The sequence below is a fragment of the Bradyrhizobium sp. 33ap4 genome (assembly GCF_032654765.1).
Taxonomy (GTDB): Bacteria; Pseudomonadota; Alphaproteobacteria; order Rhizobiales; family Xanthobacteraceae; genus Bradyrhizobium; species Bradyrhizobium australafricanum.
On record NZ_JAUMTJ010000022.1, the window covers coordinates 1 to 112223 of the forward strand.

General features: G+C 63.1%; 108 protein-coding genes, 1 tRNA gene, 1 other RNA gene and 1 pseudogene (1 of these 111 running past the window's edge). 76 read left to right on the forward strand and 35 right to left on the reverse strand.

All coding sequences use genetic code 11. From position 1 onward, the window contains the following. Positions 1 to 77: 77 nt before the first annotated feature. From Q2M23_RS18310 to Q2M23_RS18320, 3 genes are all read right to left on the reverse strand, one after another. A complete protein-coding gene (locus Q2M23_RS18310) occupies positions 78 to 329 on the reverse strand; it encodes a hypothetical protein (protein ID WP_057016389.1) in 252 nt (83 codons plus the stop codon). Positions 330 to 983: 654 nt separating this feature from the next. Continuing rightward, positions 984 to 1853 carry a VOC family protein gene (locus Q2M23_RS18315; RefSeq protein WP_316396382.1) on the reverse strand — a complete coding sequence of 290 codons (870 nt, stop codon included), beginning with the start codon at positions 1851 to 1853 and terminating at the stop codon, positions 984 to 986. Between the two features lie 716 nt (positions 1854 to 2569). Continuing rightward, positions 2570 to 2959 carry a hypothetical protein gene (locus Q2M23_RS18320; RefSeq protein ID WP_229190279.1) on the reverse strand — a complete coding sequence of 130 codons (390 nt, stop codon included), beginning with the start codon at positions 2957 to 2959 and terminating at the stop codon, positions 2570 to 2572. Between Q2M23_RS18320 and Q2M23_RS18325 the strand changes: the two genes are divergently transcribed. Together Q2M23_RS18325 and Q2M23_RS18330 are read left to right on the forward strand one after the other, a co-directional pair. Further along, positions 2873 to 5068 (forward strand): TOMM precursor leader peptide-binding protein, encoded by a 2196-nt coding sequence (locus Q2M23_RS18325; protein ID WP_316396512.1) that lies wholly within the window; start codon positions 2873 to 2875, stop codon positions 5066 to 5068. The two genes, Q2M23_RS18320 and Q2M23_RS18325, sit on opposite strands and share 87 nt — an antisense overlap. Positions 5069 to 5160: 92 nt before the next feature. Beyond that, positions 5161 to 6537, forward strand: coding sequence for a SagB family peptide dehydrogenase (locus tag Q2M23_RS18330; protein ID WP_316396513.1), 1377 nt, complete (start codon positions 5161 to 5163; stop codon positions 6535 to 6537). 349 nt (positions 6538 to 6886) lie between these two features. On the opposite strand, the gene Q2M23_RS18335 is transcribed toward Q2M23_RS18330, so the two are convergent. Both Q2M23_RS18335 and Q2M23_RS18340 read right to left on the reverse strand, forming a co-directional pair. Then, complete coding sequence (locus Q2M23_RS18335) at positions 6887 to 7126, reverse strand: hypothetical protein (RefSeq protein WP_141340218.1); 240 nt, start codon at positions 7124 to 7126, stop codon at positions 6887 to 6889. A gap of 126 nt (positions 7127 to 7252) precedes the next feature. Then, positions 7253 to 8869: an AMP-binding protein gene (locus tag Q2M23_RS18340; protein WP_316396385.1), complete on the reverse strand. Its 1617-nt coding sequence runs from the start codon at positions 8867 to 8869 to the stop codon at positions 7253 to 7255. 190 nt (positions 8870 to 9059) lie between these two features. Here Q2M23_RS18340 and Q2M23_RS18345 point away from each other — a divergent pair, with 190 nt between their 5' ends. The 5 genes from Q2M23_RS18345 (at position 9060) to Q2M23_RS18365 (ending at position 15075) form a co-directional block, all read left to right on the forward strand. Beyond that, positions 9060 to 9653 carry a GNAT family N-acetyltransferase gene (locus Q2M23_RS18345; protein ID WP_168857377.1) on the forward strand — a complete coding sequence of 198 codons (594 nt, stop codon included), beginning with the start codon at positions 9060 to 9062 and terminating at the stop codon, positions 9651 to 9653. A 244-nt stretch (positions 9654 to 9897) separates the two neighbouring features. After that, on the forward strand, positions 9898 to 11247 hold the full coding sequence (locus Q2M23_RS18350) for a DUF3100 domain-containing protein (RefSeq protein WP_057016432.1): 1350 nt from the start codon (positions 9898 to 9900) through the stop codon (positions 11245 to 11247). A 23-nt stretch (positions 11248 to 11270) separates the two neighbouring features. Next, positions 11271 to 12440, forward strand: coding sequence for a M20 aminoacylase family protein (locus Q2M23_RS18355; protein WP_076825248.1), 1170 nt, complete (start codon positions 11271 to 11273; stop codon positions 12438 to 12440). Further along, positions 12437 to 13837, forward strand: coding sequence for an L-serine ammonia-lyase (locus Q2M23_RS18360; protein ID WP_076825250.1), 1401 nt, complete (start codon positions 12437 to 12439; stop codon positions 13835 to 13837). The genes Q2M23_RS18355 and Q2M23_RS18360 overlap by 4 nt, the downstream gene beginning before the upstream one ends. Positions 13838 to 14001: 164 nt before the next feature. After that, entirely contained in the window at positions 14002 to 15075 is a 1074-nt protein-coding gene (locus tag Q2M23_RS18365) for an AraC family transcriptional regulator (RefSeq protein ID WP_316396387.1), read from the forward strand. A gap of 339 nt (positions 15076 to 15414) precedes the next feature. Here Q2M23_RS18365 and Q2M23_RS18370 read toward each other — a convergent pair whose 3' ends face one another. The 3 genes from Q2M23_RS18370 to Q2M23_RS18380 form a co-directional block, all read right to left on the reverse strand. After that, a complete protein-coding gene (locus Q2M23_RS18370) occupies positions 15415 to 16614 on the reverse strand; it encodes a CaiB/BaiF CoA transferase family protein (RefSeq protein WP_057016381.1) in 1200 nt (399 codons plus the stop codon). Positions 16615 to 16733: 119 nt separating this feature from the next. Beyond that, positions 16734 to 17708, reverse strand: coding sequence for a 3-hydroxyacyl-CoA dehydrogenase NAD-binding domain-containing protein (locus Q2M23_RS18375; protein ID WP_253625016.1), 975 nt, complete (start codon positions 17706 to 17708; stop codon positions 16734 to 16736). A 21-nt stretch (positions 17709 to 17729) separates the two neighbouring features. Further along, a complete protein-coding gene (locus Q2M23_RS18380) occupies positions 17730 to 18488 on the reverse strand; it encodes an acetoacetate decarboxylase (RefSeq protein ID WP_050400709.1) in 759 nt (252 codons plus the stop codon). A gap of 306 nt (positions 18489 to 18794) precedes the next feature. Here Q2M23_RS18380 and Q2M23_RS18385 point away from each other — a divergent pair, with 306 nt between their 5' ends. The 12 genes from Q2M23_RS18385 (at position 18795) to Q2M23_RS18440 (ending at position 30963) form a co-directional block, all read left to right on the forward strand. Continuing rightward, positions 18795 to 19817, forward strand: a complete 1023-nt coding sequence (locus tag Q2M23_RS18385) for an AraC family transcriptional regulator (protein ID WP_083714892.1) — start codon at positions 18795 to 18797, stop codon at positions 19815 to 19817. A gap of 307 nt (positions 19818 to 20124) precedes the next feature. Next, on the forward strand, positions 20125 to 21207 hold the full coding sequence (locus Q2M23_RS18390) for an AraC family transcriptional regulator (RefSeq protein WP_229189855.1): 1083 nt from the start codon (positions 20125 to 20127) through the stop codon (positions 21205 to 21207). A gap of 182 nt (positions 21208 to 21389) precedes the next feature. Further along, positions 21390 to 22199 carry an esterase/lipase family protein gene (locus Q2M23_RS18395; protein WP_057016379.1) on the forward strand — a complete coding sequence of 270 codons (810 nt, stop codon included), beginning with the start codon at positions 21390 to 21392 and terminating at the stop codon, positions 22197 to 22199. Between the two features lie 60 nt (positions 22200 to 22259). Then, positions 22260 to 22700: a phasin family protein gene (locus tag Q2M23_RS18400; protein WP_316396392.1), complete on the forward strand. Its 441-nt coding sequence runs from the start codon at positions 22260 to 22262 to the stop codon at positions 22698 to 22700. Between the two features lie 38 nt (positions 22701 to 22738). Beyond that, positions 22739 to 23506, forward strand: a complete 768-nt coding sequence (locus Q2M23_RS18405; RefSeq protein WP_057016377.1) for an SDR family oxidoreductase — start codon at positions 22739 to 22741, stop codon at positions 23504 to 23506. Positions 23507 to 23535: 29 nt separating this feature from the next. After that, a complete protein-coding gene (locus Q2M23_RS18410; protein ID WP_076825167.1) occupies positions 23536 to 25245 on the forward strand; it encodes a long-chain-fatty-acid--CoA ligase in 1710 nt (569 codons plus the stop codon). A gap of 129 nt (positions 25246 to 25374) precedes the next feature. Then, positions 25375 to 26922 carry a wax ester/triacylglycerol synthase family O-acyltransferase gene (locus tag Q2M23_RS18415; protein WP_316396393.1) on the forward strand — a complete coding sequence of 516 codons (1548 nt, stop codon included), beginning with the start codon at positions 25375 to 25377 and terminating at the stop codon, positions 26920 to 26922. A gap of 98 nt (positions 26923 to 27020) precedes the next feature. Next, a complete protein-coding gene (locus tag Q2M23_RS18420; protein WP_057016375.1) occupies positions 27021 to 28355 on the forward strand; it encodes an MFS transporter in 1335 nt (444 codons plus the stop codon). Between the two features lie 94 nt (positions 28356 to 28449). Continuing rightward, positions 28450 to 29046: an adenylate kinase gene (locus tag Q2M23_RS18425; RefSeq protein ID WP_316396395.1), complete on the forward strand. Its 597-nt coding sequence runs from the start codon at positions 28450 to 28452 to the stop codon at positions 29044 to 29046. After that, positions 29046 to 29333, forward strand: coding sequence for a hypothetical protein (locus Q2M23_RS18430; RefSeq protein WP_057016373.1), 288 nt, complete (start codon positions 29046 to 29048; stop codon positions 29331 to 29333). The genes Q2M23_RS18425 and Q2M23_RS18430 overlap by 1 nt, the downstream gene beginning before the upstream one ends. Beyond that, positions 29324 to 30121: an SDR family oxidoreductase gene (locus Q2M23_RS18435; RefSeq protein WP_316396396.1), complete on the forward strand. Its 798-nt coding sequence runs from the start codon at positions 29324 to 29326 to the stop codon at positions 30119 to 30121. Before Q2M23_RS18430 ends, Q2M23_RS18435 begins: the two co-directional genes overlap by 10 nt. Positions 30122 to 30189: 68 nt before the next feature. After that, positions 30190 to 30963 (forward strand): esterase/lipase family protein, encoded by a 774-nt coding sequence (locus tag Q2M23_RS18440; protein WP_316396398.1) that lies wholly within the window; start codon positions 30190 to 30192, stop codon positions 30961 to 30963. A gap of 26 nt (positions 30964 to 30989) precedes the next feature. Here Q2M23_RS18440 and Q2M23_RS18445 read toward each other — a convergent pair whose 3' ends face one another. Further along, the gene (locus Q2M23_RS18445) at positions 30990 to 31910 is read right to left on the reverse strand and encodes a LysR family transcriptional regulator (protein ID WP_316396400.1); all 921 of its coding nucleotides are present in this window, start codon (positions 31908 to 31910) and stop codon (positions 30990 to 30992) included. Positions 31911 to 31914: 4 nt separating this feature from the next. Here Q2M23_RS18445 and Q2M23_RS18450 point away from each other — a divergent pair, with 4 nt between their 5' ends. The 11 genes from Q2M23_RS18450 to Q2M23_RS18500 all read left to right on the forward strand — a co-directional run bounded on the left by Q2M23_RS18450 (position 31915) and on the right by Q2M23_RS18500 (position 42406). After that, entirely contained in the window at positions 31915 to 32103 is a 189-nt protein-coding gene (locus Q2M23_RS18450) for a hypothetical protein (RefSeq protein ID WP_156436135.1), read from the forward strand. A 483-nt stretch (positions 32104 to 32586) separates the two neighbouring features. Beyond that, positions 32587 to 33042 (forward strand): GNAT family N-acetyltransferase, encoded by a 456-nt coding sequence (locus Q2M23_RS18455; RefSeq protein ID WP_316396514.1) that lies wholly within the window; start codon positions 32587 to 32589, stop codon positions 33040 to 33042. Positions 33043 to 33383: 341 nt separating this feature from the next. Continuing rightward, on the forward strand, positions 33384 to 33593 hold the full coding sequence (locus Q2M23_RS44020; protein WP_410469738.1) for a hypothetical protein: 210 nt from the start codon (positions 33384 to 33386) through the stop codon (positions 33591 to 33593). 276 nt (positions 33594 to 33869) lie between these two features. Beyond that, entirely contained in the window at positions 33870 to 34766 is an 897-nt protein-coding gene (locus Q2M23_RS18465; protein ID WP_057016369.1) for a bestrophin family protein, read from the forward strand. Between the two features lie 746 nt (positions 34767 to 35512). After that, a complete protein-coding gene (locus Q2M23_RS18470) occupies positions 35513 to 35719 on the forward strand; it encodes a CsbD family protein (protein ID WP_057016368.1) in 207 nt (68 codons plus the stop codon). Between the two features lie 218 nt (positions 35720 to 35937). After that, a complete protein-coding gene (locus tag Q2M23_RS18475; protein WP_168857351.1) occupies positions 35938 to 36147 on the forward strand; it encodes a hypothetical protein in 210 nt (69 codons plus the stop codon). Between the two features lie 98 nt (positions 36148 to 36245). Beyond that, positions 36246 to 38513 (forward strand): FdhF/YdeP family oxidoreductase, encoded by a 2268-nt coding sequence (locus Q2M23_RS18480; protein ID WP_316396403.1) that lies wholly within the window; start codon positions 36246 to 36248, stop codon positions 38511 to 38513. A 58-nt stretch (positions 38514 to 38571) separates the two neighbouring features. Next, entirely contained in the window at positions 38572 to 39984 is a 1413-nt protein-coding gene (locus Q2M23_RS18485) for a cytochrome ubiquinol oxidase subunit I (RefSeq protein ID WP_316396404.1), read from the forward strand. A gap of 4 nt (positions 39985 to 39988) precedes the next feature. Next, positions 39989 to 40993 (forward strand): cytochrome d ubiquinol oxidase subunit II, encoded by a 1005-nt coding sequence (gene cydB / locus Q2M23_RS18490; RefSeq protein ID WP_316396406.1) that lies wholly within the window; start codon positions 39989 to 39991, stop codon positions 40991 to 40993. Next, positions 40993 to 41106 (forward strand): DUF2474 family protein, encoded by a 114-nt coding sequence (locus tag Q2M23_RS18495; RefSeq protein WP_057016363.1) that lies wholly within the window; start codon positions 40993 to 40995, stop codon positions 41104 to 41106. The genes cydB and Q2M23_RS18495 overlap by 1 nt, the downstream gene beginning before the upstream one ends. A 94-nt stretch (positions 41107 to 41200) precedes the next feature. Beyond that, positions 41201 to 42406: a mechanosensitive ion channel family protein gene (locus tag Q2M23_RS18500; protein ID WP_316396408.1), complete on the forward strand. Its 1206-nt coding sequence runs from the start codon at positions 41201 to 41203 to the stop codon at positions 42404 to 42406. 43 nt (positions 42407 to 42449) lie between these two features. Here Q2M23_RS18500 and Q2M23_RS18505 read toward each other — a convergent pair whose 3' ends face one another. Beyond that, positions 42450 to 42707, reverse strand: coding sequence for a hypothetical protein (locus Q2M23_RS18505; protein ID WP_194295313.1), 258 nt, complete (start codon positions 42705 to 42707; stop codon positions 42450 to 42452). A 7-nt stretch (positions 42708 to 42714) separates the two neighbouring features. On the opposite strand from Q2M23_RS18505, the gene Q2M23_RS18510 reads away from it, so the two are divergent. Both Q2M23_RS18510 and grpE read left to right on the forward strand, forming a co-directional pair. Further along, entirely contained in the window at positions 42715 to 43242 is a 528-nt protein-coding gene (locus Q2M23_RS18510; RefSeq protein ID WP_316396410.1) for an HdeD family acid-resistance protein, read from the forward strand. 83 nt (positions 43243 to 43325) lie between these two features. Next, complete coding sequence (gene grpE / locus Q2M23_RS18515; protein WP_316396412.1) at positions 43326 to 43976, forward strand: nucleotide exchange factor GrpE; 651 nt, start codon at positions 43326 to 43328, stop codon at positions 43974 to 43976. 69 nt (positions 43977 to 44045) lie between these two features. On the opposite strand, the gene Q2M23_RS18520 is transcribed toward grpE, so the two are convergent. Continuing rightward, a complete protein-coding gene (locus tag Q2M23_RS18520) occupies positions 44046 to 44312 on the reverse strand; it encodes an Hsp20/alpha crystallin family protein (RefSeq protein WP_057016361.1) in 267 nt (88 codons plus the stop codon). 611 nt (positions 44313 to 44923) lie between these two features. Between Q2M23_RS18520 and Q2M23_RS18525 the strand changes: the two genes are divergently transcribed. Then, entirely contained in the window at positions 44924 to 45853 is a 930-nt protein-coding gene (locus Q2M23_RS18525; protein WP_316396414.1) for a DUF5996 family protein, read from the forward strand. A 60-nt stretch (positions 45854 to 45913) separates the two neighbouring features. Here Q2M23_RS18525 and fdhD read toward each other — a convergent pair whose 3' ends face one another. Further along, a complete protein-coding gene (gene fdhD, locus Q2M23_RS18530; RefSeq protein ID WP_316396416.1) occupies positions 45914 to 46717 on the reverse strand; it encodes a formate dehydrogenase accessory sulfurtransferase FdhD in 804 nt (267 codons plus the stop codon). Between the two features lie 390 nt (positions 46718 to 47107). On the opposite strand from fdhD, the gene dnaK reads away from it, so the two are divergent. The 20 genes from dnaK to Q2M23_RS18630 all read left to right on the forward strand — a co-directional run bounded on the left by dnaK (position 47108) and on the right by Q2M23_RS18630 (position 65396). Beyond that, a complete protein-coding gene (gene dnaK / locus Q2M23_RS18535) occupies positions 47108 to 49006 on the forward strand; it encodes a molecular chaperone DnaK (protein ID WP_316396418.1) in 1899 nt (632 codons plus the stop codon). A 171-nt stretch (positions 49007 to 49177) separates the two neighbouring features. Continuing rightward, positions 49178 to 49666, forward strand: a complete 489-nt coding sequence (locus Q2M23_RS18540; RefSeq protein WP_057016357.1) for a DUF992 domain-containing protein — start codon at positions 49178 to 49180, stop codon at positions 49664 to 49666. Positions 49667 to 49749: 83 nt separating this feature from the next. Then, on the forward strand, positions 49750 to 50976 hold the full coding sequence (locus tag Q2M23_RS18545) for a hypothetical protein (protein WP_316396420.1): 1227 nt from the start codon (positions 49750 to 49752) through the stop codon (positions 50974 to 50976). Between the two features lie 77 nt (positions 50977 to 51053). Then, complete coding sequence (locus Q2M23_RS18550; protein ID WP_316396421.1) at positions 51054 to 51236, forward strand: hypothetical protein; 183 nt, start codon at positions 51054 to 51056, stop codon at positions 51234 to 51236. A 74-nt stretch (positions 51237 to 51310) separates the two neighbouring features. Then, positions 51311 to 52216, forward strand: a complete 906-nt coding sequence (locus Q2M23_RS18555; RefSeq protein WP_316396423.1) for a J domain-containing protein — start codon at positions 51311 to 51313, stop codon at positions 52214 to 52216. Continuing rightward, positions 52216 to 52503, forward strand: coding sequence for a chaperone modulator CbpM (locus Q2M23_RS18560; protein ID WP_316396425.1), 288 nt, complete (start codon positions 52216 to 52218; stop codon positions 52501 to 52503). The genes Q2M23_RS18555 and Q2M23_RS18560 overlap by 1 nt, the downstream gene beginning before the upstream one ends. Before the next feature lie 136 nt (positions 52504 to 52639). Next, on the forward strand, positions 52640 to 52843 hold the full coding sequence (locus tag Q2M23_RS18565) for a hypothetical protein (RefSeq protein WP_316396427.1): 204 nt from the start codon (positions 52640 to 52642) through the stop codon (positions 52841 to 52843). A gap of 309 nt (positions 52844 to 53152) precedes the next feature. After that, a complete protein-coding gene (locus Q2M23_RS18570; RefSeq protein ID WP_076825120.1) occupies positions 53153 to 54541 on the forward strand; it encodes a sigma-54-dependent transcriptional regulator in 1389 nt (462 codons plus the stop codon). Continuing rightward, a complete protein-coding gene (locus Q2M23_RS18575) occupies positions 54520 to 56547 on the forward strand; it encodes a cache domain-containing protein (protein WP_316396429.1) in 2028 nt (675 codons plus the stop codon). The genes Q2M23_RS18570 and Q2M23_RS18575 overlap by 22 nt, the downstream gene beginning before the upstream one ends. A 189-nt stretch (positions 56548 to 56736) precedes the next feature. Beyond that, a complete protein-coding gene (locus Q2M23_RS18580) occupies positions 56737 to 56934 on the forward strand; it encodes a hypothetical protein (protein ID WP_057016351.1) in 198 nt (65 codons plus the stop codon). Between the two features lie 74 nt (positions 56935 to 57008). Then, complete coding sequence (locus tag Q2M23_RS18585; RefSeq protein ID WP_141340224.1) at positions 57009 to 57401, forward strand: hypothetical protein; 393 nt, start codon at positions 57009 to 57011, stop codon at positions 57399 to 57401. Between the two features lie 60 nt (positions 57402 to 57461). Then, positions 57462 to 57653 (forward strand): hypothetical protein, encoded by a 192-nt coding sequence (locus Q2M23_RS18590; RefSeq protein WP_316396432.1) that lies wholly within the window; start codon positions 57462 to 57464, stop codon positions 57651 to 57653. Positions 57654 to 58326: 673 nt separating this feature from the next. Further along, complete coding sequence (locus Q2M23_RS18595; RefSeq protein ID WP_316396434.1) at positions 58327 to 58923, forward strand: superoxide dismutase; 597 nt, start codon at positions 58327 to 58329, stop codon at positions 58921 to 58923. A gap of 3 nt (positions 58924 to 58926) precedes the next feature. Then, positions 58927 to 59352, forward strand: a complete 426-nt coding sequence (locus Q2M23_RS18600) for a thioesterase family protein (protein ID WP_057016348.1) — start codon at positions 58927 to 58929, stop codon at positions 59350 to 59352. 215 nt (positions 59353 to 59567) lie between these two features. Further along, a complete protein-coding gene (gene clpB, locus Q2M23_RS18605) occupies positions 59568 to 62174 on the forward strand; it encodes an ATP-dependent chaperone ClpB (RefSeq protein WP_316396437.1) in 2607 nt (868 codons plus the stop codon). A 9-nt stretch (positions 62175 to 62183) separates the two neighbouring features. Next, positions 62184 to 62474: a DUF2171 domain-containing protein gene (locus Q2M23_RS18610; RefSeq protein ID WP_316396438.1), complete on the forward strand. Its 291-nt coding sequence runs from the start codon at positions 62184 to 62186 to the stop codon at positions 62472 to 62474. 84 nt (positions 62475 to 62558) lie between these two features. Further along, positions 62559 to 62819, forward strand: coding sequence for a DUF2171 domain-containing protein (locus tag Q2M23_RS18615; RefSeq protein WP_316396439.1), 261 nt, complete (start codon positions 62559 to 62561; stop codon positions 62817 to 62819). Positions 62820 to 63085: 266 nt separating this feature from the next. After that, positions 63086 to 63280 carry a hypothetical protein gene (locus tag Q2M23_RS18620; protein ID WP_316396441.1) on the forward strand — a complete coding sequence of 65 codons (195 nt, stop codon included), beginning with the start codon at positions 63086 to 63088 and terminating at the stop codon, positions 63278 to 63280. A 224-nt stretch (positions 63281 to 63504) separates the two neighbouring features. Beyond that, positions 63505 to 64581, forward strand: coding sequence for a Dyp-type peroxidase (locus tag Q2M23_RS18625; protein WP_316396443.1), 1077 nt, complete (start codon positions 63505 to 63507; stop codon positions 64579 to 64581). Beyond that, complete coding sequence (locus Q2M23_RS18630; protein WP_076825110.1) at positions 64578 to 65396, forward strand: family 1 encapsulin nanocompartment shell protein; 819 nt, start codon at positions 64578 to 64580, stop codon at positions 65394 to 65396. The genes Q2M23_RS18625 and Q2M23_RS18630 overlap by 4 nt, the downstream gene beginning before the upstream one ends. 828 nt (positions 65397 to 66224) lie before the next feature. Here Q2M23_RS18630 and Q2M23_RS18635 read toward each other — a convergent pair. Continuing rightward, complete coding sequence (locus Q2M23_RS18635) at positions 66225 to 66710, reverse strand: MerR family transcriptional regulator (RefSeq protein WP_076824976.1); 486 nt, start codon at positions 66708 to 66710, stop codon at positions 66225 to 66227. Positions 66711 to 66793: 83 nt separating this feature from the next. Between Q2M23_RS18635 and Q2M23_RS18640 the strand changes: the two genes are divergently transcribed. The 4 genes from Q2M23_RS18640 (at position 66794) to Q2M23_RS18655 (ending at position 70814) form a co-directional block, all read left to right on the forward strand. After that, on the forward strand, positions 66794 to 68023 hold the full coding sequence (locus Q2M23_RS18640; protein WP_316396446.1) for an NADH:flavin oxidoreductase/NADH oxidase family protein: 1230 nt from the start codon (positions 66794 to 66796) through the stop codon (positions 68021 to 68023). A gap of 153 nt (positions 68024 to 68176) precedes the next feature. Continuing rightward, a complete protein-coding gene (locus Q2M23_RS18645) occupies positions 68177 to 69085 on the forward strand; it encodes an acetoacetate decarboxylase family protein (RefSeq protein WP_076824978.1) in 909 nt (302 codons plus the stop codon). Positions 69086 to 69130: 45 nt separating this feature from the next. Beyond that, a complete protein-coding gene (locus Q2M23_RS18650) occupies positions 69131 to 69967 on the forward strand; it encodes an alpha/beta fold hydrolase (protein WP_057016293.1) in 837 nt (278 codons plus the stop codon). A 64-nt stretch (positions 69968 to 70031) separates the two neighbouring features. Next, positions 70032 to 70814, forward strand: a complete 783-nt coding sequence (locus Q2M23_RS18655; protein ID WP_316396448.1) for a type 1 glutamine amidotransferase domain-containing protein — start codon at positions 70032 to 70034, stop codon at positions 70812 to 70814. Between the two features lie 95 nt (positions 70815 to 70909). Here Q2M23_RS18655 and Q2M23_RS18660 read toward each other — a convergent pair. Next, positions 70910 to 70994, reverse strand: a tRNA-Leu gene (locus Q2M23_RS18660). 526 nt (positions 70995 to 71520) lie between these two features. Between Q2M23_RS18660 and Q2M23_RS18665 the strand changes: the two genes are divergently transcribed. Further along, positions 71521 to 72093, forward strand: a complete 573-nt coding sequence (locus tag Q2M23_RS18665) for a disulfide bond formation protein B (RefSeq protein WP_316396450.1) — start codon at positions 71521 to 71523, stop codon at positions 72091 to 72093. Between the two features lie 206 nt (positions 72094 to 72299). Here the strand turns inward: Q2M23_RS18665 and Q2M23_RS18670 are convergent, their stop codons facing one another. Together Q2M23_RS18670 and Q2M23_RS18675 are read right to left on the reverse strand one after the other, a co-directional pair. Further along, positions 72300 to 73385, reverse strand: a complete 1086-nt coding sequence (locus Q2M23_RS18670; RefSeq protein WP_141343460.1) for an AbrB family transcriptional regulator — start codon at positions 73383 to 73385, stop codon at positions 72300 to 72302. A 325-nt stretch (positions 73386 to 73710) separates the two neighbouring features. Continuing rightward, positions 73711 to 73992 carry a PsiF family protein gene (locus Q2M23_RS18675; RefSeq protein WP_076824983.1) on the reverse strand — a complete coding sequence of 94 codons (282 nt, stop codon included), beginning with the start codon at positions 73990 to 73992 and terminating at the stop codon, positions 73711 to 73713. Between the two features lie 208 nt (positions 73993 to 74200). Here Q2M23_RS18675 and Q2M23_RS18680 point away from each other — a divergent pair, with 208 nt between their 5' ends. Further along, positions 74201 to 74686, forward strand: coding sequence for a hypothetical protein (locus Q2M23_RS18680; RefSeq protein ID WP_076824984.1), 486 nt, complete (start codon positions 74201 to 74203; stop codon positions 74684 to 74686). 83 nt (positions 74687 to 74769) lie between these two features. Here Q2M23_RS18680 and Q2M23_RS18685 read toward each other — a convergent pair whose 3' ends face one another. Beyond that, complete coding sequence (locus Q2M23_RS18685) at positions 74770 to 75327, reverse strand: TetR/AcrR family transcriptional regulator (protein WP_316396453.1); 558 nt, start codon at positions 75325 to 75327, stop codon at positions 74770 to 74772. A 206-nt stretch (positions 75328 to 75533) separates the two neighbouring features. On the opposite strand from Q2M23_RS18685, the gene Q2M23_RS18690 reads away from it, so the two are divergent. From Q2M23_RS18690 to Q2M23_RS18715, 6 genes are all read left to right on the forward strand, one after another. After that, positions 75534 to 75968, forward strand: coding sequence for an acyl-CoA thioesterase (locus Q2M23_RS18690; RefSeq protein WP_316396455.1), 435 nt, complete (start codon positions 75534 to 75536; stop codon positions 75966 to 75968). 5 nt (positions 75969 to 75973) lie between these two features. After that, entirely contained in the window at positions 75974 to 76420 is a 447-nt protein-coding gene (locus Q2M23_RS18695) for a PaaI family thioesterase (protein WP_076824994.1), read from the forward strand. Positions 76421 to 76823: 403 nt separating this feature from the next. Next, on the forward strand, positions 76824 to 77210 hold the full coding sequence (locus Q2M23_RS18700; RefSeq protein ID WP_057016185.1) for a CidA/LrgA family protein: 387 nt from the start codon (positions 76824 to 76826) through the stop codon (positions 77208 to 77210). Continuing rightward, positions 77207 to 77929 carry an LrgB family protein gene (locus Q2M23_RS18705; RefSeq protein WP_316396458.1) on the forward strand — a complete coding sequence of 241 codons (723 nt, stop codon included), beginning with the start codon at positions 77207 to 77209 and terminating at the stop codon, positions 77927 to 77929. Before Q2M23_RS18700 ends, Q2M23_RS18705 begins: the two co-directional genes overlap by 4 nt. Before the next feature lie 216 nt (positions 77930 to 78145). Beyond that, positions 78146 to 78883, forward strand: coding sequence for a sulfite exporter TauE/SafE family protein (locus Q2M23_RS18710; protein WP_051003131.1), 738 nt, complete (start codon positions 78146 to 78148; stop codon positions 78881 to 78883). A gap of 36 nt (positions 78884 to 78919) precedes the next feature. Beyond that, complete coding sequence (locus tag Q2M23_RS18715; protein ID WP_316396461.1) at positions 78920 to 79597, forward strand: DsbA family protein; 678 nt, start codon at positions 78920 to 78922, stop codon at positions 79595 to 79597. 73 nt (positions 79598 to 79670) lie between these two features. Here Q2M23_RS18715 and Q2M23_RS18720 read toward each other — a convergent pair whose 3' ends face one another. Both Q2M23_RS18720 and Q2M23_RS18725 read right to left on the reverse strand, forming a co-directional pair. Beyond that, positions 79671 to 79877 (reverse strand): hypothetical protein, encoded by a 207-nt coding sequence (locus Q2M23_RS18720; protein WP_016841536.1) that lies wholly within the window; start codon positions 79875 to 79877, stop codon positions 79671 to 79673. 63 nt (positions 79878 to 79940) lie between these two features. Next, positions 79941 to 80828 carry a LysR family transcriptional regulator gene (locus tag Q2M23_RS18725; protein WP_316396463.1) on the reverse strand — a complete coding sequence of 296 codons (888 nt, stop codon included), beginning with the start codon at positions 80826 to 80828 and terminating at the stop codon, positions 79941 to 79943. 119 nt (positions 80829 to 80947) lie between these two features. On the opposite strand from Q2M23_RS18725, the gene Q2M23_RS18730 reads away from it, so the two are divergent. Beyond that, on the forward strand, positions 80948 to 81688 hold the full coding sequence (locus tag Q2M23_RS18730; RefSeq protein WP_057016187.1) for an SDR family oxidoreductase: 741 nt from the start codon (positions 80948 to 80950) through the stop codon (positions 81686 to 81688). A gap of 56 nt (positions 81689 to 81744) precedes the next feature. Further along, positions 81745 to 82646: pseudogene (locus Q2M23_RS18735) on the forward strand (SDR family oxidoreductase). 114 nt (positions 82647 to 82760) lie between these two features. Here the strand turns inward: Q2M23_RS18735 and Q2M23_RS18740 are convergent. From Q2M23_RS18740 to Q2M23_RS18750, 3 genes are all read right to left on the reverse strand, one after another. Then, entirely contained in the window at positions 82761 to 83843 is a 1083-nt protein-coding gene (locus Q2M23_RS18740) for a phospholipase (RefSeq protein ID WP_316396466.1), read from the reverse strand. A 23-nt stretch (positions 83844 to 83866) separates the two neighbouring features. Beyond that, on the reverse strand, positions 83867 to 84838 hold the full coding sequence (locus Q2M23_RS18745; RefSeq protein WP_057016190.1) for a S1C family serine protease: 972 nt from the start codon (positions 84836 to 84838) through the stop codon (positions 83867 to 83869). 144 nt (positions 84839 to 84982) lie between these two features. Beyond that, positions 84983 to 86497 (reverse strand): AMP-binding protein, encoded by a 1515-nt coding sequence (locus Q2M23_RS18750; protein ID WP_229192663.1) that lies wholly within the window; start codon positions 86495 to 86497, stop codon positions 84983 to 84985. Between the two features lie 321 nt (positions 86498 to 86818). On the opposite strand from Q2M23_RS18750, the gene Q2M23_RS18755 reads away from it, so the two are divergent. Then, positions 86819 to 87139, forward strand: a complete 321-nt coding sequence (locus Q2M23_RS18755; RefSeq protein ID WP_168859137.1) for a PilZ domain-containing protein — start codon at positions 86819 to 86821, stop codon at positions 87137 to 87139. A 115-nt stretch (positions 87140 to 87254) separates the two neighbouring features. Here Q2M23_RS18755 and Q2M23_RS18760 read toward each other — a convergent pair whose 3' ends face one another. The 3 genes from Q2M23_RS18760 to Q2M23_RS18770 all read right to left on the reverse strand — a co-directional run bounded on the left by Q2M23_RS18760 (position 87255) and on the right by Q2M23_RS18770 (position 90057). Then, complete coding sequence (locus tag Q2M23_RS18760) at positions 87255 to 87641, reverse strand: hypothetical protein (protein WP_057016192.1); 387 nt, start codon at positions 87639 to 87641, stop codon at positions 87255 to 87257. A gap of 373 nt (positions 87642 to 88014) precedes the next feature. After that, positions 88015 to 89043 carry a peptidoglycan -binding protein gene (locus tag Q2M23_RS18765; protein ID WP_057016193.1) on the reverse strand — a complete coding sequence of 343 codons (1029 nt, stop codon included), beginning with the start codon at positions 89041 to 89043 and terminating at the stop codon, positions 88015 to 88017. 27 nt (positions 89044 to 89070) lie between these two features. Then, positions 89071 to 90057: a hypothetical protein gene (locus Q2M23_RS18770; protein WP_057016194.1), complete on the reverse strand. Its 987-nt coding sequence runs from the start codon at positions 90055 to 90057 to the stop codon at positions 89071 to 89073. 541 nt (positions 90058 to 90598) lie between these two features. Here Q2M23_RS18770 and Q2M23_RS18775 point away from each other — a divergent pair. From Q2M23_RS18775 to Q2M23_RS18785, 3 genes are all read left to right on the forward strand, one after another. After that, on the forward strand, positions 90599 to 91804 hold the full coding sequence (locus tag Q2M23_RS18775; protein WP_316396471.1) for an efflux RND transporter periplasmic adaptor subunit: 1206 nt from the start codon (positions 90599 to 90601) through the stop codon (positions 91802 to 91804). 6 nt (positions 91805 to 91810) lie between these two features. After that, positions 91811 to 94966, forward strand: coding sequence for a multidrug efflux RND transporter permease subunit (locus Q2M23_RS18780; RefSeq protein WP_057016195.1), 3156 nt, complete (start codon positions 91811 to 91813; stop codon positions 94964 to 94966). Between the two features lie 116 nt (positions 94967 to 95082). Then, positions 95083 to 96222: an AAA family ATPase gene (locus Q2M23_RS18785; RefSeq protein WP_316396474.1), complete on the forward strand. Its 1140-nt coding sequence runs from the start codon at positions 95083 to 95085 to the stop codon at positions 96220 to 96222. Between the two features lie 14 nt (positions 96223 to 96236). On the opposite strand, the gene Q2M23_RS18790 is transcribed toward Q2M23_RS18785, so the two are convergent. The 8 genes from Q2M23_RS18790 to tkt all read right to left on the reverse strand — a co-directional run bounded on the left by Q2M23_RS18790 (position 96237) and on the right by tkt (position 106104). After that, entirely contained in the window at positions 96237 to 97031 is a 795-nt protein-coding gene (locus Q2M23_RS18790; RefSeq protein WP_057016197.1) for an inositol monophosphatase family protein, read from the reverse strand. 228 nt (positions 97032 to 97259) lie between these two features. Further along, positions 97260 to 98342, reverse strand: coding sequence for an HcpA family protein (locus Q2M23_RS18795; protein WP_316396476.1), 1083 nt, complete (start codon positions 98340 to 98342; stop codon positions 97260 to 97262). 7 nt (positions 98343 to 98349) lie between these two features. Continuing rightward, positions 98350 to 99039: a thiamine phosphate synthase gene (locus Q2M23_RS18800; protein ID WP_316396478.1), complete on the reverse strand. Its 690-nt coding sequence runs from the start codon at positions 99037 to 99039 to the stop codon at positions 98350 to 98352. Continuing rightward, positions 99040 to 100065 (reverse strand): class I fructose-bisphosphate aldolase, encoded by a 1026-nt coding sequence (locus Q2M23_RS18805; protein WP_076825042.1) that lies wholly within the window; start codon positions 100063 to 100065, stop codon positions 99040 to 99042. 313 nt (positions 100066 to 100378) lie between these two features. Then, positions 100379 to 101446, reverse strand: a complete 1068-nt coding sequence (gene fba, locus Q2M23_RS18810; protein WP_168859026.1) for a class II fructose-bisphosphate aldolase — start codon at positions 101444 to 101446, stop codon at positions 100379 to 100381. 131 nt (positions 101447 to 101577) lie between these two features. After that, positions 101578 to 102774 (reverse strand): phosphoglycerate kinase, encoded by a 1197-nt coding sequence (locus Q2M23_RS18815; protein WP_057016200.1) that lies wholly within the window; start codon positions 102772 to 102774, stop codon positions 101578 to 101580. A 179-nt stretch (positions 102775 to 102953) separates the two neighbouring features. Beyond that, positions 102954 to 103961, reverse strand: coding sequence for a type I glyceraldehyde-3-phosphate dehydrogenase (gene gap, locus Q2M23_RS18820; RefSeq protein ID WP_016842563.1), 1008 nt, complete (start codon positions 103959 to 103961; stop codon positions 102954 to 102956). Positions 103962 to 104121: 160 nt separating this feature from the next. Then, a complete protein-coding gene (gene tkt, locus Q2M23_RS18825; RefSeq protein WP_229190966.1) occupies positions 104122 to 106104 on the reverse strand; it encodes a transketolase in 1983 nt (660 codons plus the stop codon). A gap of 332 nt (positions 106105 to 106436) precedes the next feature. Between tkt and Q2M23_RS18830 the strand changes: the two genes are divergently transcribed. From Q2M23_RS18830 to Q2M23_RS18850, 5 genes are all read left to right on the forward strand, one after another. Beyond that, positions 106437 to 106757: a DUF4164 domain-containing protein gene (locus Q2M23_RS18830; protein ID WP_018269681.1), complete on the forward strand. Its 321-nt coding sequence runs from the start codon at positions 106437 to 106439 to the stop codon at positions 106755 to 106757. Next, the gene (locus tag Q2M23_RS18835; RefSeq protein ID WP_028332812.1) at positions 106754 to 107137 is read left to right on the forward strand and encodes a cell division protein ZapA; all 384 of its coding nucleotides are present in this window, start codon (positions 106754 to 106756) and stop codon (positions 107135 to 107137) included. The genes Q2M23_RS18830 and Q2M23_RS18835 overlap by 4 nt, the downstream gene beginning before the upstream one ends. A 270-nt stretch (positions 107138 to 107407) precedes the next feature. Beyond that, positions 107408 to 107568: non-coding RNA, 6S RNA (gene ssrS / locus Q2M23_RS18840), on the forward strand. Between the two features lie 171 nt (positions 107569 to 107739). Next, entirely contained in the window at positions 107740 to 108318 is a 579-nt protein-coding gene (locus Q2M23_RS18845; protein WP_057016202.1) for a 5-formyltetrahydrofolate cyclo-ligase, read from the forward strand. A 2-nt stretch (positions 108319 to 108320) separates the two neighbouring features. Beyond that, complete coding sequence (locus Q2M23_RS18850) at positions 108321 to 109148, forward strand: TIGR00282 family metallophosphoesterase (RefSeq protein ID WP_253624978.1); 828 nt, start codon at positions 108321 to 108323, stop codon at positions 109146 to 109148. A gap of 94 nt (positions 109149 to 109242) precedes the next feature. On the opposite strand, the gene Q2M23_RS18855 is transcribed toward Q2M23_RS18850, so the two are convergent. Next, positions 109243 to 110667: a methyl-accepting chemotaxis protein gene (locus Q2M23_RS18855; RefSeq protein WP_316396484.1), complete on the reverse strand. Its 1425-nt coding sequence runs from the start codon at positions 110665 to 110667 to the stop codon at positions 109243 to 109245. Between the two features lie 127 nt (positions 110668 to 110794). Continuing rightward, positions 110795 to 112223 carry the 3' portion of a methyl-accepting chemotaxis protein gene (locus Q2M23_RS18860; protein WP_316396485.1) on the reverse strand. Its footprint extends 338 nt past the window's final position, so 1429 of the gene's 1767 nt are visible here — the last part of the coding sequence; the start codon falls outside the window, past its right edge; it ends in the stop codon at positions 110795 to 110797.

Genomic DNA, 112223 nt, shown 5'->3' on the forward strand with positions numbered 1-112223 from the left:
GCCTCCTCGACCACGTTGAATCTCCCTTAATATGCGATTCTCAACCCTCCAGATCGCGGCTTTCTGACTCAGTAAGATTAGAACGAAGCGTAGGCATTTCGAAATGCGATGGCGCCAGCCAGCGAGCGCGGCCGCGTGCGCACGGCATGCCCGTCGTTGCCGCTCTGCACGATCCATTGGCCGTTCTCCTGACCCACGATCTTGCCGACGTGGTGACGCCAAACCACGATGGTGCCGACCGAGGGGCCGCCGGCATTGGTGCCGTAGCTTGCCCAGGATCGGGCCAGATTGAATTGCGGACCGGGATCGCTGCCGACCTGGGTGCGCATGAACCAGCCGCACCACGCAGCTGGGCGACCGGAATGTGCAGAGTGCCGATGGTGATGGTGACGGCCGCGGGCTTCGGCAGTTGAAGCGAACGCCAAAAGAACCGCCACAGCGGCGAGAAGTTTACGCATTACAAAGTCCTTCTTGCTGTTGGCAGACCATCCATGTTGTGGGGGGAAGCGCAGCGATGATCTGCGATTGGCTTGCGAAGCGACCGCATCGGTCAGGCGACGCATAACGAAGGCGGGGCATGGCCCGCGCAGGCGTTTAAGAAACGGGCTATGGCCAAAATATGGCCGGTACGTCCCGTCCGGCGGCCGCGACACTGCCGAAGACGTCAGGCGTGGTCCGCGCAATGGCTGCTAATTTGATCACCGCGGTTGTGCTCTCGGACAGCGACGCGTTGTCGAGCCGGCCAGCCTAGGATCGGCTGCCGATCGTGAGTCAGTGCGGTGTGGTGATTGTAAACAGTCCGTCTTCGCTTTCGCGTTGCTCGAGCTTCGCCGGACACGCTTCGCCCTTGCAGGCTTCGCGGCCGCGCCACGCGAAGCCTGCAAAGGCGAAGCGTGGTGCACCATTCAGAATACAAATGCGCAATCTACCTAATTTAAATACCTGTATAATTCTGCTGCGGACAAGGTCGACACGTTTCCGACCTATCGCTTCGTCTTGTGAAGGATCAATTTGCCCTGTGAAGCGACATCACCCCACCTCGCGGACCAATTGAGTTCCGAGGCGGACGGTCGCTCAGTGCCTTTCTGATCCCAGGCTCCCTGTAGCGCAAATAGAGCCCCTTGGGGATCGGCACATCGCAAGATCCAGCAACCGTCGGGCAACTCGATTGGACCTTGGAGGACCCGGCCCCCGCCAGCATCAACGCGCTTGGCAGCCGCACCGATGTCATCGACATTGAAGTAATAGAGCCAGCAGGGTTGCGATACGCTCGGAAGTTTGGTGAGCATTCCGCCGATCGTCTGGCCGGCCGCCGAAAACAATTCGTACAGGTCGGCCGGCCCGGTTTCAGCGTGAGCCTTCTGCCAGCCAAGAAGCTCGCCGTAAAACGGGAAGATCTTGTTCCGGTCTTCAGCCAGCAACTCGTGCCAGCCCACGCGTCCAGGCTCGTCCAATCCGCTGGGTTGCCGTTGGCCATATGTCAGCCCGGAAACCAGTGCAAACGTCGCTCCTTGCGGATCGGCGACCACCGAAATTCGGCCAATATTGCTGGCGGTCGGCGTTACCAGAATGGCGCCCCCACGACGGCGGATCTGCACGGCTTTCGCATCCACGTCATCGACGGCGACGTAGCCGACCCATCTCGGCCTCGCTCCCAATCGCAGGCCCTCTTCCGGGAGATGCATGAGTCCAACTGCCGGGGCGTCGCCTGCAGTAAGCAGCGTATAGGCGAATTCCGGAGTCGACGCATCTTCCACCGCCCAGCCGATGACCTTGCCATAAAATGCGGCTGCTGCCGGCATGTCCGTCGTCAGCAACTCATACCAGGCGAAGCGTCCGAGTTGATCGACCAAGCTAATTTCCCCGTTCAAGCGGGCCGACGATTGCGCACTGCATCAAATTGCACCCGTTGCAATCCGCTCCACGGGCGCGGATTGTCAATTTAATCGACCAAATTGCGCGATATCGTTCATGAAGATGAATGCAATCAGAACGAGCTCTATTACATTTTGTGTATACCGTAATTCTTGTCTGCCTCGTTCGCTCGGCGTAAGATCGTGCTTCGGAAGTCCTTTCTTCCAAACTGGGAGGATGCGGCCATGCAGCGGGCGAAGCAAGCTTCGAGAAAGAAGCGAACGACCAACGCCGCGGTACCGGCGCTGGGATTAGCCGGTCTGACTTTTTCGCTCGCGGGCAGCGCATATGCCTCCGCCGTGCCCTCCGACGACGTTCAACACAAGCCGAACTTCGCGCCGGGCCATATGACGACGCTCAGTGAGGAAGAACTCGCCGACGTCAGTCTCGCCACCTTCCACCTCAATCTCATCGACGATGAAAGCGTCGGAGGCCGCGTGCTGCTCGCGCGGGGATGCGGTGGTTGCCGTGGCTGCGGAGGCGCCAGAGGTTGCGGAGGCTGCAGGGGTTGCGGAGGATGCAGGGCCTGCAGAGGCTGCCGCTGCGGTGTCGGTTGCGGTGGATGTGGCGGCTGCGGCGTTGGTTGGATCGGCGTAGGCGTGCCATTGGTCACATGCGCAGGCTGCTGTGCATCCTGGGGCCGCTGCCGCTGGTGCTAGCGCTCACTGACTGGGCGTCGACACGTCGCGATTTCATTGGCCGGGCGCCCGAACGACCCGGCCAATTTTTTGCTTTCGTTATACATTCGCCGCGCCTGGCTGATCAGCTTGCCGACGGTGGGCGAGTGTGATCCAAATTGCTCGCAGAATGCCGGTGGCCGAACGCGGCGCACAAGTCGCGCAATGCCAATGGTTCGCCGCGCGCCGGCGATCGGAAGTGACAGCAACAGGATCAGCGTGCCGCCCCGATGACAGTCAATGGCAAGAGCCGCACCGCGAGGCAGAGCCGCAAGGGCATTTTGCGATTCGCGCCGAACTTTACCGCTTATGTGATTCCTCCCGATGTGGTCTGCCTCTACTCCGAGAACCGCAAATTCTTCCTGCATGGTGATCTCTATTGTGCGGTGGCCGCGGCGATCGGCAAAAATGGTAAGGCTGCACCAGAGATCGTTCGGCAGCTCTCAAAGAATTTTCCGGCCGACAAGATCGAGGAAGCGATCAGGCGGCTGCTGGAGCGCCGATATGTCGTAAGCGGAGCGCCGCACGCGTTCGCAGGCGCCGTCGATGGATATTGGGCGAGTCTCGGCCTCCCCCCCGAGGTCGCAGAACAGAATCTCCGCGATTGCCCAGTGCGGGTCGAAGCGATCGATGTCAAAGGCGCCAACGAACTTGCCGCGGCCTTGAGCAAGCTCGGTGTTCGGATCACCAAGCGGTCGCCCAAGCTCACGATCACACTGGTGAACGACTATCTTGACCGGCGGCTCGTCGAATTGAACGGAAAGCGCTTTGGCGATGGGACGCCCTGGCTGCTGGCGCAGCCGTCCGGCGTGTTTCCGCTGGTGGGACCCGTGTTCAAGGCGGGCGAGAGCGCCTGCTGGACTTGCCTGTTCGATCGCATGATACGCAATCGGGAGATCAAGGGATTTCTCGATCGCAGAGCGGCGCAGGTGGTCGCCGTATCGCCCCTGGTCGGCGACGCCGTCGGACAAATCGGCATCCACTTCGCTGCTGTTGAAATCGCAAAAGCGATTGCCTCGGGATTTCGTACCGATCTGCGCGATCACATCGCAAGCTTCGACCTGACCGGTGCCGTCATTGCCAAGCATTACGTCGCGCGACGCCCGCAGTGTCGTACCTGCGGTAGCAGGAAGCTGCAGAGTCCGCGCCGGGCGGCAGCGCCGATCGAGATCGCGGAGGGCGGAAAGCTCGTCATGACCAGCGGCGGTTACCGCGCCGTGACGTCGCGAGCCACCGTAGCACGGTTCCGCAAGCACGTCAGTCCGCTGACCGGCGTCGTCTCGCGGCTCGAGCGGATCGAGGCCGATCTGCCGATGAACACGAACTTTTTCGCCTACCACAATTTCTCGGCGCCGGCCTGGAACGTCGACCAGCTCAGATCCGGATTGAGCGGCGGCAGCTTCGGCAAGGGCTCCACAGCCGAGCAGGGCGAGGCAAGCGCGTTGATGGAGGCGATCGAGCGCTATTCGGGTATTTTCCAGGGGGACGAGATCAGGACGAAGCGCCGCTTTGTCGATTTCGCTCCCGGCGACGCTCTTCTTCCCAACGAAGTACAGCTTTTCAGCGACGCGCAGTTTCAAAACAGACATACCTCGCAGCCGGACGATTCACATCTGGTGCCTGAGCCGCTCGATCCCTCGACCAAGACGGAGTGGTCGCCGGTCTGGTCGTTACGCGACAAGCGTTTCAAACATCTTCCAACGGGCCTCTTGTACTTCTTCTATGGCGGCTTCCACACCGATTCCAACGGATGCGCGGCCGGCAACACCCGGGAGGAAGCCATCGTTCAAGGCTTCCTCGAACTGGTCGAACGCGACGCCTACGCGATCTGGTGGTACAACCGGCTGCAACGTGCAGAAGTCGACCTCGCGCAATTCGAAGATCCCTATGTGCGGGATCTGCAAGCCCAGCTTGCCGATGCGGGGCGCAGGCTTTGGGTGCTCGACATCACCAGCGATCTCGGCATTCCCTCTTACGTGGCGATCATTCATTGGATGCAGAACGGACACGAAAATATCGAATTCGGTTCCGGCTCGCATTTCGATCGCCGCATAGCCCTGCTGCGTTCCCTCACCGAACTGACCCAGTTCATGTCGATTGGCATGATGGGCGGCGGAAGTGGCGAGAAGCCGACGCTGGACGGTGTCACGCCGCTGCGACTGGACGATTATCCGTTCCTGATCCCCAGCGACAATCCGATCGTGCCGTCGGCGCCGAGCCTCAAGGTTCACGACAACGCGCGCGACCAGGTCAATGCCTGCATCGAGATTGCCATCGGCGCGGGATTTGATTTCCTCGTGCTCGACCAGACGCGGCCCGATGTCCAGGTGCCCGTCGTCAGAGTGCTCGTTCCGGGGTTGCGGCATTTCTATCGCCGCTTCGCGCCCGGCCGACTTTACGATGTTCCGATGAAGCTCGGATTGCTGAATCGTCCGCGACTGGAAAGCGAGCTCACGCCATTCCTTCCACACACCTGAAGGCTGGCTCGTTGCGCAACTTCCGGAAAACGAAGCTCAGGAAGATCGCACCCGTCATCGTCGCCCGATTGAACGGTCGTTGCTCCCTTCACATGCAGGCGGACGGAAGCATCGCTGCAGGTTTGGGCGGCTACTCGATCAATCTGGGACAATTCAGCGCGGCAGCGGTCGACCGTGCGGGACATCTCACCAGCGGCCTGCCGCTCGCCTCCTTTGCGGGCAAAGGCGTCCTCGCGAGGCAGGTTCATGCCCTCGTGCGGCGACTGGCAGGGCATGGACTTCTCGAATACCGCTTATGCTCTCCGCGTGACGAGCAAGACCTCGTGGTCATCGAGCCGCAGGTCGCCGAATACTGGCCACAACGCGCAAAGCTGGGGAGCGGTGATACCATTGTGTTGTCGCGCTTCGCCTATCTGTGCCGGCGCGGCAGCGAGATGGTGCTGGAATCACCGCGCGCCGGCGCGCTGTTTCGGATTTTCGATCCCGCCATCGCTGCCACCCTCGCTGCCCTGTCGCGGCCTCAGAAGATCAGCGAGCTTCGCCGCCATGCGGCCTCCGCGAACCTCGATCTGCTCGGATTGCTGCTCGACAGCAAGATGCTGATTAGGCTCAATGCGAAAGACGGCGACGGCCTTCGGGTGAATGAAGGCGACGGCAATCTCGTTCTCTGGGACTTCCACGATCTCGTGTTTCATACGAGGAGCACGGAGGGCCGGCACACCAATCCAGTTGGCGGCGCGTTCACCCATGCGGGCGTCGTTCCACCGCTACCCGCGGTGCGCCCGCCTTGGCCCGGCAAGAAGATCGACCTCGGCAAATTCTCCACGTCGGGGTCGGTCTCGCACTTCGCGAAGCTGTTGCGCGAACGCCATTCAATACGAGATTTCGACGACCAGCATCCGGTCACGCTCGCCGAGCTCGCGCAGTTTCTCGACACGACAGCCCGCGTGCTGTCGGAATGGAAGATCGGCGCAGATTTTGATGGCGGTCCCGAGGTCACCTACAGCGCAAGACCCTATCCGTCGGCAGGCGGCGCGTATGAGCTGGAACTATACTTGGCGGTCTTGAACTGCGGGGAGCTTGCACGTGGACTTTACCACTATGACGCGGGCAGCCACGCGCTTGTCGCGATCGACACCTCCGCCCAACAACTCCAAGCGCTTTCTACGGCGGCCGAGTTTGCCATGGACGCATCCGGTCCACCGCAGGTCTTGATCACGATCGCCGCGCGCTTTGGGCGGATCTCCTGGAAATACAGCTCAATCGCATATTCGCTGATCCTGAAGGACGTCGGCAACCTGATCCAGACGTTCTATCTGACGGCGACCGACATGGGCCTTGGTGGCTGCGCAATCGGCACCTGCAACATCGATCTGTTTGCAAAAATGACGGGGCTTGAATTCCACGTGGAGGGCCCGGTCGGTCAATTCGCGCTCGGGCGCGGCAGGAAACCGGCCCCCTCTAGCTAAAGGGGAGGTCTTTGTTTACGGCCTGGATCGCACGCGAATAGTGCCCAGGGCGGGACGAACCATCCGGCTTCGCCCTTCGGGCTACGCCGGGACGAGACTTCGTGCGGATGGCTTGTCGGCTACGGCTGCGCCGAATGGTGCCCCTGGCCGGCAATCGCCTAATGGCATAACGAATTGAATTTGCAATAGTTTTAACCGCCGATTGCTGCGGATACCAACAGCAATACCAACAAGATGACAGCTTTCAGTCTTCGAAGTGCCTATCTGCCGAGGGTCTGTGTGCCGATTCTTTGGCGGCCGGCAAGGTCGCTCGGCGCACGAAAGTCTTTCATTCTGTCCAGGAGACGCGTCAGTCCGCGACCTTATCGAAGTCACACACCATGAGTGCGGTTTCGGCCAGGCTGATAATGTCCACCCGCAGATCCGTGGTCGTCCCCTGACCGATAATGCCTTGCAGCGTCAGTTCTCTGCTGAGCGCTTCGATCATCCGTTTCATACGTCGCCGGTACTTGATGCTCGAGCTTTCGTCATCGTGACTGAACATGTCGCAGGCTGCAATTTGGTCTTTGCCGATGAATCGTCGGGTCAAAGAGGCATGCCAAACATGGGTATCGAGCCCCGAAAAGGTGCCGTCGGACCAGGTTGGGAGTGATTTTAGGACATGAGCTGATCGGGATTTCCAGCGCGCGCCATCGGCCGGTCGGGCAGCTTTGCGTCAGTCCTTGAGCAGCCGCCGCAACAGCTTGCCGGCCGGTGAGCGCGGCAACTCGGTCACGAAGCTGACATCGCGCGGCACCTTGTAAGGCGCCATGTTCTGGCGCGCCCATGCCGCGAGCTGGGCGGTGTCCAGCTCGGCGCGCGGCGCCAGGACGATGAAGGCCTTGACCACTTCGCCCTTGGTTGCGTCGGGCACGCCGATCACGGCCGACGCCGCCACGTCGGGGTGCTTGTTCAGGATCGACTCGACCTCTTCCGGGAAGACGCTGTAGCCGGAGACCTTAATCATCTCCTTGAAGCGCCCCATGAAGGTCAGATAGCCGTCGGCATCGAGGCGGCCCATGTCGCCGGTGTGTAGCCAGCCATTGCGCAGCGCTTCCGCGGTCGCGTCGGGACGATTGCGGTAACCCTTGAATACGCCCGGGCCGTGGATCACGATTTCGCCGGGGACGCCGGCCGGCATGTCCGTGCCGGAGTCGGGATCGACGATCCGGATCTCGTTGCCGGGCACCGGCCTGCCATGCGTGCCCCAGCGGATTGCGTTGCGCGGCATGAAAGTGTCGACCGTGTGGGTCTCGGTCAGCCCGTACGCCGCCTCGAAGCTCTCGCAGTTCGACGCGACGGCCTGCCATTGCCCCGCAAGCGCTTCGGTCCAGTCGATGCCGAAACTGGTCACGGGATTGACGCGGAGGCTTTTCAGCCTGAAGTCGGAAATGTTCGGGAGCTGCGTGACCGCGACGTTCATCGGCGCGACGCTGTACCACCAGCTCACCTGATAGCGGTCGATCGCCTGGGCCGTTACGAGCGGATCGAACCGGTACAGCAGCACGGACGTCGCGCCGGCATAGACCGGTGCATTGACGCCCATCACCATGCCGGCGATGTGATAAAGCGGCGCGATCGAGAGCAGCACGTCCTCGGCGCCGATCCCGTTGCACGTCACGGTCGCGGCCGTCTTGAAGATGACGTTGCGATAGGACAGCATCGCCCCCTTGGGCCGACCCGTGCTGCCCGACGTGTAGATCATCAGCGCCGTATCGTTCATGTCGATCGCGACATCGCGGGGCGACGCGCCGCTTGCGGTGACGGCGAGGAAGTCCTCGATCTCGCCGGCCGTACCGGCCGGCCTGGAGCCGGATGCGAACAGCTCGTCGGGAACGCCGATCGGCGGCCGCTCGGGCAGCAGGTCCGGGTAGCGGACCACGAAGACATGCTCGAGCCTGGTCTTGTCACGGACCTGAGCCACGATCGGCAAGAGCGGTTCGGCCGCGACGATCACGCGCGCGCCGAGATCGTCGAGCTGGTAGGCGAGCTCGTGCTCCTTGTTCAGCGCCCCGCAGGGCGAGGCAATGGCGCCGATCTTCTGGATGCCGTATTGCGCCATCAGGTATTGCGGACAGTTGTTCATGAACAGCGCGACCGGCTCGCCCTTGGCGACGCCGAGCTGCTGCAGGCGCGCCGCGAATGCATCACTCGCGCGATCGAGCTCGAGGAACGTGATGGCACGGCCATACCAGATGCAGGCCGGCTTTTCCGGCCGCTCGCGGGCATGGCTGCGGAGCATCTCGTGAAGCGGACGTTCGTCGACGTCCCTGGAAGGGTTTGTATTGGTCATTGGCAACAAGCTCTTGTGCTCATCGTCGTTCGGAAAGGTGCAAACAGGCCGTCTCAGGGGTTATATTCGGACATCGGTGCGCTCGGCTTGCTTGATCTGGCTCTCGCGTGCAGGACTGCAGGAAGAAACGCCGCAGAGCCCGCAAATTGGTTGCGGCGAAGTCTGGATTTCGATTGAGCGAGTGATCTGCATGAGGACCATCAAGATGCGATCCTATCCGCGTCGCGTCAACTTCGAGAGCGGGGACGTCGAGTTTCGGTTGATGGGGCCTGCCGACGAGGCCGCCGTCCGGAAATTTGCCAATGCGCTTGCCGTGCACGACATGCTTTTCCTGCCGCGGAATATCCGTGAGCCGAAGGTGCTGTCGGCATGGATCAAGGAGATCGAGCGCGGCTCGATCGTCAGCCTGCTGGTGGTAAAGGACGACATCGTGGTGGGGTGCGGCACAATCGTGCGGGACCCCATGTCGTGGTCGGCCCATGTCGGCGAGATCAGGACCGTGATCTCCTCGCATGTACGCGGCACCGGCATCGGACGGGCACTTTCCAATGAGGCCTTTGACCTCGCGTTGTCGATGGGCCTGGAACGCCTGACCGTGCAGATGACGTCGGACCAGACCCGCGCGATCACGATCTTCGAGGCACTCGGCTTCCGAGCCGAGGCGCTGTTGCGCGATCAGGTGAAGGACCTTCAGGGCAAGACGCACGACATCGTCGTGCTTGGCGTCAATGTGGCGGACGTGCAGAAGCTCGAACCGGGCGGTGCGCCCGGTGCGATCGAGTAGCACGAGGACTGGCCGAGGAATCGCTTCGCCGTCCTCGTACCGTTTGCATCCATGACGGCAACGGTCGCGGTCATGCCGGCTTTCGACGGTCGGATCTGCGTTCTGCCAACGTTGCAAAAAATGCAACGGAAATAGGATAACACGATCATTGATGCAAGCTGCTTTCTCCCTGATGCTGCGCGGGCAGGTTGGTTCACCGTTCACCGCATTGCCTCGCAATCATTTTCCGGAGGTGTCCAGCATCATGACGTCGACCTCTTCGCCTTCCGCAGACCTGGCCGCCCCGGCGGTCAATCCCGCAAGCACCGGCAAGCTCACGCTGTTCGTTGCCGTTCTGATCATCGTTGCCGTCGCTGAGACGGTCGGGATCGTCCAGTTCCAGATCGGACCGGGCAAGGTGCTGCTTCAACCGATGGTGTGGGCGCTGCTGATTGCGGCCGCATGGAGCCTCTCAGCGCGTTATCTACCTACCGCCGCGCGGATCGGGCCGAGCCTGCAGACCTATGCGGGACAACTGCTCAACGCGGGCCTGTTGCTGTTCGTGATCAAGATGGCATTCACGGTCGGCGGCGCGCTGCCGGAGGTGCAGAAGGCAGGCTGGGCGTTGATCTTCCAGGAGCTCGGGCACACCTTCGGCACGCTCGTCCTCGGCCTGCCGATTGCGCTCCTGCTCGGCGTCAAGCGCGAAGCGGTCGGCGCGACGTTTTCGATCGGCCGTGAAGGCAACATGGTGATCATCGGCGAGAAATACGGCATGAACTCCGCCGAGGGGCGCGGCGTGCTGGCCGAGTACATCACGGGCACCGTGCTCGGTGCGTTGTTCATCGCGCTGTTGGCCGGCTTTGTCGCCAGCCTGCACATCTTCGATCCGCGGTCGCTCGCGATGGGCGCTGGCGTCGGCTCGGGCAGCATGATGGCGGCCGCGATCGGCACCATCAACGGCCACAATCCTCCCGAGATAGCGAAAGAACTGATCGCGATCGCCTCGGCGGCGAACCTGATGACCGCCGTCCTCGGCTTCTATTTCGCCCTGTTCTTCTCGCTGCCGGTTTGCTCGTGGCTGTATGACAGGCTGGAACCAGTGCTCGGCCGGTTCTCGAACTTCACGTCGGGAGATCTCGGGCCCTCGATCGCCAGCGCCAGCGAGACAAAGCACGGCACGTTCGGCTTCTCCGACTCGCTGCTCGCGTGGATTACTGTTGCGGGCGGCGTCCTGATCGGCAACTCGCTCACCTACAAGGTTCCCCTGCTGGAATCGTGCGCAGGTCTCCTGGTGGTGCTCGCGGTCGTCCTGCTGGTCGACGTCGTTGCCCGTCTGTTGCCGAAAGTGCCGCACATCCTTGTCCTGGTCGTGGTCACGACTGTGCTCGGCATTCCCGGCCTGCTGCCGTTTTCCAACGCGATGATCGGCTCGGTCGACAAGCTGAACTTCCTGGCTTTCACGACCCCTGTGCTGACGCTCGCCGGCTTCTCGGTCGCTAAGGATCTTCCGATCTTCAGGAAGCTGAGCTGGCGTATCGTGGTGGTCTCGCTGACGGCTGCGGCGGGCACGTTTTTCGGTGCGACATTGATCGCCGAATTCTTCCATCGCTAACCCGCGAACAGATGGACCAACGCATGTCAGAGAAGTTTGGAATCGCCGACGATGTCTGTGCCCGCATGCTGGATTGGCGCCATGACATCCATGCCAACCCGGAAACCGCGTTCCAAGAGCACCGCACCGCCCAGCTCGTGGCCGATGCGCTGATGGAGATGCAGATTCCGGTCCATCGCGGCCTCGGCGGCACCGGCGTGGTCGGAACGCTGAAGAATGGCGAAGGCCCGACGATCGCGCTGCGCGCCGACATGGACGCGCTTGATCTACAGGAACTGGGGGACCGCGCCCACAAATCAACCCGGGCCGGCAAAATGCACGGCTGTGGCCACGACGGCCACACCACAATGCTGCTTGGCGCCGCCGTACAGCTCGCCCGCCGCCGGCCGTTCCGCGGCACTGTTCACTTCGTGTTCCAGCCCGCCGAGGAGAATGAAGGCGGCGGCAAGAGGATGGTTGAGGAGGGGTTGTTCAAGATGTTTCCCGCCGACGCGGTCTACGGGATGCACAACATTCCGAATATCCCGCGAGGAAAATTCGCGATCCGGACCGGCATTGCGACAGCCTTCCTCGATACGTTCGAGATCGTCGTGACCGGGAGCGGTTGTCATGCCGCGACGCCGGAGAAGGGCATCGACCCGATCCTGGTGTCGGCCGATCTCGTCTCCGCGCTACAAGGCATCGTGAGCCGCCGCATCGGTGCCATGGACGCCGCCGTCGTGAGCGTCACACAGATCCATGGCGGCGACACCTGGAACGTGGTGCCCGAAACCGTCACATTGCGCGGTACGGTCAGAACGCTGGACGCCGAGATACAGGATCAGGTCGAGGCTGCCATGAAGCAGGTCTGCGCCGGCGTGGCGCAAACCCATGGCGGAAAGATCGATCTGAGCTACATGCGAGGTTATCCGGGAGTGATCAACACGCCCGCCGAAGCGAATGCCGCGGCGTCGGCCGCCGCAAACCTCGTCGGCGTCGAACAGGTGCAAACCGACATCAAGCCGGCGATGGGATCGGAGGACTTTGCGTTCATGCTGCAGGAGTGCCCAGGCGCTTACATCTGTATCGGCGCGGGCGAGACCGCCAATGATCCGCCGTTGCACAACCCGTACTATGATTTCAATGACGCCATCCTGCCGATGGGCGCCGCGTATTGGGTCGAGCTCGTCAAGCAACAACTGCCTGCTGCCTGATGCTTTCGGTCTTCGACATATTCAAGATCGGCATCGGCCCCTCGAGTTCGCACACGGTGGGGCCGATGCGCGCGGCCGGCCAATTCGTCCGCGCGCTCGAGCGCGATGGCCTGCTTTCCAGAACGGTACGGGTCCGCGCCGATTTCTATGGCTCGCTGGGCGCGACCGGGCGAGGGCATGCGACCGATCTCGGCGTGATCCTCGGCCTGCTCGGCGAAAAGCCCGATACGGTTGATCCGGCCGAGGTGGCTCCGCAGCTTGCGGACATTCGGCGCTCCGGCGAGCTGCGGCTGCTCAACGTTCATCCGGTCCCGTTTCGGCGCGGGCACGATATCGTGTTCAAGCCCGACAGCGCACTCCCGGAACATCCCAATGGAATCCGCCTCGTGGCGTTCGCGGCCGACGGCAGTCTGCTGGCGGAACGCCACTACTTCTCGATCGGCGGCGGATTCGTGATCGAGCGTGGCCTTGGCGACGCGGCTGGCGGCGCAGGCGCCGAGCTCCCGGTCTGGCCGTATCCGTTCGGCACTGGCGCCGAGCTGGTTGCACGTGCGCAGTCGAGTGGTCGCTCGATCGCCGACATGGTGCTCGCCAACGAGTGCGTACATCGCACCGACGCGGACGTCCGCGCCGGCCTCCTGAAGATCTGGGAGACGATGAAGCAATGCGTCGACCGCGGCTTCGGAATCGACAATGCCGGCGCGGCCGAACCGTTGCCCGGGCCGCTCGGCATTCGCCGTCGCGCACCGGCGCTCTACCGCGAACTGTCGGCCCGCAATAGCGACACCGAGAGCGTCGATCCGCTGGCGGCGATGGACTGGGTCAACGCCTTCGCGATGGCGGTGAATGAGGAGAATGCAGCACGCGGACGGATCGTGACTGCGCCGACCAACGGCGCCGCCGGCGTGATCCCGGCTGTGCTGCACTACTACGTCAAGTTCTGTCCGGGCGCGACCGACGACGGCGTCGTGACGTTCCTGCTCACCGCGGCTGCGATCGGAATGCTCTACAAGGCGAATGCCTCGATCTCCGGCGCGGAAGTTGGCTGTCAAGGAGAGGTCGGCGTCGCCTGTTCGATGGCCGCAGGCGGCCTGACGGCCGTGCTCGGCGGTGCGCCGGCCCAGGTCGAGAACGCTGCCGAGATCGGGATGGAGCACAATCTCGGACTCACTTGCGATCCCGTCGGGGGCCTGGTGCAGATCCCTTGCATCGAGCGCAACGCGATGGGCGCCGTCAAGGCCATCAACGCCGCCCGAATGGCGCTGCGTGGTGACGGCAAGCACTATGTATCGCTTGATGCCGTCATCAAGACGATGCTGCAGACCGGCGAGGATATGAAGTCCAAATACAAGGAGACATCGCTGGGCGGGCTCGCGGTGAACGTCGTGGAATGCTGAAGCACGGCGGTGCCGGCGAATTACCTCGATAGCGAACTCGGCATGATTGGATACGATCCGCGCGCCGTCCCAAGGTTGGGGATAGGGGAAGCCGGCCAATTGCTGCCGGCATTGCGAATGATTTCGATTTGAGCAAGACTTTAGGTCCAAGGAGGTAGACGACCATGAGCGCTGGAAGGCGCCTGCGAGACGCTGTGCCGGAATGCCAATTGCCGCCGGATTTCGACCAGCATGTATATTCGGCGCAGTTGATTGCTGCCATCATCGCCGAGCTCGGCAGGCAACAGGTTCGATCGTCCGTGGCGCTGGCGGGCACCGGCTTGACCGAGGATCAGCTCGAAGCTCATACGACGCGTATCTCGTACCGGCAGATCGACATCGTGGTTCGCAATGCACTGCGGCTGTCGAACGAACCGACGGTTGCGCTCCGCGCCGGACAGCGCATGCGCGTGACCGCGCACGGAATGTACGGATATGCTTTGCTGAGCAGCGCGACCTATGACGATGCGCGCGCCTTCGCCAATCGATACCTTCGGGTCGTCGGCCCGCTGTGCGATGCGAAATACTCGTATGACGGCGCGGCGGTCGTCTGTGCGTTCGAGCCGTTGCATTGGCCGAATCCGACGCAAGACGTGCATCGCTTCGCGGCCGAGTTCGCCCTGTCGTCGCATTTGACGACGATGAAGGACCTGGCGGGCGAGTCGTTCTGCTTCTCGCGGATTTCCCTTGCCTATGGTGAACCGGCGCATGCCGACGCCTACCAGATGTTCTTCGACTGCCCGGTCCAGTTTCGCCAGCGCGGCAACGAGTACAGATATCAGCTGTCTCAAGCCGACGGTCCGGTGGCGCTGGCGGATTCCCGCACCCACGGAATGGCGCGCGAGATGTGCGAGCGGGTGCTGTCCGAGGTCAATCATGTAGGCGGCATCGCTGCCGATGTCCGGCGGGTCCTGATCGAGCAGCCCGGCAGGTATCCGAACATCGAAGCGATCGCCGAGCGGCTGTCGATGCATCCGCGTGCCCTGCGGCGGAGGCTCGAAGCGGAAGATACATCGTATCGTGAGCTGCTCGCCGAGGTGCGGACGCGGCTAGCGATGGAATATCTGCGCAAGACCGCGATGACCAACGAGGAGATCGCGAGCCGGCTGGGCTATAGCGACGCCGCCAACTTCCGGCATGCCTTCATCCGCTGGACCGGCAAGAGCCCGTCCGATTTCCGGGTCTCTTCGCCGGTGTGAAGGCCGTGCGGGCGGCGCAGCGCTGTATGTGACCGCTCGTTACTCCACGCTGTCCATAAGTCACCTCCGAACCGGCCTCGTCGAACCTCCTCGTGGTCGAACTCGATGCATAGATTGGCCATCGACGGCAAATGCGATGGCTCGTCAGGGAGTTGGAAGCGTGTCGGGCGCTGATCGCTTCTGCTCGGGGGCGTCCTCCGAACCTCAGCTGCGCCACACCGCCGCTGTGGTGCCCCCCCGGTTCGGGCGCCTCGAGACTGGCCGCGCCTCTCATTCGAGGGCGCGGCCTTTTCTCGTGCGTGCGGTGAGGGCGGCAGGCGCCGCCTTGCGGTCAGCGCATCACGCCAGGACCTTGCTTTCGCGCATCTCGGCGATGGCCGCGTCATCGTAGCCGGCCTCGCGCAGGATCTGCGTGCTGTGCTCACCGACCGCGGGCGCCTTGCGCGGCTTCACCTTGGTTGCACCGTCGACAAAGAACGGGCTGTCGATGGTCAGCATCTCGTCGTTCTCGAACGGCACCAGCACGCCGGCCGACAGCATTTGCCGGTCGGCGGACAGGTCGCCCATCTCGGCAACGCATTCGAAGACGATGCCTGCTTCATCGAGGCGGGCCCGCCATTCGTCCCGGTCACGCGTCGCGAATGCCGCGTCGAACAGGGCGATCAATTCGGAGGAACGGGCGAAGCGATCGGCCTGCTTGGCAAAGCGCGGATCAGTGAGCAGGTCGTTGAGGCCGAGGCATTTCGCCACGGTCGGAAAGTCGCGCTGCTCGTTGACGATCGCGAGCAGCAGCCAGCGGCCGTCGCGGCAGCGGTAGTAGCAGCCGAGCGCATTGAACAGATTCTCGCGCGGCGGCCGCGGCGTGAACGTCGCCCCGCACAACGCCGCCTGCGCCATGATGCCGTTCGACCAGACGCCGTTGGCGAGCAGCGAGGAGCCGACCTGGGTGCCGCGTCCCGTGCGCTCGCGCTGATACAGCGCCACCGCGACGGCCGCGAACAGCGAAACGCCCGACGGGTGATCGCCCATGCCGGCCAGCGCCCGCGCCGGCGGCGTGCTGGCGTCGCTCCGCACCATGTCCATCAGGCCTGAGCGCGCCCAGTAGGCCGTGACATCGAAGCCGGGCTTGCCCGCCTCGTCGCCGGTCTCGCCATAGCCGGTGAAGGAGGCGTAGATCAGCCGGTCGTTCGCCGCGGCAAGCCGCTCGTAGCTGATCGCGAGCTTCCTGCGGACCGCGAGCGGATAGTTGGTGATGAAGGCGTCGGCGGTGGAGGCGAGGCGATGCAGCACCGCCTGGCCCTCGGGCTTCGACAGGTCGAGCGCAAGGCCGCGCTTGTTGCGATTGTCGAGCAGCCAGCCATAGGGCTGGTCGGATCTCGGCATGCCCGGCAGCTTCGGCACCTGACGGAACGCGTCGCCTGCACCGGGCGGTTCGATCTTGATCACGTCGGCGCCGAAGTCGCCGAGCAGCGTCGCGGCGGTTGGCGCGGCGATGAAGCTGCCGCAGTCGATGACCTTCAAACCTTCGAAGATGCTCATGTGAGTTCGTCTCCGCTTGATGCCCGGGATCAACTGTTGTCCGTCGGCCAGGTTGGCCTATTCCGAAACGTGGCGGCCGCCTCTGTCTGCGAATGCGCGCAGGTCTGCGGGTGAGCCGGTCATGTCCCGTTCCTGCCGTTGCGTGCCGCCAGCACGTGCAGCAGCGCCACCTGCGTGTCGTCGCGTTCGCGCTCCATCCGCGGGATCGGCGTCTTGCCGAAAGATGCCGCGGCCTGGTCGATGATCTTGCGCTGCAGCGCCTCGTCGAGATCGACCTGCGGAATCACCTTGAACGACGCGGCCATGTTCTTGCCGAGGTGCTGGAAGAACGATTCCAGCCCGTTCGGTCCACCACCCATGTGGAACGAGCTGAACGGCCCGTTCACCGCCCAGCGCAACCCGATCGAGCTGGTGACGACGTCGTCCAGCTCGTCGACCGTGACGACGCCTTCCTGCACGAGATAGCAGGCCTCGCGCATGATCGCGCGCTGCAGCCGGTTGGCGACGAAGCCCTGGATTTCCTTCTTGAGCACGCGCGGCACCTTGCCGAGCGCCTCGTAGAACGCCACGGCGTCGGCGGTGGCCTCTGGATCGGTGCGCTCGCCGGGAACGATTTCGACGAGCGGGATCAGATGCGGCGGGTTGAAAGGATGGCCGACCAGCAGCCGGCTTGCATCCTTCATCTCTTTCGCCTGTTCGGTGGCTGGCCGCGCCGAGCTCGACGACAGCAGCAATGCATGTTTCGGCACCGTTGCCTCGATTCGTGCCCAGAGCTGCTGCTTCCACTCGGGCTTCTCCGGCCCGTTCTCCTGCACCAGGTCGGCGCCGGCGACGGCGCGCGCGAGGTCCGGCTCGAAGCGCAGGTTGCGCTCCAATCCCTCATGCGGCAGGCCGAGCTTCAGCAATGTCGGCCCGATCTTGATCAGGGCGTCCTTGACCGTGGCCTCGATGCCGGGCTGCGGATCGTTGATCACGACATTGAGCCCGTGTGCGAGAAACAGCGCCGCCCAGGAGGAGCCGATGACACCGGCCCCGATGACGCACACATTGCGATAGCGGTTGAGCGCCGCGGCGCGATCTGCGGATGATGGCATGGCTTCCTCCGACGTGCCCGCTTATCGCGGCTGATCGAGATAGTTGTGGCAGCGCTTGGCGCGGGACAGCGTCAAGTCGGTCATGATGTGGCTGCACGCGACGATCTCGCGCACCGGAAAATCGGCCATCGGGGCCAATGCGTGGGCGAACAGCTCCAGCCGGGCCGGGCCGGTCCAGGCGCCCTTGACGGTGATGTCGGTGATCTCGGAGCGCAGCAGTTCGCAGATGCGCGGCTCGCCCGCCGGCTTCGGACTGTCATAGGTCCACAGGATCTTCAGCATGAAGGTCGGTACGCAGATCTCGGCCTTTGCCTTTTCGAGGTCCAGCGCGCGGTGCTTGTAACCCATCGTCGCGGTGGCCACGCGCAAGCTGCCGTAGTCCATGGTGCCGACCAGGGTGTCGGAATCGACATAGAGCTTCGGCTTGCCGATCACCTTGGGATAACCGCTGATCTCGCGCCCCGATGCCAGCGCCGGCAGGTTGTCGAGGTACATCGCGTGAAGGTACTCGCCCTTCTCGTCGCCATAGCGCACCTGGACGGCCTGGCCGCATTCGGTGTAGTCGCCGAGACCGGAGGTGTCGGGCATCCGCATGATCTCCCAGCGAACCAGTGGATCGTCAATCTCCAGCGGCTCGGGAACGACTGCGCGCAACGCCTCGATGTCGGTGCGATACAGGATGTTGAGGTATTCGCGGTTGTTGAAGCGGAACGGTCCGCGGGGAAATGCCGGGGCACCGATCGGTGTCGTCAGCTGCTTGAGAACGTCTTCCCGTCGCATCCGCTCCTCCCTTGTTGGCGCTTGTCGTGGTCCGTACCGCCTCCGGCTGCGTGCCGGTTGTCGAGCAAGGCGTCGCGAGCCTAGCGATCTCGGCAAACGGAGAAAGGTGCGATTGGACCGCCGACCGGGTGACTTCCGGACGCGGGTTGCGGCGCGCGCGCGTGGATACGCGATTATTGCGTCGCGTACGGGATCGGGCTTACGTTCGACCGATCGTCAATCGTGGAGCAGGAATGCGCGGAATGCCAGGGACATGCGGTTGCAATGACTAGGCAAGAGTCGCACCTACGCCAATCGCCGGGTCGAATGCTCCCCGGCTTCGCGCAGCGAATATTCCCGCCGCATTCGATCGCAGCCATCGCGGCCGAGCTTCGTGAGCAGGGCATTGATCCATCTGAGGTTCTGGAGGGCACCGGGCTCGCGATCGGCCAGCTCGAATCCCATACGACGCGCATATCGTATCGGCAGCTCGACACGGTGATCCGCAACGCGCTGCGGCTGGCAGGCGACCCGGCTATCGCGCTGCGCTCGGGAGCGCGAATGCATGTCACCGCCTATGGCATGTACGGGTACGCGCTGCTGAGCAGTGCAACGCACGCGGAGGCGCGCGACTTCGCTGCGCGATACATCCGTGTGGTGGGGCCGTTCTGCGATTTCGACCTCTCATACGATCGAGAGACGGTGGTGGCGACGTTCCAGCCCATGCACTGGCCGAATCCGACCGAGAGTGTGCATCGCTTCGCGGTCGAGTTCGCACTGGCCGCGCATCTGACGACGATTCGCGACCGCTCGGGCCAGGGCTTCGGCTTCTCGCGCGTGCTGCTCGACTATACGCCGCCGCCGTCCGCCGCGGCGTATCGTGATCTCTTCGGGTGCCCGGTTTTGTTCAATCAGCATCATTGTGGATACGAATACATACGCAATGACGGCCCACGGGCGCTGGCGAATCCGCGAACCCACGCCATGGCGCGGGAGATGTGCGAGGAGATCCTCGGCGAGGTGAATCGCGCCGGTGGCGTTGCTGCCGATATCCGCCGGATACTGATCGAGCAGCCGGGTCGTTACCCAAGCATCGAGGCGATCGCCGAACAGCTCGATATCTATCCCCGCGCGCTGCGGCGCAGGCTCGAGGCGGAGGGAACCTCATATCGCAGCCTGCTTTCCGAGGTGCGCATGCGGCTCGCGATCGAGTATCTGCGCAAGACGCGCATGACCAATGAGGAGATCGCAAGCCGCCTCGGCTACAGCGACGCGGCTAACTTCCGCCACGCCTTCTCGCGCTGGACCGGCAGGAATCCATCCGAATTCCGCGGCGAGGAGGGTCTTTGACCCCGAGATATCTGGGGGGCTTCGCCAGCTGTGTCCGGAGTTCACCGCCAAATTGGTTCAATCGAACCTTTTGTGCGACCGAAGCGCGCGTAAGCTCGGCACCGTGGTTGCGCTCGCGATCGCGTTCTCCCAACCTGGACCGCCCTCCCTCGGCGGTCTTTCTTTTGGCCGGTCTTGTCCGGAACTCACCTGCAAACGCGACCAATCGAACCTTCTGCTGCCCGGTCCGGCTGACTAGCCTCACTTCAGCTTGCGGGCACCGGATTGCTGGACCCGAAGCAGGCGCGGAAGGCGGACGAGGACGCTCGTGTATCACCCGTCACCAAATCTCCTGCAGTGTCTCTATTCGCCGCAACGGATCGCGGCGGTGGTGCACGTCCTGGCCGAGGAGGGGATCTCAGCGTCGCGCGCGCTCGGCGCGACCAATTTGAGGCGTGCTGACCTCAGGGATTCGTCGGTACGTGTCTCCTACCGGCAGGTCGAGACGGTATTTCGCAATGCGATGCGGCTGTCACGGAATCCGGCGATCGCGTTTCGCGCCGGAGAACGAATGCATGTCATGGCTTACGGCATGTACGGCTATGCCATGCTGAGCAGCCCGACGCGGGCCGGAGTCATTGACTTTGCGGCCAAGTATGGTCGGATCCTCGGAACGGTCGCCGACATCGACTTCACCCGCAAGGGCGATACGGTGAGCTGTCTGCTCGAGCCGTTGCTTTCGCGCGATCCGGCCGATGACGTCTATCGGTTCGCGCTCGAGTTCGCCTTTGCGACCTATCAGACGCTGAGCCGCGACGTCTATGGCAACTCGTTCCGCTTCTCGAAGCTGAGCGCCGCCTATGCGTCGCCGCCGCACGCCGGGACCTACGACCGCATCTTCCAGTGTCCGGTCGAGTTCGGCCAGCGCAGGAACGCGCTGGAATTCGACACTGCCTGGATCGACCGTCCGGCGGTCTGCCCCGACGAGATGACCAGGGCGATGGCCGGCCGAATCTATGATCAGCTTCTCGATCCTGTCGCGCGGGACGACGGTCTTGCTGCCGACATCCGGCGACGGCTCGTCGAGCATCCCGGCCGCTTCCCGAGTATCGAGGCGATGGCGGCGGAGCTTGCAATCCATCCACGGACGTTCCGCCGCAGGCTGCAGCTGCAGCGGAAAACCTACCGGCAGATCGTCTCCGAGGTCCGCATGCAGCTCGCGGTCGGTTATCTGCGCAACACGCAAATGACCAATGACGAGATCGCCGCGCGGCTTGACTACAGCGACGCGGCGAACTTTCGCCACGCCTTTGTCCGCTGGACCGGCAAAAGCCCGTCGGACTTCCGCGACGGCCGGGCGCCAGGCATCGCAGCAGGCGCGCAAGATTCATTGGCGGATGTCCCAAACTAACCGGTCAAGCGGGCCAATTGCACCTTTTACGGGTCTGACCTGCTCGATAGCGTTTTGAGACCAAGAAGATGCGCGGTTGCGCGATCGGGGTCTGCATGGCGCCGCTCGCGGCGCCGGGCAGTAATCATAAAATGTCGGGTCGTGCGGGACACACCGCGTGATCCGGGAGGGGACATTCTGACATGAATATGGTCGTCGACCGCTCTGCGCCGCCGTCGCAATTGCTGCTCGCGCTCGAGGTGCGCGGGATCTGGGAGCTGCAGGCGTTCTTCGCAAGCTATCCGCTGCTTCGCCGCGCGCCGCGCGGGGACGGACATCCGGTCCTCGTCTTGCCGGGGCTCTCCGCCAGCGATATCTCGACGCGACCGTTGCGCGCCTACCTGAAGGCGCAAGGCTATGCGGTCCACGGCTGGAAGCTCGGACCCAATCGCGGACCGCGTCCCGGCGTCGAGGCTGCCATGGACGCAAGGCTGGCCGAGCTCGCCGAGCGATACGGTCGCAAGGTCAGCCTGATCGGCTGGAGCCTCGGCGGTGTGTTTGCGCGCGAGATTGCACGGCGCGCGCCCGATCTGGTCCGCCAGGTGATCACGCTCGGCAGCCCGTTCGCCAATGAGCCGAAGGCAAGCAATGCCTGGCGTCTCTACGAGATCCTGAGCGAGCGCCAGGTCGACGACTGGCCCGACAGGGACATCATGAAGTTGCCGCCGCCGGTACCGAGCACGGCGATCTACTCACGCACCGACGGCATCGTCTCGTGGTGGGGCTGCCGCGAGCAGCATGCCGAGCGGACACAGAACATCGAGGTCGAAGGCAGTCATTGCGGGCTCGGGCACAATCCGGCCGTGCTCTATGCGATCGCGGACCGCCTCGCGCTCGGGGAGGATGAATGGTCGCCATTCGACCGCAGCGGTCTTCGCGGCATGGTGTACCCGGATCCGGATCGAGCCGATGACAGCGCCGCCCTGTTCCGGCCGCGCTGGGCGGCCGCCTGACGCGCAGTCCACGGGACGGCGTTTCGCCGCCGCCAGCCAAGTACCGCAAGGAGGACGTCGATGGGGACCGATGACAGGCAATCCGACACAGCCGGCACGGGAGCGATGCCGTGGCTCGGGGACCTGAAGAAAATGGTCGAAAAGTTCACGCTGCCCGGGTTCGATATTGCTGCCCTGGTCGAATGGCAGCGCAAGGACATGGAGGCGTTGGTCGAGGCCAACAGACAGGCCTACGAAGGCGTCCAGGCGCTGGTCAGCCGGCGCAACGAGATCCTGCAAGAGACGCTCGCGCAGTGGCAGGCGGCGATGCAGGGCTTCGCAAGCGGTGAAGCTATGACGAAGCAGACGGAGACTGCCAAGCAGCAGGTCGAGAAGGCGGTCGCGGATTTCCGCGAGCTGTCGCAGCTGGAAGCGCAGGCGCGCAACAACGCCTGGAAGGTCATGCAGGACCGCATGCAGGAGAACTTCGCGAACCTTCAGAAGCTGTTGCAACCGAAATAGCGCTGCGCGTGTGAGGCGTAAACCATCGGGGGAAAGTCATGAGTCTGGCCAAGTTGCAGGACTTGACGGGGCGCGTTGCGCTCGTCACGGGCGGATCGCGGGGGCTCGGTCTTCAGATCGCCGAGGTGCTGGGCGAACTCGGCGCCAAGGTCGCGATCACCGCGCGAAAGCGGGATGAGCTTGATGCCGCGGCTGCTCACCTCAAGGGGCTTGGCATCGAGGCGCTTCCGGTGGTGTGCGATATGGGCAGGCTGGAGACAATCCCGCCGATGATCGAGCAGGTCGTGGCCGCGCTGGGCCCGATCGACATCCTCGTCAACAATGCCGGTACGTCCTGGGGCGCCGCCACGATCGAGCATACGCTCGACGGCTGGAACAAGGTGATCAACCTGAATGTGACCGCGATCTTCGTCGCCACCCAGGAGGTCGGCCGGCGCTGCATGGTACCGCGGCGGAGCGGAAAAGTGATCAACATCGCCTCGATCCAGGGCCTCACCGGCTGCTATCCGGAAGGCACCCCGACGCTGGCCTACAACGCGAGCAAGGGCGCGGTCGTCAACCTGACCCGCACGCTTGCCAATGAATGGGCGCCGCTCGGCATCAACGTCAACGCGATCGCGCCAGGTTATTTCCCGACCAAGATGACCGCACAGCTCGACCAGAGCGCGACCGCGCATATGGCGCCGATGAATCGCGAGGGTGGCCCGGAGGACCTCAAGGGCGTCGCCGCGCTGCTCGCCTCCGATGCCTGTGCATTCATCACCGGCCAGACCATTGCGGTCGATGGCGGCGTGACCGCCGTCTGATCCGCAAGACCATAGAAGGGAGAGATCTCATGAACGATATGCCCTGGATCCGATCCTATCCCGACGGCGTGCGTTGGGACGTCGAGATAGCTCCCGGACCAGTGCAGAAGATATTGGGCGACGCCGTTGCCAAATGGCCGGATCGTCCCGCGATCGATTTCATGGGCAAGCGGATCACCTATGCCGAGCTCGGGCGGCTCACCGATCGTGTGGCCAAGGGCCTGCAGCTCCTCGGCGTCAAGCCGGGCGTCCATGTCGGCCTCTATCTGCCCAACACGCCGCACTACATCATCTCGTTTTTCGGCATCCTCAAGGCAGGCGGCACGGCGGTGAACTATTCGCCGCTGGACGCTGCCAAGGTGCTCGAACACAAGATCGAGGACAGCAAGACCGATATCCTGATCACGCTCGACATGGTTTCGCTCTATCCGCAGATGGCGGCGATGCTGGGCAAGACAAGATTGAAGAAGCTGGTGGTCGGGTCGCTCGGCGAGATCACGGCTGACCCCGACACCGTCGTCAACCAGATGAAGGCGGCCAAGCAGCTGAGCGACGTCGCCTGGGACGATCATCACATCAGCTTCGGCCAGCTGACGCACAATGATGGTGTCTACCAGGCCTATCCGATCGATAATCCGCGCGAGACCATCGCCGTGCTGCAATACACCGGCGGGACGACGGGGCTGCCGAAGGGGGCGATGCTCACCCACGCCAATCTGACCAGCGCGTGCCAGCAGTACCGGGCGACGACGGCCGGCTCGCCGCCGGTGCTGGTCGACGGGCAGGAGCGCTTCCTCGCAGTGTTGCCGCCGTTCCACATCTATGCGCTTTCTGTGAATGTGCTGTTCGGCGTCCTGATGGGCGCGGAAATCATCCAGCATGTCCGCTTCGATCCGAAGGCCGCGCTGGAGGAAATCTCGACCAAGTCGGTCAGTGTCTTCTGCGGGGTGCCAACCATGTTCACCGCGCTGATCAACCATCCGGAGACGCCGAAGCATAGCTTGCGCGCGCTGAAATATTGCGGATCCGGCGGCGCGCCGTTGCCGCTCGAGGTGGCGCAGCAATTCGCCTCGATCACCGGCTGCAATTTGAGCGAAGGCTGGGGCATGACCGAGACCTCGCCGAGCGGCACCTACACGCCGGCGCAGCATGGCGCCATGCGCAAGGCCGGCTCCTGCGGCATGCCGATGCCCGGAATCGTCATCAAGTTCCTCAATGTCGACGACAGCAGCAGCTATGTGCCGCTCGGCGAACGCGGCGAGATCTGCATCAAGGGCCCGAATGTGATGAAGGGCTACTGGAACAAGCCGGACGCGACGGCCGAGGTGACTACCGCGGACGGGTACATGCGCACGGGCGACGTCGGCTACATGGATGAGGATGGCTTCATCTTCATCGTGGACCGCACCAAGGACATGCTGCTGTGCAGCGGCTACAACGTGTATCCGCGCGTGCTCGAAGAGGCGATCTACAAATATCCGGCGGTCGAGGAGGTCGCCGTGATCGGCATCCGCGACGAGTATCGCGGCCAGTCGCCGAAGGCCTTCATCAAGCTGAAGGCGGATGCCAAGCCGTTCAAGCTGGAAGAGCTGCAGGCGTTCCTGAAGGACAAGCTCGGCAAGCACGAGATGGTGCAGGCGCTCGAAATCCGCGCCGAACTGCCGAAGACCGCGGTCGGAAAGCTATCGAAGAAGGAGCTGTACGACGAGGAGGAGCGCGCCGCCCGGGCGCAGGCCTGAGATCGCCTGCGCGAACCGGATCGGCAGCGGCGGACAGGTGTCGCGCCTGGGCAATGACCGCGACGCGCCAGATATCGGCACGCCGTCATCAAGACGGCGATCGCCGTCACAACGTCAAGGGAGGGAAGAATGGATCAACTCAGCAGCATGGATGCATCGTTCCTGCATCTCGAAACGCCGGAGACGCCGATGCATGTCGGCAGCCTGATGATCTTCGATCTCCCCGAGGGTTATCAGGGCGACTACTACGAGGATGTCAAGGAGATGCTCGGCAAGCGTCTCCATCTCTCGGCATTGCTGAACCGCAAACTGGCGCAGATGCCGTTCCAGCTCGCCGAGCCGGTCTGGACCGAGGACGATGATATCGAGCTCGATTATCACGTGCGGACTGTCACCTTGCGGCGTCCAGGCACCATGGCGCAGCTCGAGCAACTGGTCGCGCGGCTGCATGCCTCGCTGCTCGATCGCAGCCGTCCGCTGTGGGAGATGTATGTCATCGATGGCCTCGAGAACGGCCAGGTCGCGTTCTACACCAAGGCGCATCACAGCGGCGTCGACGGCAAGGCCGGTGTGGAGCTCGCCAAGGTGCTCTATGATGTCTCGCCCAAGATGCGCGAGGTGCCGCCGCCACGGCGCAAGCGCGCCTCCGGGCAATACCAGCTCGGCGTGACCGAGCTACTGCAGGCGGCGGCCAACAATGCGGCCCAGCAATACCGCAAGCTCGCGGAGCTGCTGCCGACGGCGGCCAAGGCGCTCGGCACCGCCGCCACCGTGATGGCCAGCCAGCGCTCACAGAAGGGGGAGCGCTCGCTCAGCCTTGGACTGGCTCCGAAGACGGTGTTCAACGATTCCATCACCAACCAGCGCTCCTACAGCACGATGTCGCTGCCGCTTGCCGACATCAAGGTCCTGGGCAAACGTGTCGGCGGCACCGTCAACACCATCGTCATGGCGATGTGCAGCATCGCGCTGCAACGCTTTCTCGCCGAGCGCGGCCTGCTGCCCAAGGAAGCCCTGATCGCGATGGTGCCAGTCAGCCTGCGTGCCGAAGGCGACAAGGCGATGAACAACCAGGTCTCGGCGGTACGCGTCGACCTGGCGACCGATATCGATGACCTGCCGACCCGGTTCAAGGCAATCCACGCGTCATCCGAGGCGGCCAAGGCAGTCGTGCGCGAGCTCAAGCCGGTGCTCGGCGTCGATGTGCCGATCACGGGGTCGCCGTGGCTGATGACGGGGCTCGCCTCGCTGCTTGGCCGCTCCAACCTCGCCAGCCGCATGCCGGCAGCGGGCAACGTGCTGATCTCCAACGTGCCGGGACCGGGGCAGCACCTCTACATGGCCGGCGCACGGATGGTGCATTATTTCCCGGTTTCGATCCCCTATCACGGCAGCGCGCTGAACATCACGGTGCACAGCTATGCGGGACTGCTTGAGTTCGGTTTGACCGCATGCCGGCGCGTGCTCTCGCAGGACGAGTCCTACGAGATGATCGAGCACCTGCGCGCCGCCCTGCGCGAGATCGAGGCTCTGCCGCCGGTCGAGGCCGAGATCGTCGAGCTGCAACCTGCGGCTCAAGCGAAGGCGCCATCCGCGACCGCGGCGTCGGTGACGGTCATCCAGACCGACGAGGTGCCACCGGCCGCCGCAAACGACAAGGCGAGCCGGGCCAGCTAGGCGCGGAGGCCTTCAACGCTTCACATCGCCGGAGCCGGGACGCCACCGCGGTCTCCCGCCCGGCGCCGGAATCAAAAGAACATTTGGAGGAAACTAGGATGCACCCACCCGCCGCAAAGGGATCGCTGTCGGTACTGGAAAGTCCGGCGCATAAATCCCTGTTCTCGAAGATCGATTGGCGCCTGATCCCGCTTCTGCTGATCGCCTACATGATCGCCTATCTCGATCGCATCAATATCGGCTACGCGCAGCTGCAGATGAAGCAGACATTACCGTTCGACGATGCGGTCTACGGTCTCGGCGCGGGCATCTTCTTCGTCGGATATTTTCTGTTCGAGGTGCCGAGCAACCTGCTGCTGGAGAGGATCGGCGCGCGCAAGACCCTGCTGCGCATCATGGTGCTGTGGGGACTCGCGGCATCCGCCATGATGTTCGTGTCGACGCCGTTCCAGTTCTATGTCGTCCGGTTCCTGCTCGGCGTGTTCGAGGCCGGCTTCTTTCCCGGCGTAATCCTGTACTTCACCTATTGGTATCCGTCGGCGCGGCGCGGGCAGGTGATCGCCACCTTCATGTCGGCGACAACGATCGTGTCCGTGATCGCCGGTCCCTTGTGCGGCTCGATCCTGAAGTATTTCGACGGTGCCGGCGGCCTTCATGGCTGGCAGTGGCTGTTCCTCGTCCAGGGTCTGCCGGCGCTGATACTCGGCATCCTGGTCTACGTCCTGCTCGAGGACAAGCCCGCGCAGGCCGCGTGGCTCTCGAAGGACGAGAAAGCCCTGCTCGAGGACACCTTCCAGCACGATGAGAAGGACATCGAGAGCGAACCCTCGGGAACGTTCGGGCAGATGCTCAAGGACCCCAAGGTCTATGTGTTGTCGTTCGTCTATCTGCTGCTGCTCGGCGCGACCTACACGATGGTGTTCTGGATGCCGACCCTGATCCAGAGCTGGGGCGTCAAGGATTTGTTCCTTGTCGGTGTTTATGCCGCGATCCCGAATGCCGCCGGCGTCATCGGCATGATCCTGATCGGCCGTCACTCCGACAAGTGGCACGAGCGCCGCTGGCACTATGCCGCCTGCGTCGCGATCGCCGCGTTCGGCCTTTTCATCACGACGATGCTGCAGGGCAACCTCGTCGGATCGATCCTTGCGCTGTCCTTTGCGGTGATCGGCATTGCGTCGGCGACGCCGCTGTTCTTCGCGCTGACCAGCGAATACCTCTCCACCGGTGCCGCCGCCGGCGGGCTTGCACTGATCAGCAGCCTTGGAAACCTAGGCCCGGCCATCAGCCCCTCGATCAACGGCCTGATCGTGCGGAGTACCGGCGACAACATCTACAGCATGTACTTCGTGATGGCGCTCTACGTGCTGTCGGGATTGCTGTTGCTGCTGTCGATGCGGCCTGCGCCCAGTGCGCGCCTGGCGATGGCGTGAGGACGAAACGAGCGGCCCGGCCCGCACGGAGCCGGGTCGCTCGACGCTCCGCGGGAATGCTGCCGGTGATCGAGCGAATATTGGGACACATGCGATGAGGATCGTTCTGCTGGGGCCGCCTGGCGCGGGCAAGGGAACACAGGCGAAGCGCCTGGTCGAGGAGTACGACATACCGCACCTTTCGACCGGCGACATGCTGCGTGCTGCGGTTGACGCGGACACCAGTATCGGACGGAAAGTCAAGGATACCATGGTGAGGGGTGGGCTCGTTCCCGATCAGCTCGTGATCGCCGCGGTGATCGAACGCATCTCGCAAGCCGATGCCAAGCATAGCTTTGTGCTCGACGGCTTCCCGCGGACGATGGCCCAGGCGGTCGGCCTCGACGATCTGCTCGATACCGAGGGTCTTGCGATCGACCATGTCGTCGAGCTCAAGGCCGACGAGACGGTGTTGCTGGACCGGATCGAGACGCGGGCCCGCGAGGCGAGAGCGCAAGGTGGCGCGGTGCGCGCCGACGACAATCACGAGACGCTCAAGCTGCGTATCGACGCCTATAACGAGCAGACCGCGTCGCTGGTCGACTACTACCGATCGCGAAACATCCTTCGAACCGTCGACGGACTGCAGCCGGTCGATGCGGTCGCCTTCGCCGTCGTCAAGGCGATCGGCCAAGATCGGTCGGTGATGTGATGCCGGCGACGCAAAGTCGCGACCCTCGGCTGTCCGGCTATCCCGACCGGATCGAGGTGCTGGGGCCATTGCGCAAGTCGCTTGGCGAGGTGAAGGAGACGGCCGACCAGTTCGAGCAGGCCCAGCTGTTGTTGCGGGCGATCGAACGGTTCTCGCGCAGATATGCTGCCGACCGGAACTGCGGCGGTGCACCCGCCGAGCTGGCGCGGCGGCGGCTTGTCGCACGCGCCGTTCGTGGATTGCGCAGAACCGTTCTGGCAACGAAGGGAGGCGCCTCATGTCGGTGAGCGGAAATGAAGGTCAATGCGCGCTGGTGACCGGAGCATCGGGCGGCATTGGGCTCGAGCTCGCGCGCGTGCTCGCGGCCAATCGCCTCAGCCTCGTGCTGCTGGCGCGCAGCCGCGACAAGCTGCAGGAGCTCGCGCGCGAGCTCAAGGCAAGTCATGGCACCAAGGTGACCATCGTGGCCGCCGATCTGAGCGAGCCGGCGGCGCCGCAGGCGGTGTTCGATTCACTGATGGAAGCCGGCGTGCGGGTCGACCTGCTGGTCAATAATGCCGGCCTTTTGCTCGAAGGACGCGTCGGCGCAATCGGCCTCGACGATCAGTTGCGGCTGCTGCAGGTCAATGTCGTCGCCATGACGGCATTGACCCGTCTCTTCCTCGCGCCGATGCTCGAGCGCAACAGTGGACGGATCCTGAACGTTGCGTCAGTCGCGGCCTTCATGCCGGTGCCGAATCTTGCGGTCTATGCCGCGTCAAAGGCCTATGTGCTGTCGTTCGGCGAGGCGTTGTCGCAGGAATTAAGTGGCAGCAAGATCACGCTGACGACGTTGTGTCCCGGCGTGACGAACACTGGAATGGTCCAGGGCACCAATCTCGGCAACATGCCGAGCATGATGATCATGGATGCGAAGACCGTCGCACAGGAGGGCTACCGCGCCTGCATGGCAGGCAAGCCGGTGCATGTCGCAGGGCTTGCCAACGAACTGGCGGTCCAATGGATCAAGTATCAGCCGAGTTGGCTGTTGCGGGCCATCGGCGGTGTGTTCGGAAAGGCCGCACCGCCGAACTGACGTCTCGTGCTCGCCGGCAATGCACGGCTGCACGGGCCATTCTTGACCATCAACAACGGACGCTACCCATGGGACGTGACGAGCAGACCGTCGAACCACCCTCGCTCGCGCTGCTTGCCGCGGAAGGGCGCGGCTTTCTCGACATCCCGGCGCTGATTGCCGTGGCGGCGCCGCTTCTGGCGACCGCGCCGCGGGGGCAACGCCATCCGGTGATGGTTCTGCCCGGGTTGGGTGCCGATGACCGGTCGACCTTGGCCATCCGCTCGTTCCTCGAGTTCCTCGGCTATCAGGTTCATGGATGGGGCCGCGGCCGCAATGTGCGCGCGCCGGATGCTGACCTCGCCGCCGTGGTGGCGCGAGTCCTCGAACTCGAAAAGCAGGGCGGCTCGAAGGTCAGCCTGGTCGGCTGGAGCCGTGGCGGCATCATTGCGCGCGAGGTTGCCCGGCAAATCCCCGCGGCGGTGCGGATGGTCATCACGCTCGGCAGTTTCGCGGCGCCGGGGGCGAGCAATGTTCGCGCGATCTGGCGGCTTCTGACCGGCCAGAAATACCAGCCGCCGACGGCCGAACGGATCAGCCGCCTCGCGCAACCGATTCCCGTGCCGTCAACATCGATCTATACCCGCACCGATGGCGTGGTGGCGTGGCGCGCCTGCCTGGAGCAGGAGGGCGGAGAGTGCGAGAACGTCGAAGTGAACACGACGCATTTGGGGCTTGGCTTTCACGCGCCAGCGCTGTGGGTGATTGCCGATCGCCTCGCCCAGCCGGCGGGAACCTGGAAGCCGTTTCGTGCGCCTCCGCAGGTCGGAATCTGGTTTCCGACAGCGACGCGCCGCGATTGAGATCGAAAGGGCGCAGCTGCCTGAGGCTACCGCGCAGCGCTTCCCGGTGACCGCATCTCGGCGACCATCATCCGCAGCAGCTGCATTGCGGCGGGCGGCAGCGTGCGTCCCTGACGGGAGACCACGTGGGTGCGGCCACGATGCAGCAGCGCGTTCTTCATCGGGAGCGCCACCACCTTGGCGGCATCAGCCTCCGTCATCGCAAGGCGCGACGCCAGCGCATAACCAAGTCCGGCGGTCACGTAATGGGCGAGCGCATCGAACGAGGCGGTCGTGAACGCGAAATTGAGGCGAACGCCTTCGCTGATCTCGGCGGCCTGGACATGCTGGCGCAGGCCGAAATTCGGATGCATCGCGGCGCCTTGGTAAGGCGCGAGGTCGGCGAGCCTGAGCGGCCGGCCCAGCTGGGTCAGCGGGTGCCCGCGCGGTACGATAGCCTTGATCGGGTGCGGCTGCGAATGATGCGAGCGCAGCCGATCGTCGCGAGGCGGATTGAACAGGACGCCGATATGCGCGCGTTCTCCCACGACTTGCTGGACGATCTCGTCGGTACTGCCGATGTCGAGGCTGATCGTGATCTTCGGGTGGCTTTGCATGAAGCGGCACAGGCTGCTCTTGGCCAGCCAGTCGACATAACCTTCGCCCGTCACGAGATCGATATGACCCGACTCAACTTTGCGAATGCTGTCTATCTGCGCCAGCAGCGCCTGTCGTTCGCCCTGCTGGCGCTGCAGGTAGGCGGCCAGCAGCTGGCCGGCGTCGGTCGGCGCGACGCCGCGGCCCCGTCGTTCGAGCAGGCGCGCGCCACATTCCTTCTCGAGCAGGCCTAGCGCCCGGCTGACCGCAGAGGCGTCCATGCCGAGCGCGCCGGCGGCGCCGCGCACGGAGCCGCTATTGAGCACTTCCATGAAATAGTGCAGTCGGCGCGGCTCCAGCTTCGGATTCATCGGCATGGTCCTGATCGTTGCAAGTCGCGCAACGAATATTCAATGGCATGGCCATTTATGCAAGTGCGTGAATGTGGGCGCGCGACAACGGATCAGCGTCGGAAATCGTATTCGCGATCCGGGATTGGCCGGCTCGCTCGCGCCCGCAGGTTTCGGCGAACTTCAAGGCGATCCTGCCGTGGCGGACCGTTGAGCCTTGGCGGTTTGGGCATGGCGTCGAGACAGGATCGTCTGGATTTTTTCCCAGACGCTTCCAGCCTTCGGAACAGCGAAAACTCGAAGATTCGAACGTGTCGCCTGAAGTCCTGCCAAGATTTCCGACGTGACCGGCGGCGGCCCTCCCTCGTCGAACCAGGATCGTCTCTTCAAGTCCGTTGCATAAGCAATGTGTCGCTTGGCGCAGTATCTGTCCGGACTTCGTCCGCAGATCAGCCGCCTGCTCCAATCTGGCGGAACATCTCATGTCGCGCAATCGTGCCTTGACTCACTGAGTGCGGCGAGCAGGGTGCTCCACGCAAAGGTGATAGAAAAGTTGTCCATAACAACACAGACAGATTGTCCGTTGTCGTTCGATGCTCCTTCTGGATCGCCGGCATTGTTGCACACCGGAAATGGTCCATCTATTGCTCGGAACGCTTTCGATCGCGTCACGAAGTTGATTGTTTTGCGATGACAGATATTCGAATACTCACCGCAGAGCCAGGAGCGATCGAAGTGGCTATCTGCTGCGCGTTGGCGCGTCAATTCATTTTCAATGCTTCGTACTTCCTTCGAGGAAGAGCTAAGATCATTGCAACAATTTGCTGCCGATCGGAGCCTTGGCGTGCTGCTCGTCGCGAAAGCAGATGGTGCGCCGATAGGCGCCTGCCTTTTGGTTGAGTCCGAGTTCGAGCCGAATCACGATGTCGCACCATGGCTCACAGGTCTGTTCGTTGTCCCCGAACATCGCAATGAAGGAGTGGGCACCATCTTGGTGCGGACGATTGAGGATCAAGCGCGGCAGCGCGGATTTTCGCGGCTAAACCTCTATACGTCAGAGGCAACCGGCTTCTATGCGCGGTTCGGATGGTCGACCGCCGATCGCACCAATTGGAGGGGCGTCGATGCAACTCTCATGGTTCGAGATCTATGAAGCGACCTCACGGGCTTTGGGTTCGGCAGTCGCGCCACCCTCCTCGAGGCATCGACAATCCGCCGACGGTAGGTGCCTCGGAGAGGCCCCTGGTCCCAACTTGTCCGCCGCAAGGGACAAAATGTCTGCCTTAAAGCCGGCCATCGCGCTCTAATTCATTGAATTTGCGTCGTCTTGGGATTTGGCGTGCTCTTTGCTCTGGGAGTGATCGGGTCAATGATCGTATGGCCGCTCGGTCCGGGTTGATCCGGGCGCAACCATCGTTTGAGGACTGTCAAATGGCGCTCGCGCGAGATCCCGATGGTCAGTATGAGGTTCACCGTCATGGAATCTTTTTCGTGATGTACAAGGATAATTCCGAGGTCACGTGCATGATCGCGCGCAGAGCTCTCAACGTGATGCGCGTTCGGTTTCATCCCATTCCAAGCGCGGAGGAATTTTTCCTTATGCGTCGAGCGCGAATCGAACGCGCCGCCAGCGACAAGTTTGAAAACCGTCAGTCCAGCGCCACCCGCGTGGTTTCGCTCGATCGGTTCGACGTGGATTTCTGAGCCAAACTCAGCTTTATAAATGATGCTACAACTCGACAAAGCGGCCGCGTTCCCTGCTCCGTCACAGGGAAGTCCTCCCGGATACAAAGCATCGATGTCCACAGCGATCAGGTCCGGTTGTTGGACACTCGGCGTGCTCTCGGGCATTTCCCGAGCCAATCCAATTGTTCGATGGTCAAAGTATCTGCTCCGGCCTGCCCGAGGCAGCGAAACTCGGACTAGCGCAGCTTTGCAGTCCGGGCATGAGAAGCAGCCCCGGATGTCGGGGAGGCTGCAATGATCGTGCGCTCCAAGCCCGGCTTCTGGGACGTTGCGTTTGCCGTCAATGGATCGATCTTGCCGCGGATCGCGCCGCATCTGGTCGCGATTGCTCTGATCAGTGTGTTGGCGATTTTTGCTGCCATGGAGCATCCGGGCATCTTCGCGCGCATCAGTGCGGTTCCGTTCACGCTGATCGGCATAGCGCTGTCGGTCTTCATGAGCTTCCGAAACAGCACATGTTACGCCCGCTGGTGGGAGGGACGCGAACTCTGGGGCAAGCTGATCATCGCCAGCCGCTCGTTCGCGCGTCAGATCTCCACCCTCGAAGACGACGACCGGCGCGTCCTGCTCCGCGGCCTGTGCGGCTTTTGCTGCGGGCTAACGGCACGCCTTCGGGGTGAAGACGAAGTGGCGGCAATCAAACCGTGGAGTGAGATCGACGCTGCTTCAGGCGGTCCCAACCCCACCAATGCCGTGCTCAACCAGATCGGGCTGCATTGTTTGATGCTGATGAAACGGGATCGGATCGAGCCGATCCACTACGCCGTTCTGGAAGGGCAACTCACCGCGCTTTCCGACGTCCAGGGCGGTTGCGAGCGCATCGCGTCCACCCCGGTGCCATTCGCCTATTCGCTGCTGCTGCATCGGACCGCGCTGATCTTCTGCGTGACGTTGCCGTTCGCGCTTGCCGGATCGCTCGATTGGTGGACGCTGCTGCCCGTCCTGCTCGTCGCCTACACCTTCTTCGGTCTCGACGCGCTTGGCCATCAGCTTGAGGCACCCTTCGGGTTGGAGCCGAATGCGCTCCCGCTTGACGCAATGAGACGAGCCCTCGAGCGCGAGCTGCTCGCTCTGCTCGGTGAGCGCGATCTGCCCGCTCCCATGGAGCCTGTTCAGAATGTGCTGATGTAATGCTAAACAAGTGGCATAGCGCATGCTGACGGCGCGGTGGCGTCAGGGCTTGTCGCGCAGACGGACGCGACATGCCTCGCGTGGAGGGCGCGACCCCGGCCTGGGGTAGTCTAAGGGTGGCCGGGGCCGCGCTTACTCCGCGCTGGCGTACCGAATGTCATTCAATGCTCAACGGCACGGAAGGTGCCGAAAGTAACGGCTCCCGCCGGAAAGGGCGAAGTGCGCTCTAATCACTCCAACGATTCAGTGTGGGGTGGCGGCGGGTCGCCAGGAAAGATCATTGGACCAGACGTAGATGGCTATGGCTGCCAGACATAAGGCGATACCGATCCAGAAAATGGGAGAATGATGGATTGGTCGCCGATCTCTCAAGGCGCGCTTCATCTCGATTTCCTCATTGGCGCGAACAATCAACGAGTTTCAACTCACGTGAGGTTAGACGAAAGCGGCGTTGAAGTCATTTGTCATCACGTGGCTCACGTCGTTCATTGCGTCAGGCAAATGTCTGTCGGCGCTGAACCCATCCCACGCCCAATAGTAACGCGTTCAGGCTGGGTGGCATCGGCGTCGCGCCGGCGCGGCAGTTCTCGGCGGACAACTTGGCCAAATCTGTCGTGACAAATTGTCCATTGCCGGTAGCCAAGACCGCCTAACTCATTGATATGACGATGAGCTCAGACTGGCACGCCTGTTGCTAACCTTTCCTCGATGCACGTTTCACGGTTGGGCAAAAGAAGGAGATGAAAATGAACTGGGATCGCATCGAAGGAGACTGGAAGGCTGCAAAGGGTGCGCTCAAGGCAACATGGGGGAAGCTGACCGACAACGACATTGATGTCATCAACGGTGACAGAGAGCGGTTGGAGGGCAAGCTGCAAGATCTCTACGGCATTGACAAAAACCAGGTCCGCAAAGAGGTCGACAAATGGGCCAAGGAAGCAAATTGGGATTGATCCCGATTGATTGACCCCGGCGGATCCACGGCTGCTGCGAAGCAGTATCGATGCCCGATTGTTCGTAGAGCTCGCGCGCAATTGGACGCTGAACGCCATCACAACAGGTCGCTGCGCAGCGCTGATCGGCGGAGTGCGGCTTCAAGACTCTCTTGGACTGCGGAGATCTGCGCCTCGACGAGTGTGCCAAGCTACGACAGGATACATGAGGAGATACAATGTCGAAGGACCACGACAAGGCGTCGCACGGATCGCAGGACGCGCGACGTCACAAGATCGATCATCAAACGCGAAACGAGTGGCTTCACAGAGACGCGGGCCTTCAGGATGCGTGGCGTGCTTCCGGCATGACGCGCGACGACTTCATCCGGCACAACGAAGGTCTGATCGACAAGGTGATCGTCGCCAACCTCGATCAGGATCGATAAAGCGAGCCGGAAACGCGGCCCAGCGTGCTGCGGGTGATCTTATTCAGGTCACTCAGCTGAAGACCCTACTGAAGATCTGGCAATTGCGGAGTTGATTTATGTTGGACGGTAAGCCGCGCTTCAAGACGTATCATCATCCCGCCGGCGGTTGGGGTGCCGCCGCAGCGACTGCAAAGATTCTTCTCGAGCAGAGTGTGGTGACGAAGGGATCGCGCGCGCTTCTGTCGATGAACCAGCCCGGCGGATTCAAGTGCTCGAGTTGCGCGTTTCCCGACGCGGAATGCAAGAAAACGCTCGATTTCTGCGAGAACGGCGCCAAGGCGTTGGCGTTTGAGGCAACGAAGTTTCGGGTCACACGAGAGTTCTTTGAACGGCACACCGTGTCCGAACTCATGGAGCGGCCGGACTACTGGCTCGAGATGCAAGGACGTTTGACGGAGCCGATGCGCTATGATTCATGGTCGGATCGCTACGTGCCTTGCAGCTGGGACGACGCGTTCGCCCTGATCGGCAAGCATTTGCGGGCTCTTGAAAGTCCGCACCAGGCCGAATTCTATACATCCGGCCGCACACCCAACGAAGCGGCGTTTCTCTACTCGATATTTGTCCGGGAGTTCGGAACCAACAATTTCCCCGACTGCTCGAACATGTGCCACGAGCCGACCAGCCGGGGCTTGCCGCCCTCGATCGGTGTCGGGAAGGGCACCGTTATCCTCGATGATTTCGCGCACGCTGAAGCGATTTTCGTCATCGGGCAGAACACCGGAACGAATTCGCCGCGGATGATGAGCAATCTGGTCGAAGCGAGCAAGCGCGGGGTTCCGATCGTGGCCGTCAATCCGATGCCCGAACGTGCGTTGGTGCGCTTCGCCGATCCGCAGGATGTCATTCAGATGGCAACGCTCGGTTCGACCAAGATTGCCAGCGAGTTCGTTCATGTCCGCATCGGCGGTGACCTCGCCTTCCTCAAGGGGGTCATGAAGGTCATTTTCGAACGCGAGGAATCCGGCGAGAAGATCGTCGACTGGAAGTTTATCCGCGAGCATACCCTCGGCCTCGATGCGATCCGGGACGACGCGATGGCGCAGACATGGCCGGAATTGGAGAGGGCCTCCGGGCTTGAGGAATCGCAGATCCGGCGATGCGCCGAAATCTACATTCGCTCGCGCGCGACGATCATTTGCTACGGGATGGGGATCACGCAGCACCAGGAGGGGTCGCGGCTGGTGCAGCAGTTGGTCAATCTGCTCCTGCTCAAGGGCAATTTCGGCAAGCCGGGCGCCGGAATATCGCCCATTCGCGGTCATTCCAATGTGCAGGGAGACCGTACCGTCGGGATCGACGAACAGCCGAGCCAGGACTATCTCGATCGCGTTCGCGACGTCTTTGGGTTCGAGCCCCCGCGCGAACATGGTCATCATACCATTGAGTCCGTCGCCGCGATGCAGGCGGGGACGGCGAAGGTCTTCATCGGCCTCGGCGGCAATTTCGTTCGTGCCGTGCCCGATACCGAACGGTCGTACGCGGCGATGCGAAAGCTCGCGCTGACGGTCGCCATTACCACCAAGCTGAATCGCGGACATTTGGTTCATGGTCGTGACGCCTTGATGCTGCCCGTCATCGCGCGTTCGGAGATCATCCGGACGGCAGCCGGTGAGCAGTTCGTGACGATCGAAGACTCGATGTCAAACGTCACCGCGTCTCGCGGCGTGTTGCAACCGGCGAGCCCGCATCTCCTGCCCGAGGTGGAAATCGTCTGCCGGATCGCGCAAGCGACGTTGCCGAACAGCAAGGTCGACTGGAGAAGCTACAGCGAGGATTACTGCTTGATCCGCGACAAGATCGCGGAGGTCTATCCGGAGATCTACAGCGACTTCTCCGAGCGGATCGAAAGCCCGAGAGGCTTTCACCTCGACGTGCCGCCGCGCGAACTGGTCTGGCCGACGCCGAACGGCAAGGCGAACTTTCTGCTTCTGCCGGGTCTGGAAGTGAACGCATCCGTTTCAGATCCCGACATGCTGCGACTGGCAACCATTCGCTCGCACGATCAATTCAACACGACGATCTACAGCAACAACGACCGCTATCGCGGTGTCTACAATGACCGAATGGTTCTGTTCATGAACGCCGAGGACCGCGCGGCGCGAGGGCTCGAGGACGGCTCGGGCATTGCGCTCGAGACGATCAGCGATGATGGCATACAGCGGCGCGTGAGCGGACTGAGGGTGTTGGACTATCCGATGCCGCGCGGATCGGTTGCGGGATATTACCCCGAGCTCAATCCGCTGCTGCCTCTCGACTACTACGACAAGATCAGCGGGACGCCGGCAGCCAAGTCCATTCCGGTGCGAGTTGTTGCCGCTTGATCGGCCGGATGCCGGAGACGAAGTGCCGGGACGCATATCCTGAGGCAAGGAGGGGACATTGCTGGACAATCTCGATGCGGTGATTCTGGCACGTGCCCAGTTTGCGTTCACCGTCTCGTTCCATTTCATATTTCCATCTTTCTCGGTCGGGCTTGCGAGTTATCTGATGGTGCTCGAGGCGTTGTGGCTCAAGACGGGGCAAGGCGTTTATGCCAACCTGTTCCGCTACTGGCTGAAGATCTTCGCCGTTGTGTTCGGCATGGGCGTCGTCTCGGGGGTGGTGCTCTCATATCAATTCGGTACGAATTGGTCGGTATTCTCCACGCGAGCCGGGCCGATCATCGGGCCGCTGATGGCGTATGAGGTGATGACGGCCTTCTTTCTGGAGGCCGGCTTCCTCGGCGTCATGCTGTTCGGCATGAGCAAGGTCGGGAAAGGCCTTCATTTCTTCGCAACGTGCATGGTCGCGCTTGGCACACTGATCTCGGCAACCTGGATCATTGCCGTGAACAGCTGGATGCAGACGCCGGCGGGTTTCGCGATCAATGCGAAGGACCAGTTTGTGCCCGCCGGATCCTGGATCCCGATCATCTTCACCGCCAGTTTTCCGTATCGCCTCGTTCACACCGTGATCGCGGCCTATCTGACGACGGCGTTCGTGGTTGGCGGTGTGGGCGCCTGGCATCTGCTGCGAGACCGCAGCAATGCCGGCGCACGCAAGATGTTTTCGATGGCGATGTGGATGGCCGCGATCGTGACTCCGATCCAGATTCTCGCGGGTGATGCCCATGGCCTCAACACGCTGGAACACCAGCCCGCCAAGGTTCTTGCTATGGAAGGGCACTACGAACCCAGCCCCGATGGCGCGTCGCTTATCCTCTTCGGCTTCCCCAGCAACGAGACAGCGCAGGTCCATCATAAGCTCGAAGTGCCTCGCCTGGGGTCACTGATCCTCAAACACGATCCGGATGCACCTTTACCGGGACTCAGCGACTTTCCGCGGGATCAATGGCCGCCGGTACCGATTGTGTTCTGGTCGTTCCGGATCATGGTCGGCCTTGGATTTGCGATGCTCGCTGTCGGTATCTGGAGCCTGCTCGCGCGTTTCCGGGGAATGCTCTACGACTGGGCCTGGTTGCATCGCGCGTGCGTCGTTCTCGGACCGGCCGGCTTTGTCGCTGTGATCGCTGGATGGGTGACGACGGAGGTCGGTCGGCAACCTTTCACGGTCTATGGACTGTTACGAACGGCGGAATCACATTCGCCGCTGGCTGCGCCGGCTGTGGCGGCCTCGCTTGTCGCTTTCCTGCTGGTGTACTTCGCCGCGTTCGGCGCCGGCACCTATTATCTCCTGCGACTGATGGCGAAGCCGCCCGCGCCGGGCGAGAAGGAGCCGCCCAAGGTGCCGCAGCGCGCCGCAGGCATTACGCCGGCGGGCAGTGTCGGCGTGCCTCTGACTGCGGCGGAGTGAGGCCATGTCCAGCATCGACCTTACGACCTTCTGGGCTGCGATCATCGGATTTGCGGTGATGGCCTACGTCGTCATGGACGGGTTCGACCTTGGCATCGGAATTCTGTTCCCGAGCTTTGCGGTCGGCGACGAGCGCGACCAGGCCATGAATTCGATCGCGCCGGTCTGGGATGGCAACGAGACGTGGCTGGTGATGGGCGGCGGCGGTCTGCTGGCGGCGTTTCCGCTCGCCTATGCGATCATCCTTCCAGCCACCTATCCGTTGATGATCGCCATGCTGCTTGGGCTCGTCTTCCGCGGCGTCGCCTTTGAGTTCCGCTGGCGCGATCCAGGGCATCGGCCATTATGGGACATTGCGTTCTGGTTGGGCTCCCTGGTGGCCGCCTTTGCGCAAGGTGTTACTCTCGGGGCAATTCTGCAGGGTATCCACGTTGTCAATGATGCCTATGCCGGCGGCTGGCTCGACTGGCTAAGCCAATTCAGCATCCTGACCGGCGTCGCGGTTGTGATCGGCTATGCGCTGCTCGGCGCAACGTGGCTGATCTGGAAGACGGAGGGGACGAGCCAACGTCACGCGCGCCGTGCCGCCTTCTGGCTCGGCGCCGGCACGCTTTTGGCGCTGGGGGCCGTCAGCGCGGTGACGCCGTTTCTCGATTATGACTACTGGCGGCGGTGGTTCGCAATGCCCGGCGTCTTGTTGACGGCCCAGGTGCCGCTGTTGGTGCTGATCTGCGCGGTAACCTTCTTCTGGAGTCTGAAGCGAGAGTTCGAGCGGTTGCCGTTCCTCATGGCGCTGGCACTCTTCCTGCTGAGCTTCATCGGGCTCGGAATCAGCATCTATCCTTACGCCGTTCCACGCGCGATTACGATCTGGGATGCCGCGGCACCGGTCGAAAGCCAGTTGTTCATGCTGGTGGGCGCCTGCGTGATTATTCCGCTCATCCTCGCATACACAGGCTGGGCGTACTGGGTGTTTCGCGGCAAGGCCGGCACCGCAGGGTATCACTGATGCAGGCGCGGATTCCGCTATGGCAACGGCTCGTGTGGATGGCCGCGATCTGGATCGCAAGCGTTGTGGCGGTCGGCTTGGTCTCGGGCGTGATCAGAATGTGGTTACGTTAATTCAGTTCCGGTCAGCCCGGTCATTTGACCACCTCGTTTGTCGCGGAGCCGCAGGTTCCGGCGGAAAGCACCGCAGTCTCTGGCACGTTCCTGCATGACACATGCTCCGAATAGCGAACTGACCGCGCTCTGGACAATCGTGCTTTCGTTCTGGCAGCGAAGCGTCTTGGATCTAACCGTTGGACACTTCATCGTTTCGATCGTCATTCTCGCGATCGCAGTGCTGATCCGGCGGCTTTTCAGCCGCTTTATCGTCTCCCGTATCCACTCCTGGTCGTCGAGCAAGGTCGGCCTCAACCGCACGATCGTCGAGGCACTTGCTCCGCCGATTCAGTTTATTCCGATCGTCCTGGCCGTATTTATTATCGGCGAATGCGTGCTGACCAATCAGAGGCTCAAGGATGGGCTCCTCCAGATTGATCGTTCGTTGACCGCATTCACAATCTTCTGGGCGCTGTTCGAGGTGATCGGGCCCCTATGCGCGGTTCTGGATGGCCGGACGCCGATCTTCAGTCAGGCCATGATCGGCTGGACGGTCAGGGTCGGGCGCGCCATCATCGTTGCGCTCGGTGCGACCGCCGTCCTGGAGGTCTGGGGCATTCACGTCGGGCCTGTACTGGCGAGCTTCGGCCTCGTCGGCGTCGCGGTGGCGCTAGGCGCCCAGAATCTGTTCAAGAATCTGATCTCCGGGATCTTCATCATTGGCGAGCAGCGCTTTCGGAACGGCGATTGGATCCTCGCCGAGGGCATCGTCGAGGGAACGGTGGAAACCATTGGTCTGCGGACAACGAAAGTCCGCCGGTTCGATCAAGCACCCGTATTCGTTCCGAATTCGTATTTGGCGGACAATGCCGTCACCAACTTCTCGCAGATGAGGTTTCGCCGCATTTCCTGGATCATCGGCCTCGATTACAGCACGACGATCGGCCAGCTCCGCGATGTCCGTGATGCAATCGAGGCGTACATCCTCGGCAGTCAAGATTTCGTTCATCCTCCTGAAGCCGTCGCGTTCGTACGTGTCGACAAGTTCAATGAATCGTCGATCGATGTCATGGTCTATTGCTTCACCCGCACCACGGTCTGGGGTGACTGGCTGAAGATCAAGGAGGAGCTGGCGTATGCCATCAAGGCGATCGTGAAAAAGGCGGGATCTGATTTCGCCTTTCCAAGTCAGTCGCTCTACGTGGAGGCCGTCCCGACAGGGATCGAGCTTTTTCCTCACAATACGGCGCCGAGCAGTGATCCGACGAACGGGACGGGGGTGGTGGGCAAGGCCGTTCCGAAAGGCGGCGTGGCATGAATCCCAGCAACATTCTTGCTTCGTGGACGCTCGTGCCGGCGAGTTAGCCTTTCGGCGCTTCGGTCATTTTGTCCCAACGATTCCGGACAAAATGACCTTTCAGCGACATCGATTGCCATAACTGATTGAAATCACGTCGATTGCGGTCTGGCACGTCGATTGCGTTGTCGTCAGTTGCAAGAATGTCGTCGTCTGCATCGCGGGGCACGGCCCATGTGCAGCGAGTCACCAACAACTCAATCTCTGGGCAATTCATCATGGCGCAAACAATTGGAATGCCGGAACCGAGGCGGGCGTTCACGGGATTGATGACCGAAGCGCGAGGGAAGTGGGGTTGGTTCGTCGCTCTGGGCATTCTCTTTATTGCGCTGGGCTTCGGAGCTCTCAGCAATCTGCTGTTGACGACCATCGCAACGATCTTCTACATCGGCGTCTTGGTGATCATCGCGGGCGCCTTTCAGATCGTCCATGCGTTTAGGGTCAAAAACTGGCGCGGGTTCTTTCTTTGGGGCCTGGGAGGCTTTTTCTATGTTGCGGCCGGTACGACAATCGTTCTGGATCCAGCAATCGCTTCACTTGTTTTGACTCTCATATTGGCCGTTTGCACGATCGCGTCCGGCGTCATGCGCCTGTTGCTCAGCTTTAGAGCAAAGGGAGATCGCGGTTGGGGCTGGCTATTTGCCTCTGGACTGCTCACCGCGATCGCAGGATTGGCGTTTCTGTTAGGTTGGCCACTCAACAGTCTCTGGCTGCTTGGCCTGTTGTTGTCGATCGACCTGGTTTTCCAGGGCTGCACGCTGCTTGGTCTGGGCCTGCAGCTCCGCGGTATGCGGTAGACGGCCGGCTCGGGCGAGCGAAGAACGCCGCTTGTCCGGCCGACCTTCAAACGTCATATCAACGGCGAGATAAGAGAGCTGCCATGACCAATAACGGCCCGCCCAACGATCCTCATCACAGCAGACAGATTCACTCACACCGCCCTCAAGGAGGGACTCATCAGGCGGAGCAAGGTGTAGAGAAGGTGATGCCTGAGGGCTCTGCAAGGGAAACAACCTCCGGATCGCCAGATGCTGCGGACACCCCGCCAAGCGCCGCAGAAGACGTGCATGAGGCCATTGCGCGGCTCGGGGCGGAGAATGTCGATCTCAAAGACCGGCTGCTTCGGGCGCTCGCGGATGCCGAAAATGTACGCCGGCGCTCCGAGCGTGAGTTGAACGACATGCGGCAATACGCCGTAACCAAGTTCGCGGGCGATATGGTCAATGTCGCGGACAATCTGGAACGTGCGATGTCCAGTCTTCCTGCGGAGCTGCGCGACAATGCCGGCCCCTTCAAGACGTTTGTCGAGGGTGTGGAGCTTACCGAAAAGGAGCTGTTGCGATCGCTGGAAGCGCACGGCGTCAAGAGGCTCGATCCGGCCGGAAGCCGGTTTGATCCTCACTTTCACGAGGCCATGTTCCAGGTCAAAGATCCGTCAGTGCCAAGCGGCACCGTCACGACGGTCGTGCAGCCCGGTTACGCGATCGGATCGCGTTCGTTGAGGTCCGCGAAAGTCGGCGTCGCGAGCTGAAATGTCCGCTCGCCTCCGGGCGTGCCGCGCGATGGCCTCGATGGCTTTAGCAGTGTCGGCTCGGATCGACTACCTGTGCTTGGGAAACGTCACGGTCATCACGCCGTCGTCGAAATACGCGTTTATCTTATGAGCATCGACCGAACTGGGTAATAGCATCGAGCTCAAGACTCTGATTGTCCGTTCGGCACCACGGCCGTCGTTCACCTGTCGCTCAGCGATGATGGTGAGTACACCACGCTCAACGGACACGTCTATGTCGTTTGCCGTTAGACCATGCAGCTCTGCAACGATTTGTAGTTCGTCATCTGTCTCGTTCACGTCAACATTCAGCATCGTGAACCATCCTGGTCGTACATGCGACGGCGTAGCCCATCGACCGGATCAACCGGCAGCAATACGCGTGCCATCCGCGCGGCAATCATATCAACGGCTTAAGGTGTTGATCAGTGAGCCCGCAGACACTTTGTCAAAGTCGATCGGACAAGTTGTCTGATGCAAGTCTGGCGCGATCGCCACTTGTACGCTCTGGACGTCTCCAAAAATGGCGCTAGCATTGATCATGCAGGCTGGGGAGGTGTCGAGTGTCGAGCAACATCGATCAGGCCGCGTCTGAGATCGCTGACGTCCGACTTCTTGTGGAGCGATTGCGTCGCGTTGAGGCGTGGCGACGGAAGCGCTTCGAGCGCGCAATTCAGGATCTAGACCAAGAAATGGTATTTGATCGATCGAACGTGATCAGGATTTCGCAGCTATACACAGCGGTTTCAGTTCGTCGAAGAGCTCTCGAAGCGGGGGTCGTCAAGCCTTGGCGTGGCTTGCAATAGGCGAATGATGGCTTTCGGCTTTCCATGCGTTGAACGGTTGATCGAGCCCGCCATGATCAGATCTTGTCTTGAAGCCAAGGCGCAAATTCTCCCCCGCCAACAACTGTGCGAGGACATGCCATGAATACCGGCAAGTCATCTTCCAATGCTCCTTCTGGCGATCTTTGGCCGGCTCTGTCCTGCCAGGCCTTCGAGCAGACGCGACATCTTCTCCACATGGTGTTGCAGGCGGTTGGCAAGCTCAAGCTGGCCGGACCTTTCCAGGCGCAATGGGCTGGGGTTCCGCTGTGGCTCGGCGCGAGAGGCCCGACCACAGGTCCGATCCCTTGCGCTGGCGGCGTCTACGAGGTGCGCGCCGACTTCATCTCGCACGAGTTGCAGTGGTTCACGAGTTCGGGCGGATCGGGACAACTGCCGCTGGGCCCGACATCGGTCGCAGTGCTGGTCGACACATTCCTCGACCGGCTACGTCATGCGGGAATAGATGCTGCCATCACGCTCATGCCGCAGGAAGTGTCCAACGCGATCCCGTTCGACGAGGATAGGCAACAACGCTCATACGAACGCGACATGGTCAACGCCTGGTGGCGCATTCTTCTCAATACGCAACGCGTCATGCAGGTCTTTCAGGGAAGGTTCACGGGCAAGACGCAACCCATCGGTCTGATGTGGGGGACGTTCGACATTCGTCTGCCATTCTATAACGGCAAACCTGCTTCACCGGCGCCGAACGCCGGTTTTGTCCGGCGCAATGCAATGAATGCGGAGTTGATGGAGATGGGGTGGTGGCCGGGTGATCCCTCGTGTCCCAGACCCGCATTCTACTCCTTCACCTATCCGCAGCCACAAAGTATCGAGAGTGCGAAGATCGGGCCAAGCGCTGCGCGATGGGATGCCGGCCTGGGCGAGTTTCTCCTCGATTACGACGACCTGCGCCTGTCCGGCGATCCTGACGGCGATCTGCTTGCCTTCCTGGAATCGACCTACAACGCCGGTGCGACCGCGGCGGGCTGGGATTCCGCCCTGCTGGGCAGCGGTCGTCCGGAGTAGATCTCCGATGGATGCATGCACGACGGCAGATGCATTGTCCATGGATGTGCACAGGCTTCCTTACGAGATGTTTCGGTGCACGTCGCAAACGATCAGGGCGGAGTCCGGGCGAGCCAGTGCGACGAGCGTGAGTCCCGCTTGCTCTGCGCGTTCGACCGCAAGGCTCGTAGGCGCTGAAATGGTGACGAGCATCGGACAGCCCGCGCGAACGGCCTTCTCAACAAGTTCATAGCTGCATCTGGCAGAGAGCAGCAGAAAACCACCGGACGCCGGGATGTCGGACAGCGCCAGCGCGCCGATCAGTTTGTCGAGCGCATTATGTCGACCGACGTCCTCCCGAACACACAGGATTGATCCGTCGGGGCGGCAGAATGCCGCCGCATGTGTTCCGCCGGTGGATCGGCCGAGCGTCTGATGGTGTTGCAGGGCGTTTAGCGCGTCAGCGATGGCTTCCCGGCTCGTGGTGATGCGCCCACGTATCGGCGGCAACGGGCGCAGCACCTGCTGGATATTTTCCAATCCGCACAGCCCGCAGCTGCTCTCCGAAACGCGCCTGCGAGCGCGCTCCAGCGCGATTGCCGTGCCTTCTGCAGGCAAGGTGAGCCGGATGATCCAGCCGCCTTCCGTCTCGTGGACGATGATGTCGCTGAGGTCCCGGACATGCTTGACTAGGCCCTCGGCCAACGCGAATCCCGCCGCGTAGTCGCGAAGGTCGGACGGCGTTGCCATCATCACGGCATAGCCTATCCCACAGACCTCGATTGCGACGGGCGTTTCAACGGGAACAGCACGAACGAGATCGCCGTCATTGCGATCGTTGAACGCAAGGCGTCGTGCCGAAATGCTCAGGGTTTGGTTGGTCATGTCATTGCTCGCGCTAGCCGACGATCTGGACCGTTCGGGTGAACGTTATCGGAAGTCCCGTCGCAACATGCGTGCCACCCGGCCGACTGAACGACGTCAGTAGCTTACGACGTGGCTTCGGTGGATCGACGAACAATTTGTCCACCGATAATCGACAATCTTTCCATAGCGTCGGTTGCAGCAGGACAGACCGAGGCCCGTCACGCGTGCCTAAGCCAATAGACACTTTGTCCGAGGCGCTCCGGACAAAATGTCCGACGTGTCGTGATCTCGCGGCGTAAGTCGTTGAAATCACGCGAGCTGTGATGTGGCACATCTGTTGCTCAACGGTATTGGCGCAGGGACGCAAACCGCACATTGTCGATCAATTAAAAAGTAGAGGAGCGCGACGTGGCAAAGGTGATCGGAATCGACCTCGGAACGACCAATTCTTGCGTCGCGGTCATGGACGGCAAGAACACGCGCATCATCGAGAACGCGGAGGGGGCGCGCACCACACCTTCCGTCGTGGCGTTCACGTCCGATGGCGAACGTCTGGTCGGGCAGCCGGCCCGGCGGCAGGCGGTGACCAACCCGACCAACACCATTTTTGCCGTGAAGCGCCTGATCGGCCGCCGCTACGATGATCCGACGGTCGAGAAAGACAAGACGCTCGTACCCTACAAGATCATCAAGGCGTCCAATGGCGACGCCTGGGTCGAGGCTGAGGGCAAGCCGTATTCGCCCTCCCAGATATCGGCTTTTATCCTGCAGAAGATGAAGGAAACAGCCGAGGCCAATCTCGGTGAGAAGATCACGCAGGCCGTCATCACTGTTCCCGCCTATTTCAACGATGCGCAGCGCCAGGCTACCAAGGACGCCGGCAAGATCGCTGGTCTCGAGGTTCTGCGCATTATCAACGAACCCACCGCGGCGGCACTTGCCTACGGTCTCGACAAGAAGAAGCAGGCCAAGATCGCCGTCTACGACCTCGGCGGCGGCACCTTCGATATCTCCGTTCTCGATATCGGCGATGGAGTGTTTGAGGTGAAGGCGACCAACGGCGACACTTTCCTGGGTGGCGAAGACTTCGACATGCGGCTGGTCAACTACCTCGCCGACGAGTTCCAGAAGCAACAAGGCATTGATCTGCGCAACGACAAGCTCGCCCTTCAGCGCCTCAAGGAAGCGGCCGAAAAGGCGAAGATCGAGCTTTCCACCGTCACCCAGACGGAGGTCAACCTGCCGTTCATCACGGCGGACGCCTCCGGCCCAAAGCATCTTCAGGTCAAGATCACGCGCGCCAAATTCGAGTCCCTGGTCGAGGACCTCGTTCAGCGGACGATCGAGCCGTGCCTCAACGCCCTGAAGGACGCCGGGCTCACGGCCACGGACATTGACGAAGTCGTGCTCGTCGGCGGCCAGACCCGTATGCCGAAGATCCAGGAGGTCGTGCAGAAGATCTTCGGCAAGGAGCCGCACAAGGGCGTCAATCCCGACGAGGTCGTCGCCGTCGGCGCGGCAATCCAGGCCGGCGTCCTGCAGGGCGACGTCAAGGACGTGCTGCTGCTCGACGTGACGCCGCTTTCACTCGGCCTCGAGACGCTGGGGGGCGTGTTCACCCGGCTGATCGAGCGGAATACGACGGTTCCGGCGAAGAAGAGCCAGGTCTTCTCCACCGCCGAGGACAACCAGAGCGCGGTGACGATCCGCGTCTTCCAGGGCGAGCGCGAGATGGCCTCCGACAACAAGTTTCTCGGCCAGTTCGATCTCGTCGGCATTGCTCCGGCGCCGCGCGGCGTACCGCAGATCGAGGTGACGTTCGACATCGATGCCAACGGCATCGTCAACGTTTCGGCCAAGGACAAGGGCACCGGCAAGGAACAGAACATTCAGATTCAGGCATCCGGCGGCCTGTCCGAGAGCGACATCGAAAAGATGGTCAAGGATGCCGAGGCGCATGCCGCGGAGGACAAGAAGAGAAAGGAAGCAGTCGAGGCGAAGAACGCCGCCGAGGCGCTGCTGCATGCAACGGAGAAAACGGTTGCCGAGCATGGCTCAAAACTCGCGGCATCAGATCGCAGCGCAGTCGAGAGTGCCATGTCCGATTTGCGCGAAGCGTTGAAGGGCGACGATGCCACGACGATCAACACGAAAGTGAATGCCTTGCAGCAGCACTCGATGAAGCTTGCGGAAGCCATGCAGAGTTCCTCGCACGCGGCTCCTGGTTCTGCACCGAGTTCAGGCGGCGACAATGTCGTCGACGCCGAATTTACGGAAATCGACGACGACAAGAAGAATTCGAAATAGCACGCCCCCTGCAAGCGCGGGCGCGAGCTCGCGGCTACCAGTCGTGCTTTGCGCCGCCGTCGGGACGAAACTCCGGCTCTCAAGTGCTGGGATGCAATCCCGGTAGCTTCCTTTTACTCCATAAGCAGAAGTCTTGAAGGCATCCCGCCTTCATTTTTTAGGAGCTTTCTTATGCGACGACGTTCGACGGTCCTCACTGGCTTTGCCGGAGCAATGCTGGCCGCCCTGGTATCAAGCGCGCAAGGCCAGCAGCCGGCCCAAAAGGTGCAAGTCGGCGTACTTGAATGCAAGGGTGGACCGAGCATCGGCTTTATCGTCGGCGCGGTAACCAATCTGGCGTGCGTCTTGCGGATCAACGGACTGCCCGAGGACTACTATATCGCCACGATTCAGAAGGTTGGTCTCGATATCGGCATTACCGAGAGCACCGCGCTTGCCTGGTCGGTGTTCGCGCCCGTTTCCCAGCCTGGCCGCGGCGATATCGCCGGGACTTATGTCGGCGTCGACGCGATGGCTGCGGCAATCGTCGGTGTGGGCGGCAACGTGCTGCTGGGCGGTTCGAACAACAGCATCGCGCTGCAACCCCTGAGCGTGCAGGCGGAAACCGGCCTGATCGTCGCAGCAGGATTGGAGAGCATGACGCTGCAGCCGGGTCGCTAGGGGTACCGAAATTGACACCGTTCGCCGCTGCGAACGGTGTCGTCATCACGCGAATAGCAACGCTTTCTCGCGAAGGTTCTCATATGTTGAAGCGACTGTTGACGACGACATCTCCCGTAGTTCTCGCCGTATTGCTGCTTGGAAGCGCATGCGTAATGCCGGCGGCCGCGTTGTCCCAGGAAGCAGCTTGCTCTCAAGTCACGGCGGTGGAAACGCCGCCGCCGCCGTTGCCTCGATACGAACAGCCCCCTGTGCCTGCGCCGGGCTATCTCTGGTCTCCGGGATATTGGTCGTGGGATGAGGATGCCGGTGACTACTATTGGGTGCCGGGAACCTGGGTGCAACCACCGCGACCGGGCCTGTTATGGACCCCGGGCTACTGGGGGCGGCTTGCAGGAGCCTACATTTTCCACCCGGGCTATTGGGGTGAGCGCGTCGGCTTTTATGGCGGCGTCAACTATGGCTTCGGCTATTCGGGCATTGGTTACGAAGGTGGCCGCTGGGATCGTGGCCAATTCTTCTACAACAGCACGGTCAACAACGTGCGGAGTGTGACGATTAGAAACGTCTATCAGAAAACCGTCGTCGTCAATGAGACGGTGAACAACGTCAGCTACAATGGCGGACGAGGCGGCGTCGAGGCTCGTCCGACCGCTGCGGACAGAGCCGTCGCCAAGGAACAACATTTCGCACCCACGCCGTTGCAACGCAAACACGTCGAGGTCGCGAGCCACGACACCCGTCTGTTCAACAGAGCAAACGCTGGCGCACCGCCCGTGATGGCTACGCCACGCCCATCGATCCTGAACGGGCGGGACATTGTTCGACCACACCCGCCCGCCGAGGTCATGCCGTCGAATACGGAAAAACATCGACCCGAAGAGCTGAAGGGCGCGCGTCCCCAGGACCCCTCGCGGCAGCGGCTCGAAGACGCTCGACGTCCAGCGGAGGGGTCCGCGCCGGCGCGCAAGTCGCCAGCGGATGAAGCCGGAAAAGCCGCACCTCGCGAACTTGAGCGTGAACGAACGCCGCGGCCCGAGGCGGCCCCAGGACCTCTTCCTCCGGAAGAACGAAAGCGTGAGGACATCCGCGTGCCGGAAGCACGGCCAGAGTCCACACCGAGGCCGGAGCCTCGCCCCGAACCCATGGCTCGTCCGGCGGCGCGGCCGGAAATCGAAGCCAGACCTGCCGCACCCGCTGCGAGAACAGAACCGCAGAGGGAGGAAATGGGAGCTCTTCCGCGCCGCGGGTCCCCGGAGCAGCAGCGTTCCGGTGAAAGACCCGAGGAGCGGCGTCCCGAGCAACGCTAGGCGTGACGCGGACGATTCTTGTCAGGCAAGCGGTGCCTGGAACATCGTTAAGAAAGGCGTGCAGAGGTTGGAAGGCGATGACAACGAGTCTCGGAGGCAATGGACAACTCGACGACGGCAAGCCGCGTCTAACGGACGACGACATCGTGCGGGCGCAGCTGGGTCCGCGCGGTGTTCCTGGAGCACCGGATCCCGCACGAATGACGCCTCAGCAACTGAAGAATTACCCCAAATACGTGGATCCCGGTCATGTTGAATAATCGGGACCCGGCTCGCGGCCGTTCCCCGCTACGGGAAAGGCCGATCTCTGCCATCTTCAAGTCGGGAGCGGCAATTGGCTAAGAACCCGTACGATGTGTTGGGGGTATCCTCCTCAGCTTCGGCTGCCGAGATACAGAAGGCCTATCGCAAGCTTGCGAAGAAGCTGCATCCTGACCTCAACCCCGGCGACAAGGCTGCGGAGGAAAAGTTCAAAGAGGCGGCCGGCGCCTATGACCTGCTTAGCGATGCCGACAAGCGCAAGCGCTTCGATAATGGTGAGATCGACGCGACGGAAGCTGAGCGGCCGCAGCATCACTTCTATCGCGACTACGCCGATGCTGGAGACCCGCATGCTTACACGAGCGGGGCCGGCTTTGCCGACTTCATGAATTCGGACGATGCGCTTGCCGAGCTGCTAAGGCGCGGGCAGCGCGCACGCGCAAACCGGCGCGGTGAAGATCTCCATTATCGCCTGCCTATCGAGTTCGTCGAATCGATCAGCGGTGCAACCAAGCGAATCACACTGCCGGATGGCGGGACGCTGGAAGTGAAAATTCCCCCGGGCCTGGTAGATGGGCAGGTTTTGCGCTTGAAGGGCAAGGGAGCTCCCGGTGCCGGCAAAGGCGGACCAGGCGATGCCCTCATCGAAGTCGAGGTCATGCCGGATCGGCGCTTCATGCGGGACGGCGACAACATTCTGCTCGAAGTGCCGATCTCGTTGACCGAGGCGGTTCTGGGCGGTCAAATCCGGGTGCCGACACCGACCGGTGATGTTACGATGGCGGTGCCGAAGGGATCGAACACAGGCACGACACTGCGCCTCAGAGGAAAGGGCGCCCCGCGCCGAGGGGGAAGTGCCGGAGACGAATTGGTGAAGCTGACGATCGTCCTGCCGAAATCGCCGGATCCGGAATTGGAAGCGTTCGTCGAGAACTGGGCCAAGGGGAGAGAGTTCGATCCGCGCGAAGGCACCTTGTGATGACCCTCAACAAACAGGAATTTCTGATCTCGTCGGGACTGCGGGTGCAGACACTCGAGTTCTGGCTGGAGCAACGATGGCTGATTCCAACCGAGGCGGCTTCAGGCGCGCAATTCTCTGACGCGGACGTCGCCCGCGCGCACCTGATCCGCGATCTCAAGAGCGATCTAGGTGTCAACGATGAGGGGATCCACGTCATCGTCCATCTCATCGATCAGCTGCATGGTGTTCGACAAGCTTTCGCGCTGATGCGTACCGCACTTGACGACGATTCACGAACGGTTTGACAGAACGGGTGACCACGGTCGATCGGGGGACAGGCATTAGGGAGCAGCTATTCGATGGAACGCACGCTCGGCAACGGACCGATTGTTGGCTTGGTGCTTGAGGCCCTGGTCCGGCACGCTCCTCGTGAAGAACGTCTTGTCGTCCGATGACGTGTGGGCCTTGCTCCTTGAGGCGGCGACGCGCCTTGACGTTGACGGGGACCCGCAAACGCAGCAGGCAGCGAAGATCCTGGTCGATGAGGATCTGGCGCCCGTCTTCCTTGGTGACGACAAGAAAGCGTCGATCGATCCGCACTTCGGGAAGTCCTCGTTCATCTCGACACCGACCGAAGAAAAGTAACCCGCGCGCGAGCGTTAACGCGAGCGCGCCGTCGCCTTGGAGAACAACCCCAGCGATGGGTGGGGAACACTATGCCAACGTCAGGGCGTTTTCTCTATCGCCGAATTGACGGTCGCCGACAACGGCTTCAAGCGCTGGCTTGGGCATCCTGCGATGTTCGCGATCCAGCCGAGGAGCGGAATGGCTTATGGCCTGGCGTGGCCTGTGGTAGGCATACTGTTTTGCCTTCGCTTTTTTCATGGCGCTGGAGAAGGCCATCGCCCTGCGTTGAGATGGTGGTCGTCAAGAGCGGTGTCGGGAGAGATATGAATGTCTGAGGAAACCCCGCGTGACGTTGCCGAACCGGTGGTCGACCCGGAATTTGGACCTTGGCTTGCGCAAGCCTCGATTCTTGTCGTTGACGACGAACCCGGCATACGCAATTTCCTCGTCAAGCTCCTGCGACCTCGCTGCAGGCTGATCGAGGAGTCCGCGGACGCCAGGGATGCGTCGCGGAAACTCGATGGGCAGCATTTCGACGTCGTCATCCTTGACAATGTCATGCCTGGAAAGAGTGGCCTGGACTGGCTTGCCGAGCAGCGAGCGATCGGGTTCTTCACCGATGTCATCCTTATGACCGCCTATGCTGATCTTGATACAGCAATTGGCGCACTGCGCATCGGCGTCATCGATTTTGTGATAAAGCCATTTCGATCCAATCAATTGCTGAATGCGGTTGCGCGTTGCCTTGACCGGGCGAGACTGCAGCGGGAGAATTTCGTACTGCGCCATGAGCTGAAGTCGTCCTCGCAGCAGCTGTATCTGCGAAACAAGCTCCTCGGAGCATCCGCAGCAATTCAAAAGGCACGGGAGACTATCGCCCGGGTGGCGCCGTTGCCGACGCCGGTTCTGTTTACTGGCGAGTCCGGAACAGGCAAGGAGGTTGCCGCTCGATCGCTCCATTCGCTGTCCAACCGAGCGGACAAGCTGTTCGTGCCGGTCAACTGCGGCGCAATCCCTTCAGAAATGATCGAAAGCGAACTCTTCGGCCATGTGAGGGGGGCATTCACCGGCGCAGGGAAGACCCGAGAGGGTCTTTTTATGTTCGCGCAAGGCGGCACTCTTTTCCTGGACGAGATTGGCGAGCTCCCCTACCATCTGCAAAGCAAGCTGTTGCGTGTGCTTGAGGATCGTCGGGTGCGTCCCGTCGGCTCGGAGCGAGAGGTGCCGATCGACGCCCGGTATGTCTTCGCGACCAACGCCGATCTGCAGAAGCGGGTTGCAGCCGGCACCTTTCGCGCGGATCTCTATTTTCGCATCAACGTCATGCAGATCGATCTTCCGTCCCTTCGGGAGCGCGATCAGGATGTGCTCGAGCTCGCCGATATCTTCATGCGTGAGATTTCCGATCAGCTTGGTATGCCGCGCGTTCCAATCGACGTCGGAATGCGTACCTTCCTTTTGCAGTACGATTGGCCAGGCAACATACGGGAGCTCCGCAATCTGATTGAGCGGACGGTGATCCTCGGTGAATTCCGGGAGGACTATCTCAAGTCACGAGCCGAAAGATCGACCAGTGATGTCACACTCGCCGATGTGGAGCGGCGACACATCCTTTTTGTGCTTCGCGAGTCGAGAGGCGACCGTGAGGAAGCGGCACGCCGTCTCGGCATCTCGCGCAAAACGATCGATCGCAAATGCGCAAGTTGGCAACTCTGATAACGAGTTTTTCTCCAAGGGCCTCCGTGCGGTATCGCCTGCTGGCGATGGCACTCTTGCCGATGCTCGTCATTCTTCCGTTGCTTCTTGCGATCAGCATTTATCGCTGGAACGTGAGGTTCGACGCAGTATTGACGTCCAAGGTCCATGACGACCTGACGATCGCCAGGCAATATCTCGGGCGAATTTTCGAGAACACGGAGGACTATCTGGTATCGTCGGTGAATTCCGCGCTCTTTCAGTCGATTGTGCAAACCCCGGGCTATGAGCGTGGTGCCCTGAGCGATTATCTCAAGGACATCGCGCAGGCGCGCGGCTTCGATTTTCTCTACATTATCGCTGACGATGGCGCGGTGATCGCGAGTGAATATCAGATGGCGGCCGCGCCACGATGGAATTGGCCCGTCATCAGCTCGGCGCTTGAGGGTCGGGCACGAACCGCGATTGATGTGTTTCAATCCATGGAGCTCGCGGCGATCTCCGCCGATCTTGCGAAGCGCGCTCAGATCGACATCGTCGCGACACCCGGAAGCGCGCCGACCACGCGGACGCAGGAGAGCCGGGGGCTGGTACTGCAATCGGCGACGCCGGTTTCGCTGCCGAACGGACGAAAGGCCGCGTTGGTCGGTGGAATGCTGCTCAATCAGAACCTCGCCTTTGTCGACACGATCAATGATCTGATCTACTTCGGGGCGGGTTTGCCGGAAGGCAGTCGCGGGACCGTGACGCTCTTCCTCGATGATGTGCGTATCAGTACCAATGTGAGGATGTTCGAGGGGAGGCGTGCAATTGGCACGCGCGTCTCTGCGGAAGTTCGAGATGCGGTTCTCGATCGTGGCCAGACTTGGCTCGATGGCGCATTCGTCGTCAACGACTGGTACATCTCTGCCTATGAGCCGATCCGTGACAGCTATGATCGTCGCGTCGGAATGCTTTACGCCGGCTATCTTCGGCAACCGTTCACCGCAGCGAAGCGCGGTACGGTTCTGGAAATCGCGCTGGCATTTGCCGTCGCGGTTGCACTGACTGTTCCGCTGTTCTTGACGTGGGCGGCAAGTATCTTCCGGCCTCTTGAGCGGATGACGACAACGATTTCGAAAGTGGAAAGCGGCGAACTAGGCGCACGAACGGGACCCGTCGATGGGCGCGACGAGATCGAGCAGGTTGCGGTTCATCTGGATCGACTGCTCGATCAGATCCACGAGCGCGACGCCCAGCTGCGGCAATGGAACCAGGAGCTCAACCAGCGCGTCGAGGAGCGCACAAACAAGCTCCTGCATGCGAACCAGCAGCTCGAAGCAACAACCAGGCAGTTGATCATGTCCGAAAAGCTCGCTGCAATTGGCGAAATCACCGCTGGTGTAGCCCATGAGATCAACAATCCCATCGCGGTGATGCAGGGCAACCTGGAGATCATCAGGGATATGATGGGCGCCAAGGCCGACGAAGCAAAAACGGAGTTTCGGCTCATCGACGAGCAGATGCATCGCGTCAGTGAAATTGTGACGAGGCTTCTGCAATTCGCCAAGCCGCAGGAGTATGCCGGCTTTACCGATCAATATGATCCAGCCGTCGTCGTCACCGACACGTTGCCACTCGTTCAACATCTGCTGAACAAGACAACGATCAGCATCGAAACGGAATATCACGCCTCACGCCTAGTCTCAATGAATCGCACTGAATTGCAGCAGGTGCTGGTCAATCTCCTTGTCAACGCAATTCACGCGACGTCCGGAGGCGGGCGTTTGACGATTCGAACCTTTGATCGGGATGAGGGCAGGCGCCGTGGCGTCATGATCGATGTGACGGACACCGGCGGCGGTATGACGCCGGACGTAATGCAGCGGATCTTCGATCCATTCTTCACCACCAAGAGGCGGGAGGGAACCGGCTTGGGGCTGTCCATCAGCCAGATGCTTGTAACCCGCCAGGGTGGTAAGATTTCCGTTGAGAGCGAACCCGGCAAGGGTACGACATTTACGGTCTGGCTGCCTGCGGAGGACTGATGGCGACCGAAGAGCCGGTGACATTTCGTCCCGCTGCAAAGACAAATTGTCCATCGGCCCCTGGCCGCGGTCATCAAGCGATTGATATCGCGTGAAGCCTCGCTTGGCATGGCTGTTGCTGGAATCGCCAAGGGCGGCAGAAGCTTCAACCGCGTGCAACAATGAGTCTGAGGTCAAGGAGACGCAGCGATGCCACGTCATCATGGGAAGATGCCCCCTGTTCCGCCGGCCAACCGTAGCCCGAAGGGCACCGGCGGTGACCCCGAAGTCAAGAAAGATACGTCGTCGAAGAAGCGCGAAGACAACTACGCGGAACAGGGTGATACAGCAAACATCCGCGAGAACACCACCAACGAGGGCTACTTCCAGGGACGCCGCATCAAATGATGCCAGGCAGGCCGATGTTTTCCGGCCGTTGGTGACACCTCCCAGTCTGGTGTGAAGAGCGAGGAGCTCCAGAAATGACCGTTGTGTCCAACCAGCAGCTATCGAAAGATATGCAGGCCAAGGCGCATCTGCTCATCAATCAGGTCGGTCTCATGCCGCAGGCACAGGATCGGCCGTTGGAAGCGGACGACCTGCTCTTTTATATCAGTGAGACGACGATGCCGATGGCGGCCTTTTTGCAAAACCACGGGCTGTTCATGGACGATCAGGGGCTGCACTTCGACTTTTCGCAATTCGATGCCATCCGCGAGGTCGCCGTCAAAGTCGTTGCTGAGCATGACGCTGGAAAGCTGGACGGCGTGTGGAAGCAATTCGATCTCTCTACCGACGATGACGCCGACTACAATGGCGAGTACATCCTGCTTGCCCTTGCCGCCCTCGCGATTATGTATGGTCAGGGGAACTAGGCGAGCTGGGCGCCCCGCTGTACCAGCGGCAGGGCGAGATCGCGAACGAGGCGATGCGTGATGACGCTGAATGAACTGGCTGATGCGCTGGAAAAGGTTGACGAGGAGGCGTTTGCCTCAATGCTGTTGGAGTACGAGCTCAATCACGATGATGAGCCCAAGGTCGTGAAGACGATGATCGTCGAGGCGCTACGTTTTGCGGACGCGCACGGATTTCGTGCAGCCCGGCCGTCACTCGATGGGGCCGACTAGTCGCGCCGTCGTCTCGATGTGTTGTTCCGAAACGCTTCCAGAGCTCGCTTAAAGAGCTCATACCGGAACTTTGCGTCCCTTAGCCCAATCCTAGCGAAATAGCCGGCCATGGCCGACGTAGGTGAATGATCGACGCAGCCTCATCTGGGCGTGCCGGTTCTTGGAAGGCTAGACGTTCTCGAGGGTTATCGCCGATCGCCCTCATCGATTTCGATCCATATCGGACGGTAGTTTTGACAGGCAATCTTTCACCCTCAGTTTGGTGAGTAGTGCCCCAAAGCGACACGCAGGACATTTTGTCCGTTTTGCTTTCGACAAGTTGTCCGATAGCGCTTCCCTCCTACGACGCAACTGATTGATATCGTAGAGCTTCCGATGTGGCACATGAGTTGCTCAGGATCAGGATTGGGGGCCGCAGCGGCAACGACTATCCGTCACGTACTGCCGGCCTCCGGCCCGATATCGGCAAGGATCGCACTTTGGCACCGCCGTTCACCCCCGAGAGAGGACCCCATGGCGTTTCATCCGTTGCATGACTGCGTTCTGCTCGGAAGAACCGAGGTCGAAGAGAAAACAGCCGGTGACATCTGAACCACGAGATCCACGGCGACGCGCGTTTGTCGCAGCACCAGGCGGTGCGCCGTCGCGAATGTTCTCTCCAGAGGAGATGTCCATGTCCTTCACGCTTCCTGATCTGCCCTACGCGCATGACGCGCTCGCTCCCTACATGTCCAGGGAAACGCTGGAGTATCACCACGACAAGCACCACGCCGCGTATGTCAATGCGCTCAATGCCCTTATCAAAGGCACCGAATGGGAGGGAATGAGCCTGGAGGATGTCGTCATCGGCTCCTTTGGAAGCAACGTTCCTGTATTCAACAATGCGAGCCAGGACCTGAACCATACCTACTTCTGGAAATGGATGAAGCCGCACGCCGGAAGCGCGCTGCCGGGAATCCTGGAGCGGCAAATCAAGGCGGACTTCGGTTCGATCGAGAAGATGAAAGAGGAGTTCGTCGCCGCCGGCGTCGGACAGTTTGGCTCTGGCTGGTGTTGGCTTGCAGTGCAGAACGGCAAGACAATTGTTATGAGAACGCCCAACGGCGAGAATCCGCTCGTCTATGGTGCAAAGCCCATACTGGGCTGTGACGTTTGGGAACACTCCTACTATATCGATTACCGCAATCGAAGGGCCGATTACATTAGGGCGTTTCTCGAGCACCTCGTGAACTGGGAGTATGTCGAGGATCTCTTCAAGAGGGCAGCGTGACCGATGAAGCGCATATCGACTGGCACAACCGGACGCTTCACGCTCGTCGTGAAGCCCGAACATCTGGCCAACCGGTTCAAGGACAGCATCCTGCCGCCGGTGTTGGCGACACCGGTCATGATCATGGCGATGGAGAATGCTGCCCTCAATGCCGTTCGTGATTATCTCGAGCCGGGCGAGAGCGTGGTCGGCACCATGGTCAACGTGCAGCATCTTGCTGCGACTGTGGTTGGACAGACGGTTACCGCCATGGCCGAAGTCACAGCGGTCGACGGCCGCCGGATCGCATTTTCCGTCCGCGCCTCCGATGAAATCGAGGAAATTGGCAAGGGGACTCACGAGCGGATGGTCGTTGAGCTCGCCAAACTGCGAAAACGCCTTGACGAAAAGGTCGCGCGATCCGCGGCCACCCGCGCCACGCCGCGCTGAGACCGGGGCGCTTCATACTGCAGTCGTCTAGAGCCGGAATTGATCATCAACCATGGGCAATAGCCATGTTCGACCTCATCGTCCATCCCACCGAGGGCAAAGCCGAAGGGATCAGGCAGAAGCTTCCAGGCGCGCAACACGCTGCGCCGACGCCGGCCGGATCGTAATTCCGTTCCTGACCATTGACGACAGACCGCGCGTTTGAAAGGCGCTCCATGAATTCCGAAAAATATACCGACCGCGCGAGGGGCTTTATCCAGTCGGCGCAGTCTCTGGCAACACGGGAGGGTAACCAACAGTTCACGCCTCTCCATGTGCTCAAGGTGTTGCTCGACGACAACGAAGGCTTGGCCGCCGGTCTGATTGATCGGGCGGGTGGAAACTCGCGGGCGATCCTGCACGCGACGGAAGCGGCTTTGGCAAAACTGCCGAAGGTGTCCGGTTCGGGTGCGGGACAAGTTTATATGGCGCCCGACACCGCGCGCCTGTTCACCGCTGCGGAGGAGCTAGCGGAAAAGGCGGGCGACAGTTTCGTCACCGTCGAACGCCTGCTGCAGGCCTTGTCCACGGACAAGAGCAGCGACGCGGCGAAGATCCTGGCGCAAGGCGGCGTCAATGCCCAGGCTCTTGGCACCGCGATCGATTTGCTCCGGAAGGGCCGCACCGCAGACAGCGCGTCAGCCGAGAATGCATATGACGCACTGAAGAAGTACGCCCGCGATCTGACGCAGGCCGCGCGTGACGGCAAACTCGACCCGGTGATCGGTCGCGACGAGGAGATACGTCGCACAATCCAGGTGCTGTCGCGCCGCACCAAGAATAATCCGGTCCTGATCGGTGAACCGGGTGTCGGAAAGACCGCCATCGTCGAGGGGCTCGCCTTGCGGATCGTGAACGGCGATGTTCCCGAGAGCCTGCAAGACAAAAAGCTGCTCGCGCTCGACATGGGCGCGCTGATTGCCGGTGCCAAGTATCGCGGCGAGTTCGAGGAACGATTGAAGGCCGTGCTCTCCGAGGTGACATCCGCGGATGGTGGTATCATCCTCTTTATCGACGAGATGCACACACTCATCGGTGCTGGCAAGACAGACGGTGCGATGGATGCTTCCAATCTCCTCAAACCCGCGCTGGCTCGCGGCGAGTTGCACTGTGTGGGTGCGACCACGCTCGACGAGTACCGCAAGCATGTCGAGAAGGACGCCGCGCTTGCCCGCCGTTTCCAGCCGGTCTTCGTGTCGCAGCCCACGGTGGAGGACACGATCTCGATCCTGCGCGGCCTCAAGGACAAGTACGAGCAGCATCATGGCGTACGGATTTCGGACGCCGCGCTGGTCGCCGCCGCAACGTTGTCCAACCGCTACATCACCGACCGCTTCCTTCCCGACAAGGCCATCGATCTCGTCGACGAAGCTGCCGCACGGCTCAAGATGCAGGTCGACTCCAAGCCGGAGGAACTGGATTCGCTCGACCGCGAAATCGTGCGTCTCAGGATCGAGCAGGAGGCACTCAAGAAGGAAAGCGATGCCGGGTCGAAGAGCCGTCTGAAGACGCTCGACGGGGATCTGGTCGATCTCGAGAAGCGCTCCGCCGACATGACGACGAAATGGCAGGCCGAAAAGAGCAAGCTCTCGGACGCCCAGAAGATGAAAGCGCAACTCGAGCAGCTTCGTACGGAACTGGCGAACGCGCAGCGAAAAGGTGAATACCAGCGGGCAGGCGAGCTGTCTTACAGCACGATTCCCGAAGTGGAGAAAAAACTGGCTGCCGTCGAGGCCAGCGAGAGTGGTTCGATCAGCGAGACGGTCACGGCCGACAATATCGCCCAGGTAGTTTCGCGCTGGACCGGCGTTCCCGTCGACAAGATGCTCGAGGGCGAGCGGGAGAAACTCCTCCAGATGGAGGAGATGATCGCCAAACGCGTTGTCGGACAGACACAAGCGGTTCGTGCCGTGTCAACGGCCGTGCGACGGGCCCGCGCGGGATTGCAGGACCCGAACCGGCCGATGGGCTCGTTCATGTTCCTTGGCCCGACCGGCGTCGGCAAGACGGAACTGGCCAAGGCCCTTGCGGAATTCCTGTTCGACGATGAGCACGCCATCCTTCGCATCGACATGTCGGAGTTCATGGAGAAGCACTCGGTCGCACGGCTCATCGGTGCGCCTCCGGGCTATGTCGGTTATGACGAGGGCGGCGTGCTCACGGAAGCCGTGCGGCGACGACCCTATCAGGTCGTCTTGTTCGACGAGATCGAGAAGGCGCATCCGGATGTGTTCAACGTGCTGCTGCAGGTGCTGGACGACGGACGCCTGACCGACGGCCAAGGGCGGACAGTGGATTTCCGCAACACGCTCATCATCATGACCTCAAACCTCGGGGCGGAATACCTCGTCAATCAGGTGGAAGGCGAAAAGACGAGTGCCGTTCGCGACAAGGTGATGGAGATGGTCCGCGCGCATTTCCGGCCGGAATTTCTCAACCGCATCGATGCGATCATCTTGTTTCAGCGGCTGCAGAAGAACGACATGGGCCGAATCGTCGACATTCAGTTCGCGCGTCTCCGCAAGCTCCTCGACGATCGCAAAATTACACTGTCGCTCGACGCCAAGGCCCAAGCCTGGCTCGCCGAGAAGGGCTGGGACCCCGCCTATGGCGCCAGGCCATTGAAGCGGGTCATCCAGCGATATGTACAGGATCCGCTGGCCGAAATGCTGCTCGTGGGCGACGTCCGCGACGGCTCGACCGTGCAGATCTCGTCGGGGAAAGACGGTCTGACATTCAACGGGAAGACAGTGAAGCCTCCGGATGAGGACGAAGCGATCTGAGCGTCAGGCTTGAGAAAGACATGGAACGAGCAGGTGCAATTCTTGAAGAAGCATCAGATCAAGGAAGGCATGGAGGTCGTCGGGTTTGACGGTGTGCAGATCGGTGTCGTCGATAGCATCGAGGGCGACCGTATCAGGCTGAAGAAAAGCGAAACTGGCGGCGGCCGGCACAGACGACATCACCACTATATCGGCATGGATTTCGTCGACAGCGTCACGGATCACAAGGTGCGGCTCTGCTCTGACGCCGATATCGTCGAACTCTTTGAGGAAGAAAAGTCGGGCCGCCCGGTCAAGTGATTTGGTTGCGCGTGGTCCGCGGTTACGCAGTCGATATGGATTATGGCTCGCGTGACCGCTGCAATGGATTTCAGGGAGAAAGGTATGGCCATGAACAAGATCAACGGCGGTATGGAAGTAATCGGCGCTGACGGAGTGCATGTCGGCACGGTCGATCAGGTCGAAGGTGATCGTATCAGGCTCAGGAAGAGCGACAGTTTCGGGCACCACAAAGGACAGCAGCACTATATCGAGCTGGGATTCGTCGCCGGCGTCGAGGGTAACAAGGTGCGCTTGTCCGCCAACGCAGACATTGCGGTGACACTGGAAGAAGAGCCGTCAGGACGTCCTGTCGATCTTGGATAGCCGGGATAGTGCAGCGGGACCGCTGCGGCCGCTGTTGTCTGGGGCAAGACGTTTCGATTTCACAGAGTCGACAACGGGCTCGACGCTGCGCGAGCCCGTTGCGCCCGCAGCGTGGACAATTTGTCCGTGCTCGATCGGACAGTTTGTCAGATCCGGTCGGTCAGGTCGGCGTAAGCTCTTGATATCTCGATGCACTCAAATTGGCATGGCGGTTGCTCCGTAGCCGATGAATGGCTCGATAGAGCAAGAGGGAAAGCATCGACGCGATGGAAGAATACGATCTCTACATCAATGTGAAGCAGCCGGCGATCGGGATCTACGTCCGCAAGGGCGCGCAGCTCCCGGACCTCGCGGACAAGGGCGACTGGGTTTTTGACGGGACCTCCGCTCAGGATCTTTTGCCGCCGAGCGTGATCGAAGGTGTCAAGGCCGATGGCCATGCCTTTCGGGACATGGATTGACCGGCCCTCGGCCTGATTGGTCGGAGTGAACATCTCAAGGGATGCCAGCGGCCTTGTGTGTTCGTTATCCCGATCGCCCTGCCGGTGATTTCCGCACGACGCCTCGTTCGAGAAGCTCGTCGATGCCAACGACCGCTGGCCGCGCCGAACGCGCGGGCCGTGTTCAGCCGGACGGGCCAGCCCCGGAGCATCAAGTGCGCCGAACAGGCCGCCAAGGAGTGATTGTGTCAGCTGTCGTCCCACAGCCCGTCGTCGCAAGACTGACGCGTGCCGCGATATTTCTCGTCGTCCGGATCAATCCCGGAAAGGACAGCGAGAATGCGGTGCGCCGTCTATGTGCGCTTCTGTCGGCACTCTTGCGAGCCGTCGGATTTCGCGATCCGGAAGCGCGGCTATCATGTGTGATGGCGCTCGGCTCCGATGTCTGGGATCGACTGTTCGGTGATCCGCGACCCAGGGATCTTCATCCTTTCAGGGAAATCCATGGGGTGCATCGCGCAGTCTCCACGCCAGGCGACATCCTTTTTCATATCCGGTCTGTCCGCATGGACCTATGCTTCGAGCTTGCCTCACAGATCATGTCCCGGCTGGGCAAAGCCGTGACGACGATCGACGAGGTTCATGGGTTCAAATACTTTGACGATCGCGATTTGCTTGGATTTGTCGATGGAACCGAGAACCCGTCCGATCAGGACGCGGTTGACGCGACGACCATCGGACAGGAGGACCCTGCATTCGCCGGCGGAAGCTACGTCATCACCCAGAAGTATCTGCACGATCTGCAGCGCTGGAATGCGATATCAACCTCGGAGCAGGAAAATATCATCGGTCGTCACAAACTGTCGGACATCGAGCAGGACGATGCGGCCAAGGCGCCCTACGCACATAATGTTCTGACGACGGTCGTCGAAGACGGCGAGCAGCTTGAGATCGTGCGCGACAACATGCCTTTCGGTGAGATCGGCAAGGGTGAATTTGGCACGTACTTCATAGGCTATGCGCGCTCGCCCCACCGGATCGAGCAGATGCTAGAGAACATGTTTGTCGGTCGGCCGCCCGGCAACTACGACCGGCTGCTGGATGTCAGCCGCGCCGTTACGGGGGCGCTGTTCTTCGTACCGTCAGCGACATTTCTTGACGACGTTTCGCCTGAAGACAATGACGCCGCGGCAGCCAGCGGGGAAGCGCCGGTTTGCGCTGAGCAGCGTGGAGCAGGCTCGTCAGATACAGCTCGCACATATCCGCCCGTCAACGACGGGTCGCTTGGAATTGGGTCTTTAAAACAAGAAGGCGAACCATGAATAATCTTCACCGCCAACTCGCTCCCATATCCGACGCGGCCTGGGCTCAAATCGAGGAGGAGGCTTCCCGTACCCTGAAGCGGCACCTTGCCGGGCGGCGCGTGGTCGACGTCCCCGAAGCCAAGGGGAGTGGCTTCTCGGCGGTGGGCACTGGCCATGTCAAACAACTTCCGGCTCCAGGCGAGGGAATGATGGCGCAACAGCGCGAGGCGAGGGCGCTCGTCGAACTGCGCGTTCCATTCCAGCTCTCGCGTCGGCAGATCGATGACGTTGAGCGTGGCGCCCTGGACGCCGACTGGACGCCGGTCAAGGATGCTGCCCGCAGAATCGCATTTGCCGAAGACCGCGCGATTTTCGATGGATATGCGGCTGCAGGGATCGAGGGCATTCGCCAGGCCAGCAGCAATGCAGGATGCATTCTTCCGACAAATGCGAAAGCCTATCCCAGTGCCGTCGCGCAAGCGGTCAGTGAACTCAGACTTGCCGGCTGCAATGGGCCATATGCCCTCGTCCTTGGGGCAGAGGCGTACACGGGCGCCAGCGGCGGAAGTGACGAAGGATACCCCGTTTTTCACCACCTCGAACGGATCGTCGACGGCGGCGTTGTCTGGGCGCCTGCCATCAGCGGCGCCTTTGTCCTGACGACGCGAGGAGGTGATTTCGAACTGGATATCGGCCAGGACCTCTCGATCGGCTACCTCAACCACACCGACACAACGGTCGATCTCTATTTCCAGGAGGCTTTTACCTTCCGGGTGCTGACCACTGAAGCTTCGGTGGTACTCGCCGCAGCCGAGAAGCAAATGTTGAAATAACGAGTCCTGCTGGCCATGTCAGGTAGACAAGGAGTTAGCAATCAATGGACAACCTGGCCCGGCGGCTGCCTTCTTGATCTTTCTCACTGTTGCCTTGTGATTCTTCTCTCTCAAGCTGCCCGCCATCCTCATAGTTGAGATCTCAGGGGCGCTGCCCCTCGCGCGCGCCAGGGCACGCTCTCACACCCCTGTAGGCTGGCCGATCGAAGTGATCGAGTTCAGTGCGAGTGGAAAGGCGCCAAAGAAATATGGACCGAACGCCTATCGGTTCGGAGCTTCCCTCACGCTAAGCGTGGTTCTTCCCAGGCGGGGATGGACGCTGGTCAAGCAGACAAAGAACTACGCATATCTCATACCACCCGAAGATCAGCCAGGCCCCAACTTCCGTATCTCAATAGCAGTTCCACCCGCTTCAGAATGCTTGGCCATCGCGAGTAGGTGTTACGCTCGTGCCGAATCCTGGGCATACTAACTTGGCGAGTGGCCGGCATGGTATCTCCATGAGCGAAACCGCGACCAGCGCCGCTTATGGCGTGACCCGATGACAACAGAGACAGTATCAGAGTTGCATCCAGCCCTCCGGAATCCAGCCTTTCCATCGGTGACTGGGGTATCTGGGAGATGCACGTCTGGGCACTTCGTGATCGGACGCGCCCCTCCTACTAAGCCGTGTACTCATAAACCGGCGGCGAAGTCCGCGTGGCTTCAATACGGACCTCCTTTGCGCACCCGCAGCAAATATCGCGATGGGCCAACAGCCAACGATGTTAGCTCAGTTCAAAAAGGCGCACATCGCCGCCCGCGCGGTCGATGATGATTCCAGTGCATTTAGCCGGCTCTGGGACGTCGACGACGCCTTGTTTTGCCGAAAAGCTTCACGTCACCGACCGTCACTGTTGGTCTCTCCATCTCCTTGCCTAGCAATTGCGACAGCACCCGCCGTGCGTTGGCAGCGCAGTCGATGTCGTCAGGCCTCGCTTCGATGTCCTTGATAAGCGCAACCAGTTGCTCCTTGCTCTGCGCGAGCCGCGCCTCCAATCTCCCGATATCCGCCACCTTGCGACGGAGTGTGTCGATTAGCACAGGATGATCCCACTGCTCGAGATCGGACGGCAGCAGCGAACGAATTTCGTCGAGGCTGAATCCAGCGTTCTGCGCAGTTGTGATCAATTCGAGCATCAGCACCGCCTCCGGAGGATAGGTCCGATAGCCGTTCGGCAGCCGTTCGACCGTCTTCAAAAGCCCGGCGCGCTCATAGAAGCGGATCCGCGAGTTGGTCAGCCCGGTTCGCTTCGCCAGTTCCCCGATATTCATCGCGAACAATCCTCGAAAAAGGGTTGACCTTCAACTTAACTCAAAGGTTATGGTCTGTCCAACTTTCTGCTTGGAGATCCATAATGTCGCTGTTTTCCCCACTGGCGCTGCCTAGTGGCGCCGTGATCCCGAACCGCGTCGCCAAGGCGGCGATGGAAGAGAACATGGCCGATGCCGATCATGCGCCATCGGCCGAACTGATCCGCCTGTACCAGGCCTGGGCCGCGGGCGGGTCGGGCCTGATCATCACCGGCAATGTGATGGTCGATGCGCGCGCGATGACCGGTCCGGCCGGGGTCGTGCTGGAGGACGATCGCTTCCTCGATCGCTTCAAGACGTGGGCGAACACCGCACGCTCGGGCGGCGGCCAGGTCTGGATGCAGATCAATCATCCCGGCCGCCAGATGCCGGCGGGACTCGGACAGGAGACGTTGGCGCCATCCGCGATTCCGCTCGACCTTGGCGCGCAGTCCAAGGTCTTCCCGATGCCGCGTGCGATGACAGCGGCCGACATTGCCGAGGTGGAACGCCGCTTCGTGGCCACCGCAGCCCTCGCGGAACGCGCGGGCTTCACCGGTGTCGAGATCCACGCGGCGCATGGCTATTTGCTGAGCCAGTTCCTGTCGCCGCTCGCGAACCACCGCACGGATCAATGGGGCGGCAATCTGGAGAATCGCGCACGCTTGCTGCTCGATATCGTGCGCGGCGTGCGGGCGACGGTGTCGTCTGGCTTTGCGGTGTCGGTCAAGTTGAACTCGGCCGACTTCCAACGCGGTGGCTTCTCGCCGGAGGATGCTCAGGCCGTGGTTGCGATGCTTGCGCCGCTCGGCGTCGATCTCGTGGAGCTATCGGGCGGCAGCTACGAGGCGCCTGCCATGATAGGCTCGGCGCGCGACGAACGCACACTGGCGCGCGAAGCCTATTTTCTCGAATTCGCGCGCGAGATCGCCGCGGTCGCAACGATGCCGTTGATGGTCACGGGCGGCATCCGGCGCCGTGAAGTGGCGGAAAACGTGATCAAGAGTGGGGTGGCCATGGCAGGAATCGCGACCGCACTCGCGATCGAGCCGAACCTGCCGCACAACTGGCGGCTCGGCAAATCGGACGCTCCAAAGCTCAAGCCGATCACCTGGAAGAACAAGCCGGTCGCGTCTTCAAGTCGGAGGCCAAGCGGTCTTAGGAAGACAACTATAACACTCAACTCCTTGGCTCACAGAACGACATGGCTACGATCCGACTTCTCGCAGATGCAGGCAAAGCGCAGCGCGCGCCAATATCGCCGCTGGGTGACGGAACGAAAGGCGGCGGCTTGATGGCAGATCGCCGGGATCGCAACCAGCGGAGGGAACCGCAATTAATGCTTGAGCTTAAACTGGACTTCAACGTTACCATCCCGTCCGCTGGCGGGACGAGCGGCGTACCATGGGCCGTCCGCCGGCCTCGCTTATCGACGAAAGTCATCGTTCATGGCTAAAGACCTAACGGAAGTCGAGTTCGCCGGTCACAAGGTCATGGTGCCGAAAGGCGGCTACTATGACCGCTTTCGCTCCAATCCCGAGCTCGACGAGGTGGCAAAAGATCCAACCGCCGGCAATATCGATTTCTTCCGGCGCATCCCGAAAGTGATGGTTCCGTCGCGGATCGGCCCGACGTGGGCGCCCAACTTCTACTACCGCACCAGCAACGTGCAGGCTTTGATGCTCGCGCCGCTCAAGAAGCTGCGTTCGATGTTGCCGTCGCCGCTTGAGCCGCTGCATGCGCTGCCCGGATACGGACTCGTAGCGCTCACTTTCTTCTCCTACGCGGTCTGTGACAACGATCCTTATAACGAGGTATCGGTCGCCATCGTCATCCGCCGGCCAGGCGCGCGTGGACCACACGTGCTGGAACTGCTCGACTCGATACGGCGGCAGAGCTTCTTCGCGCATGTGCTGGCATTGCCGGTAGATACCGAGATCGCCCGCGTGCGCGGAGTCTATGGCTATCAACTACCGAAATGGCTGACCGATATAAGGCTTGATGTCTCGTCGAACGGCATCACGGCCAGCATCGCAGCGACCGACGGAAAATCGGACGTGACGTTGACCGCACCACTGCCGACGCTTCGCCGGATAACATCGCAGTCGCGCCTCTCAACTAACACGTCGATCGGGCTGGTGGATGGCGAGTGGCGGCAGACACAGTTTGTTACCAACCCTATCGAACTCGCACAGACGCTGTTTCCGCGCGATGTTAAACTGTCGCGCGCCGGCGGTCCGATCAGCCAGTTGCTGAACGGGTTAGGCGTGGGCACCATCTTGCGGTTCGATGTCGTCAAAGACGCGCAGATGGTCTTGTACCTGCCGCGTTCATTGAACGCTCTGCCCGCGATTTGAAAGCGACATCACCGGATTGGGCCTGTCAACAAAGGAGAAGTCGTCATGGCATTTGTTAAAACAAAGGACGGGACCGACATCTTTTACAAGGATTGGGGGCCAAAGGACGCGCAGCCTATCCATTTCCACCACGGCTGGCCGCTCAGCGCCGACGACTGGGACAACCAGATGCTGTTCTTTCTCAAGCAGGGTTTTCGCGTCGTCGCGCACGACCGGCGCGGCCATGGACGGTCAAGCCAGGTCAGCGAAGGCCACGACATGGACCACTATGCCGCCGATGCGTCGGCGGTCGCCGAGCATCTTGATCTTCGAAACGCCATCCATATCGGCCACTCGACAGGTGGCGGGCAGGTTGCGCGCTATGTTGCGCAGCATGGCCAACCACAAGGGCGCGTCGCCAAGGCGGTGCTGGTCAGCTCAGTGCCACCCCTGATGGTCAAAACCGACGCGAATCCCGAGGGGACGCCAATCGCCGTGTTCGATGGTTTCCGCGCGGCGCTTGCCGCCAACCGCGCTCAGTTCTTCCTCGATGTGCCCGCCGGTCCCTTCTACGGATATAACCGGCCGGGCGCCAAGCCCTCGCAGGGGGTCATCGAGAACTGGTGGCGGCAAGGCATGATGGGAAGCGCGAAGGCTCACTACGAAGGCATCAAGGCGTTCTCGGAAACCGACCAGACCGCGGATTTGAAGGCGATCACCGTCCCGACTCTCGTGATGCAGGGCGACGACGACCAGGTGGTCCCCTACAAGGCGGCAGCGCTCATGCAGGACAAGCTGCTGCAAAACAGCAAATTGATCATTTATCCCGGTTTCTCGCACGGGATGCTCACGGTCAACGCAGATGTGATCAACGCCGATCTTCTCGCGTTCATCCGTGGATGAATGACGCGCGCCGGACTATCTCCGGCGCGCTCCTTTCTTCGGGCTTTTCGAAGGTATTGCAACAATGAGTAGGCGTGTTCTCCATGTCGTCAGCAACGTCGCCTACTATGACGATCGGTCGCACCCGACCGGGTTGTGGCTGTCCGAACTGACGCACGCCTTCGATGTCTTCGCGGAAAAAGGTTACGAACAGAGGATCGTGAGCCCGAAGGGCGGATCGTCTCCGCTCGAACCTCGCGCGCTCAAATGGCCGCTCCTGGACGCCTCGGCAAAGGCGTGGCTGGCGAACAAGAGCCGCATGGCGCTTCTGTCGGCGACGGCGCGGCCTGATGAGATCGACCCAGCGGATTACGATGTGATCTATTTCACCGGCGGTCACGCAGTCATGTGGGATTTTCCGGACAGCGAAGGGCTGCAAGAGATCACTCGCGTCATCTGGGAGCGTGGCGGCATCGTCTCCGCCGTCTGCCACGGCTATTGCGGCCTGCTCAACACAAAACTCTCGGATGGCAAGCTGCTGGTCGCCGGCAAGCGCATCACCGGTTTTTCGTGGCGCGAAGAAGTGCTGGCCGGAGTTGCGAAATACATGCCCTATAATGCTGAGGCCGAGATGAAGCGGCGCGGAGCGCGCTACCACGCGTCCCCGCCGAATTTCGGGCGGGCAGCTCGGCAGTCAACGTCAGTCCTGATCTGCTTTGGATTTGCGTGCGCGCCGTCGCTCTTGCGGGCCATCTGCTCAATTCCTTTAGTCAGGAATAACGGAAGTTGCCGTGAACATCTGTTCTCCCGATACCAACAGAAATACCAACAAATCGAACGGCTGGGATCGGATGAGAACAAACGGTGACGATCACCGAGTTGTGCAGAAGTGCCTATTTTTCAAGGGTTTGAAGCGCCGCGCGGACGGCTGCGAACGCTTGCGAATGATGCGAACAGCCTAGTTGGTGCCCCTGGCCGGAATCGAACCAGCACTCCTTGCGGAACTCGATTTTGAGTCGAGCGCGTCTACCAGTTCCGCCACAGGGGCATTCGCAATGGTCCCGGCCGGGAAGGCCGGGGTCGCGAAGCGCGGCGGACTATAGCGGGCGGCCCGTCACGGTCAACCCGCGCGGGCGGGATGTCCCGCGCCCCGGCAGCGGAATTTCCGGCGGGTGTGACCCCGAGGACGACGCAAGGCCGTTGCCGTCCGTATGGCAGTCACGGAAGAGTTTGCCCGGCGGCGGCAGCCGCTGCCACCGTCCCCAAGCCTGGCCGCGGCTGCGGCAACCTACTTCGAGACGGAGGCGCGAGCGTAACGGTATTGTCCGGTTCGTCGATCTCGATGACGTACATGAACGCAGGCTGCTCAATCCGAGCCTTTTCTTTTCCGATGAGCTGCAGGCGGCGATGACCCAGTGGGGCCTGCGCGTTCCCACGCATCACCGACTGAACGCGATCTGACCGCGGCGGACGGCGGCCGTCACGGTCAACCCGCGCGGATGTGATTGTCCCGCGCCTCGACAGCGGTATTTTCACGCGATACGACCGCAATCGACGACCTTGGAGCAGGGCCCATGACCCTCCCGAACGATGCGCCCCGGAGGACCGACGTGACGATTGCCACCGCCCATCCGTCGCATGCTTCCGCCGCCGGCAATCCGGCGCTGACCTCGGCGCTGGCGATTGCCGTGATCGCGGCGGCGACCCTGGCCGGCGCCTGGTTCTTCCAGCTCGTGCTGGAGATCATGCCCTGTCCGCTCTGCCTCGAGCAGCGCTATGCCTATTACCTCGCGGTGCCGCTCGGCGCCGTGGTGGCGCTCGCGGCCGCCCGCGACGCGCCGCGTCCGGTGCTGCTCGCGGGCCTTGTGATCCTCGGCCTCGCCGCGCTCGCCAATGCCGGGCTCGGCACCTATCACGCCGGTGTCGAATGGGGGGTCTGGCCGGGGCCGACCGATTGCACCGGCCCGATGGTGGATTTCGGCAAGGCCGGCTCGCTGCTGGACCAGCTCGACAAGGTCAAGGTGGTGCGCTGCGACGAGGTGCAGTGGCGCTTCCTCGGCATTTCGCTCGCCGGCTACAACGCGCTGATTTCGCTGCTGATGGCCGCGATCGCCGGTTGGGGCGTGATGAAGGCCGCGAGGGCCTGAGGTCGGGCCGTACGGTTTTCCCGTTATCCGTCATGCCCGCGCAAAGGCTTCGCCTTTGCCGCTGGAGGAGGCCGCGAAGCGGCCGTCTCGAAGCATGGACGGGCACCAGCCGGGCCGTTCATCCTTCGAGACGCGCGGAGCCTGTCATCGGGCCGCGCTTCGCGCGGACCCGGTGGCGCTCCTCAGGATGACGGGACAAAGGGGGCCTAATCGTCGACGTCGTCCTGCGGCCGGCCGAACAGATGGATGATGCCCGGCGTCGAGATGGTGACGAACAGGAAGCGCGACAGATGATGCGCGCCGACGAAGATCGGGTCGATGTGCAGCGTCAACGCCAGCGCCAGCATCGCGTCCATCGCGCCCGGCGCGAAGGCGACCACGACGTCCGCGAGCCGCACATGGGTGGTGAAGCCGATCACCGCGACGAACACGGCCGAGATCAGGATGGCAATCGCAAACGAGCCGAGCCCGGCATTGACGTGACTGAGCAGCGTCGAGGTCTTCATCCGCGCGAAGCGGGTGCCGATGATGGCGCCGATGCCGACCAGCGCGACGTTGCGGAGCCAGGGCGGCAGGCCGCCATCGACCAGCCCGGAGCCGTGCAGCAGGCTGGAGGCGAGCATCGCGCCGAACATCCAGCTGGCGGGGAATTTGATCCAGCGCAGCAGCAGCGAGACGCCGATCGATAAGGCGACCAGCGCGACGAGGCCGAACGGCGAGGCGACTGAGGTTGGCAATGGCGGCGGCGCTGCATGCGTCACCCCGGTCAGCGCCAGCACCAGCGGCAGCGCCGCGGTCAAGATGATCACGCGCATGGTCTGCACCACCGCGATCGCCGCGACGTCGGCGCCCTTTTCCGCGGCGAGGATCGTGATCTGCGACAGCGCGCCCGGGCTGCCGGCAAGGAAAGCCGAGGTCTGGTCCCAGCCATGGATGCGTTGCAGATAGAGGCTCGAGCCGAAGGTCGAGCAGAACGTCGCCAGGGCCAGCAGGCCGATGGTGAGCGGATAGGAGCTCATGTGCTGCAGCAATTGCTGCGACATCAGCGAGCCGAGGGAGATGCCGAGCAACAGCAGCACCGATTGCGTCAGCACCGCCGGCACCGCGAGCGGCCGTCCGGCCAATGCGGCGATCCCGACCGCGACCATCGCCCCCGAGATCAGGCCGCCCGGCAATTCCGCCCACAGAAACAGCAAGCCGCCGACGGTGCCGATGACGAGGGTCTCGAGCCCGTTCAGGACTTTGCTGCGGTCGGGAATGGCCGTTGCCATCGAAGCGCGGATCAGGGTCACGCCGCCTTATGGCAAATTCGCGTGAACGCGACAAATGCATCTCGCGATTGCAGCATTGCGCCGCGGCTCGCCCGGCGCACAGATTTTCACCCTTCGAAATGGGCCGGGGATTGCGATCAGTATCGCCACAAATTCGTCATGACGGGGCAGAGCGCGAAGCGCGTCTTCGCGCAGGTGTCCCGGCCATCCACGCCTTTCCCGCGCGCAATCCAACACGTAGGTGCCCGGCACAAGGCCGGGCACCACGGGTTCGTCGAGGGATCGAGCGCAGTTGCGACTGCCCTCCCCGATGGGGAGAGCGAATCGCATCAAGCCTGTCCGGACGTTACTTCGTCGCCGCGGGCGCAGCGGCGGCGCCGTCCGACTTCTCCTTTTTGCACTCGGAGCGGAATTTCTTGCGCTCCTTGCCGTGCAGCCCCTTGGCGTCGGCTTCCTTCGAGCATTCCAGCGACTGGGCGGTGCGCGGCTTCTTCTCGGCCGGCGCCTTGGTCTCGGCCTTCGGAGCGGCGTCCTTGGCGGCGGGCGCGGCCGTTTGCGCGAAAGCTCCGCCCATCAGCAGCAGGGAGGCCAGGGCGGTTGCGGACGCGAGCGTGGAAATCGTCTTCATGGGGCACCTCGTGAGGGAAAGAGGGCCGAAACGTCGCGCGACGATGCTGAACCGTGGATGAACATGCAGCGGTCCCGCCGCCACAATATTTTAACGCACAGGCGCGCTGGCGCGTTGTCGCAAGTCGGGGTTGAGCTAGGATAATGGTCTTACGCCAATGCTCCCCACGGGAAACCAACGGGAAACCAGGGATGACGGGAGACCAGGGATGACCATTCAGACCAGATTGTTGTGCGTGCTTGCGGTGTCGGGCTTTGCAGCCTTTGCGGCGAGCGCGCCGGCGCAGGCCCTGACCGCGCAGGAATGCAGCGCCAAGTACCAGGCGGCCAAGTCGGCCGGCACCCTCGGCGGCCAGAAGTGGAATGATTTCCGCAAGGCGCAGTGCGGCGCCGACGCGACCCCGGCTGCGGCGCCCGCCGCTCCGCCGCCGGCAGCCGCCGCGCCCGCTCCGGCCGCGCCGAAAGAAGCCAAGCAGGCGCCCGCCGCGGCACCGGCGGCGCCGGCAGGACCCGCCGTATTTCCGAACGCCATCGATCCCAAATACGCCAAGGAGTCCGAAGGCAAGGGACGCATGCACACCTGCGTCGACCAGTACAACGCCAACAAGGCCACCGGCGGCAATGGCGGCCTGAAGTGGATCCAGAAGGGCGGCGGCTATTACAGCGAATGCAACAAGCGCCTGAAGGGCGCCTGAGCGAGCCGACCGAGTTTGGCGAGCGGCCGGCGTAAGCCGGCCGCTTTCTGTTTGCACCGGCTCTATTGGCTGCAACTCTCTCTCTACGGGTTTTCCGTCAGCAGCTTGTCCGCCGACTGCGCCAGCAATTGCGCGCGCTTGCGCGGGCCGCGCTCGAGAAACAGCAGGCTCTGGCCGAAGATGAAGCAGTAGAACAGGAAGGCCTGCGCAACGGCCTCTTCAGTCGGCAGCCCGGTGGCGCGATAGAGCTGGGCGACATTCTTCAGCCGCGCGGCATCGACGCTCGCGGCGGCGGCGGCAGCGGCCTCATCGGTGCGCGCCCATTGCCGGATCGCGAGCTCGACCGCCATCGCCTCGGTGTTCATGCGCTCCGAATACAGCGTGATGATCGCCTTCAGCCGCTCGCGCGCGCTGGCGCCGTCGAGCGCGGTGTGCTTCTCGATCGATGCGATGCGGCGGTCGCGCCAGCGCGTCAGCATGGCCTCGAGGAGCGCGGCGCGATCCCTGAAGCGGCGGTAGAAGCCGCCCTTGGTGACGCCGAGATTCTTCGCCAGCACCTCGACCCGCACGCCGTCGACGCCGCTATGCGCGAGTTCGGCGAAGCCGGCCGCGACCCAGACGTCGCCTTTGCTTTCAGTCATGCGATCTCCGCGCATCCTAATGCGCGATGGGATCGTCATCGCGCATTAATCGCTTGTTTGTGCATGATCTCCGCGCAAACGCGTTGCGTTTGTCGCGAGGGAAAACCGCTTCGCACTTTTCCGGATCATGCTTTGATACGGTACCGTATTGCTAGCCTGCTTCGTCCCTGATACGCTACCGTATCAAAAATCGAAGGAGGGATCCGATGGAGGGCGAGGCGACCTATCGCGGCACGGTCTACCCCTGGCACTGCGACCATATCGGCCACATGAACGTCATGTGGTATGTCGGCAAGTTCGACGAGGCGAGCTGGAACATGTTCGCGCGGCTCGGCCTGACGCCGAGCTATCTGCGCGAGTCCGGCCGCGGCATGGCCGCCGTGCAGCAGAACATCTCCTACAAGCGCGAGCTGCTCGCCGGCGACCTCGTCGAGGTCAAGAGCCGGCTGGTCGAGTTCCGCGACAAGTCGATGCGTATCCTGCACGAGATGCGCAATGCGGAGACCGGCGAGATCGCAGCGACCTGCGAGATCGCGGCCGTGCATATCGACCGTGCCGCGCGCAGATCGACGCCGTTTGCGCCGGCGATCCGCTACGCGGCGATGCCGCATCTTGTGCCGTCCGAGCCCGCAATCGCGTAACCGCCATGCCCCGCTTTGAGCCGAAGAATCCCGATTACCGTGCGGTCGCGACCGATACATTCGCACGCCAGCGCGCGATGCAGACGCTTGGTATCTCAATCGCGCGGATGGAGCCCGGCGAGGTCGATCTCGCGATGCCCTACGCGCCGGAATTCTGCCAGCAGAACGGCTTCGTGCATGCCGGAATCATCACCGCGGGCCTCGACAATGCCTGCGGCATCGCCGCCTTCACGCTGATGCCCGAAGGCTCCGACATCCTCACCGTGGAGTTCAAGACCAACCTGCTGGCGCCGGCGCGCGGCGAGCGGTTCGTGTTCCGCGGCGTCGTGGTCAAGCCCGGCCGCACGCTGACCGTCTGCGACGGCCGCGCCTATGCGATCCAGGACGGCGCCGAGACGTTGGTCGCGACCATGAGCGGCACGCTGATGGCGCTGGCACGGCGGGAGTCGTAGAAGGCTAACTCTCTCCCCGTCACCCTGAGGTGCGAGCCTTGCGGCGCAAGGCACACACCTCGGGAGGACGGAGCTGGTCGAAGCGCGTGTTGCTTTCGCAGGGACGACGATTGTGGATGCAGGCCGCGCCACACACCCCGTGTCGTCCTGGCGAAAGCCAGGACCCATTACCCCGAATCTCAATTGTTGCGCTGGCTGGGGCCACGATCCCGGTCATCACCGAATGCGGTGGTTATGGGTCCCTGCTTTCGCAGGGACGACAAGCGGGGATGACGGTCTGAGAAAGTGTGACGGATTTGAGAGCGGCGGCGCCCAAGATCTGCGCACGCATCCAAGACCCGCGCATTGACAAGCTCCTGCCACACCGACCTGATAGGCGGATGTCTCGCGTGAGCTTCCTGCCATGATCGCCAGCCTCAGCCTGATCCTGCTCTGCCAGCTGGTCGGCGAGGTCGCCGTGCGCGCGCTGGCGGTACCGGTGCCGGGCCCGGTGGTTGGCCTCGTGCTGCTGCTGTTGCTGCTGTTGGCGCGCGACCGCTTTCCGGCGCTGGCGCGCGGGCCGCTCGGCGATGACGGCGTCGAGAGCGCGAGCCGCGGCATGCTTGCCAATCTCTCGCTGCTGTTCATTCCGGCCGGCGTCGGCGTGGTGCAGAAGCTCGATCTGCTCGCCGAGCACGGTATCGCGGTCCTGGTGATCCTCGCGGTGTCCGTCATCGTCACCCTGCTGGCGACGGTTGCGACCTTCGTTGCGGCGAGCAGCCTGCTTTCGAGCGAGGAGGAGAGGCCGTGAATGACAATTCGTTCTCGCTCTGGGTCTATCTCTCGCAGTCGCCGCTGCTCTGGCTGACGGTGACGCTGTTGACCTATGCGGCGGCCGACGCGGTGTCGCTGAAGACGAGGCGGCACCCGCTCGCCAATCCCGTGCTGCATTCGGTGTGGATCATCGGCGTATTCCTGCTGCTGACCGGGACCTCCTACACCACCTATTTTGCCGGTGCGCAGTTCGTGCACTTCCTGCTCGGGCCGGCGACGGTGGCGCTCGCGGTGCCGCTCTACGAGAATCGCCGGCGGGTCGCGGCGGCGATCCTGCCGATGCTGGTTGCGCTCGCGATCGGCTCGCTGACGGCGATCGTCTCGGTGGTGCTGCTGGCGCAGGCGTTCGGGCTGCCGCGCGACGTCATCCTGTCGCTGGCGCCGAAATCGGTCACCGCCGGCGTCGCGATGGGCATCAGCGAATCCCTGCATGCCGATCCCTCGCTGACCGCGGTGTCGGTGATCCTCACCGGCATCATGGGGGCGATCATCGTCACGCCCCTGATGAACTTCACCGGCATCACGGACTTTCGTGCCCGTGGCTTTGCGGCGGGCATCGCCGCCCATGGCATCGGCACCGCGCGCGCCTTCCAAGTCGACGAGGTCGCCGGCGTCTTCGCCGGGATCGCGATGAGCCCGAATGCGCTGGTCACCTCGCTGCTGGTGCCGCTGGCTGTGACATATCTGCTGCGCTGAGCGTGATCCAGAAAAGTGGGAACCGGTTTTCCCTCGCGACAAACGCAACGCGTTTGCGTGGAGATCATGCTGATATAGAGAGTTCGGCTGCAGGGCAGTTTTGTGCTATTGGTATGGCGTTGAGCAGCAAATCCTTCTAGGGTCGCCGGCTCAAACGCGAGTCTGTTCCCCTTGGTCTTCTCCGCAACTCAAAGCGTGCTTGGGCTGGCATCGGGCATGCTGGTCGGTTTTTCGCTGGGCCTGGTCGGCGGCGGCGGCTCGATCCTTGCCGTGCCGTTGATGGTCTACGTGGTCGGCGTGCCGGAGCCGCATGTCGCGATCGGCACCTCGGCGATCGCGGTCGCCGCCAACGCCGCGGTCAATCTCTCCAACCACGCCCGCGGCGGCACCGTGATCTGGTCCTGCGCGCTGGTGTTCGCGCTGTCGGGCATGCTGGGCGCATTCGGCGGCTCCATCCTCGGCAAGATGCTGGAGGGGCAGAAGCTGCTCGCGCTGTTCTCGCTGGTGATGCTGGTCATCGCGGGCCTGATGCTGAAGAACCGCGCGCGGGTCGGGCTGACCGACGTCAAGATCTCGATGTCCAACATGCCCGCGATCATCGGCCTCGGACTTGCCACCGGAACCATGTCCGGCTTCTTCGGCATCGGCGGCGGCTTCCTGATCGTGCCGGCGCTGATGCTGGCGACCGGGATGCCGATCATGAACGCGGTCAGTTCCTCGCTGGTGGCCGTCACCGCGTTCGGCATGACCACGGCCCTGAGCTATGCGTGGTCCGGGCTGGTGTCGTGGGGCCTGGCGGGGCTATTCGTCGCCGGCGGCATCGCGGGCGGCCTTCTCGGCACAAGCAGCGCCCGCCACCTGTCGGAACGGCGCGGCGCGCTTAATATCGTGTTTGCGACTGTGATTATCGTGGTGGCGATCTATATGCTGCTGCGTAACATCAATGTGTCTTGAACGAAGAAGGGCGCAGAGCTCTTGCGAAAGCCAGCTATGAACCAACTGACGAAATCGCCCCTGATCAACGCCGGTGCCACCCGCCGCGGCGCGCTCGGCCTGTTCGGTGCCGGCATCGCGCTCATGGCCGCGGGCGCCGCACGCGCCGAGGACGACAATGTCCTGACCGAGGAGCAGGTGCTGCGCGATCCGCATATTCCTGACATCGGCAACCCCAAGGGCGACATCACCATCGTCGAATGGTTCGACTACAACTGCCCCTATTGCCGCAAGCTCGCGCCGGAGCTGCGCCAGGTGGTGCAGGACGACGGCAAGGTCCGCCTCGTGCTGAAGGATTGGCCGATCCTCGGACCGGTTTCCAAGGTCGCGGCGCGGATGGCGCTGGCGGCGAAGTACCAGAACAAGTTCGACGTCGCGCATGAGGCGATGATCTCGGTCAATTCGCGCATCACCGAGCCGCGCATCGCCGAATTGCTCTCGGGCGCCGGCCTCGACATGGACCGCCTGAAGAAGGATCACGACGCCAACGCCAAGGCGATCGATGCGATCCTTTCCCGCAACAACGAGCAGGCGCTGGCGTTCGGCTTCAACGGCACGCCGTCATTCATCGTCGGCAAGTACCGCGTACCAGGCGTGCTCAGCATGGATCAGTTCGAGCAGGTGATCGCCGACGCCCGCAAGGCCAATATGGGTCGCAAGACCGAGCAGAATTGATCGCGCTTCCTGCAACGAAAATGGCCTCTCCGGCGAGAGGCCATTTGCTTTTGTGTCGGCTTGAAAACAATCGTTACTTCGCCGCGATCTTGTCCCACTGCTCGCGGGTGCGCGTCTTCAGCAGGTTCCAGTCATGCGCTGCGACGTCCCAATTGACGATGGTGCGCGTGTCCTGCGCCACCTCGCCATTGGCGACGCTCGATGTCCGCATGGAATCGTAGACGTAGACGCCGCATATCAGCAGCAGCGCGCCCAAAATCATGCCGAAAAAGGTCCGCATCGCTCAATCCCTCCGGTGTCGGAAGCATAACGTCGCCGGGCTCGCTGTGGTTCCGGCGATCGATCAACTGCGCGCGAACGCCCGCATCACGTAATCGATGAACACGCGCACGCGCGGCGAGAGCTGGCGGTTGCGCGGATAGAGCAGGTTTACCGGCACCGATGGCGGCGGGCATTCCTGCAGCACCGGGATCAGCGTGCCGTTTGTCAGATCGGCTTCGGCGTGGAAGCGCGGCACCTGCACGAGGCCGAGGCCGAGTTTGGCGCTCGCCAGGTAACTCTCGGGGCCGGTCACCGACATCGGCGCCGGCAGCGGAAACTGCTTCAGCGCGCCGTCGATCACGAACTCGATCGGCCGCAGGCGTCCGGTGGTCAGCGAGCGGATGCCGATCATGCGATGGCCATCGAGTGCGAACGGGTCGACCGGTGTGCCGAAACGCGCAAGGTAATCCGGCGTCGCGCAGGTCAACCGCTCCAGCATCGTGACCTGCTGCGCGATCATGTCGCTGTCGGGCAGCTTGCCGAAGCGCAGCACGCAGTCGACGCCTTCGCGGATCAGATCGACCCAGCGGTCGCTCTCGCTCATGTTGATCTCGATATCAGGATATTCGGCGAGGAAGCCCGGCAGGTTCGGCAGCAGGAAGTGCCGCGCCAGCGTGCCCTGCACCTCGAGCCGCAGCAGCCCCTTCGGCCGCGCGCCGCCGAACGCGCCCTCGGCGTCTTCGAGATCCGCGATCAGCGACAGGCAGCGGCGGTAGTGCGCCTCGCCATCGAGCGTCGGGCGCACCGTGCGCGTGGTGCGCTCGAGCAGCCGCACGCCGAGCCGCGCCTCCAGCCCCTTCACCGCGTCCGTCACCGTCGAGCGCGGCAGCCCCAGATCCTCGGCGGCGAGCGAAAAGCTGCGCCGCTCGACCACCCGGGTGAACACGCGCATCGCGTCGAAACGGTCCATCTATTGTCCGGAAATAACGAATAGTGATGTCGAATGATGCATGATTATCCGGAAGACGCCAAGACCTAGTGTCCTCCCTTCGACGCGGCGCGGCCGCACAACCTGATGGGAGACTGAAAATGACCAACCAAACCAACAAGGTAGCTCTGGTGACGGGTGCCTCGCGCGGGATCGGCGCGGCGGTGGCCGAACGCCTCGCCAAGGACGGCTTCACCGTCGTCATCAACTACTCCGGCGACGCCAAGTCCGCCCAGGCGGTGGCCGACAGGATCGAGGCCGCCGGCGGCCGGGCACCGACCGCGAAGGCCGATGTCAGCGATGCCCACGCGGTGCGCGGCATGTTCGACGCGGCGGAAGCCGCCTTCGGCGGCGTCGACGTGCTGGTCAACAATGCCGGCATCATGAAGCTCGGCAAGATCGCCGACAGCGACGATGCCGCGTTCGACCAGCAGGTCGCGGTCAATTTGAAGGGCAGCTTCAACACCATGCGCGAGGCGGCGCGCCGCCTGCGCAACGGCGGACGCATCGTCAACTTCTCAACCAGCGTCGTCGGCACCAAGCTCGAGACCTACGGCATCTATGTCGCGACCAAGGCCGCGATCGAGTCGTTGACCGCGATCCTGTCCAAGGAGTTGCGCGGCCGCGGCATCACGGTGAATGCGGTCGCGCCCGGGCCGACCGCGACCGACCTGTTCCTGCACGGCAAGTCGGACGAATTGATCGACCGCTTCGCCAAGATGGTGCCGCTGGAGCGGCTCGGCACGCCCGATGACATCGCCAATGTCGTGTCGTTCCTCGCCGGCCCCGACGGCTCCTGGATCAACGGCCAGGCGCTCCGCGCCAATGGCGGCCTGGTCTGACGCCCGCACATCTCCAACCCAACTCGCATTCAACCGACTTCACAAGGATACGTGTCATGAAACAGGTCATCGTCATCACCGGCGCTTCGAGCGGCTTCGGCCGCCTCACCGCCAACGCGCTCGCCAGGGCCGGCCACACCGTCTATGCCTCGATGCGCCACACCACCGGCCGCAACGCCTCCGCGGTCGCCGATATCGAGGAGTTCTCGCGCGCGACAACAAGGTCGACCTGCGCGCGCTCGAGCTCGATGTCGGCTCGCAGGCGTCGGTCGATGCGGCGATTGCGCAGATCGTCGCCGAGGAAGGCCGCCTCGACGTCGTGATGCACAATGCCGGCCACATGGTGTTCGGCCCGGCGGAGGCGTTCACGCCCGAGCAGCTTGCCGAGCTCTACGACGTCAACGTGCTGTCGACACAGCGCGTCAATCGCGCGGCGCTGCCGCAACTGCGCAAACAGGGCAGGGGACTCGTGGTCTGGGTGTCGAGCAGCTCTTCGGCCGGCGGCACGCCGCCCTATCTCGCGCCGTATTTCGCGGCCAAGGCCGGCATGGATGCGATGGCGGTGATCTATGCCCGGGAGCTCACGCGCTGGGGCATCGAGACCTCGATCATCGTGCCCGGCGCCTTCACCGGCGGCACCAACCACTTTGCGCATTCCGGCCGTCCCGCCGACGAGGCCCGCGTCGCCGAATACGAGGCCGGTCCCTATGCCGGCTTCGGCGCGGAGATCATGAAGGCGTTCGCGGCGATCGTGCCCGAGGATGCCGACGCCTCGCTGGTCGCGGACGCGATCGTCAAGGTCGTCGATACGCCGTTCGGCAAGCGGCCGTTCCGCGTCCACATCGATCCGACGCAAGATGGCGCCGAAGTCGCATTCGGCGTGATCGACCGCGTCCGCAACGAGATGCTGCACCGGGTCGGCTTCTCCGACCTGCTCAAGCCGCGAGTGAACGGGTAATCTTCTCCCCGCAACGTCATTGCGAGGAGCGACAGCGACGAAGCAATCCATCTGCCCGCGTGCTCGGTGACAATGGATTGCTTCGCTTGGCTCGCAATGACGGGATACGATCCCTCAGGTGCTGTCGGCTCGCTCACCATTCATCCACTGCATGATCTCCGCATTGATCTCGCGCGGATAGGTGTGGCTGAGATTGTCGATCTCGCGATAGGTCACCCTCGCGCCGGCGGCCGACAGCAGGCCTTGGGTCCGCCGCGCGGTCTGCACCGGGAACATCCAGTCGAGCCGGCCGTGGGTGATGAAGATCGGCAAGCCGCGCAGCCGCTCCGCGTCGGCGATTTCCGCCATCAGCGGATGGAAGGTCGCGGCAACGGGCGCCAGATGCGTGAAGCGCGAGGCGCCGTCGAGCCCGCTCACATAGCTGAAGGTGCCGCCGTCGCTCATGCCGGTGAGCAGCGTGCGCGTCTCGTCGATCGTCCAGTGCGCGCGCACCTGGTCGATGATGCGGTTCAGGTTCGGCGTGTCGGTGTCCTCGCCCATCAGCGCCCAGGTCTGGCCGGTCGCGGTCGGCGCCACCAGGATGGCGCCGCGGCTGCGCGCGTCGCGCAGCCAGCTCCACAGGAAGCCGCGGCCATTGCCGCTGCCGCCATGCAGCGCCATCACCAGCGGCCAGGCGCGATCCGGCGTGTAATATTCCGGCACGTACATCGAGAAGCCGCCGCGGCTGCTCGGCTCGTTGCGCTCGTGGAAGATGCCGGTGTCGGCGTTGGGCTTGGCCGCGAGCTTCGCCTGCAGCTCGGTATCCTCGCGCAGATCGGGCGCGATGAAGAAGCCGCTGACCGGCGGCAACTCGGTCAAGGGATAGAGCGCCTCCTGCGCCCGCGGCAGATAGCGCAGCGCGCGGAATACGTTGACCAGATCGCCTTCGCCGTTCTGCACGGCGCGCAGCCCTGCGTAGCCGGCGAGCGCTGGTTCGATCGCGGCTTCCAGCGCGGTCTTGATGTGCGCGAATTTCTCCGGCCAGTCGGCGAGCCGCGGCCGCACCGCCTGCAAGGCCTCCTCCGGCTCGCCCGCAATCTGCATCACGCGATCGAAGTCCGGCGGATTGAGGTTGCGCGCGACGAAGGACAGCGATTCCAGCGTCTGCAACAGCGGCGGCAGCACGGCCACGATGTCGTCAACCACCGCCTCGCTCATCGCCGCTGCCTCTTCCCTTTGCCTCAATGAAGCCGCGGCGCCTTCAACAGCTTTATGCGGTCGATCGAGGTCAGCGTGACGTCGAAGGTGACGCCCTCGTGATAGATGGTCAGCGGCACGTCGACGCCGGCCGCGCCGAGCGACCAGAGCTTGCGGTAGAAGCCGGCCTGGCTCGTCACCTTGTCGCCGTCGACCGCGAGGATCACGTCGCCGGTCTTCAGTTCGGCGCGCGCCGCCGGTCCCTTGCTGGCGACGCCGACCACCACGAGGCGGTTGTCGATCTCGGTCGTGAACATGCCGAGCCACGGCCGCGCCGGCTTGTCGACCCGGCCGAACTTGCGCAAATCGTCCAGCACCGGATTGAGCAGATCGATCGGCACGATCATGTTGACATGCTCGGCGTGGCCCGAGCGCTCGCGTTCGAGCTGCAGCGAGCCGATGCCGATCAGCTCGCCGGCATTGTTGATCAGCCCGGTGCCGCCCCAGTTCGGATGCGACGGAGAAGTGAAGATCGCCTCGTCCAGCAGATACTCCCAGTAGCCGGCGAATTCCTGCTTCGCCGCGATCTGGCTTGCGACCGAGCGCGTGCGGCCGCCGGCGCCGCCGAGCACCACATTGTCGCCGACCTGCGTCGCCGCGGACGAGCCGATCCGCAGCGGCTCGAGATCGACCCGGCCGAGCGCCTGCACCAGGCCGAAGCCGGATTCGAAATCGAAGCCGAGCGCGTGGCCCTCGACCGCGCGGCCGTCGCCGAGATGCAGCCACACCGTGGCGGCTTCAGTGATCAGATAGCCGATCGTCAGCACCAGCCCGTCGTCGATCAGGACGCCATTGCCGGCGCGCTCGGTGCCGAGCGTCTCGGCGCTGAAAGCATCCGGCGGAATGATCGAGTGCAGCCCGACCACACTCATCAGCGCGCGATCGAGATCGTAGCGGTAATCTTCGGGGCGAGGCTGAAAGGCCGCGGGCACTTTCCATTCGGTCGTGGAGGGCATCAAGGGATCTCCTGGCGTGCAGCGCGCTGGAACCTCAAGGTAGACCGAGGTTCTGCCGGCAGGGAAGATGGAATGATATACCTTGCAGGGCAGCCTGCACAGCTCATGTGGCGTGCAGACCTGCCCCTCGCAAGATAATTGAACCTATTCGGTTTTTGCCGCACGCGCCGGCATGATGCGGAAGGCACGGTTGTCCTTGATCCACGCGGCGCGCTCGTCGCGCAGCATGGTGCGGCGAACCTTTCCGGAATCGTCGCGCGGCGCGGTGCCGACGCGCTCGAAGCTTTCCGGATGCTTGTAGCGGCTGAGCCGGTCCTTCAGGAAATCGCCCATGCCGTCGGCGATCGCTTGCGCATCGGCGCTGTCGGCGAGCTCGAGGATTGCATGCACGCGCTGGCCGAATTCCGGATCGGGCAGTCCGACCACGACGCAGGAGCGCACCTCGGGATGCTCGCTGACCGCGGCCTCGACCTCGGCCGGATAGATGTTGGCGCCGCCGCGCAGAACCATATCGGCGAGCCGGTCGCCGAGATAGAGATAGCCTTCTTCATCGAGTCGGCCGATGTCGCCGAGCGACTCCCAGCCATCCGGCCGCCGCTTCGGCGTTGCGCCGAGATAGTGATAGGTCGAGCCGGCGCCGTCATTGGGCAGGAAATAGATTTCGCCGGTCTCGCCGGGCGCGACGTCGTTGCCGTCCTCGCCGATGATGCGCAGTTTCGCGGTCTCGCCGATCTTGCCGACCGAGCCCTTGTGCGCCATCCATTCGGTGCCTGAGATCACGCAGGCGCCCTGCCGCTCGGTGCCGCCATAGAGCTCCCAGATCCGCTCGGGGCCGAGCCATTCGATCCATTTCTCCTTCAGCCAGGGCGGCATCGGCGCTGCCATGTGAAACACGATTTTCAGGCTGGAGACGTCGTAGCGGCTGCGCACCTCCTCGGGCAGCGCCCAGATCCGGTGCATCATGGTCGGCACGAAGTTCACCCATTGCACGCGCTCGCGCTCGATCAGCCGCAGCGTCTCCTCGGCGTCGAACTTCACCATGCCGGTGACCCTTCCGCCCCCGAACAGCGCAAAGTGCGAGAGGATGAATGGCGCATTGTGATAGAGCGGCCCCGGATTGAGCAGCGAGGTGTCGCGCGCAATGCCAAGCGTCGCCTCGGCCGTGGTCTCGATCACCGCGGGGTTGTGATCGAGGATCACCTTCGGCCGCCCGGTCGAGCCGCCGCTCGTCATCGCCTTCCAGTAGCGCGCGACCGGCGCATCGAGCGGCTCCTCGGAGAATCCGTCCGGCACGAAATTCACCGGCAGCGAATTCGGCGCATTCCAGTCGGCCTCGCCGCCGACCACCAGCGACGGTTTCAGAATCTCGAGCACGGCAGCGGCCTCGCCGCGCGGCAGCCGCCATGACAGCGAGGTCGGCGTCGCGCCGCACTTCCACACCGCGAAGGTCGTCTCGAAGAACGCGTTGCTGTTGGGCAGCCCGATCGCGACGAAGTCGCCGGGCTTGACGCCCTTGGCGGCGAAGGCGCGCGCCCGTGCATTGGCGCGGCGCTCGAGCTCGAGCCAGGTCAGCGCATCCGCGCCATGACTGATGGCGATCGCATCCGTGGGCTTGCGTTCGGCATACCAGCGCGGCACGTCGGCGAGGGGGATCAGCATGGTCGTTTCCGTCGGAAAAGGCGGCTTGAAGCGCTCTTGTTGCAGGGATGTGGCCAAGGCCACGGCCGCCACTTCACCAAGAGTGCAGTCTCCGTGTCAAGCCGGCGGCTGTCCATGCGGCCGGTATCCCGCTGATGGAGTTGCAGAATCCCTGTTCGCTAAAAGCCGCGTCAAGATTCCGGTAAAGTTCAAGCGATCGCGCTAAGCCGGGCTTTACGGGGGGCCGGCATTGTGGCCGTTGCGGTTCTGTGCCGGGCGCGTCGAGCGACGTGCACGGCGTGCAATGTCTTTCAATGACCAATGGCTTCAAGGACGGCGACGATGGCGAGCAATGGAGCACGGATCAAGGTCAGTCGCGAGCCGCGGCGCCAGCTCAACAATCGTGCGGCCTGGATCACGGTCGACGACGGCGCGACCGAGAGCGAATGCGCCGTGGTCGACATCTCGCCGGGCGGCGCCAAGATCACCACCGAGGTCGAGTTCGAGGTGAATGACCGCCTCGCGCTGACGCTGCTCGCCGATCATGCCAAGCGCTACCCTTGCGAGGTGGTCTGGCGTCGCGGCAAGACCTACGGGCTCAAGTTCGTGACGGCCGAAGTCGAGCCGGTTGAACCTGCCGCGGAGCCGGCCGGCGCGACCTAGCGCGGCGTTTCATCAATCAATGTTCGAATGGACGTTCGGCGCAGGCCATCGCCGATCGGATCGGGCGCGCGTTCAATGGCTCACGCCAGGACGTCCCGCGCAAGCGTGGCTCACGTCAACGTCGCTGCGGATTGTCGGCATTGCCGGTGGTGGTGCCCGTCGGGCCTCCCGGAAGCGCCGGTGCGGCGCTGCCGCCGCCGGTGCCCGAAGACGGTGCGACGCGCTGGCCGGACTGGGTCGGGAGCGCAGTGCCGCCGACGCCGTTCGACGGCGCGGCGCGGTCGCCAGGCCTCGGCGGCAGCGGGGTGCCGCCGGTGTTCTGCGCGAGAAGCGGGGCCGGTGCGAGGATGAGGCCGGCGGCGACGACGATGGCAAATTTGGTCTTGAACATGTGCTGGTCCGAGATGGCGCGGTGAGGCTTGAGCGACAGGCACAGCCGCGACGGAGACGAGACATCCGCCAAGCCCGCGAGATTGCGATACCAACATAACGTCAGCCGCATTTGATGCGTTCCCGGACGCCTCGCCAGGGCGAAGCAAATATCCGTGTAATGAACGGTCTCCACCGATCGCGGCGACGCCTCGCCGGTGTTGCGGATCTTTCGACATGAAGTTTGGACATTCATGTCGCGAGAATGCGGATGTGTGACTCACAGACCTCGCCACACACTCAATGTCGTCCTGGCGAAAGCCAGGACCCATTACCCCAAATCTCAATTGTTGCGCGACGCTGGGGCCACGATCCCGTCCAGGATCAAGTGGGATGGTTATAGGTCCTGGCTTTCGCCAGGACAACGAACGGATAGCGCCGTGTGCCCGTCCTCACGGGTTCACGCAAACACGGCAATGACGACTGGTTGGCCAGGCGCCGTCGTCCTAGCGTTCTGTCAGCTTCAGCTCGATGCGGCGGTTGCGCTTGTAGGCCTCTTCGGTCTGCGCGGTGTCGAGCGGCTGGAATTCGGCAAAGCCGGCGGCGACCAGGCGCTGCGCCGGCACGCCGAGCGAGACCAGGTACTGCACCACCGAGATCGCGCGCGCCGAGGACAGCTCCCAGTTGGACTTGAACAGCGGGCTGTTGATCGGCCGCACGTCGGTGTGGCCGTCGACGCGCAGCACCCAGGCGATCTCGGGCGGAATCTGCTTGTCGAGATCGATCAGCGCGCTCGCGACAGTTTCGAGTTCGGTCTTGCCCTCGGGCAGCAGCGTCGCCTGGCCGGTGTCGAAGAACACTTCCGACTGGAACACGAAGCGGTCGCCGACGACGCGGATATCGGGACGGTTGCCGAGGATCGCACGCAGCCGGCCGAAGAATTCCGAGCGGTATTTCGACAGTTCCTGCACCCGCTGCGCCAGCGCGACATTGAGGCGCTGGCCGAGATCGGCGATGCGGTTCTGCGATTCCTTGTCGCGTTTCTCGGAGGCGTCGAGCGCCTCCTCGAGCGCGGCGAGCTGGCGGCGCAGCGCGCTGATCTGCTGGTTCAGCAGCTCGATCTGCGCAAGTGCGCGCGACGATACGGCCTTCTCGGACTCCAGCGCCTTGTTGAGTTCGTTGGCGCGGCCCTGCGCGTCGCTGCCGGAACTCGCGAGCCCCTCATAGAGTCCCTTCATGCGGTCGCGCTCGCCTTCGGCGGAAGCGAGCCCGGCGCGCAGCTGCGCCACCTGGTCGTCGAGCGTCAGCTTGGAGAGCTTCTCCAGCGACAGCAGGTCGTTGAGCTGGGCGATCTTGGCGGTGAGCTGTTCCAGCGCCTTGTCCTTGCCGGTGACCTCCTGCGACAGGAAGAACTGCACGACGAGGAATACCGACAGCAGGAACACGATCGACAGCACCAGCGTCGACAATGCGTCGACAAAGCCGGGCCAGTAGTTGAAGCCGGATTCGCTGCGGCGCGAGCGGGCGAGGGCCATGGGTGTCTCCTTGGGCTTGCTCCCCGGCTAGCTTTTCTCGGGCTGGCGGGCGAGGCGTTCGAGCAGCCGCTTGATCTCGCGGTTCTGCTCGCCCTGGCCGTCGGCCCATTCCCGGATCATCTGCTGCTCGGTGCGCATATGCGCAACCAGTCCCTGGATCGCCTCGGCAAGATTGGCCATCGCGGCCGTGGTGCTGCGGCCGCCGCCGCCTTCCTCGAGCGCGGTGCGGAGCCGATCGATCGCGCCCTGCATGTCGCCGGAGACGCCGGCTTCATCGCCGGAAATGCCGCGCACGGTGCCGGCGAGCCAGTCCTCGAGGTCGGTGTAGAAGCGGTTCTGGGCCTGGCTCGACTGCAGGTCGAGGAAGCCGAGGATCAGCGAGCCGGCGAGGCCGAACAGCGAGGACGAGAACGAGATGCCCATGCCGCCGAGCGGCGCGGCGAGGCCCTCCTTCAGCGTATCGAACAGCGCGCCGGAGTCGCCGCCGACCTTGAGCCCGTCGATCACCTTGCCGACCGAGCCCACCGTCTCGATCAGGCCCCAGAAGGTGCCGAGCAGGCCGAGGAACACCAACAGGCCGGTCATGTAGCGCGAGATGTCGCGGGCTTCATCGAGGCGGGTTGCGATCGAATCGAGCAGATGTCGCATGGTCTGCTGCGAGATCGACATCCGCCCCGAGCGTTCGCCGCCGAGGATCGCGGCCATCGGGGCAAGCAGCGTCGGGCGGCGCTCGATCGCAAGGCCGGGATCGGCGATGCGGAAATTGTTGACCCAGGCGACCTCGGGATAGAGCCGGATCACCTGGCGGAACGCCAGGATGATGCCGATCAGCAGCACCGCCCCGATCAGGGCGTTCAGCCCCGGATTGGCAAAGAAGGCGGTGACGATCTGCTTGTACAGCACGACCCCGACCAGGCCGCAGAGCACCAGGAACACCAGCATCCGCACCAGGAAGATACGAGGCGAGGACAGCTTGCTCAATTCGATCTCCATGTCGGAGCGGGAAGGAGGCATTGCCGGGTCATCCGTTCGCGAAGGCCGCATCTGCGAGCAATATGGCACAGCGGCGGAGTGAGGAAAGCCGATTCCAGGGGCAGCAAACAGGACCTTGAGTTGGAATCTCGTGGGCCGTTGCCGCTTTGCACGGCTTTCCGACCGCTCGGCGCATCACCATCCGCTGAACTGCACACCCCACCCGCAGATCGCGAAATGAGGTCGGCTTGCACGCGTCATTCGGTGAGGCGAACGCGACGATGGTGATTCGGTCCGATTGTCTCGTTGTTGCGAGGTGCGGCATTCCGCGCAGGCAAAATGGCGGGGTTCCCGCTCACGCAGACCTTAATGCATTCCCACAGCCTGCGATGGAACCCGCTCACAATGCGGTGACAAGACAAAAGATGCCGCGAAATCAGAGTGATAGCATTCTGTGACATTGAGCCGCCCAAAAACGCATTGCGTCGCAGCAAGCAGATTTTATTTTCATCGCAGCAACGCGAGCGGTGTCGCCGTGACACCGCCGTTCGTTTGTTCAAACCTTTCAGGGGCGATTATCTCAATGTCTGGACTTCGCGCGCAATCGGCATGCATTGCTCTGATGCTGGCCGTGACGGCGCCACTGCTTGCAGGCTGCGACGAGCCGAACACCGCAACCGCCGCCGTGCAAGCACCCGAGCCGGACGTCAGTGTCGTCACCGTGAAGCCGCAGGCGCGCGCGATGCTGCGCGAGCTGCCGGGCCGCATCGCGCCGACCCGTGTTTCCGAGGTACGCCCGCGCGTCTCGGGCATCGTGGTCAACCGCATGTTCCATCAGGGCAGCGAGGTGAAGGTCGGCGATCCCCTGTACCAGATCGATCCGCGCCCGTTCGAAGTCGAATTGCAGTCGACCGGGGCGGCGCTGGCGCGCGCCAAGGCCGTGCTCGAACAGGCCGCGCTGCAGGCCCGCCGTATCGCCACCTTGACCAGCCAGCGCGCGGCGCCGGAAGCCGAGAACGAAAAGGCGATCGCGACGCTGAAGCAGGCCGAAGCCGACGTGCAGGGTCGCGAGGCCGAAGTCGCGCGAGCCAAGCTCAATCTGGATTATGCGACGATCCGCGCGCCGATCGACGGCACCATCGGCGCGGCGCTGGTCAGCGAGGGCGCGCTCGTCGTGCAGAACGACGCCGCGAGCCTTGCGACCATCCAGCAGCTCGATCCGATCTACGCCGACTTCCAGCAGTCCGTGACCGAGATGAACCAGCTCCGCCGCGCCTTCGAGAGCGGCGATCTCGACCGCATCGCGCCCGACGCGATGAAGGTGCGCCTCGTGCTCGACGACGGCTCGATCTACCCGCTGCCGGGCAAGCTGCTGTTCTCCGACGCCAAGGTCGACGCCTATACCGGGCAGGTGACGTTGCGCGGCGAGTTCCCGAACCCGCATCGCATCCTGCTGCCGGGCATGTATGTGCGCGTGCTGATCGAGCAGGGCATCGACAGCGATGCGATTGCCGTGCCGCAGCAGGCGATCCAGCGCAATGGCGGCGGCGGCAGCGAGGTGTTCGTCGTCAAGGCCGACAATCACGTCGCGGTGCAGCCGGTGCGCACCGGCTCGCTGCAGGGTGGTTCCTGGTTCGTGACCGACGGCCTGAAGGCCGGCGACAAGGTCGTCGTCGAGGGGTTCCAGAAATTCGCCGCCGGCGACAAGGTCCGGCCGCAAGCCTGGCGCGAGGTCGACGCAGCTGCAGCACCGACGGATCCGCACCAGACCGCGCACGCAGTGCGGTGATCCGGCATGCCTAGCTTCTTCATCGACAGGCCGATCTTCGCCTGGGTCGTCGCGCTGTTCATCTGTCTGATCGGCGCGATCTCGATTCCGCTGCTCGCGGTCGCGCAATATCCGATCATCGCGCCGCCCTCGATCTCGATCTCGACCAGCTATCCCGGCGCGTCGCCGGAGAACCTCTACAACAGCGTGACGCGGCTGATCGAGGAGGAGCTCAACGGCGCCGCCAACATCCTGAACTTCGAATCGACCTCCGACTCGCTTGGCCAGGTCGAGATCATCGCCAACTTCAAGCCGGGCACCGACACCAGCCAGGCTTCGGTCGAGGTGCAGAACCGCCTCAAGCGCGTCGAGGCGCGGCTGCCGCGCGCCGTGATCCAGCAGGGCATCCTGGTCGAGGAAGCCTCGTCCGCCGTGCTGCAGATCATCACGCTGAACTCGACCGACGGCTCGCTGGATGAAGTGGGCCTCGGCGACTTCATGATCCGCAACGTGCTGGGCGAGGTGCGCCGCATCCCCGGCGTCGGCCGCGCCACGCTGTATTCGACCGAGCGGTCCTTGCGGATCTGGATCGATCCGGCCAAGCTGGTCGGCTACGGCCTGTCCGCCGACGACGTCAACAAGGCGATCACGGCGCAGAACGCCCAGGTCGCCTCCGGCAGCATCGGCGCCGAGCCGAGCACAGATACCCAGAAGATTTCCGCGCAGGTGCTGGTGAAGGGCCAGCTGTCCTCTCCCGACGAGTTCGGCGCCATCATCCTGCGCGCCAACGCCGACGGCTCGACGGTCCGCCTGCGCGACGTCGCGCGGATCGAGATCGGCGGCCTCAGCTACCAGTTCAACACCCGCCTCGACGGCAAGCCGACCGCCGGCCTCTCGGTGTTGCTGTCGCCGAAGGGCAATGCGCTGGCGACCGCGAGCGCGGTCGAAGCCAAGATGAAGGAGCTGTCGCGCTTCTTCCCGGCCAACATCTCCTACGAAATCCCCTACAACATCACGCCGGTGGTCGAGGCTTCGATCAAGAAGGTGTTGACGACGCTGGTCGAGGCCGTGGTGCTGGTGTTCGTCGTGATGTTCCTGTTTCTGCAGAACATCCGCTACACCATCATCCCGACCATCGTGGTTCCGGTGGCGCTGTTGGGCGCCTGCGCTACGCTGATGATCGCGGGCTTTTCGATCAACATGCTGACCATGTTCGGCATGGTGCTGGCGGTCGGCATCCTCGTCGACGACGCCATCGTCGTGGTCGAGAACGTCGAGCGCATCATGGCGGAGGAGGGCCTGCCGCCGAAGGAAGCCACCAAGAAAGCGATGTCGCAGATCACCGGCGCCATCATCGGCATCACGCTGGTGCTGATGGCGGTGTTCGTGCCGATGGCGTTCTTCCCCGGCTCGGTCGGCATCATCTACCGGCAGTTCTCGGTCACCATGGTGGCGGCGATCGCGTTCTCGGCGCTGCTCGCGCTGTCGCTGACGCCGGCGCTGTGCGCGACGCTGCTCAAGCCGGTCAAGAAGGGCCACGGCCATGCCAGCAAGGGCGTGTTCGGCTGGTTCAACCGCGTGCTCGACACCAGCCGCGCGGGCTATACCCGCACCGTGCAGGGCTCGCTGAAGCGCACCGGCCGCCTGATGCTGATCTACCTCGTGCTGTTCCTTGGCGTCGCCTACGGCTTCGTGCGGCTGCCCGGCGGCTTCCTGCCGGTCGACGACCAGGGCTTCATCACGACCGACGTGCAGACGCCGTCGGAATCGTCCTATGCCCGGACCGAAGCCGCGGTCGAGCAGGTCGAGAAGTACCTCAAGGACCGCGCCGGCATCGAGAACGTCACGTTCCTCACCGGCTTCAGCTTCCTCGGCCAGGGCATGAACACCGCGCAGGCCTTCATCACCCTGAAGGACTGGTCGGAGCGCGGCCCGAAGGATTCCGCCGCCGCCATCGTTGCCGACATCAACCGCGATTTGTCGTCGATCCGCGACGCCAGGATCTCGGCGTTGCAGCCGCCGCCGATCGACAACCTCGGCAATTCCTCGGGCTTCTCGTTCCGCCTGCAGGACCGCGGCCAGAAGGGTTATTCGGCGCTGATCGCCGCGTCCGATCGCCTGATCGCGGAGGCCAATGCCAGCCCGATCCTGCAGAAGGTCTATGTCGAAGGCCTGCCGCCCGCGCCGCAGGTCAATCTGATGATCGACCGCGAGAAGGCGGGCGCGTTCGGCCTCACCTTCGAGGACATCAACAACACGATCTCGACCAATCTCGGCTCGAACTACATCAACGACTTCCCGAACCGCGGGCGCATGCAGCGCGTCATCGTGCAGGCCGACAAGACCAGCCGCATGAACGCGGACGACATCCTCAACTACAACGTCAAGAACAGCCGCGGCCAGCTGGTGCCGTTCTCGGCCTTCGCCACCATCGAGTGGACGAAGGGGCCGACGCAGATCGCGGGCTTCAACTACTATCCGGCGGTGCGCATCTCCGGCGAGGCGCGGCCGGGCTTCACCTCGGGCGATGCGATCGCCGAAATGGAGCGGCTCGCCGACAAGCTGCCGCGCGGCTTCGGCTATGAATGGACCGGCCAGTCGCTGCAGGAGAAGCTGTCGGGCTCGCAGGCGCCGTTCCTGCTCGCGCTGTCGGTGCTGGTGGTGTTCCTCTTGCTGGCCGCGCTCTATGAGAGCTGGACCATTCCGCTCGCGGTGCTGCTCACCATTCCGCTCGGCATTCTCGGTGCGGTGGTGGCGGCGACGATGCGCGGGCTCTCCAACGACGTCTATTTCACCGTCGGTTTGATCACCATCATCGGTCTTGCCGCCAAGGACGCGATCCTGATCATCGAGTTTGCCAAGGATCTGCGCGCGCAAGGCAAGCCGCTGGTCGAGGCGACAATCGAGGCGTGCAGCCTCAGATTCCGCCCGATCCTGATGACCGGTCTGGCCTTCGTCTGCGGCGTGCTGCCGATGGCGATCGCGACCGGCGCCGGCGGCGCCAGCCAGCAGGCACTCGGCACGTCAGTGATGGGCGGCATGATCGCGGTGGTGATCCTCGCGCTGCTCCTGGTGCCGGTGTTCTTCGTCAGCGTGCAGCGCGTGCTGGCCGGCGATCGCGAAACGGCGCCGGGGCAGGGTGAGGTATATGGCCCGCCCGCGCCGGCAAGGATCGGTCACTGACATCAGGGACCGGTGCTGCTCAGATCAGCAGCTTGCTTTCGCAAGCTGACCAATCCAGATTGCAGCTCTGGATTGAACGGGAAGCGTTTGGGCAACCCGGGGATTGAGGGCATGCGATGCGGCCGAGCGATATTGCGATCTCGAATTATCGCTCGATCCGGCGGCTCTTCATGCCCATCCAGCCGCTGTCCGTCTTCGTCGGCGAGAACGGCGTCGGCAAATCCAATCTCTACAAGTCGCTGTCGCTGTTGCGGGATGCTGCGACCGGCCGGATCACGCGCACGATCTCCGACGAAGGCGGGTTGAATTCCGTCTTCTGGTCCGGCCATCGCAGACGCGGAGACGATGCGCGTCTGCGGTTGGCCGTGAGGCTCGACCACGTCAGATATTCCATCGAGCTCGGATTCCCGAGCCCGGTCGTGGCGGCATTTCCCGGTGAGCCGATGATCAAGTCCGAAACGATCGAGGCGACCCACGGCAAGAAGACAATACTGATGTTGGAGCGCACCAACTCACTCGTCAGTGTCCGCGATGAGAACGGCACCTGGAGCCAGCACAAGGATGCGGTGCTGCCGTCGGAAACCGCACTGGCCGGATTTTCGGATGGTAAGGGAAGTCCCGAGATCGACCTGATCCGAAATGCAATGCTGAGTTGGCGATTCTATCACGACTTCCGGACCGATCCGGCGTCGCCGATACGAAAGCCGTGTCTCGCGATCACGACACCTTCGCTGAGCGCCGATGGCCACGATCTGGCTGCCGTGTTGGCAACCCTGTTCACGATCAGGCAGGATGCCGGCGATCTGCAGGATGCGATCGAGGACGCATTTCCGGGCGCCGAACTGCGGGCTTGGGAAAAAAATGGGCTATGTGAATTCCAGTTGCAACTGGAGGACATGCCGCGGCCATTCAAGGCGCACGAACTATCCGACGGCACGCTGAAATATATCTGCCTGCTCGCCGTGTTCATGGGCTATCGGCTGCCGCCGTTCATCGCGCTGAACGAGCCCGAGACCAGCCTGCATCCCTCGCTGCTGGCGCCATTGGCGCGGCTGATCGCCAAGGCATCGCGCCGTGCCGACATCTGGATCGTCACCCATTCGGAGCCTCTGATGGAAGCGCTGCGCAGCGAGAGCGCGGTGCCGCTGCGCCGGGTGATCAAGACGAAGGGCGCCACCACCATCGAGGGCCTGACCGCGGGCGGTGAATTTCGTGACCGCGAGGACGACCAGGATGACGATGACGACGACGATTAAATCGCGCCGTCGCGTTACTGCCCGAGCGGCTTCAGGATCTTGATCAGCTCGCCGTGCACGAACTCGTTGCCGCAGACGATGTGGCCGGTCTGCAGCGGGTCGTCATTGCCCTGGATGCCGGAGACGGTGCCGCCGGCTTCGCGGACCATCAGCAGGCCGGCCGCGACGTCCCAGGCCTGCAGATTGCGCTCCCAATAGCCGTCGAGCCGGCCGGCAGCGACAAAGGCGAGGTCGAGCGAGGCGGCGCCGAAGCGGCGGAAGCCCGCGACCTTGGTCTGCAGCGCCGCCATCTCCTGCAGCGCCAGCTGGTGGTTACCGCGGCCGATATGCGGCAGGCCGCAGGCGACAACGCATTCGTTGAGCTGGCGGCGGCCGGCGACGCGCAGCCGCTGGTCGTTGAGGAACGCGCCCTTGCCGCGCTCGGCGATGTAGAGCTCGTCATTGGCGGGATTGTAGATCACGCCGGCGATCACGGTGTCCTCGCGCTTCAGCCCGATCGAGATCGCGAATTGCGGGATGCCGTGCAGGAAGTTGGTGGTGCCGTCCAGGGGATCGACGATCCAGGTGTGGCTCTTGTCAGAGCCTTCGCGCTTGCCGCCTTCCTCGCCGACGAACCCGTAGCCGGGCCGGGCCTTCTCGAGGTCGGTGTAGAGCATCTCCTCGGCGCGCTTGTCGGCGAGCGAGACGAAGTTTGCCGGCCCCTTCAGCGACACCTGGAGATGTTCGATCTCGCCGAGGTCGCGCTTGAGGCTGCGGCCGGCGCGGCGCGCGGCCTTGACCATGACATTGATGAGAGCGGAATAGAGCATGATGGAAGCTGGTGGCTTTCGAGCGTTGGAAATCGATCGGGCAGCGTAGCAAGACCCTGCCCGTCATCCTGAGGAGCGCGGAACGCGCGTCTCGAAGCATCGACGGCCCGGTCCGGGGCCGTGCATCCTTCGAGGCTCGCTCCGCTCGCACCTCAGGATGACGGGAAACGGCCTGTGGCGCCCTGGGTTTCGGACTGGGTGCCCTCTGGAAGTGGCGCCGTCAAGGCGTCATTTGACGTTGTTTCCGATCCATTTTCGCGCGGCTGCCTCGGCCTTGGCGCGGTCTTCCGGGCTCATATCGGCGAGGATGTCGTCGAGATCGGGGTCGCCCTTGCCGGCGGTCTTGGCGACCGTGTGCCATTTCAGCGCCTCGACCTTGTCCACCGGGGCGCCGGCGCCGGTCGCCAGCACATGGGCGAGGCGGTTTTGCGCGATCGCGCTGTTCTGCCGGGCCGCCTTGCGCAGCAGCGCCACCGCCGCCGGCACGTTCCGCGGCGTGCCGGAGCCGTTGTAGAGCGCGATGGCATATTCGACCTCGGCATCGACATTGTCGGCCAGCGAGGCGGCCTGCAGCAGCCGCGCCGCCTTCTCGAGGTCCTTCGGCACGCCGGTGCCTTCCTTGTAGAAGGTCGCGAGCGCGTATTGCGCCTCGGGGCTGCCGGCGTCGGCGGCCATGCGCAACAGCTCGGCGGAGCGGCGGAGGTCCTGCGGCAGGGTCTGGCCGTCGAGATAGAGCAGCGCGAGATTATAGGCCGCCTTCGGCTCGCCGAGCTTGGCCGACGACGCCAGCAGCTTGACCGCGGCGTCCTTGTCGACGGCGCCGCCGCGGCCCGCGATCTTCATCATGGCGAGCGCGAACATCGCCTCGCGGTCGCCGGCATCGGAGGCGCGCTTGTACCACTCGTCGGCCTTGACGTAGTCGCGCTTGACGCCGAGCCCATTGGCATAGAGCTCGCCCAGCATCGTCATGGCCTTGGCATCGTTGTTGTTCTGCGCGCGCGCGGTCGCGAGATCGAACGCGGTCTTGTACATGCCGCGCTGATAGGCGCCGTAGACGAGGTCGACATTGGGATCGTCGACGGCCTGGGTCGGGGTCGGCGAGGGCGTCGGAGATGCGGCAGGCTTCGGCGTCGCGGAGGCGGCGGGCTTCGGCGTCGGCTTCTTCGCGACCGGCGAATGCACCTTCGGCTTCGCAGCCTCCTTCTTCGCGGGCGGCGTCTGTGCCGGCGGCGTGATCGAGAGCTGCGCCATCGCGCCGCTCGCCAGCATCGTGCAGCCGAGCGCAACAGCTATCGGACGCAGGCATTTCATTCCGGCGTCATCCCTCGGCCTTTCCGTCGGCCTTGGCCTTGCCGAATGTGCCGGCATGCGCCCGCGCAATCGCCTCTCCGATCTCGACAAGCGCCGCCTTGGCGCCGCGCGGATCGGACCAGATGAAGTTTCCGACCAGCACGAAATCCGCGCCGGCCGCCGCGAACGTCTCGGCTTCCTCGCGCGAGGTTGCAAAGCCGATGCAGGGCGGCTCGAACAATTCGTCCCACCACTCCAGCCGCTCGGCGATGGCCTCGCGCGAGGGCCGCTGTCCGTTGGCGTCGGGCTCGCCGAACAGTACATAGTCGGCGCCGGCTTCGCCCGCGGCCATGGAATCGTGGCGGGTCGCGAGCCCGCCGACGCCGACAATGCGGTCGGGTTTCAGCGACGGCATCGCCTCTTCCATCGCGGCGACGCCGGTCAGATGCGCGCCGTCGGCGCCGGCGCGGGCCACGATATCGGGATGACCGTCGATCAGCAGCGCCGCGCCGGCGTTCTGGATCGCGGGCCCCAGCGCCTTGATGGTGGAGATCATGCTGCGCGGATCGCTCTCGCGCAGCCGCACCAGCACGGCCGCGACATCGGCCGCGGCAAGCAGCTCGGTGAGCTCGGCCGCAAGCCGCGCAGGCTCATCGACCGCCGGCGTTGCCAGATAGAGGCGCGGCGTCGGCCGCGGCGGAACGGGCTTGGTCGCCAACTATGCCGCCTGTTTCTCGAGGCCGGCTTCCCAATTGCCGGTGCTCGCGAGCCCGTTCATCCGGGCGCGATGCGAGAAGGCGCGCTGGCCCGCGGGGACGTTGTCGGGCTTGCCGGACCACGCCTTCTGCGGCGCCGCCTGCAGCGCGCGGCCGTAGGAGAAGGTCAGCCGCCAGGGCAAATTGCCGATCTTGTTCATGGCGTCGAGATGCGCGGTCGCTTCCTCGTCGCTCTGGCCGCCGGAGAGGAAGGCGATGCCGGGCACCGCGGCCGGCACGCAGCTCTTGAGCAGGCGGATGGTCTTCTCGGCGACTTCCTGCACCGGCGCCTGCTTCGGGCACTTCTTGCCCGAGATCGCCATGTTCGGCTTCAGGATCATGCCTTCGAGCGCGACGCGCTGCACCCGCAATTCCTGGAAGGTGCGGTTCAGCACGCGCTGCGTCACCTCGTAGCAGCGGTCGATGTCATGATCGCCGTCCATCAGCACCTCCGGCTCGACGATCGGGACGATCTGCGCGGCCTGGCACAGCGCGGCGTAGCGCGCCAGCGCATGGGCGTTGGCACGGATCGCGGTCTGGGTCGGGATTCGCGGTCCGATATCGATCACGGCGCGCCACTTCGCAAAGCGCGCACCGCGCTCGTAATATTTCTTCAGCCGCTCGGCGAGCTTGTCGAGGCCGACGGTGACGAGTTCGCCTGGGCAGTTCGGCAGCGCCTGCGTGCCCTCGTCGACCTTGATGCCGGGGATCGCGCCGGCCTGCTCGATCAGCTTGACCAGCGGCGTGCCGTCCTTGGCATTCTGCCAGATCGTCTCGTCGTAAAGGATGACGCCGGAGATGTACTTGCTCATCGCCTCCTGCGAGCGGAACAGCATCTCGCGATAGTCACGGCGATTGTCCTCGGTCGAATCGACCTTGATGGCGTCGAACCGCTTCTTGATGGTGCCGGAGGATTCGTCGGCGGCGAGAATGCCCTTGCCCGGGGTGACCATGGCAAGCGCGATTTTGTTGAGGTCGGAGAGGTTCATCGGGGCGTCCTCCAGAGCCATTGCCTTTGCAAACCAAAATAGGCGGTTCTCGGGCAAATGCCTAGAAAACGTTCGTCGCGGCTGAGATCGCGCGTAGATTTGGCTTGTTCTGTTCACCTCGCCCCGCTTGCGGGGAGAGGCATAGGCCGCCTTCGGCGGCCGTCGGCAAAGAACGCCGAAGTCGAGCTTCGGCTATGTCGCATCGCTAGATGCAATCCGGGTGAGGGGGTACAGGTCTAACCGCATTCGCCGCTCGTGGAAGCCCCTCACCCCAACCCTCTCCCCGCGAAGGGCGGGGAGAGGGAGAGATACGTCAGGCAACCTTGGGGTCGAGCTGGCCCGCGGCGTAGCGCTTGGCCATTTCCGCCGTAGTCAGCACCTTCTTGATCTTGCTGGCCTGGCCCGCGGTGTTGAACTCCTGCAGGCGCTGCTTGCACAGCTTGGTCATCGCCTCCATCGCGGGCTTCAGGTACTTGCGCGGATCGAACTCTTCCGGATTGTCCTTCAGCACCTTGCGGATCTGGCCGGTCATCGCCATCCGGTTGTCGGTGTCGATGTTGATCTTGCGCACACCGTTCTTGATGCCGCGCTGGATCTCGGCGACCGGCACGCCCCAGGTCGGCTTCATCTTGCCGCCATTGGCGTTGATGATCTCCTGCAGCTCCTGCGGTACCGACGAGGAGCCGTGCATCACCAGATGCGTGTTCGGCAGCTTGCGATGGATTTCCTCGATCACGTTCATGGCGAGGATGTTGCCGTCGGGCTTGCGGGTGAACTTGTAGGCGCCGTGCGAGGTGCCCATCGCGATCGCCAGCGCGTCAACCTTGGTTTCCTTGACGAACTTCACGGCCTCGTCCGGGTTGGTCAGCAGCTGGTCGTGCGACAGCTTGCCCTCGGCGCCATGGCCGTCTTCCTTGTCGCCCATGCCGGTCTCGAGCGAGCCGAGCACGCCGAGCTCGCCTTCCACCGAGATGCCGCCGAGATGGGCCATGCCGGTCACGGTCTTGGTGACGCCGACATTGTAGTCCCAGTCGCCGGGGGTCTTGCCGTCGGCCTTCAGCGAGCCGTCCATCATGACCGAGGTGAAGCCGGACTGGATCGCGGTCATGCAGGTGGCGGGCTCGTTGCCGTGGTCGAGATGTACGCAGACCGGGATCTGCGGGTAGATCTCGGTGACGGCGTCCATCATGTGCTTGAGCATGACGTCGTTGGCGTAGGACCGCGCGCCGCGCGAAGCCTGGATGATGACGGGCGCGTCGACCTCGGAGGCTGCCGCCATGATCGACAGCGCCTGTTCCATGTTGTTGATGTTGAAGGCAGGTACGCCGTAATCATGCTCGGCCGCGTGGTCGAGCAGTTGCCGCAACGTTATGCGAGCCATTCCATTTCTCCCTGTAGTGCAAGTTCGTGGATGTGAAGCGCGATGAGCTCATTTTCATCGCGCTTTTGCTCTTTGTTTGAGCATGATCTCTTCGGAAAACCGCTTCACACTTTTCCGGATCATGCTCTGGATCAACGGTTTTTCAGAACTTCGACGCCCGGCAGCGGCTTGCCTTCCATCCATTCAAGAAACGCGCCGCCCGCGGTCGAGACGTAGGAAAAATCGCCGCCCACGCCCGCCTGGTTCAGCGCCGCGACGGTGTCGCCGCCGCCGGCGACCGAGATCAGCTTCCTGGCCTTGGTGCGTTCGGCGGCATGCTTGGCCGACACCACGGTGCCGCGGTCGAACGGCGTCAGCTCGAAGGCGCCGAGCGGTCCGTTCCAGACCAGCGTCGCCGCGTCGTCGATCGCGGCATGGATGCGCGCGATCGATTGCGGACCGACGTCGAGGATCATGCCGTCGGCCGGGATCGCATCGAGGCCATAGGCATGCGACGGCGCGTTGGCGGCAAACTGGTTGGCGACGACAGCGTCGACGGGGAGGATGATGGCGCAGTTGGCGGCGTTGGCCTTTTCCATGATCCGCAGCGCGGTCGGGGCAAGATCCTTTTCGGCGAGCGACTTGCCGACGGCGACGCCCTGCGCGTGCAGGAAGGTGTTGGCCATGCCGCCGCCGATCACCAGCGCGTCGACCTTGCTCACGAGGTTTTCCAGGAGGTCGATCTTGGTCGAGACCTTGGCGCCGCCGATGATCGCGATCACCGGCTTGGTCGGCGCTTCCAGCGCCTTGCCGAGCGCGTCGAGCTCGGCCTGCATGGTGCGGCCGGCATAGGCGGGAAGCTTGTGGCCGAGGCCTTCGGTCGAGGCGTGGGCGCGATGCGCGGCGGAGAAGGCGTCGTTGACCCAGATGTCGCCGAGCTTGGCGAGCTCTGCAACGAAGCCGGCGTCGTTCTTCTCCTCTTCCTTATGGAAACGGGTGTTTTCCAGGCAGAGGATGTCGCCGTCCTTGAGGGCCGCGACAGCGGCGGCCGCAGGCTCGCCGATGCAGTCCTCGGCGAAGCCGACCGGGCGCTTGATCACTTTCGACAGCGCTTCGGCGACCGGCTTCAGCGATTCCTTGGGATCGCGTCCCTTGGGGCGGCCGAAATGAGCGAGCAGGATAACCTTGCCGCCCTTGTCGGAAATTTCGGTGATGGTGGGGGCCACGCGCTCGAGCCGGGTGGCGTCGGTGACGCGGCCATTTTCCATGGGGACGTTGAGGTCGACGCGCAGCAGCACGCGCTTGCCCTTCACGTTGACGTCGTCGAGGGTGCGGAACGATTTTGTCATGGGGGGTGTCGAACTCCTGGGGTCATTCCGGGGCGATGCGGAGCATCGAACCTCAGATGCGCAATTGCGCATCGGGGAATCTCGAGATTCCGGGTCTGGTCCTGCGGACCATCCCGGAATGACGGAGCGGCAAAGACGCAGATGCCCGGCGGTGAGCCGGGCATCACGAACAGTCGAACTTAAACCAGCTTGCCGATCGCGACGGCGGTGTCCGCCATACGGTTCGAGAAGCCCCACTCATTGTCGTACCAGGACATCACGCGCACGAAGTTGCCGTTCTGCACCTTGGTCTGGTCCATGTGGAAGGTCGACGAGTGCGGATCGTGGTTGAAGTCGATCGAGACGTTCGGCGCGTTGGTGTAGCCGAGGATGCCCTTGAGCTGCTGCTCGGACGCACGCTTCATCGCCTCGTTGATCTCCTTGACGTCGGTTGCGCGCTTGGCGACGATCTTGAGGTCGATCACGGAAACGTTCGGGGTCGGAACGCGGACCGAGACGCCGTCGAGCTTGCCCTTCAGCTCGGGCAGCACGAGGCCGATCGCCTTCGCGGCACCGGTCGAGGTCGGGATCATCGACATCGCCGCAGCGCGGCCGCGATAGAGATCCTTGTGCAGGGTGTCGAGCGTCGGCTGGTCGCCGGTATAGGCATGGATCGTGGTCATGAAGCCGGTCTCGATGCCGACGGTGTCGTTCAGGACCTTGGCGACCGGCGCGAGGCAGTTGGTGGTGCAGGAGCCGTTCGAGATCACCAGGTGATCCTTGGTCAGCGTGTCGTGGTTGACGCCGTAGACGATGGTGGCGTCAGCACCGTCGGCGGGCGCCGAGACCAGCACGCGCTTGGCGCCGGCTGTGAGGTGCGCGGAGGCCTTGTCCTTCGCGGTGAAGATGCCGGTGCATTCCAGCGCGACGTCGACGCCGAGCGCCTTCCACGGCAGCTTGGAGGGATCGCGCTCGGCCGAAACCTTGATCTTGTTGTCGCCGAGGCTGATCGTGTCGCCGTCGACCGTGACGGTGCCGGGGAAGCGGCCGTGCACGGAATCGAAGCGCAGCAGGTGTGCGTTGGTCTCGACCGGGCCGAGGTCGTTGATGCCGACCACCTCGATGTCCTTGCGGCCGGACTCGGCGATGGCGCGCAGAATGTTGCGGCCGATACGCCCAAACCCGTTGATCGCGACGCGGATTGCCATGCTCGTCTCCTCTAATGCTGTTGTCAGCCCCGCGGGAGCGCTCCCACGAGGTTTTTACGGCGGAACGCCCGGTTCGGCCGGGCGCGTACGGAAAAGATGGAGCTTAGGTAATCCTTTTTTGCGACAAGCTCAACCTTGGCCGACAGGTGTCAGGCCAGCGTCAGACGCGCTTCGTGGCAGCGTTAACGACGGCTTCAGCAGTAATGCCGAAATGCGGGAAAAGGTCCTTCGCCGGGGCGCTGGCGCCGAATCCGTGCATGCCGATGAATTCGCCGTCATGGCCGATCACGGCATCCCAGCCCCAGCGCACCGCGGCCTCGATCGCGATCTTGACTGGGGCGTTGCCGATAATGGCATTTTGCCGTTCGGCGGGCTGTGCCAGCAGCAATTCCAGCGACGGGACCGAGACCACCCGCGTCGCGATGCCGCGTCCGGCGAGCTGCTTCTGCGCCTCGACCGCGATCTGGACCTCGGAACCCGACGCGAACAATGACACTTTTGCGTCACCCTGCGCCGCGACCAGCTCATAGGCGCCGTGGCTGCACGGGTTGTCGTTCGGCGCCGTGGTGCGGAGCTGCGGCAGGTTCTGGCGAGTCAGCGCCAGCACCGTCGGTCCGTCGACGCGGTTGAGCGCCAGTTCCCAGCACTCGGCGGTCTCGACCGCGTCGCAGGGACGGAACACGCGCATGTTGGGCATCGCGCGGAGCGCGGAGAGATGCTCGACCGGCTGGTGCGTCGGGCCGTCTTCGCCGAGGCCGATCGAGTCATGGGTCATGACATAGACGACGCCGGTGCCCATCAGCGCCGACAGCCGCATCGCGCCGCGCGCGTAGTCGGTGAACACCAGGAAGGTGGCGCCGTTCGGCGCGAAGCCGCCATGCAGGAAGATGCCGTTGAGGCATGCCGCCATGCCGTGCTCGCGGACGCCGTAATGGATGAAGCGGCCCTTCGGCGTCTTGGCGCCGAACGCCGTCGCCGACTTCGCCTTGTTGTTGTTGGAGCCGGTGAGGTCGGCGGAGCCGGCGACGAATTCCATCGGCATCGCAGCCGCAATCACCTCGATCGCGGCTTCCGACGATTTGCGGGTCGCGACGTTGAGCGGATTTTCCAGGAGCCCCTTCTTGAAGGCGCGCAGCCCCTTGGCGAGCGACTGCGGCCGCTCGTGGCGAATGCGGCGTTCGAACTCGGCGCGCTTGCGGCTGCCGAGCTGCGCGAACTGCTCGTCCCACGCCTTGTGCTCGGCGGCGCCGCGGGCGCCTGCCTCGCGCCAGGCGTTCAGCACGTCGTCGGGCACCGAGAACGGCTCGAGCGAGATGCCGAGCTTCTCCTTTGCCGCCTTGAGCTCGTCGGCGCCGAGCGCTTCGCCATGCGCCTTGGCGGTGCCGGCCTTGTGCGGCGCGCCGTACCCGATCGTGGTCTTGCAGGCGATCATCGAGGGCTTGTTGGATTTCTGCGCGCGGGTGATTGCAGCGGCGATCGCCTGCGGATCCTGGCCGTCGATCAATTCGGCGGCCCAACCTGCGGACTTGAAGCGCTTCACCTGATCGACGGAATCGGAGATCGAGGTCGGGCCGTCGATCGAGATGCCGTTGTCGTCGTACAGCACGATCATCTTGTTGAGCCGCCAGACACCGGCGAGCGCGATCGCTTCCTGCGAGATGCCCTCCATCAGGTCGCCGTCGGAGGCAAGCACATAGGTGTGGTGGTTGACGATCTTCTTGCCGAACTCGGCGGCCAGCATCTTCTCGGCGAGCGCCATGCCGACCGCGGTCGCGATGCCCTGGCCGAGCGGACCGGTGGTGGTCTCGATGCCCTTGGTGTGGAAGTTCTCGGGGTGTCCCGGTGTAAGCGATCCGAGCTGGCGGAAATGCTTGAGCTGGTCGAGCGTCATGTCCTTGTTGCCGGTGAGGTACAGCAACGAATAGAGCAGCATCGAGCCATGGCCGGCCGAGAGCACGAAGCGGTCGCGATCGGGCCACGCCGTGTCGGCCGCATCGAATTTCAGGAATTTCGTGAACAGGACGGTCGCGATGTCGGCGGCGCCCATCGGCAGGCCGGGATGGCCGGAATTCGCCTTTTCGACGGCGTCCATGGCAAGGCCACGGATCGCATTGGCCATACGGGTGTGATCGACCTGCGTCATGATGAAAAGTCCGCCTAAAATGAGGAGCTGATGCTGGACGCATCGGGCGGGCAGCCGCGATACGCGCGTGGATGGCCTTACGGGTTGGGGGTGGATTAGCACCTCAATTCCGCAAGTCCAAGGCGATGGAACGCCTCAAAACGGGGAAAAGTTGCCCGAAATCGCCTATTTCATTCAACGGTGCATAGTTCTCCGCCGCCGTTGCGCTGGGCTCGCTTGCCACGTAAATTTCGTCCCGTAAACGCTTGCCGAACCGCCTGTTTTGCCGTGCGGCAGGCCTGTCTTCCGCAGGCTACCAAGCCAACCGACTTGAAAGGTCCACGCCGCGTGTCATGAGTGATCGTCTCGCCAACGGGTCTGGCAATACCGAGGCACCGCTTGCCGATATCGATGCTGCGACAAAGCGGCTGATGGCTGCGCTTGATGCGCTGGAGAGCTCGGTGGAGCGGCGCCGCGAGGCCGACCGCGACGAGAACGAATTGGCGAGCCGCATCCAGGCGCTCGGCGCCGATCGCTCCAGGCTTGCCGACGAACTCGACGGATCGCTGGTGAAGACGCGCAAGCTCGAGCGCGCCAATCGCGAGATCGCGGAAAAACTCGACGCGGCAATCGGCAGCATTCGCGCCGTGCTCGACGGCGGAGACAGCAGATGAGCCACATCAACGTCACCATCAATGGCCGGCAATACCGGATGGCCTGCGAGGAGGGCCAGGAGGTGCGGCTCCTGAAGCTCGCGGAAAATCTCCAGCAGCGCGTGGAATCGCTGCGCGGCAAGTTCGGCGAAATCGGCGATGCGCGGCTGACGGTGATGGCGGCGCTCACCGCCTGCGACGAACTGGTTGACGCCAGCGCACGCATCCGCAGCCTCGAGGAAGAGGTCGAGCAGCTGCGCAACGCGCGCGTTGCCGCCATCGACCGCGCCCGCGCGACCCAGACCGCGGTCTCCAACGCGCTCAACGCCGCCGCGGAGCGGATCGAGCGCACCACGCAGGTGCTCAACCGCACCATCGGCGGCGGCATCGCGATCGGGTGATCTATATTTTATTTTCCGGCATCGGGTGATCTTATCCTCCCCTGGAGGGGGAGGATCGACGCTCATGAAATGAGCGGCGAGGTGGGGTGACGGTCTTTCCACACGTGTAGCGCCCGCGTTGAGAGATCACCCCACCCCGGTTCGCATTCCGCTACGCTTCATGCGTACCGACCCTCCCCCTCCAGGGGAGGGTGGAGAGAAGTGCATGAGTCTCGGCTGCGTCTTCCTTACCGCTGGCGGATTGGGGCAACGATGGCTAGATTAGCCCCCGCGAAGCTGCGTCGTGCGTCAGGAGCCATATATCCCCGGGGCCTTATCGATCCTTTAGGGAACTGTCCCTGGCCGGGTCCGTGGACCCGGACATATGGTGCCCACCTACTTTCGTAGGGAACTCCGGGATCGAGCGCTCCAACGGCCTCTGCGGCTTCGCACTGATTTTTGCTGTTGCCTTGTCGTCGCGCTGCGGCGGTTGAATTGTCTAGCAGTGTTGTGCCCCGCGATACGGGGCGTCCAGTGCGCCGCGGCCTGGCCTTAACGAAAGCTAGCGTCTCTGGGATGATGGATCGTCCGTTGTCGCGGACGACGACAGCGGAAGATGGATCATGCACGCATCTCCATCGAAGGCCGAGCTCCGGGCACTTGCTCTCGCCAAGCGCGATGCGCTGAGCGACGAGCAGCGCGCGACGGCTGCCGAAGCACTCGCCAAGCGCGGCGCGCCGTTCGAGATCGCGCCGGGCATGATCGTCTCGGGCTATGCGCCGATCCGCAGCGAGCTCGATCCGGCGCCGTTGATGAAGAAGCTTGCCGACAGGGGCGCGCGGCTCGCGCTGCCCTGCATCAATGCGCGCGGCCAGTCGCTGACCTTCCGCAGCTGGTCGCCGCAGGACCGGCTGATGCTCGGGCCGCTCGGCATTCCCGAGCCGTCGCCGGCCGCCGCCGAGGTGCATCCGGACGTGATGCTGGTGCCGCTCGCGGCATTCGACAAGCTCGGTCACCGCATCGGCTACGGCGCCGGTTATTACGACTATACCTTCGCGCATCTGCGCAAGGCCAAGCATGTGATCGGGGTCGGACTTGCCTTTGCTGCACAGGAAACCAAGGCGATTCCGGCGCTGTCGCACGACGTCCCGCTCGATTTTGTGCTAACGGAGCGCAAGACGTTCGATTTCCGGAGTAGCTAGCCTTGCGAATTCTCTTCGTTGGTGACGTCGTCGGCAGGACCGGCCGCACCGCCATCGCCGACCACCTTCCCGGCATGATCAGGGACTGGTCGCTCGATCTCGTGGTCGTCAATGGCGAGAATTCCGCCGGCGGCTTCGGCATCACCGAGGCGATCTATCAGGAGCTGCTCGACGCCGGCGCCGATGCGATCACGCTCGGCAACCACGCCTGGAATCAGAAGGAGGCGCTGGTCTTCATCGAGCGCGCGCCGCGCCTGATCCGCCCGCTGAATTTTCCGCGCCATTCGCCCGGCCGCGGCGCCACGCTGGTCGATACCAAGAGCGGCAAGCGCGCGCTGGTCCTCAACGCGATCGGCCGCGTCTTCATGGAGCCGTCCTCGAATGATCCGTTCAGCGCCATCGAGCGCGAGCTCGAGGCCTGCCCGCTGCGCGAGGGCTGTGATGCCATCGTGCTCGATTTCCATGCCGAGGCGACCAGCGAGAAGCAGGGCGTCGGCTTCTTCTGCGACGGCCGCGTCAGCCTCGTGGTCGGTACCCATACCCACGTGCCGACCGCCGATCATCAGGTGCTGCCGGGCGGCACCGCCTATATGAGCGATGCCGGCATGACCGGCGACTATGACTCGGTGATCGGCATGCAGAAGGAGGAGCCGCTGCAGCGCTTCCTCACCGGCATTCCCTCCGGCCGTTTCGAGCCGGCGGGCGGCGTGGCAACACTGAGCGGCATCGCGGTCGAGACCGACGATGCGACCGGGCTCGCGGTGAAGGTCGCGCCGGTGCGCGCCGGCGGGCGGCTCGAGCCTGCGGTGCCGGGGTTTTGGGTGAAGTGAGGTTGCCGTAGCCCGGATGAAGCGAAACGAAATCCGGGAATCTCTCCGCGGTCGCATTGATCCGGATTGCGCTTCGCTGCATCCGGGCTACGAACTACGACTGCCGAAAACCCATCCGGAATGCGCCCCAGTGGCGGCCGTTCACGACGATCGGCGATGACAGGTCCTTCATCAGCACGAAATTGCCGCCGCCCATGTCGCGGCGATAGGTCTGCAGCAGGAACGGTTTTTTGTTGGCTGCGACCTTGCTCACCGCGCGATCGTTGAACAGGCGGCGGTTGCGGCAATTGGCGTTGTTCCACACCGGGTCCGGCCCCTGCGGCTGCCGGTAGTTCGGATTGTGGGTCGGCAGATAGCCGCTGCGCGCCCAGGCGACGCAGAACACGATGCGCGGATCGCTCTTCTGGATCGGATCCTGGATCGCGGGCAGCACGCGGTCGGTAAACGCGACGTAGTCGGTCAGGTACTGCTTCGGATTGGTGCCGGCGATCTCGCGATAATTCTCGTCCATCAATTGCGCGAGCGTGATCTCGCCGCGCGCCACGGCATTCTCGAACAGCTCCGAGATCTGCCTTGCGGTGTCGATCACGACGCGGATCAGCGGCGTGTCGCTGGTCTGCACGCCGCTGTCGGCGATGGTCACGATCAGGCTCTCGGAGAGTTCGAGCAGTTTCGCGACGCGGCTGTCGGCGTGCTTGAGGTCGCGCGAGGAGAGATCGACGCCCTTCGCCAGCTCGTTCAGCTCCGCGATCACGCTGTCGCAATGGCCGAGATTGGAGGTCGCGGCGCGCGCCACGCTGCCGATCTCGGCGCCGACGGATGAGAAGCCTTCCTGCACGCGCATGATGATGGCCGAAATCTGCTGGGCGCCTTCGCCGGCGCTCTTGGCGCGCAACGAGGCATCGCTGCTCTCGCCGATCAGGCTGCCGATCTGGCCGTCGAGATCGCGCACGGTATCGGAAATCTGATGCGTCGCCTGGCGGGTTGCTTCCGCAAGGTTCTTGACCTCGCTCGCGACCACCGCAAAGCCGCGGCCCGCATTGCCGGCGCGCGCCGCCTCGATGGTGGCGTTGAGCGCCAGCAGATTGGTCTGCTTGGCGATCGCCTCGATCGAACCGGAAACCTTGGCGACCTGGCTCAGCGCGGAGCCGACCGCGGCGAGCCGCGCCTCGATCCGTCCGACCGCCGCGACGAGCTCCGCGATATGGCTGACCGCCGTCTCGACCACATGGCGCGACTCCGCGATCTGGCCGACCGCGGCGGATGCGGTCGTTTGCACCGCCTGCGATGCGTTGGCGATGTCGTGATTGGCGGCGACCATCGTCTCGGCCGTCGTCTGCAAATGATGGAAGCGCTCGGACTGGCTGCTGACGCGGTTCGCGACCTCCTGGACGTTGCCGGCGATGTCGGCGAGTTCCACCCCCAGGCCGCCGATGCGGTCGGCGAGCTGGTCCACCAGCCGCTCGGCCAGCGTTCGGTCCGATGACGTATCCAGAACTGCAAGCTGCGCGGCCGACATGTCGACGCTTCCTCCGTTACAGCGGCCCGTCGGCCGCCGCAGCATTCCCCATTCCAACCCTAAAGCGTGATTCGCGCTGCCGGTCTTGCCTGAGCGCGCACTCGGGCCTTTTGTCGCTACGAAGCGTTCAAAGCTTGTAGGCGGTGCGGAACCCGCCCCAGTGCCGGCCGCGCACGCGGATCGGTACGTCGATCTCGCGCATCATCACCGTGTTGCCGCCTCCCATGTCGCGCGCATAGGTCTGGATCAGATAGGCGCGCTGGTTGCGGCCGGCGGCGAGGCCCGCGGCGTCGTTGAAGATGCGGCGGTTGCGGCTGTTGGCGGTGTTGTAAGCCACGTCGCCCGGCCGCTGCGGCTGCGAGTAGAGCTTGTTGTGGACGGGCAGATAGCCGTTCTGGTCGATCATCACGCAGAATGCCATCCGCTTGTCCCTGGCGAGGAACGCCTCTTGGAACGCCGGCAGCGTGCGCTCCGCCCAGTCCAGCATTTTGGTGCGGTACTGCACCGGGTTGGTGCCTGCGATCTCGACATAGTCGGTGTCGAACATGTCGGCGATCGTAATCGCGCCGCTCGCCAGCCCGTTCTCGAACATCTTGCCCAGCGTGCTGCCGGCTTCGATCGCGCGGGTGACGAGCTCGGCGTTCTCCTCGTGGATCGCCCACATCCGGTCTTCGATTTTTTCGCGCAGCTCGGCGGTTGCCGCCTCGAAGCGGGCCTGGCTGCCTGCCTTGGAGCGCTCGCCGACCCGGATCCGGCACGCGCCGATCTCCTGCAATGTCGCGTTCAGGGTCTCCTGCACCGGCAGCTTCCCGGCATCGGCGCCGCCGATCAAAATGCCGTCCATCGCGATCTCGTAGACCGGCGCGGTGATGATGCCGCGCGCGGTCGTGATCTCGATCTTGAGGCTGCAGGGCAGGCGCTCGTTCTTGCGCGGATCGCCGCGCTCGTCCTGGCGCAGCAGCACCGCGCAGCGCGCTTTCAGCTTCTGGGCGAAGGCGGTCACCGCCTTGCCGGCCCTGGCGACATTGTCGCCATGCGCGGCGGCTTCGCGCGTTGCACTGTCGATCTCGCCGGCGCTGGTGCCGACCGAGACGATGAAGTGCGAGGCGGAGGCGGCGTTCTGGCCCATCTCGCCGGTGATTTCATTCTGCTCGGCAACCGCGCCGTTGACGTTCTCGAACACCGGGCGGATCTTTTCGATCGCCTGGGAGATGCGGTGCACCGCGTCCGCCGATCCGGTGGCATCCTTCTGCAACGCCTCGATCTTGCGGGTGATCTCCTCGGTCGCGCTCTGGGTCTGCACCGCCAGCGCCTTGACCTCGGTTGCGACCACCGCAAAGCCCTTGCCGGCGGCACCGGCGCGCGCCGCCTCGATCGTCGAGTTCAGCGCGAGCAGCGTGGTCTGCCGCGCGATCTGTGCGATCAGATTGACGACGTTGCCGATCGCGGCCGAGGATTCGCGCAGGCGATCGACATTGGCGGTGGCCTCGCGCGCCGCGGCCGCGGCGTCGTCGGCGAGCTGGCTCGCGCTGCGCACCTGTGCCCCGATGCCCTCG

What these genes read in the sequence shown, in the direction of transcription:
- Q2M23_RS18665 (WP_316396450.1), top strand. Translation starts at nt 71,521, where the DNA reads ATGACCCTCCCGAACGATGCGCCCCGGAGGACCGACGTGACGATTGCC.
- Q2M23_RS18470 (WP_057016368.1), top strand. Translation starts at nt 35,513, where the DNA reads ATGAACTGGGATCGCATCGAAGGAGACTGGAAGGCTGCAAAGGGTGCG.
- Q2M23_RS18750 (WP_229192663.1), bottom strand. Translation starts at nt 86,497, where the DNA reads ATGCTGATCCCCCTCGCCGACGTGCCGCGCTGGTATGCCGAACGCAAG.
- Q2M23_RS18815 (WP_057016200.1), bottom strand. Translation starts at nt 102,774, where the DNA reads ATGACAAAATCGTTCCGCACCCTCGACGACGTCAACGTGAAGGGCAAG.
- Q2M23_RS18410 (WP_076825167.1), top strand. Translation starts at nt 23,536, where the DNA reads ATGAACGATATGCCCTGGATCCGATCCTATCCCGACGGCGTGCGTTGG.
- Q2M23_RS18495 (WP_057016363.1), top strand. Translation starts at nt 40,993, where the DNA reads ATGCAGGCGCGGATTCCGCTATGGCAACGGCTCGTGTGGATGGCCGCG.
- Q2M23_RS18575 (WP_316396429.1), top strand. Translation starts at nt 54,520, where the DNA reads ATGCGCAAGTTGGCAACTCTGATAACGAGTTTTTCTCCAAGGGCCTCC.
- Q2M23_RS18765 (WP_057016193.1), bottom strand. Translation starts at nt 89,043, where the DNA reads ATGGCCCTCGCCCGCTCGCGCCGCAGCGAATCCGGCTTCAACTACTGG.
- Q2M23_RS18425 (WP_316396395.1), top strand. Translation starts at nt 28,450, where the DNA reads ATGAGGATCGTTCTGCTGGGGCCGCCTGGCGCGGGCAAGGGAACACAG.
- Q2M23_RS18710 (WP_051003131.1), top strand. Translation starts at nt 78,146, where the DNA reads ATGCTGGTCGGTTTTTCGCTGGGCCTGGTCGGCGGCGGCGGCTCGATC.
- Q2M23_RS18430 (WP_057016373.1), top strand. Translation starts at nt 29,046, where the DNA reads ATGCCGGCGACGCAAAGTCGCGACCCTCGGCTGTCCGGCTATCCCGAC.
- Q2M23_RS18640 (WP_316396446.1), top strand. Translation starts at nt 66,794, where the DNA reads ATGTCGCTGTTTTCCCCACTGGCGCTGCCTAGTGGCGCCGTGATCCCG.
- Q2M23_RS18310 (WP_057016389.1), bottom strand. Translation starts at nt 329, where the DNA reads ATGCGCACCCAGGTCGGCAGCGATCCCGGTCCGCAATTCAATCTGGCC.
- fdhD (WP_316396416.1), bottom strand. Translation starts at nt 46,717, where the DNA reads ATGACCAACCAAACCCTGAGCATTTCGGCACGACGCCTTGCGTTCAAC.
- Q2M23_RS18725 (WP_316396463.1), bottom strand. Translation starts at nt 80,828, where the DNA reads ATGGACCGTTTCGACGCGATGCGCGTGTTCACCCGGGTGGTCGAGCGG.
- Q2M23_RS18520 (WP_057016361.1), bottom strand. Translation starts at nt 44,312, where the DNA reads ATGCTGAATGTTGACGTGAACGAGACAGATGACGAACTACAAATCGTT.
- Q2M23_RS18785 (WP_316396474.1), top strand. Translation starts at nt 95,083, where the DNA reads ATGCGGCCGAGCGATATTGCGATCTCGAATTATCGCTCGATCCGGCGG.
- Q2M23_RS18355 (WP_076825248.1), top strand. Translation starts at nt 11,271, where the DNA reads ATGTCAGAGAAGTTTGGAATCGCCGACGATGTCTGTGCCCGCATGCTG.
- Q2M23_RS18525 (WP_316396414.1), top strand. Translation starts at nt 44,924, where the DNA reads ATGAATACCGGCAAGTCATCTTCCAATGCTCCTTCTGGCGATCTTTGG.
- Q2M23_RS18385 (WP_083714892.1), top strand. Translation starts at nt 18,795, where the DNA reads ATGCTCCCCGGCTTCGCGCAGCGAATATTCCCGCCGCATTCGATCGCA.
- Q2M23_RS18500 (WP_316396408.1), top strand. Translation starts at nt 41,201, where the DNA reads ATGACACATGCTCCGAATAGCGAACTGACCGCGCTCTGGACAATCGTG.
- Q2M23_RS18350 (WP_057016432.1), top strand. Translation starts at nt 9,898, where the DNA reads ATGACGTCGACCTCTTCGCCTTCCGCAGACCTGGCCGCCCCGGCGGTC.
- Q2M23_RS18845 (WP_057016202.1), top strand. Translation starts at nt 107,740, where the DNA reads ATGCACGCATCTCCATCGAAGGCCGAGCTCCGGGCACTTGCTCTCGCC.
- Q2M23_RS18695 (WP_076824994.1), top strand. Translation starts at nt 75,974, where the DNA reads ATGCCCCGCTTTGAGCCGAAGAATCCCGATTACCGTGCGGTCGCGACC.
- Q2M23_RS18770 (WP_057016194.1), bottom strand. Translation starts at nt 90,057, where the DNA reads ATGCCTCCTTCCCGCTCCGACATGGAGATCGAATTGAGCAAGCTGTCC.
- Q2M23_RS18855 (WP_316396484.1), bottom strand. Translation starts at nt 110,667, where the DNA reads ATGTCGGCCGCGCAGCTTGCAGTTCTGGATACGTCATCGGACCGAACG.
- Q2M23_RS18740 (WP_316396466.1), bottom strand. Translation starts at nt 83,843, where the DNA reads ATGAGCGAGGCGGTGGTTGACGACATCGTGGCCGTGCTGCCGCCGCTG.
- Q2M23_RS18715 (WP_316396461.1), top strand. Translation starts at nt 78,920, where the DNA reads ATGAACCAACTGACGAAATCGCCCCTGATCAACGCCGGTGCCACCCGC.
- Q2M23_RS18580 (WP_057016351.1), top strand. Translation starts at nt 56,737, where the DNA reads ATGCCACGTCATCATGGGAAGATGCCCCCTGTTCCGCCGGCCAACCGT.
- Q2M23_RS18570 (WP_076825120.1), top strand. Translation starts at nt 53,153, where the DNA reads ATGTCTGAGGAAACCCCGCGTGACGTTGCCGAACCGGTGGTCGACCCG.
- Q2M23_RS18585 (WP_141340224.1), top strand. Translation starts at nt 57,009, where the DNA reads ATGACCGTTGTGTCCAACCAGCAGCTATCGAAAGATATGCAGGCCAAG.
- Q2M23_RS18630 (WP_076825110.1), top strand. Translation starts at nt 64,578, where the DNA reads ATGAATAATCTTCACCGCCAACTCGCTCCCATATCCGACGCGGCCTGG.
- Q2M23_RS18680 (WP_076824984.1), top strand. Translation starts at nt 74,201, where the DNA reads ATGACCATTCAGACCAGATTGTTGTGCGTGCTTGCGGTGTCGGGCTTT.
- Q2M23_RS18600 (WP_057016348.1), top strand. Translation starts at nt 58,927, where the DNA reads ATGAAGCGCATATCGACTGGCACAACCGGACGCTTCACGCTCGTCGTG.
- Q2M23_RS18835 (WP_028332812.1), top strand. Translation starts at nt 106,754, where the DNA reads ATGAGCCACATCAACGTCACCATCAATGGCCGGCAATACCGGATGGCC.
- Q2M23_RS18645 (WP_076824978.1), top strand. Translation starts at nt 68,177, where the DNA reads ATGGCTAAAGACCTAACGGAAGTCGAGTTCGCCGGTCACAAGGTCATG.
- Q2M23_RS18380 (WP_050400709.1), bottom strand. Translation starts at nt 18,488, where the DNA reads ATGCGACGGGAAGACGTTCTCAAGCAGCTGACGACACCGATCGGTGCC.
- Q2M23_RS18755 (WP_168859137.1), top strand. Translation starts at nt 86,819, where the DNA reads ATGGCGAGCAATGGAGCACGGATCAAGGTCAGTCGCGAGCCGCGGCGC.
- Q2M23_RS18475 (WP_168857351.1), top strand. Translation starts at nt 35,938, where the DNA reads ATGTCGAAGGACCACGACAAGGCGTCGCACGGATCGCAGGACGCGCGA.
- Q2M23_RS18675 (WP_076824983.1), bottom strand. Translation starts at nt 73,992, where the DNA reads ATGAAGACGATTTCCACGCTCGCGTCCGCAACCGCCCTGGCCTCCCTG.
- Q2M23_RS18745 (WP_057016190.1), bottom strand. Translation starts at nt 84,838, where the DNA reads ATGCCCTCCACGACCGAATGGAAAGTGCCCGCGGCCTTTCAGCCTCGC.
- Q2M23_RS18730 (WP_057016187.1), top strand. Translation starts at nt 80,948, where the DNA reads ATGACCAACCAAACCAACAAGGTAGCTCTGGTGACGGGTGCCTCGCGC.
- Q2M23_RS18365 (WP_316396387.1), top strand. Translation starts at nt 14,002, where the DNA reads ATGAGCGCTGGAAGGCGCCTGCGAGACGCTGTGCCGGAATGCCAATTG.
- Q2M23_RS18720 (WP_016841536.1), bottom strand. Translation starts at nt 79,877, where the DNA reads ATGCGGACCTTTTTCGGCATGATTTTGGGCGCGCTGCTGCTGATATGC.
- Q2M23_RS18510 (WP_316396410.1), top strand. Translation starts at nt 42,715, where the DNA reads ATGACCGAAGCGCGAGGGAAGTGGGGTTGGTTCGTCGCTCTGGGCATT.
- Q2M23_RS18375 (WP_253625016.1), bottom strand. Translation starts at nt 17,708, where the DNA reads ATGCCATCATCCGCAGATCGCGCCGCGGCGCTCAACCGCTATCGCAAT.
- fba (WP_168859026.1), bottom strand. Translation starts at nt 101,446, where the DNA reads ATGGCTCGCATAACGTTGCGGCAACTGCTCGACCACGCGGCCGAGCAT.
- Q2M23_RS18795 (WP_316396476.1), bottom strand. Translation starts at nt 98,342, where the DNA reads ATGAAATGCCTGCGTCCGATAGCTGTTGCGCTCGGCTGCACGATGCTG.
- Q2M23_RS18435 (WP_316396396.1), top strand. Translation starts at nt 29,324, where the DNA reads ATGTCGGTGAGCGGAAATGAAGGTCAATGCGCGCTGGTGACCGGAGCA.
- Q2M23_RS18615 (WP_316396439.1), top strand. Translation starts at nt 62,559, where the DNA reads ATGGCCATGAACAAGATCAACGGCGGTATGGAAGTAATCGGCGCTGAC.
- cydB (WP_316396406.1), top strand. Translation starts at nt 39,989, where the DNA reads ATGTCCAGCATCGACCTTACGACCTTCTGGGCTGCGATCATCGGATTT.
- Q2M23_RS18700 (WP_057016185.1), top strand. Translation starts at nt 76,824, where the DNA reads ATGATCGCCAGCCTCAGCCTGATCCTGCTCTGCCAGCTGGTCGGCGAG.
- Q2M23_RS18620 (WP_316396441.1), top strand. Translation starts at nt 63,086, where the DNA reads ATGGAAGAATACGATCTCTACATCAATGTGAAGCAGCCGGCGATCGGG.
- Q2M23_RS18450 (WP_156436135.1), top strand. Translation starts at nt 31,915, where the DNA reads ATGGTCCTGATCGTTGCAAGTCGCGCAACGAATATTCAATGGCATGGC.
- Q2M23_RS18830 (WP_018269681.1), top strand. Translation starts at nt 106,437, where the DNA reads ATGAGTGATCGTCTCGCCAACGGGTCTGGCAATACCGAGGCACCGCTT.
- Q2M23_RS18415 (WP_316396393.1), top strand. Translation starts at nt 25,375, where the DNA reads ATGGATCAACTCAGCAGCATGGATGCATCGTTCCTGCATCTCGAAACG.
- Q2M23_RS18760 (WP_057016192.1), bottom strand. Translation starts at nt 87,641, where the DNA reads ATGCGGCTGACGTTATGTTGGTATCGCAATCTCGCGGGCTTGGCGGAT.
- Q2M23_RS18805 (WP_076825042.1), bottom strand. Translation starts at nt 100,065, where the DNA reads ATGAACCTCTCCGACCTCAACAAAATCGCGCTTGCCATGGTCACCCCG.
- Q2M23_RS18550 (WP_316396421.1), top strand. Translation starts at nt 51,054, where the DNA reads ATGACAACGAGTCTCGGAGGCAATGGACAACTCGACGACGGCAAGCCG.
- Q2M23_RS18395 (WP_057016379.1), top strand. Translation starts at nt 21,390, where the DNA reads ATGAATATGGTCGTCGACCGCTCTGCGCCGCCGTCGCAATTGCTGCTC.
- Q2M23_RS18690 (WP_316396455.1), top strand. Translation starts at nt 75,534, where the DNA reads ATGGAGGGCGAGGCGACCTATCGCGGCACGGTCTACCCCTGGCACTGC.
- Q2M23_RS18370 (WP_057016381.1), bottom strand. Translation starts at nt 16,614, where the DNA reads ATGAGCATCTTCGAAGGTTTGAAGGTCATCGACTGCGGCAGCTTCATC.
- Q2M23_RS18540 (WP_057016357.1), top strand. Translation starts at nt 49,178, where the DNA reads ATGCGACGACGTTCGACGGTCCTCACTGGCTTTGCCGGAGCAATGCTG.
- Q2M23_RS18560 (WP_316396425.1), top strand. Translation starts at nt 52,216, where the DNA reads ATGACCCTCAACAAACAGGAATTTCTGATCTCGTCGGGACTGCGGGTG.
- clpB (WP_316396437.1), top strand. Translation starts at nt 59,568, where the DNA reads ATGAATTCCGAAAAATATACCGACCGCGCGAGGGGCTTTATCCAGTCG.
- grpE (WP_316396412.1), top strand. Translation starts at nt 43,326, where the DNA reads ATGACCAATAACGGCCCGCCCAACGATCCTCATCACAGCAGACAGATT.
- Q2M23_RS18320 (WP_229190279.1), bottom strand. Translation starts at nt 2,959, where the DNA reads ATGCAGGAAGAATTTGCGGTTCTCGGAGTAGAGGCAGACCACATCGGG.
- Q2M23_RS18790 (WP_057016197.1), bottom strand. Translation starts at nt 97,031, where the DNA reads ATGCTCTATTCCGCTCTCATCAATGTCATGGTCAAGGCCGCGCGCCGC.
- Q2M23_RS18340 (WP_316396385.1), bottom strand. Translation starts at nt 8,869, where the DNA reads ATGACCAATACAAACCCTTCCAGGGACGTCGACGAACGTCCGCTTCAC.
- Q2M23_RS18590 (WP_316396432.1), top strand. Translation starts at nt 57,462, where the DNA reads ATGACGCTGAATGAACTGGCTGATGCGCTGGAAAAGGTTGACGAGGAG.
- Q2M23_RS18445 (WP_316396400.1), bottom strand. Translation starts at nt 31,910, where the DNA reads ATGAATCCGAAGCTGGAGCCGCGCCGACTGCACTATTTCATGGAAGTG.
- Q2M23_RS18465 (WP_057016369.1), top strand. Translation starts at nt 33,870, where the DNA reads ATGATCGTGCGCTCCAAGCCCGGCTTCTGGGACGTTGCGTTTGCCGTC.
- Q2M23_RS18685 (WP_316396453.1), bottom strand. Translation starts at nt 75,327, where the DNA reads ATGACTGAAAGCAAAGGCGACGTCTGGGTCGCGGCCGGCTTCGCCGAA.
- Q2M23_RS18635 (WP_076824976.1), bottom strand. Translation starts at nt 66,710, where the DNA reads ATGAATATCGGGGAACTGGCGAAGCGAACCGGGCTGACCAACTCGCGG.
- Q2M23_RS18480 (WP_316396403.1), top strand. Translation starts at nt 36,246, where the DNA reads ATGTTGGACGGTAAGCCGCGCTTCAAGACGTATCATCATCCCGCCGGC.
- Q2M23_RS18775 (WP_316396471.1), top strand. Translation starts at nt 90,599, where the DNA reads ATGTCTGGACTTCGCGCGCAATCGGCATGCATTGCTCTGATGCTGGCC.
- Q2M23_RS18345 (WP_168857377.1), top strand. Translation starts at nt 9,060, where the DNA reads ATGAGGACCATCAAGATGCGATCCTATCCGCGTCGCGTCAACTTCGAG.
- gap (WP_016842563.1), bottom strand. Translation starts at nt 103,961, where the DNA reads ATGGCAATCCGCGTCGCGATCAACGGGTTTGGGCGTATCGGCCGCAAC.
- Q2M23_RS18420 (WP_057016375.1), top strand. Translation starts at nt 27,021, where the DNA reads ATGCACCCACCCGCCGCAAAGGGATCGCTGTCGGTACTGGAAAGTCCG.
- Q2M23_RS18780 (WP_057016195.1), top strand. Translation starts at nt 91,811, where the DNA reads ATGCCTAGCTTCTTCATCGACAGGCCGATCTTCGCCTGGGTCGTCGCG.
- Q2M23_RS18545 (WP_316396420.1), top strand. Translation starts at nt 49,750, where the DNA reads ATGTTGAAGCGACTGTTGACGACGACATCTCCCGTAGTTCTCGCCGTA.
- Q2M23_RS44020 (WP_410469738.1), top strand. Translation starts at nt 33,384, where the DNA reads ATGTACAAGGATAATTCCGAGGTCACGTGCATGATCGCGCGCAGAGCT.
- Q2M23_RS18330 (WP_316396513.1), top strand. Translation starts at nt 5,161, where the DNA reads ATGCAGGCGGACGGAAGCATCGCTGCAGGTTTGGGCGGCTACTCGATC.
- tkt (WP_229190966.1), bottom strand. Translation starts at nt 106,104, where the DNA reads ATGACGCAGGTCGATCACACCCGTATGGCCAATGCGATCCGTGGCCTT.
- Q2M23_RS18650 (WP_057016293.1), top strand. Translation starts at nt 69,131, where the DNA reads ATGGCATTTGTTAAAACAAAGGACGGGACCGACATCTTTTACAAGGAT.
- Q2M23_RS18595 (WP_316396434.1), top strand. Translation starts at nt 58,327, where the DNA reads ATGTCCTTCACGCTTCCTGATCTGCCCTACGCGCATGACGCGCTCGCT.
- Q2M23_RS18440 (WP_316396398.1), top strand. Translation starts at nt 30,190, where the DNA reads ATGGGACGTGACGAGCAGACCGTCGAACCACCCTCGCTCGCGCTGCTT.
- Q2M23_RS18400 (WP_316396392.1), top strand. Translation starts at nt 22,260, where the DNA reads ATGGGGACCGATGACAGGCAATCCGACACAGCCGGCACGGGAGCGATG.
- Q2M23_RS18655 (WP_316396448.1), top strand. Translation starts at nt 70,032, where the DNA reads ATGAGTAGGCGTGTTCTCCATGTCGTCAGCAACGTCGCCTACTATGAC.
- Q2M23_RS18405 (WP_057016377.1), top strand. Translation starts at nt 22,739, where the DNA reads ATGAGTCTGGCCAAGTTGCAGGACTTGACGGGGCGCGTTGCGCTCGTC.